At 61.6% G+C, this 115,343-nt stretch carries 95 protein-coding genes and 2 pseudogenes (2 of these 97 running past the window's edge); 45 read left to right on the top strand and 52 right to left on the bottom strand.

The features are described 5' to 3' along the window. The 4 genes from glmS to FPT15_RS02900 all read left to right on the top strand — a co-directional run. Positions 1 to 1,121 carry the 3' portion of a glutamine--fructose-6-phosphate transaminase (isomerizing) gene (gene glmS, locus FPT15_RS02920; RefSeq protein ID WP_145158395.1) on the top strand. 712 nt of this gene lie to the left of the window's left edge, so 1,121 of the gene's 1,833 nt are visible here — the last part of the coding sequence; its start codon lies beyond the left edge, outside the window; its stop codon occupies positions 1,119 to 1,121. A 60-nt stretch (positions 1,122 to 1,181) separates the two neighbouring features. Beyond that, complete coding sequence (locus FPT15_RS02915) at positions 1,182 to 1,559, top strand: hypothetical protein (RefSeq protein WP_145158393.1); 378 nt, start codon at positions 1,182 to 1,184, stop codon at positions 1,557 to 1,559. Between the two features lie 209 nt (positions 1,560 to 1,768). Continuing rightward, entirely contained in the window at positions 1,769 to 2,350 is a 582-nt protein-coding gene (locus FPT15_RS02905; protein ID WP_145158389.1) for a LemA family protein, read from the top strand. After that, positions 2,347 to 3,513, top strand: coding sequence for a hypothetical protein (locus tag FPT15_RS02900; RefSeq protein WP_145158387.1), 1,167 nt, complete (start codon positions 2,347 to 2,349; stop codon positions 3,511 to 3,513). Before FPT15_RS02905 ends, FPT15_RS02900 begins: the two co-directional genes overlap by 4 nt. Positions 3,514 to 3,722: 209 nt before the next feature. Here FPT15_RS02900 and pbpC read toward each other — a convergent pair whose 3' ends face one another. From pbpC to FPT15_RS02885, 3 genes and pseudogenes are all read right to left on the bottom strand, one after another. After that, entirely contained in the window at positions 3,723 to 6,020 is a 2,298-nt protein-coding gene (gene pbpC, locus FPT15_RS02895) for a penicillin-binding protein 1C (RefSeq protein ID WP_145158385.1), read from the bottom strand. Then, a complete protein-coding gene (locus FPT15_RS02890) occupies positions 6,001 to 11,808 on the bottom strand; it encodes an MG2 domain-containing protein (protein WP_145158383.1) in 5,808 nt (1,935 codons plus the stop codon). The genes pbpC and FPT15_RS02890 overlap by 20 nt, the downstream gene beginning before the upstream one ends. A gap of 79 nt (positions 11,809 to 11,887) precedes the next feature. Continuing rightward, positions 11,888 to 11,971: pseudogene (locus FPT15_RS02885) on the bottom strand (LysE family translocator); the annotation flags it as partial. Here FPT15_RS02885 and FPT15_RS02880 point away from each other — a divergent pair. Then, a pseudogene (locus FPT15_RS02880) lies at positions 11,937 to 12,267 on the top strand (Lrp/AsnC family transcriptional regulator). The pseudogenes FPT15_RS02885 and FPT15_RS02880 sit on opposite strands and share 35 nt — an antisense overlap. 145 nt (positions 12,268 to 12,412) lie before the next feature. On the opposite strand, the gene FPT15_RS02875 reads toward FPT15_RS02880, so the two are convergent. Genes FPT15_RS02875 through FPT15_RS02850 form a run of 6 tightly spaced genes read right to left on the bottom strand, consistent with a single transcriptional unit; the run spans position 12,413 to position 18,093 of the window. After that, entirely contained in the window at positions 12,413 to 13,345 is a 933-nt protein-coding gene (locus FPT15_RS02875) for a phosphatidate cytidylyltransferase (protein WP_145158380.1), read from the bottom strand. Between the two features lies 1 nt (position 13,346). Continuing rightward, on the bottom strand, positions 13,347 to 13,967 hold the full coding sequence (locus tag FPT15_RS02870; RefSeq protein WP_145158377.1) for a 1-acyl-sn-glycerol-3-phosphate acyltransferase: 621 nt from the start codon (positions 13,965 to 13,967) through the stop codon (positions 13,347 to 13,349). 9 nt (positions 13,968 to 13,976) lie between these two features. Continuing rightward, complete coding sequence (locus tag FPT15_RS02865) at positions 13,977 to 14,420, bottom strand: hypothetical protein (protein ID WP_119741217.1); 444 nt, start codon at positions 14,418 to 14,420, stop codon at positions 13,977 to 13,979. Continuing rightward, complete coding sequence (locus tag FPT15_RS02860) at positions 14,410 to 15,708, bottom strand: phosphatase PAP2/dual specificity phosphatase family protein (RefSeq protein ID WP_145158375.1); 1,299 nt, start codon at positions 15,706 to 15,708, stop codon at positions 14,410 to 14,412. Before FPT15_RS02860 ends, FPT15_RS02865 begins: the two co-directional genes overlap by 11 nt. 2 nt (positions 15,709 to 15,710) lie before the next feature. After that, the gene (locus FPT15_RS02855) at positions 15,711 to 17,465 is read right to left on the bottom strand and encodes a bifunctional alpha/beta hydrolase/class I SAM-dependent methyltransferase (RefSeq protein WP_145158372.1); all 1,755 of its coding nucleotides are present in this window, start codon (positions 17,463 to 17,465) and stop codon (positions 15,711 to 15,713) included. A 10-nt stretch (positions 17,466 to 17,475) separates the two neighbouring features. Then, positions 17,476 to 18,093 carry a CDP-alcohol phosphatidyltransferase family protein gene (locus FPT15_RS02850; RefSeq protein WP_145158369.1) on the bottom strand — a complete coding sequence of 206 codons (618 nt, stop codon included), beginning with the start codon at positions 18,091 to 18,093 and terminating at the stop codon, positions 17,476 to 17,478. A gap of 318 nt (positions 18,094 to 18,411) precedes the next feature. On the opposite strand from FPT15_RS02850, the gene hflK (FPT15_RS02845) reads away from it, so the two are divergent. The 8 genes from hflK (FPT15_RS02845) to cfaB all read left to right on the top strand — a co-directional run bounded on the left by hflK (FPT15_RS02845) (position 18,412) and on the right by cfaB (position 27,590). Further along, entirely contained in the window at positions 18,412 to 20,337 is a 1,926-nt protein-coding gene (hflK, locus tag FPT15_RS02845; protein ID WP_145158366.1) for a protease modulator HflK, read from the top strand. Positions 20,338 to 20,346: 9 nt separating this feature from the next. Continuing rightward, a complete protein-coding gene (gene hflC / locus FPT15_RS02840; protein ID WP_178119650.1) occupies positions 20,347 to 21,342 on the top strand; it encodes a protease modulator HflC in 996 nt (331 codons plus the stop codon). Further along, positions 21,339 to 22,373: a protease modulator HflK gene (hflK, locus tag FPT15_RS02835; protein ID WP_145158360.1), complete on the top strand. Its 1,035-nt coding sequence runs from the start codon at positions 21,339 to 21,341 to the stop codon at positions 22,371 to 22,373. The genes hflC and hflK (FPT15_RS02835) overlap by 4 nt, the downstream gene beginning before the upstream one ends. Beyond that, positions 22,370 to 24,256: a cation-translocating P-type ATPase gene (locus FPT15_RS02830; protein WP_145158358.1), complete on the top strand. Its 1,887-nt coding sequence runs from the start codon at positions 22,370 to 22,372 to the stop codon at positions 24,254 to 24,256. The genes hflK (FPT15_RS02835) and FPT15_RS02830 overlap by 4 nt, the downstream gene beginning before the upstream one ends. Positions 24,257 to 24,372: 116 nt before the next feature. Further along, the gene (locus FPT15_RS02825) at positions 24,373 to 24,627 is read left to right on the top strand and encodes a hypothetical protein (protein WP_145158355.1); all 255 of its coding nucleotides are present in this window, start codon (positions 24,373 to 24,375) and stop codon (positions 24,625 to 24,627) included. Positions 24,628 to 24,693: 66 nt separating this feature from the next. After that, the gene (locus FPT15_RS02820) at positions 24,694 to 25,539 is read left to right on the top strand and encodes a DUF692 domain-containing protein (RefSeq protein WP_145158352.1); all 846 of its coding nucleotides are present in this window, start codon (positions 24,694 to 24,696) and stop codon (positions 25,537 to 25,539) included. After that, positions 25,530 to 26,318, top strand: coding sequence for a DNA-binding domain-containing protein (locus FPT15_RS02815; RefSeq protein ID WP_145158349.1), 789 nt, complete (start codon positions 25,530 to 25,532; stop codon positions 26,316 to 26,318). The genes FPT15_RS02820 and FPT15_RS02815 overlap by 10 nt, the downstream gene beginning before the upstream one ends. An 87-nt stretch (positions 26,319 to 26,405) precedes the next feature. Continuing rightward, on the top strand, positions 26,406 to 27,590 hold the full coding sequence (gene cfaB, locus FPT15_RS02810) for a C17 cyclopropane fatty acid synthase CfaB (RefSeq protein ID WP_145158346.1): 1,185 nt from the start codon (positions 26,406 to 26,408) through the stop codon (positions 27,588 to 27,590). Positions 27,591 to 27,726: 136 nt separating this feature from the next. On the opposite strand, the gene cls is transcribed toward cfaB, so the two are convergent. Further along, the gene (gene cls / locus FPT15_RS02805; protein WP_145158343.1) at positions 27,727 to 29,166 is read right to left on the bottom strand and encodes a cardiolipin synthase; all 1,440 of its coding nucleotides are present in this window, start codon (positions 29,164 to 29,166) and stop codon (positions 27,727 to 27,729) included. A gap of 131 nt (positions 29,167 to 29,297) precedes the next feature. On the opposite strand from cls, the gene FPT15_RS02800 reads away from it, so the two are divergent. Then, entirely contained in the window at positions 29,298 to 29,819 is a 522-nt protein-coding gene (locus tag FPT15_RS02800) for a DUF3617 domain-containing protein (protein WP_119741192.1), read from the top strand. Here FPT15_RS02800 and FPT15_RS02795 read toward each other — a convergent pair. The 7 genes from FPT15_RS02795 to folE2 are packed head-to-tail and all read right to left on the bottom strand — an operon-like array spanning position 29,816 to position 35,456. Continuing rightward, complete coding sequence (locus tag FPT15_RS02795; protein WP_145158340.1) at positions 29,816 to 31,153, bottom strand: dihydroorotase; 1,338 nt, start codon at positions 31,151 to 31,153, stop codon at positions 29,816 to 29,818. The genes FPT15_RS02800 and FPT15_RS02795 overlap by 4 nt on opposite strands. A gap of 3 nt (positions 31,154 to 31,156) precedes the next feature. Further along, positions 31,157 to 31,717, bottom strand: coding sequence for a DapH/DapD/GlmU-related protein (locus tag FPT15_RS02790; RefSeq protein ID WP_017135756.1), 561 nt, complete (start codon positions 31,715 to 31,717; stop codon positions 31,157 to 31,159). After that, entirely contained in the window at positions 31,714 to 32,142 is a 429-nt protein-coding gene (hisI, locus tag FPT15_RS02785) for a phosphoribosyl-AMP cyclohydrolase (protein ID WP_145158337.1), read from the bottom strand. The genes FPT15_RS02790 and hisI overlap by 4 nt, the downstream gene beginning before the upstream one ends. Then, positions 32,139 to 33,017 (bottom strand): metal ABC transporter substrate-binding protein, encoded by an 879-nt coding sequence (locus FPT15_RS02780; protein ID WP_145158335.1) that lies wholly within the window; start codon positions 33,015 to 33,017, stop codon positions 32,139 to 32,141. Before FPT15_RS02780 ends, hisI begins: the two co-directional genes overlap by 4 nt. Positions 33,018 to 33,028: 11 nt before the next feature. Continuing rightward, positions 33,029 to 33,895 carry a metal ABC transporter permease gene (locus FPT15_RS02775; RefSeq protein ID WP_145158332.1) on the bottom strand — a complete coding sequence of 289 codons (867 nt, stop codon included), beginning with the start codon at positions 33,893 to 33,895 and terminating at the stop codon, positions 33,029 to 33,031. Continuing rightward, positions 33,895 to 34,563: a metal ABC transporter ATP-binding protein gene (locus FPT15_RS02770; RefSeq protein WP_145158329.1), complete on the bottom strand. Its 669-nt coding sequence runs from the start codon at positions 34,561 to 34,563 to the stop codon at positions 33,895 to 33,897. The genes FPT15_RS02775 and FPT15_RS02770 overlap by 1 nt, the downstream gene beginning before the upstream one ends. After that, positions 34,560 to 35,456, bottom strand: a complete 897-nt coding sequence (gene folE2, locus FPT15_RS02765) for a GTP cyclohydrolase FolE2 (RefSeq protein WP_145158326.1) — start codon at positions 35,454 to 35,456, stop codon at positions 34,560 to 34,562. Before folE2 ends, FPT15_RS02770 begins: the two co-directional genes overlap by 4 nt. A 128-nt stretch (positions 35,457 to 35,584) precedes the next feature. Between folE2 and FPT15_RS02760 the strand changes: the two genes are divergently transcribed. Then, positions 35,585 to 36,796 carry an N-acetylmuramoyl-L-alanine amidase gene (locus FPT15_RS02760; RefSeq protein WP_145158323.1) on the top strand — a complete coding sequence of 404 codons (1,212 nt, stop codon included), beginning with the start codon at positions 35,585 to 35,587 and terminating at the stop codon, positions 36,794 to 36,796. On the opposite strand, the gene FPT15_RS02755 is transcribed toward FPT15_RS02760, so the two are convergent. Then, positions 36,793 to 37,161: a glutamine synthetase gene (locus FPT15_RS02755; protein WP_145158320.1), complete on the bottom strand. Its 369-nt coding sequence runs from the start codon at positions 37,159 to 37,161 to the stop codon at positions 36,793 to 36,795. The two genes, FPT15_RS02760 and FPT15_RS02755, sit on opposite strands and share 4 nt — an antisense overlap. Before the next feature lie 126 nt (positions 37,162 to 37,287). On the opposite strand from FPT15_RS02755, the gene dksA reads away from it, so the two are divergent. From dksA to FPT15_RS02735, 4 genes are read left to right on the top strand one after another with little or no spacing between them, the layout of a single operon-like run. Beyond that, positions 37,288 to 37,692, top strand: a complete 405-nt coding sequence (gene dksA / locus FPT15_RS02750; protein ID WP_145158317.1) for an RNA polymerase-binding protein DksA — start codon at positions 37,288 to 37,290, stop codon at positions 37,690 to 37,692. A gap of 27 nt (positions 37,693 to 37,719) precedes the next feature. Next, positions 37,720 to 38,925 carry a zinc metallochaperone GTPase ZigA gene (zigA, locus tag FPT15_RS02745; protein ID WP_145158314.1) on the top strand — a complete coding sequence of 402 codons (1,206 nt, stop codon included), beginning with the start codon at positions 37,720 to 37,722 and terminating at the stop codon, positions 38,923 to 38,925. Next, a complete protein-coding gene (locus FPT15_RS02740) occupies positions 38,925 to 39,569 on the top strand; it encodes a DUF1826 domain-containing protein (RefSeq protein WP_145158311.1) in 645 nt (214 codons plus the stop codon). Before zigA ends, FPT15_RS02740 begins: the two co-directional genes overlap by 1 nt. A 44-nt stretch (positions 39,570 to 39,613) precedes the next feature. Further along, positions 39,614 to 40,576 (top strand): GTP-binding protein, encoded by a 963-nt coding sequence (locus FPT15_RS02735; protein WP_145158308.1) that lies wholly within the window; start codon positions 39,614 to 39,616, stop codon positions 40,574 to 40,576. Here FPT15_RS02735 and FPT15_RS02730 read toward each other — a convergent pair. Next, a complete protein-coding gene (locus FPT15_RS02730) occupies positions 40,570 to 40,965 on the bottom strand; it encodes a DUF3301 domain-containing protein (protein WP_145158305.1) in 396 nt (131 codons plus the stop codon). The two genes, FPT15_RS02735 and FPT15_RS02730, sit on opposite strands and share 7 nt — an antisense overlap. Positions 40,966 to 41,082: 117 nt before the next feature. On the opposite strand from FPT15_RS02730, the gene pdxY reads away from it, so the two are divergent. Next, entirely contained in the window at positions 41,083 to 41,955 is an 873-nt protein-coding gene (pdxY, locus tag FPT15_RS02725) for a pyridoxal kinase PdxY (RefSeq protein ID WP_106575928.1), read from the top strand. A gap of 113 nt (positions 41,956 to 42,068) precedes the next feature. On the opposite strand, the gene FPT15_RS02720 is transcribed toward pdxY, so the two are convergent. After that, complete coding sequence (locus FPT15_RS02720) at positions 42,069 to 42,554, bottom strand: acyl-CoA thioesterase (RefSeq protein ID WP_076013223.1); 486 nt, start codon at positions 42,552 to 42,554, stop codon at positions 42,069 to 42,071. Between the two features lie 292 nt (positions 42,555 to 42,846). Between FPT15_RS02720 and FPT15_RS02715 the strand changes: the two genes are divergently transcribed. Continuing rightward, a complete protein-coding gene (locus tag FPT15_RS02715; RefSeq protein ID WP_145158302.1) occupies positions 42,847 to 44,610 on the top strand; it encodes a cation:proton antiporter in 1,764 nt (587 codons plus the stop codon). Positions 44,611 to 44,772: 162 nt separating this feature from the next. Here FPT15_RS02715 and FPT15_RS02710 read toward each other — a convergent pair whose 3' ends face one another. The 3 genes from FPT15_RS02710 to uvrD all read right to left on the bottom strand — a co-directional run bounded on the left by FPT15_RS02710 (position 44,773) and on the right by uvrD (position 48,594). After that, positions 44,773 to 45,180, bottom strand: coding sequence for an SMI1/KNR4 family protein (locus FPT15_RS02710; protein WP_017135771.1), 408 nt, complete (start codon positions 45,178 to 45,180; stop codon positions 44,773 to 44,775). 135 nt (positions 45,181 to 45,315) lie between these two features. Further along, positions 45,316 to 46,185 (bottom strand): Tim44 domain-containing protein, encoded by an 870-nt coding sequence (locus FPT15_RS02705; protein WP_145158299.1) that lies wholly within the window; start codon positions 46,183 to 46,185, stop codon positions 45,316 to 45,318. Positions 46,186 to 46,410: 225 nt separating this feature from the next. Next, positions 46,411 to 48,594: a DNA helicase II gene (gene uvrD, locus FPT15_RS02700; protein ID WP_145158296.1), complete on the bottom strand. Its 2,184-nt coding sequence runs from the start codon at positions 48,592 to 48,594 to the stop codon at positions 46,411 to 46,413. 279 nt (positions 48,595 to 48,873) lie between these two features. Between uvrD and FPT15_RS02695 the strand changes: the two genes are divergently transcribed. The 3 genes from FPT15_RS02695 to FPT15_RS29935 all read left to right on the top strand — a co-directional run bounded on the left by FPT15_RS02695 (position 48,874) and on the right by FPT15_RS29935 (position 53,192). Then, the gene (locus FPT15_RS02695; protein WP_145158294.1) at positions 48,874 to 51,747 is read left to right on the top strand and encodes a GGDEF domain-containing phosphodiesterase; all 2,874 of its coding nucleotides are present in this window, start codon (positions 48,874 to 48,876) and stop codon (positions 51,745 to 51,747) included. Between the two features lie 162 nt (positions 51,748 to 51,909). Beyond that, a complete protein-coding gene (gene hexR, locus FPT15_RS02690; RefSeq protein WP_010168370.1) occupies positions 51,910 to 52,776 on the top strand; it encodes a transcriptional regulator HexR in 867 nt (288 codons plus the stop codon). Positions 52,777 to 52,997: 221 nt separating this feature from the next. Next, entirely contained in the window at positions 52,998 to 53,192 is a 195-nt protein-coding gene (locus FPT15_RS29935) for a PA3496 family putative envelope integrity protein (RefSeq protein ID WP_145158291.1), read from the top strand. On the opposite strand, the gene FPT15_RS02680 is transcribed toward FPT15_RS29935, so the two are convergent. After that, positions 53,122 to 54,096: a LysR family transcriptional regulator gene (locus FPT15_RS02680; protein WP_145158288.1), complete on the bottom strand. Its 975-nt coding sequence runs from the start codon at positions 54,094 to 54,096 to the stop codon at positions 53,122 to 53,124. The genes FPT15_RS29935 and FPT15_RS02680 overlap by 71 nt on opposite strands. Before the next feature lie 195 nt (positions 54,097 to 54,291). On the opposite strand from FPT15_RS02680, the gene FPT15_RS02675 reads away from it, so the two are divergent. Continuing rightward, the gene (locus FPT15_RS02675; RefSeq protein WP_003213442.1) at positions 54,292 to 55,707 is read left to right on the top strand and encodes an acetyl-CoA carboxylase biotin carboxylase subunit; all 1,416 of its coding nucleotides are present in this window, start codon (positions 54,292 to 54,294) and stop codon (positions 55,705 to 55,707) included. 11 nt (positions 55,708 to 55,718) lie between these two features. Further along, positions 55,719 to 57,527, top strand: coding sequence for a sodium-extruding oxaloacetate decarboxylase subunit alpha (oadA, locus tag FPT15_RS02670; protein WP_145158285.1), 1,809 nt, complete (start codon positions 55,719 to 55,721; stop codon positions 57,525 to 57,527). Positions 57,528 to 57,606: 79 nt separating this feature from the next. On the opposite strand, the gene FPT15_RS02665 is transcribed toward oadA, so the two are convergent. From FPT15_RS02665 to FPT15_RS02650, 4 genes are all read right to left on the bottom strand, one after another. Then, positions 57,607 to 58,920 carry an autotransporter domain-containing protein gene (locus tag FPT15_RS02665; protein ID WP_145158282.1) on the bottom strand — a complete coding sequence of 438 codons (1,314 nt, stop codon included), beginning with the start codon at positions 58,918 to 58,920 and terminating at the stop codon, positions 57,607 to 57,609. 292 nt (positions 58,921 to 59,212) lie between these two features. Next, positions 59,213 to 59,884, bottom strand: coding sequence for a GNAT family N-acetyltransferase (locus tag FPT15_RS02660; protein WP_145158279.1), 672 nt, complete (start codon positions 59,882 to 59,884; stop codon positions 59,213 to 59,215). Positions 59,885 to 59,894: 10 nt separating this feature from the next. Next, positions 59,895 to 60,341 carry a GNAT family N-acetyltransferase gene (locus FPT15_RS02655; RefSeq protein ID WP_145158276.1) on the bottom strand — a complete coding sequence of 149 codons (447 nt, stop codon included), beginning with the start codon at positions 60,339 to 60,341 and terminating at the stop codon, positions 59,895 to 59,897. After that, complete coding sequence (locus FPT15_RS02650) at positions 60,338 to 60,976, bottom strand: FMN-binding negative transcriptional regulator (RefSeq protein WP_145158274.1); 639 nt, start codon at positions 60,974 to 60,976, stop codon at positions 60,338 to 60,340. The genes FPT15_RS02655 and FPT15_RS02650 overlap by 4 nt, the downstream gene beginning before the upstream one ends. An 87-nt stretch (positions 60,977 to 61,063) precedes the next feature. On the opposite strand from FPT15_RS02650, the gene FPT15_RS02645 reads away from it, so the two are divergent. Next, the gene (locus FPT15_RS02645) at positions 61,064 to 62,656 is read left to right on the top strand and encodes a PLP-dependent aminotransferase family protein (RefSeq protein ID WP_145158271.1); all 1,593 of its coding nucleotides are present in this window, start codon (positions 61,064 to 61,066) and stop codon (positions 62,654 to 62,656) included. Here the strand turns inward: FPT15_RS02645 and FPT15_RS02640 are convergent. From FPT15_RS02640 to aspA, 7 genes are all read right to left on the bottom strand, one after another. Beyond that, positions 62,612 to 67,204, bottom strand: coding sequence for a dermonecrotic toxin domain-containing protein (locus FPT15_RS02640; RefSeq protein ID WP_145158268.1), 4,593 nt, complete (start codon positions 67,202 to 67,204; stop codon positions 62,612 to 62,614). The genes FPT15_RS02645 and FPT15_RS02640 overlap by 45 nt on opposite strands. 295 nt (positions 67,205 to 67,499) lie before the next feature. Then, a complete protein-coding gene (locus tag FPT15_RS02635) occupies positions 67,500 to 68,591 on the bottom strand; it encodes a polyamine ABC transporter substrate-binding protein (protein ID WP_145158264.1) in 1,092 nt (363 codons plus the stop codon). Next, the gene (locus FPT15_RS02630) at positions 68,588 to 69,622 is read right to left on the bottom strand and encodes a histone deacetylase family protein (protein ID WP_145158261.1); all 1,035 of its coding nucleotides are present in this window, start codon (positions 69,620 to 69,622) and stop codon (positions 68,588 to 68,590) included. The genes FPT15_RS02635 and FPT15_RS02630 overlap by 4 nt, the downstream gene beginning before the upstream one ends. 132 nt (positions 69,623 to 69,754) lie before the next feature. Next, the gene (locus tag FPT15_RS02625) at positions 69,755 to 70,747 is read right to left on the bottom strand and encodes an AraC family transcriptional regulator (RefSeq protein WP_145158258.1); all 993 of its coding nucleotides are present in this window, start codon (positions 70,745 to 70,747) and stop codon (positions 69,755 to 69,757) included. Positions 70,748 to 70,797: 50 nt separating this feature from the next. After that, positions 70,798 to 71,775 (bottom strand): asparaginase, encoded by a 978-nt coding sequence (locus FPT15_RS02620; protein WP_145158255.1) that lies wholly within the window; start codon positions 71,773 to 71,775, stop codon positions 70,798 to 70,800. A gap of 86 nt (positions 71,776 to 71,861) precedes the next feature. After that, a complete protein-coding gene (locus FPT15_RS02615; protein WP_145158252.1) occupies positions 71,862 to 73,313 on the bottom strand; it encodes a sodium:alanine symporter family protein in 1,452 nt (483 codons plus the stop codon). A gap of 393 nt (positions 73,314 to 73,706) precedes the next feature. Further along, positions 73,707 to 75,131 (bottom strand): aspartate ammonia-lyase, encoded by a 1,425-nt coding sequence (gene aspA, locus FPT15_RS02610; protein WP_025854459.1) that lies wholly within the window; start codon positions 75,129 to 75,131, stop codon positions 73,707 to 73,709. Between the two features lie 182 nt (positions 75,132 to 75,313). Here aspA and FPT15_RS02605 point away from each other — a divergent pair, with 182 nt between their 5' ends. The 5 genes from FPT15_RS02605 to FPT15_RS02585 all read left to right on the top strand — a co-directional run bounded on the left by FPT15_RS02605 (position 75,314) and on the right by FPT15_RS02585 (position 79,124). Then, complete coding sequence (locus FPT15_RS02605; protein WP_106575908.1) at positions 75,314 to 76,237, top strand: LysR substrate-binding domain-containing protein; 924 nt, start codon at positions 75,314 to 75,316, stop codon at positions 76,235 to 76,237. Between the two features lie 331 nt (positions 76,238 to 76,568). Continuing rightward, on the top strand, positions 76,569 to 77,060 hold the full coding sequence (gene purE / locus FPT15_RS02600) for a 5-(carboxyamino)imidazole ribonucleotide mutase (RefSeq protein ID WP_003195648.1): 492 nt from the start codon (positions 76,569 to 76,571) through the stop codon (positions 77,058 to 77,060). A gap of 12 nt (positions 77,061 to 77,072) precedes the next feature. Then, the gene (locus tag FPT15_RS02595) at positions 77,073 to 78,158 is read left to right on the top strand and encodes a 5-(carboxyamino)imidazole ribonucleotide synthase (RefSeq protein ID WP_083356067.1); all 1,086 of its coding nucleotides are present in this window, start codon (positions 77,073 to 77,075) and stop codon (positions 78,156 to 78,158) included. Positions 78,159 to 78,264: 106 nt separating this feature from the next. Next, a complete protein-coding gene (locus FPT15_RS02590) occupies positions 78,265 to 78,510 on the top strand; it encodes a GlsB/YeaQ/YmgE family stress response membrane protein (RefSeq protein ID WP_010168336.1) in 246 nt (81 codons plus the stop codon). A 77-nt stretch (positions 78,511 to 78,587) separates the two neighbouring features. Beyond that, on the top strand, positions 78,588 to 79,124 hold the full coding sequence (locus FPT15_RS02585; RefSeq protein WP_145158249.1) for a DUF3299 domain-containing protein: 537 nt from the start codon (positions 78,588 to 78,590) through the stop codon (positions 79,122 to 79,124). A gap of 117 nt (positions 79,125 to 79,241) precedes the next feature. Here FPT15_RS02585 and FPT15_RS02575 read toward each other — a convergent pair whose 3' ends face one another. Together FPT15_RS02575 and FPT15_RS02570 are read right to left on the bottom strand one after the other, a co-directional pair. After that, entirely contained in the window at positions 79,242 to 80,141 is a 900-nt protein-coding gene (locus FPT15_RS02575) for a D-hexose-6-phosphate mutarotase (RefSeq protein WP_145158246.1), read from the bottom strand. A 57-nt stretch (positions 80,142 to 80,198) separates the two neighbouring features. Continuing rightward, a complete protein-coding gene (locus FPT15_RS02570) occupies positions 80,199 to 80,603 on the bottom strand; it encodes an acyl-CoA thioesterase (protein WP_003176975.1) in 405 nt (134 codons plus the stop codon). Positions 80,604 to 81,057: 454 nt separating this feature from the next. Between FPT15_RS02570 and FPT15_RS02565 the strand changes: the two genes are divergently transcribed. The 9 genes from FPT15_RS02565 to FPT15_RS02525 all read left to right on the top strand — a co-directional run bounded on the left by FPT15_RS02565 (position 81,058) and on the right by FPT15_RS02525 (position 91,568). After that, a complete protein-coding gene (locus tag FPT15_RS02565; RefSeq protein WP_145158243.1) occupies positions 81,058 to 82,347 on the top strand; it encodes an MFS transporter in 1,290 nt (429 codons plus the stop codon). Between the two features lie 263 nt (positions 82,348 to 82,610). After that, positions 82,611 to 83,597, top strand: a complete 987-nt coding sequence (locus tag FPT15_RS02560) for a phosphate ABC transporter substrate-binding protein PstS (RefSeq protein ID WP_106575903.1) — start codon at positions 82,611 to 82,613, stop codon at positions 83,595 to 83,597. 486 nt (positions 83,598 to 84,083) lie between these two features. Further along, positions 84,084 to 86,117, top strand: a complete 2,034-nt coding sequence (locus FPT15_RS02555) for an ABC transporter permease subunit (protein WP_177410060.1) — start codon at positions 84,084 to 84,086, stop codon at positions 86,115 to 86,117. Between the two features lie 15 nt (positions 86,118 to 86,132). Then, a complete protein-coding gene (gene pstA / locus FPT15_RS02550) occupies positions 86,133 to 87,803 on the top strand; it encodes a phosphate ABC transporter permease PstA (protein ID WP_145158240.1) in 1,671 nt (556 codons plus the stop codon). Between the two features lie 178 nt (positions 87,804 to 87,981). Then, positions 87,982 to 88,815 carry a phosphate ABC transporter ATP-binding protein PstB gene (gene pstB / locus FPT15_RS02545; protein WP_056860879.1) on the top strand — a complete coding sequence of 278 codons (834 nt, stop codon included), beginning with the start codon at positions 87,982 to 87,984 and terminating at the stop codon, positions 88,813 to 88,815. Between the two features lie 111 nt (positions 88,816 to 88,926). After that, positions 88,927 to 89,688 carry a phosphate signaling complex protein PhoU gene (gene phoU, locus FPT15_RS02540; RefSeq protein ID WP_053258703.1) on the top strand — a complete coding sequence of 254 codons (762 nt, stop codon included), beginning with the start codon at positions 88,927 to 88,929 and terminating at the stop codon, positions 89,686 to 89,688. A gap of 168 nt (positions 89,689 to 89,856) precedes the next feature. Further along, positions 89,857 to 90,753 (top strand): response regulator, encoded by an 897-nt coding sequence (locus FPT15_RS02535; protein ID WP_145158238.1) that lies wholly within the window; start codon positions 89,857 to 89,859, stop codon positions 90,751 to 90,753. 187 nt (positions 90,754 to 90,940) lie between these two features. Continuing rightward, entirely contained in the window at positions 90,941 to 91,264 is a 324-nt protein-coding gene (locus FPT15_RS02530) for a type II toxin-antitoxin system RelE/ParE family toxin (protein ID WP_145158235.1), read from the top strand. Between the two features lie 4 nt (positions 91,265 to 91,268). Continuing rightward, positions 91,269 to 91,568, top strand: coding sequence for a helix-turn-helix domain-containing protein (locus tag FPT15_RS02525; protein ID WP_145158232.1), 300 nt, complete (start codon positions 91,269 to 91,271; stop codon positions 91,566 to 91,568). 45 nt (positions 91,569 to 91,613) lie between these two features. Here FPT15_RS02525 and FPT15_RS02520 read toward each other — a convergent pair whose 3' ends face one another. From FPT15_RS02520 to phoB, 3 genes are all read right to left on the bottom strand, one after another. Next, complete coding sequence (locus FPT15_RS02520) at positions 91,614 to 92,954, bottom strand: hemolysin family protein (RefSeq protein WP_010207573.1); 1,341 nt, start codon at positions 92,952 to 92,954, stop codon at positions 91,614 to 91,616. A 259-nt stretch (positions 92,955 to 93,213) separates the two neighbouring features. Beyond that, positions 93,214 to 94,500, bottom strand: a complete 1,287-nt coding sequence (phoR, locus tag FPT15_RS02515; protein WP_256676331.1) for a phosphate regulon sensor histidine kinase PhoR — start codon at positions 94,498 to 94,500, stop codon at positions 93,214 to 93,216. Between the two features lie 82 nt (positions 94,501 to 94,582). Next, positions 94,583 to 95,272 (bottom strand): phosphate regulon transcriptional regulator PhoB, encoded by a 690-nt coding sequence (gene phoB / locus FPT15_RS02510; protein WP_003195617.1) that lies wholly within the window; start codon positions 95,270 to 95,272, stop codon positions 94,583 to 94,585. A 153-nt stretch (positions 95,273 to 95,425) separates the two neighbouring features. On the opposite strand from phoB, the gene FPT15_RS02505 reads away from it, so the two are divergent. Then, a complete protein-coding gene (locus FPT15_RS02505) occupies positions 95,426 to 95,806 on the top strand; it encodes a hypothetical protein (protein WP_145158227.1) in 381 nt (126 codons plus the stop codon). A gap of 233 nt (positions 95,807 to 96,039) precedes the next feature. On the opposite strand, the gene ubiA is transcribed toward FPT15_RS02505, so the two are convergent. Both ubiA and FPT15_RS02495 read right to left on the bottom strand, forming a co-directional pair. Then, positions 96,040 to 96,930 (bottom strand): 4-hydroxybenzoate octaprenyltransferase, encoded by an 891-nt coding sequence (gene ubiA, locus FPT15_RS02500; protein ID WP_145158224.1) that lies wholly within the window; start codon positions 96,928 to 96,930, stop codon positions 96,040 to 96,042. Then, positions 96,930 to 97,493, bottom strand: coding sequence for a chorismate lyase (locus tag FPT15_RS02495; RefSeq protein ID WP_145158221.1), 564 nt, complete (start codon positions 97,491 to 97,493; stop codon positions 96,930 to 96,932). Before FPT15_RS02495 ends, ubiA begins: the two co-directional genes overlap by 1 nt. A 195-nt stretch (positions 97,494 to 97,688) precedes the next feature. Between FPT15_RS02495 and FPT15_RS02490 the strand changes: the two genes are divergently transcribed. The 3 genes from FPT15_RS02490 to FPT15_RS02480 all read left to right on the top strand — a co-directional run bounded on the left by FPT15_RS02490 (position 97,689) and on the right by FPT15_RS02480 (position 99,508). Continuing rightward, entirely contained in the window at positions 97,689 to 97,856 is a 168-nt protein-coding gene (locus FPT15_RS02490) for a rubredoxin (RefSeq protein WP_003213373.1), read from the top strand. A 36-nt stretch (positions 97,857 to 97,892) separates the two neighbouring features. Further along, the gene (locus tag FPT15_RS02485) at positions 97,893 to 99,041 is read left to right on the top strand and encodes an NAD(P)/FAD-dependent oxidoreductase (protein WP_106575895.1); all 1,149 of its coding nucleotides are present in this window, start codon (positions 97,893 to 97,895) and stop codon (positions 99,039 to 99,041) included. Positions 99,042 to 99,232: 191 nt separating this feature from the next. Next, positions 99,233 to 99,508, top strand: coding sequence for an HU family DNA-binding protein (locus tag FPT15_RS02480; RefSeq protein ID WP_003213368.1), 276 nt, complete (start codon positions 99,233 to 99,235; stop codon positions 99,506 to 99,508). A 609-nt stretch (positions 99,509 to 100,117) separates the two neighbouring features. Here FPT15_RS02480 and FPT15_RS02475 read toward each other — a convergent pair. From FPT15_RS02475 to tssC, 10 genes are all read right to left on the bottom strand, one after another. Further along, positions 100,118 to 100,405, bottom strand: a complete 288-nt coding sequence (locus FPT15_RS02475) for a hypothetical protein (protein WP_145158218.1) — start codon at positions 100,403 to 100,405, stop codon at positions 100,118 to 100,120. Between the two features lie 3 nt (positions 100,406 to 100,408). Continuing rightward, positions 100,409 to 104,773 (bottom strand): RHS repeat-associated core domain-containing protein, encoded by a 4,365-nt coding sequence (locus FPT15_RS02470; protein WP_145158215.1) that lies wholly within the window; start codon positions 104,771 to 104,773, stop codon positions 100,409 to 100,411. 12 nt (positions 104,774 to 104,785) lie between these two features. Next, positions 104,786 to 105,220 carry a DcrB-related protein gene (locus tag FPT15_RS02465; RefSeq protein ID WP_145158212.1) on the bottom strand — a complete coding sequence of 145 codons (435 nt, stop codon included), beginning with the start codon at positions 105,218 to 105,220 and terminating at the stop codon, positions 104,786 to 104,788. A 15-nt stretch (positions 105,221 to 105,235) separates the two neighbouring features. Further along, positions 105,236 to 107,176 (bottom strand): type VI secretion system Vgr family protein, encoded by a 1,941-nt coding sequence (locus FPT15_RS02460; RefSeq protein WP_145158209.1) that lies wholly within the window; start codon positions 107,174 to 107,176, stop codon positions 105,236 to 105,238. A 157-nt stretch (positions 107,177 to 107,333) separates the two neighbouring features. Next, positions 107,334 to 109,997 carry a type VI secretion system ATPase TssH gene (gene tssH, locus FPT15_RS02455; RefSeq protein ID WP_145158206.1) on the bottom strand — a complete coding sequence of 888 codons (2,664 nt, stop codon included), beginning with the start codon at positions 109,995 to 109,997 and terminating at the stop codon, positions 107,334 to 107,336. Continuing rightward, the gene (gene tssG / locus FPT15_RS02450) at positions 109,990 to 111,033 is read right to left on the bottom strand and encodes a type VI secretion system baseplate subunit TssG (RefSeq protein ID WP_145158203.1); all 1,044 of its coding nucleotides are present in this window, start codon (positions 111,031 to 111,033) and stop codon (positions 109,990 to 109,992) included. Before tssG ends, tssH begins: the two co-directional genes overlap by 8 nt. After that, positions 110,997 to 112,856 carry a type VI secretion system baseplate subunit TssF gene (gene tssF / locus FPT15_RS02445; RefSeq protein ID WP_145158200.1) on the bottom strand — a complete coding sequence of 620 codons (1,860 nt, stop codon included), beginning with the start codon at positions 112,854 to 112,856 and terminating at the stop codon, positions 110,997 to 110,999. Before tssF ends, tssG begins: the two co-directional genes overlap by 37 nt. After that, positions 112,853 to 113,368 (bottom strand): type VI secretion system baseplate subunit TssE, encoded by a 516-nt coding sequence (gene tssE, locus FPT15_RS02440; protein ID WP_005792513.1) that lies wholly within the window; start codon positions 113,366 to 113,368, stop codon positions 112,853 to 112,855. Before tssE ends, tssF begins: the two co-directional genes overlap by 4 nt. 93 nt (positions 113,369 to 113,461) lie before the next feature. After that, positions 113,462 to 113,950, bottom strand: coding sequence for a type VI secretion system tube protein Hcp (locus FPT15_RS02435; RefSeq protein WP_005792512.1), 489 nt, complete (start codon positions 113,948 to 113,950; stop codon positions 113,462 to 113,464). Between the two features lie 171 nt (positions 113,951 to 114,121). After that, a protein-coding gene (gene tssC, locus FPT15_RS02430) for a type VI secretion system contractile sheath large subunit (RefSeq protein ID WP_119737190.1) crosses the window boundary here: on the bottom strand, positions 114,122 to 115,343 show its 3' portion. Its footprint extends 275 nt past the window's final position; 1,222 of the gene's 1,497 nt are visible here — the last part of the coding sequence; its start codon lies off the right edge, out of view; its stop codon occupies positions 114,122 to 114,124.

The following is a 115,343-nucleotide window of genomic DNA, read 5'->3' as shown; positions in this document are numbered from 1 at the left end:
GTGACGGTGCCGAAGCCGCTGACAAAGGCGAATTCCGCCATTTCATGCTCAAGGAAATCCACGAGCAACCGTCTGTGGTGCAACGCACCCTGGAAGGCCGCCTGAGCCAGAGCCAAGTGTTGGTCAACGCCTTCGGCCCACAAGCCGCCGAGCTGTTCGCCAAAGTGCGCAATGTGCAGATCGTCGCCTGCGGCACCAGCTACCACGCCGGCATGGTTGCGCGTTACTGGCTCGAAGAATTGGCCGGCATCCCGTGCCAGGTCGAAGTCGCCAGCGAGTTCCGCTACCGCAAGGTGGTGGTGCAACCCGACACCCTGTTCGTGACCATCTCCCAGTCCGGCGAAACCGCCGACACCCTGGCGGCCCTGCGCAACGCCAAAGAGCTGGGCTTCCTCGCCAGCCTGGCCATCTGCAACGTCAGCATCAGCTCCCTGGTGCGCGAATCCGACCTGACCCTGCTGACCCAGGCCGGTCGCGAAATCGGCGTGGCTTCCACTAAAGCCTTCACCACCCAGCTGGTTGGCTTGTTGTTGCTGACGCTGTCGCTGGGCCAAGTCCGCGGCACCCTCGCCGAAGGCGTCGAAGCCACGCTGGTCGAAGAACTGCGCCGCCTGCCAACCCGCCTCGGCGAAGCCCTGGCCATGGACAGCACGGTGGAAAAAGTCGCCGAACTGTTCGCCGACAAAAACCATACCCTGTTCCTCGGCCGTGGCGCGCAGTACCCGGTGGCGATGGAAGGCTCGCTGAAACTCAAGGAAATCTCCTACATCCACGCCGAAGCTTACCCAGCCGGTGAGCTGAAACACGGCCCACTGGCCCTGGTGGATGACGACATGCCGGTGGTCACCGTCGCGCCCAACAACGAACTGCTGGAAAAGCTCAAATCCAACCTGCAGGAAGTGCGCGCCCGTGGCGGCCAATTGATCGTGTTCGCCGACGAAAAAGCCGGCATGACCAACGCCGAAGGCACCCACGTCATCAACATGCCGCATATCCACGACACCTTGTCACCGATCCTCTACACCATCCCGCTGCAGTTGCTGTCCTACTACGTTGCCGTGCTCAAGGGCACCGACGTGGACCAGCCGCGTAACCTGGCGAAGTCGGTGACGGTGGAGTAATACGGCACACGCTGGAGGCCCGCACCGGGTCTCCAGCCTCCACGCAAGGACGCGACCTCGATGCAACCTGACTTTTCCCAACTGCGCGAACGTTTGAACGATCGCCGCTTTGCGGTAACGACCAACACCCAAGGGCTTTCCGGCTCGGGTACGGTGTTTCATTACCGGGTCGAGGGTGACGCTATTACGGGCACTTACCAGGGTGGCCGCATCCGCACGGGCCAGCAGGTCGGGCGCGTGACGGGCTCCAACACCCTCGAGCTTCTGTTTCAGTGCCTGACGCTGGACGGTGAGCTGCTTGCCGGTTGGTCACGCGGCACGGTCGGCGTGAATCAAGCCGGGCTTACCACGCTGGCGTTCGAGTGGGGGTGGTTGTCGGGCGCGATGGGCGGCGGTACATCCAGCTACATCGAGATGGCGGCACCAGAACCCCGGTAATCGGGGTTTTTTATGCGCGCTGTTTCGGGCGTTGTAAGGATCAGATCGTTAGCTTCACCGACAAGACTTTCCCCGTGGAAGTGGAAAACCAGCTGATCCTGTACCCCTAACGACCTCCTGTCGAATCTGTGCGCTACTGCCGGGCGCGCCGTCAGGCTTTACCCCTAGAATGCCTCCCTGTGGATAACTCAGCCAGGGACGCCTTCACCATGAATATCGAACTGCTAATCGCCGGCATCGTCGTGCTGATCATTGTCGTGGGCGTGATCGGCTGGATGGTCGGGGTCTACAACGGCCTGGTCATGCGGCGTAATGATGTGGATAAGGCGTTCGCCAACATTGACGTGCTGCTCAAGCAACGGGCCGACCAGATCCCCGACCTGATGCGGGTGGTGCAGACCGCCATGAACCACGAGAACGCGCTGTTTACGCGGCTGAGCGATGCGCGTAACCAATACTTGAATGCCAGCAGCCTCAACGACAAGGTCGATGCGTCCAACCAGCTCAATGCCGCGCTCAAATCGGTGATTGCGGTGGCGGAGAGTTATCCGGCGTTGATCTCCGGGCCGAACATGGTCGAGTTGCAGCAGGCCATTTCGGCCGTGGAAGAGCGCATTGCCGACCGGCGTGAGTTCTTCAACGAGTCGGTCAACCTCTACAACATCGCCATCGCGGTGTTCCCAGACCTGTTCTTTGCGCGAATGCTCAGCTATCAGCGTATTCCGTTGCTGGCGATCAGCGCCGAAGAAACCCGCTACGAAGGCGTAAAGCTTGAGGTGCCGGGGGCATGAAAACCACCCAGGCAGGCGTCGTCGCGAAGAAACCCAAGTGGAAAACCGCGTTGGCGCTGGTGTTGCTCGCAGGCTTCATCAGCTTGATTGCTTATGCACCGCACATTTTTATCGCGCTGTTTTTCCCTGTGGGCATTCTGGTCGGCCTGCTGCTCAGCTTCGGGCCCAGTTTCTATAAAACCGAACAGCGGCTGGCCACCAGCCAGATTCGCTCGCTGGCGATGGGCTTGGTGGAAGTGCGCGGCAAAGTGATTGCCGACAAAACCCAGCTGTCGCCGGTGAATGGCAAGCCGTGCGTGGGCTATGTCTGGGTTGTCGAGGACGGCAAGAAAGACGACGACGGGCGCTGGAGCTGGAGCCGGGTATCCGGCGAGGCGCGCTGCAATGACTTTCGCCTGCAGGATGCAACGGGTGAGATCCGCGTGATCGCCGAAGGCATTGATCTGTTCGGCAACAAGGCCCCCGACGACTACGAACTCGTCGGCAGTTCCCGACGCCAAGGCGAAATCCTGCTGGTCCAGGACCTGGACGTGATGCTGATTGGCGATGCCTGTGAGCGCGACGGCAAACCTGCGATTGCCCAAGGCAAACAGCGCTACGCGGTGTTCGGTCTGGCGCTGACCCAGGATGTAGAAAACACTCGCGTGCTGGCGCCGCTATGGCGTGCCGGTGGTTTCTATGCGGCCGTGGTCGGGATGATCGGCGTGGGCATCATGGCCATGACGCCCGCGCATTTCGCCCAACTGCATTTACCCGGTCCCGACACGTATCAGCAAATGGAGCCACTGGGCCCCGTGTATCGGCTGCTGGCCTGGCTGTACCGCGAGGGCGGTTTCCCGATTCCGTTCATGGCGGCGTTTGGTTTTTTCCTGACGATCATCGTGGTGATGATGGCGACCCGGCTGGTCCTGCCCAAAGGCATGCGCCTGGCGGTGGGTCGTGTGCTGGGTGCGTGGATGGGATTGGGCATGGTCATCGGCGGCGTGGTCACGCTGCTGCTGTTTGTGGCTCAGGTGGATACCTTGAAGCTGTTTCTGGTGTGGATGCTGATCCTGCTCGGCACGTTGGTGTTTTCGATCTTCGAGCAACGCAAGCTGGGTGCGGCGTACAACCATTTTGCCAAGAGCGCAGGCAAAGCCAGTTTCGGCGATGAAGACGCCTGATCTAGAACAACTCTAAAAGGCTGCCAAATCCCTCTGTGGCGAGCGGGCTTGCCCCGCGTTGGGCTGCGCAGCAGCCCCAAAACCAGACGCTGAGTTTTATTAGGAACACCTCAGTGCCCTTATTGGGGCTGCTGCGCAGCCCAACGCGGGGCAAGCCCGCTCGCCACAACAAGCCTGCTCACCACATTACCCAGTCATGAGCGATGTGATCACGGCACAAACTCCACCTTCAACCCGCGGCTCGCACTGCGGCCCTGATCATCGCTGACCCGCAACCGGTATTCGCCCGACTTGCCCGGCCGCCAGTTCAACGTGGTTTGCGGCGGGCCTTGGCCGATCAGCGTCTGGTCGGCAAACCAGTACAGCGTGGTTGCGTCGCTGGCCGCGTTGGCATTGAGCGGGATACTTTCCTGCGGCTGGGACAGTCGCAACTGGTAGCTCACCTGGGTCAGCGGCGAGCGAATCTGCGGCGCTTCGCTTTGGTCGCTGATGCGGTTGGGCTGGCAATTTTTCATTACATTAGGCGGCGTGCGCCGGGGCAGGCCGGCGGCGCGATACAGGCGCTGCACATCGCTTGGCCAGAATTCGAAGACTTCTTCACGGGTGTATTGCGCATCGAATGGCGGGCACGCGGCCTTGCCAGTGCGGGTGTCGATCAACACCGGGCGGTGCAGGTTCGACACACGAATCGGCGACACGCCGGGGATGTACCAGGTCTTGCGGGTTTGCGGGCACCAGCGGTTGGGCAACTCACCGGAAGCGGCACACACGTCGATGCGCACCAACCCGGCGGGTGGTTTGTCAGGTTTTATCACCACGTTGGGCAGCGCCAGCGGCAGGGCGTCAGCGATGCGAAAGAACAACGGCGCAGCGGTCTTGGCGCCGATAAACGCAGGGTTTGGTCGACCATCGAAGTTACCCACCCACACCACCAGCACGTACGGCCCGACCAGACCCGCGCTCCACGCATCGTGAAAACCCCACGAGGTGCCGGTTTTCCACGCGGTGCGCCAACGGCGGCCCGGCAAGCCATCCGGCCGTGGGTTGCGGCGCAACATGTCGCGCACCATAAACGCGGCCTGCGGCGTGAGCAGTTGCGGTCCAGTGGATGGCGGCTGTTCCTGCAAATACCGTAACGGCCGCAGATGCCCGTCACCGGCCAGCATCACATACAGCCGCGCCAGCTCCTCGGGCGTCATCTCACCACCGCCGAGGGCCAACGCCAGGCCGTAATGGCTTTCGCCGCGCAGGCCCTGGATGCCGGCGCGTTGTAGCAAACCATACAGCGAGGGTGATTTGACTTGGCTGGCCAGCCACACCGCCGGGATATTGCGACTACGGATCAAAGCATCCCGCGCTGTCAGCGGCCCGATAAAACTGCCGTCGAAATTTTCCGGCTGGAAGTAGCCAAAGTTGCTCGGCAAATCCTTGAGGATGCTCATGGGGTGGATCACACCCTGATCCAGCGCCAGCCCATACAGAAACGGCTTGAGGGTCGATCCCGGCGAGCGCCGCGCCAACACGCCGTTGACCTGCCCGTGAATGCTTGTGGATAAGTAATCCGCCGAGCCCACCAGCGCTTTTACACTCTGGTCGCGGCTGTCGATCAGGATCGCTGTGGCGTTTTCCACACCCGTGCTGCGTCGCTCGGCAATAAAGCCGGTAATCAGGCGCTCGAGCAGTTGCTGAAGCGGCAGGTTGAGGGTTGTGTTCAACTCGTTGCCAGCCTGTGAAGCCAGCAACTGTTCGCTCAGGTGCGGCGCCAGAAACGGGATTTGCTGACGGTTGCGCGCTTCCAGCGGCAAGTCCAGCAAGCTGTCGTTTCGTGGGTCGTGTGGATAAGTCTCGCGCCAGTCGGCCATCAAGCGCAGCCGCGCGTTTTGCAGCGAGGGCCCGAAGCGCGCGCGTCGCCCCGGTTGCTGGGGAATCACCGCCAGCGCCAGCGCTTGCGACAACGACAACTGAGCTGCCGATTTGCCAAAGTAAATGCGACTGGCCGCCTCGGCGCCTTCGATATTGCCGCCCATGGGCGCCAGGTTCAGGTAGGCCTCGAGGATGTCGTGCTTGCTGTAGCGCGCCTCCAGCCACAACGCCAAGGCCATCTGCTGCAACTTGCCCGGCACCTGGCGAGTGTTCAAATCCCACAAGCGCCGCGCCAGTTGCATGCTCAAGGTCGAACCACCCTGGCGTTGGCCGCCGCTGTAGGTGGCCATGGCCGCGCGCAGCAACGCCGGGGGATTGATCCCCGGGTGCCAATAAAAATTGCGGTCTTCCTTGAGCAGCAACGCCTCGACCAGTGACGGCGACATGCGCGCAAGCGGCAGCCACAACCGGTATTGGCCGTCATCCGCCAACGTCATGCGCAGCAGCGCGCCGTCGTCGGCCAACACCACCCGCGACGAGGTGACGGCCTGTTCCAGCGGGGCGTGCGGCCACAACCGCAAGCCCACCAGCACCACCGCCGCTGCCAGCAGCGGCGTCAGGCGTTTAAGGCTTGGTAATTTCAAGCTGGCCTACTTTGCCGCGCCCTTGCAGGGTGGTTTCGTACATCCCTTCGGCGTAGGCCGGTGGCGTGTTGAAGGTGCCGGCGTTGGTGGCGCGCACGCGGTAGACGAAAGTGCCCACATCGCGCAGCGCGGTGCCGTACAACACCACCCGATCATCGCGCACGTCCACGTAGTCCGGCTGCCAGTTGCTCAGTTCGGTTTCGCCGATAGGCGCCTGCCAGGCATCCGCTTCATCCTCGTCGGCGGTTTCCACGTACTCCGAATCGTCGCCTTCACTTTCATCGGCGCTGGCGGTTTCCGGCTCCGGCGGCAAGTTATACACAGGCTCGACGCCGCCGGGCAGCAGGTCGACCACGGCCACTTGTTGCACTTGGTCGCGGTCGGTCGCACGCAGGCGCAGACGCACCAGGAACTCATCACCCACCGCCACTTTGCTCACCGGCTCGCCTTTGAGGTCGAGGTATTCGTGGATGATTTCCAGGCCATTGTTGATCGGCTTGAGCTTGGCGCCCTTGTCGAAACCGGCCTCGCTGAGCATGTAGAACGCGGCCGGGCCGTCGGTTTTTTCCATCACCAGTTTTTGCGTGGCACCCGGTACGGCGGCGCGTGGCGGCTGACCGGCCATTTCCAGCAGTTGCTGCTGCTTGTCGCCCAGCCAGGCGGTGGCTTTGAGGGTCATGTCGCTTTGCGCGCGCTGGCCATAGTTGTCCAGGGCACGCAGCAGCAGAGCGGCCGACAGCGAGTTGTAGCGTTGCTCGTTGAGACGCTTGCCGAGCTTATCCAGCAAGGCTGCTGGTACATCGTCCAGCAATTCAGGGAAGTGGCGTGCCAGCAGGTGCAAGTGTTCGGCGTCGTGCACCAGCGGGTCGTAATACAGGCCGTCGCTGTCCCACTTATCCACAAGGGAGCGCCATGGGATTTTGCGGAACAGCGTATCGGCCTGGCGGTCCTGCTTGAGCAGCTTGTAGCTGGCGGCCAGGTAAGCGGCGCCCAGGTCGTTCTGCCAGGTGTCTTTGAAGTAACTCTCGTAGCGCTCGCGGATATCGCTCAAGGCGCCGCTTACCAGAATTCCCTGACGGCTCAGCAGGTAACTGGCGTAGGCGCGGTTGCGCAATTCCGACAGGCCTTCGCTCGGGCCGTTGGCCAGTTCTGTCAGGTAGGCGTTGGAGCGCACCAGCAAATCTTCCGGCACCGGCAGCCCACGCTCCTTGGCTTCGATCAGGAAGTCGGTGGCGTACAGGCTGGCATAAGGCGCCACATCCGGGTTGGCGGCCCACAAACCGAAACCACCGGCCTGGTTCTGGCGTTGGCGCAACATACGCACTGCGCTGTTGAACGCTTGCTCGGCTTCTGGCGCGGTGCCGCCCCAGATCAACGCCGGCATGGCCTTGGACACCAATTGCTCGGTGCAGGCATAGCCATAGTCATCCAGGTAATGCTTGAGGCCGTTGGCCCACACCAGCGGCGAGGCCGCCACGCCCAGTTGCACGTCGCGCAGCTGGCTGAACAGCTCGCGCGTTGGCTTGAGCTCTTTGCTGGCGCTGTCGAAACGACCCAGGCTCAGGGCCACGCGATGTTCGCTCAGTGGGCGGATCGAGGTGGTTTCTGCTACCTGGATGCGTTTGCCGTCTGGCAGCACGGCGATAAAGCGCAGGTCCGCCGAACCGAGGGTTTCGCCGACCTTGATCTTGAACTCGGCGGTGCCTTCCTTGCGCGGCTGCAATGACAAGGTGCTGCCTTTGTCACCCTGCACGGTGAGGCCGTCGCTGGTCTGCACTTCAAACTTCACGTCGGCCGCCGCGTCGAGGTTGCTGAACACCCCGGCGCTCACGTTGAACACATCCCCCGGCGCGACAAAAGCCGGTACGTTCGGTGTGATCACGATCGGCCCACGCACCTCGGTGTTGGCCTCGCTCACACCGACGCTGTCGGCATCCACCGCCACCGCAAACAGGTGCAGCTTGCCGTTGAAGTTGTCCGGCACCTGGTAATGCAGCACGGTTTCACCGGCCGGCAGGTCCACCAGCCCGGACCACCACGCCACCGGCGGCTGATGTTTACGCTTGAACGGGTTGAGGTGGTTGGCCAGGGCGCCTTCCGTATCGCCGCCGGGCGCTGCCCCACTGAGCAAGCGGCTGAATTCCGGCAGGATCAGGTCAAGAATCTGACTGGTGCCGACCTCCAGTGCGCGCTTCTGGAAGAAGAAACCCAACGGGTCCGGCGCCTGGTAGCGCGCCACTTGCAGAATGCCTTCGTCCACCGCGTAGACCACCGCGCGGCCTGGGCGGTCGGCGGTGACCTTGATGTCCAGAGTTTGCCCCGGCTCGATCTTCGCCGGGCCTTCGACCTTCAGCGCCATGCGCCGCGCATCGAGGTTGATGCTGAACGGCACCACGCCGTAGGACAGCGGGCTCATATAAACCTCGGACGAGCCAATGTCGCGCACAAACTGCACGTTGACGTAGGCATTGCCCTCAAGGCCTGCAGGCACGCGGATATGTTGCACGCTGTTGGTGCTGTCGGCCTTGAACCATTGCTGGGTGTAAACCTTGTCGCGCTCGATGGTGATCAAACCCGCGCCGGTGTACGGCGCGCGGATGCTGATCGCAATCTCATCGCCGGTGGCGTAGCTGCGTTTATCCAGGCGCAGCTGCAACTCGGCATTACGCTCCAGGGAGCGCGACGTGTTGCCACGTCCGGCCACGCTGTAGTCGATCTGGTTGAGCAGGTTGCCGTTGGCATCCTTGAGTTGCAGGGTGAAATCGCCTGGCGTACCGGTGTTCAGGGTCTGCCTGGCGCCGTCCTTGGTCATCGTCAATGGCGAGGCGGGCTGGCTGATGTTCTTGATGCGCGACTCGTATTTGTAGGTGCCGTTGGACTGTTTCACCAACACCGACACATAACGGTGCTCGACCACTTCACTGGTCAGGCCGTCCACCGCCAATGGCGTGAGGTCCGGCGCGACGGCCAGCCACTGCACCTGACGCGGGGTGTCCTTGGCGACGTACGACAGCGAATCCTGACTTTTCACACCCACCAGATAAGGCGCGGACGACACCAGCAGTGCACTTTGCGCCGCCACATTACGCCCACCTTCAGCCTCGAACACCTGGGTCATAACTTGCAGGCGATAGGTGCTGTTGGCGAAGCGTTGCAGGTTAAGGTCGAGCACGGCCTGGCCGTTTTCGTCGACGGTGGTTTCGGCGAGGTCTTCGGTGCTGGCGTCTTCCAATGAGTTGTTGAGGCGGAAGCGGTAATCGGGATAACGGTCGAAGGCCGCAAGCGTCGGGCTCAAGGACATCTTCGCCGTCACCCGGCGGCCGGCTGCCGGAGCGCCGAACAAGTGCATTGCAGTGACTTTGGCCACCACCTGGTCCGGTGGAATCCAGCCCAATACTGGCGTGTCGTGCAGGCTCAGGCTGACCTTCATGCGGTCCGGCTCGAAATCGCGAACCTTGAAGCTGACACTGCCCAGGTCGGTGCGGGTGTTTTTCTCGCCAATCAACTGCAAGGTCGCGGTGTAATCGCCTGCGGGGGCGACGTCGCTGCTGGGGAAATCAAAGGTTTCAAAACCGCTGGTGGATAACTTCAGGGGTTGGCGAATCACTTCCAGGCCACGCGGGTCGGTGATTTGCAGCTCCACCGGCAGGCCTTGCAGGGCGCCTTTCCAGTTGCCGCTGCGCACGATCATGCCCAAGTGCGCAGTCTCGCCAGGGCGATACAGGCCGCGGTCGGTGAACAGGTAGGCGCTGAGGCGATCAATCGCGCCGTCTTCTTCCAAACCGCCTACATCAAAGCGCGACAAATCCAGCTGCTGCGACTGACGGGCAATCGGTAGGAAGGACTGGTCATTGCCGCGAGTGACTACATACATCAGCGGCGTTTTCTCACGGCGCAGTTCATCCAGCTTGGCGAAATGCGCATGGCCTTCGGTGTCGGTACGGCCACTGCTGACCGGCAGGCCGTTGCGACCAATGATGTCGACCTGTGCGTCGGCCACCGGCGACCCATTGCCGATCGACTGCACGTACACATCATGGCTGCCGTCGCTGGAACGCTTGGCGATGATGCCCAGGTCAGTCACCACGATAAAGCGCAGGTCGCTGGTACTGCTGCGGTCGTATTCGAACGTGCGTTCTGCGGGGTCATCCTGAGGGCTGAGCTTGAGCACGAAAATGCCACGACGCCCGCCGTTGGCGGTGAGGTAGTGGCTCAGGTCAACGTTGTCGTAGACGGTTTTCGCCGGGTCATTGGACGACAGCGGAATATCCAGCGACTGACGCTCCACCATGCGGTCGAAGTATTCATTGCCGAAGTTCGGCCGGGCAAAACTGCCGCTGCTCTGGTCTACCAGGTGTTGCAACTGGTTGGGTAACAGGCGGGCGATTTCCACGTGGGCGCCGGGCACGCCACGGGCCATGAAGCCCAGGCGTTTTTCGCCGTTGAGGCTCAGCAGCGCGCCGTTGGACAGGAACTGCAGCGTGCGCGGATACGCCGGCATGCTGATCAACGAGGCTGTAGGGTTTTTCGCCAGATAGCCGCCGATGGCTTCCAGGTTGGCGGGCACGCGCACATACAGCGCGCGACCGGCCGGGGCCTTGAACTTGAACGCGTGCAAGGTGTTCAGCGGCTCGACGCTGGGCACATGGGTCAGGGCGACCTTGGTGCTGCGGGCGAGCAGGGCGTCGTCGATGTCGTTGCTGGTATAGGGGCGGGTGTCGTCCTGGGCTTTTTCCGGCAGCAGCCACGCCTGGACCTTACCGGCAATGGTGTCATCGGCCACGGCGCTGGAGCTGCTGAACATCAGCACCGGTTCCGGTTCACCGCGTTCATTGTCGACAAAGCTGACGTCGGCGCCGGTGAAGGTCAGGCGATAACGGCCGGGCACGATGACTTCCGACACCAGCGGCGCGGTGCTGGCGTTGCCACCGTCACGGGCCTTGATGCCTTCGTCGAGCCTGGCGCTGACCGGCGTGCTTTCCAGCGGCGTGGCGAGGGCGGCGGAGCGTACGTAGGCGTTGAGCTTGTTGTCGTCGAAGGTGATTTCCGGGCGGTTGGGCAACTGCGCGTCGCGGTAGGCCAGGCCTTTGCCGAGGCTCACAGACACGCGCTTGCGCAGGTTGTCTTCATCCACCGGGTGGGAAAAGTGGAAGGTCGCGACCAGCTGTTTCAGCGTCGGGTTGGACGGGTCTTGATACAGCTCGTTTTGTGCCAGGGTGGCGCGGAATGGCTGGGTGGAAAACTGGCTGCTGTACTGGCTGAGCAACACGCCGTCGGCCAGGAGGTTTTTCTTCGCCAGGTCCAGCGTGTAGTGGGCGTCTACTGGCCAGTCTTTTTCTGGCACGAACAGTAAAGTGCGGTCATCGGACCAGCGCCAGGCGCCTGCCACGGTGGGTTTGAGGGTGATGCCCTCAGTCACCGGTTTGCCAATCGCCGCCAAGGGGGCCACGGATTCGGCGAAACGCACCTGCAAGTTATCCACCACCGGCGGTTGCTGGGTGTAATCCGTCAGGTTTGGCTTGTGCAACGAATAACCAACGGTGTGCGGCTGCGGCAGGTTTGAATACCAGTGCCAGCCGTAGAACCCGGCGCCAGCCAGTAACACCAGGCCCAACACGCCGGCGCCGGCCTGGCGCGGATAGGCGCGAGCGTTGCGGCCAAGGTTCGCAAAGCCTCGGCCGATGGCGCGCAGCCAGAAAGGCGGCTGCCATTGGCCGAACAGGGCACTCACCACCGTGGTTAACAGGCCGAGAAAACGGCGACTGATCGCTTTCAACGCATCAAACATGGTGAGCATCCCTGGCTAAGTGCGGCGTATCTTACACGCGTCTTTGATACAAAAGATGACGTGAATAGGCCGCAAACGCTCAGGCGTGTTGCACAAAAGTGAGACGCACCGCAAAACCGATCAAAAGGCTGCCGAATAACCACTGCTGCAGGCGCTGCGCCGAGCGATTGCTGAGTAACGTGCAACTGGCGGATGAGATCGGCCTGTTTGCGCCGTGTGAGGCTGCTGGAAGAAGCCGGGGTGATTCGCGGCTATCAAGCCACCCTGGACCGCGATGAAGTGGGCCTGGGCATGATGGTGTTCGTCGGCGTGAAGGTGGAGCGGCACAACGACACCGAGGCCAATGCTTTTCGGGAGGCGGTGACCGCACTGCCCGGCGTGAGGGACATCCGCAGCAACTTTGCGATCCAGACCGTGAAAACCCCAGGCGCCTTGCCGCTGGGGCATTTGCCAGGCTGAGCACTTCAAAACCCCACAAAACCACTGTGGGAGCTGGCTTGCCTGCGATAGCGGTGTATCAGTCAACAGATGGGTTGCTGACCCACCGCCATCGCAGGCAAGCCAGCTCCCACATTGATCCGCGTTGAGCTTGAGGTGGTATGTCTCAGGTCCACCAGTAGCGAACAAGGTGGAAGAAAATCGGCGCGGCAAAACACACCGAATCCAGCCGGTCCAGCATCCCGCCGTGACCTTCGATCATATGGCCCCAATCTTTCACGCCTCGGTCGCGCTTGATCGCCGACATCACAATGCCGCCGGCAAAGCCGAGCAGGTTGATCAGCAGCGCGATCAAGAACGACTGCCACGGGTTGAACGGCGTGGTCCACCACAGCGCTGCGCCGATCAGGGATGACAGCAGGATCCCGCCAACAAAGCCTTCGACGGTTTTGGACGGCGACAGGTTGGGCGCGATCTTGTGTTTGCCGAACAGCTTGCCACACACGTACTGCAGCACGTCCGACAGCTGCACCACGATCACCAGGTAGGCGATCAGCAACAGGTTGCGACCTTCGTAGCCAAGAATGTCGAGGGTCAGTAGGGCGGGGACGAAGGACACGCAGAACACTGCAATCATCAGGCCCCATTGCACCTTCGACGCGCGCTCCAGGAAGTGCGTGCTGTCGCCCCCCAGCGAAGCGAGGATCGGCAGCAGCAGGAACACGTATACCGGGATGAAGATCGAGAACAGCCCGTACCAGTCGGAATAGATCAGCAGGTATTGCAGCGGCAAGGCCAGGTAGAACGCGGCCACCAGCGCCGGGTAGTCACTGCGGCGGGTCGGGGTAAGGGTGAGGAATTCGCGCAGCGCGTAGAACGACACCGCGTAGAACAGCAGGATCACCGCACCGGTGCCGAGCCAGAAGGCGATGCCGATCACCACGACCATCACCCACCAGGCATTGATACGGGCGTTGAGGTTGTCGACGACCGCATTTGGCGTACCGCGGGTGCGCAACTTGAGGATCAGGCCGATCAGCGAGGCGAGCACCAGGATGGCGCCGATCCCGCCGAACAACATCAGGGTTTGGCTATCCATGTCAGACATGCTCCGGGGCAAGGGCAAGCAGGGCGTCGCGGGTGCGGGCGAGGAAGGCGGCTTTGTCTTCGTTATCCTCCAATTGCAGGGGAGCACCAAAGCTGGTGGTGCACAGCAATGGCAGCGGCAGCACGCGACCCTTGGGCATGACCCGGTTGAGGTTGGCGATCCACACCGGGATCAATTCGGCCTGTGGGTAACTTTTTGCCAGGTGGTACAGGCCGCTCTTGAAGGGCAGCAAGCCGTCTTCGAGATTGCGCGTGCCTTCGGGGAAGATAATCAGCGAGTCGCCACCTTCCAGGGCGGCAAGCATAGGCTGCAGTGGGTTATCCACAGGGTCTTTGCGTTCGCGATCTATCAGTACGCCGTTGAACACGCGGTTGATGATGTAACGACGCAGCGCACTTTTGTTCCAGTAATCGCTGCCGGCCACCGGGCGCGTGAACGTGCGCAGGTTCTGCGGCAAGGATGCCCACACCAGCACGAAGTCGCCGTGGCTGCTGTGGTTGGCGAAATAGATGCGCTGCACCGGCACCGGCGCGCACCCCAGCCACAGGCTGCGGGCGCCGGTTACGGTGCGGGCCATTGAGGTGATCAGGGTGGCAACCACAGGTTCGAACATGGGGATTCCTTATCCGGCGAAAGGTAGCCAAGGGCTGGCGAGGATCACGGCCAGGGTCAGCAGCATTTGTGCGCCCAGCAGCCAGGCCTGCTTGCGCAGCAGTTTGAGGGCGCCGCGACGGCGTTCGGTCCAGGGCCGGCCGACCCGCTTGGCCGATTGCAGGCCAAGGGTTTGCAGGGCCTGGTCGAGGTCGGGGGTGCGCTCGGTGTCGCGAGCGAGCAGCGCGAACAGGTCGGCATCGAAGGCGACGCGCAGCGCCCAGTACTTTTGCAGCAGCCCGAGAACAATCATCCACAGGCTGAGCAGCAGGCAGATTGGCGCGACACTCGCCATCAGCAGCTGGGCCAGGCCGAAAAGCACGCCGAGCAGTGTCAGGCCTGTGGATAACTGATCCAGCGAGCGACCACGGCGCAGCAGGCTGGCGACCACCTGGAGTTCCATATCAGCGGGCATGGGCTAAACCCTCCAAAGCTTCGCGGTGAGCGGGGTGCAGGACCACATGGGCCCGTGCTGTACGAATAATAGCCAGTGCCTCGTCCACGGTTGTGGCGCGCCCACTCTGCAGCAGCCAGGCAGCAACGGCCGTGGCGCTGCGTGAGTAACCGAGGGCGCAGCACACCAGTAATGGCCCGCTTGCGCGCAGGCGTTCAATGGCTTGGGCGGCTTGCAGGCATTCGGCGGGTGTCGGCGCAATTAGGTCCAGCACGGGGACGCATGCATAAGCGCGGCCCTGTGGATTAATCGGCAATTCGGCGCACAAATCGACGATCGCCTTGAATGAACCTTGCTCGCGTGCGGCGGGTATTCGACCGAGCCAGACGTTATCCACAATCAGGTCGGGCTGTGGATACTTGCGTGTCCACAGGCGTGAGTTGATCCACGCGGCCGCAAGGTAAGGCGCATACAGCCAGCGCGCGGCAGGCGTCAGCGTGCCGTCGAGCCGTTTTTGAAAGCCCGGCGCGCCGAGTACCAAGTAATTGGCCTTGATCAAACCCAGGGAAACCGCCGGCCACAGCAGCCACAGCCACCAACCGCCGAGCGTTAACGCGAGAATCACCAATGCCAGCGCGCCCAGGCCGTAGCGCACGCCCAGCCGCCAGCGTTTTCGATCCCGCGTAAGCCGCGCATTCAACAGCGGGCTCGGGTGCTCCAGCGGCCACAGCCACACGCATAGCCAGCCGGCGAGGGCGCCTGTGGGTAAGTCGATAAAGTGATGTTGATAAGTGGTCAGCACCGAAATACCGATCAACGCGAACCACCCGTGCACCATCCAGCGCCAGAAGCCTTGGCTGTGGCGCTGGTACATGATCCACAGAATCACCAGCAGCGCGATGTGCAGCGACGGTGCCTGATTAAACGGTTTGTCGAAGCCTGCCAGCACGGCAAACAGCCAGCCGAATACGCCATCCAGCGCCGGCCGTTCAAAGGTGAACCGCAGCGGCCAGATCAGGAAGCAGCTCACGGCAATCACCTGAGCGGTCAGTAGGCGCAGCGCGTGTTGTTTGAGTTCATGGCGGCTAGTGGGCAGCAGCAGCGAGAAGCCGTAGAGCAGGTCGATGGACCAGTAGGGCACGATGGTCCAGGCCCAGAACGGCATATGGGTTTCCCAGCCGAACACCAGCGTGCCGACGTCGCTGCGCTGGCTGGTGACCCAGGTGGCAAAGCCGTAGGTGCTGAAAAACAGCGGCGCCAACAGCAGCAACCACAGGATCGCAGGTTTCAATAAACCGGGTTCGCGCATGCTCAGATCTTCTGTGCCAGAGACACCGTGAAAATGCCCCATTCGTCCACACGCTGAGTGATCTTGCGAAAGCCTGCGGCCTCGACCAGTTGATCCATTTCCGCCTGGCTGCGACGGCGCATCACCCAGGCCTGGCCCTGACGATGGCTGGTCAGCGCGCGGGCGATCAGTTCCAGCTGCGGGTGCCACGGCTGGCCGGTGTACACCAGGTAACCGCCGGGCTCCACGGCTTCGGCAAGGCCGGCCAGCGAACCGCCGACCATGGCGTTATCGGCAAACAATTCATACAGCCCGGACACCACGGCCAAGGTCGGCTTGGGGTCGAGCGCCGCCAGGTCCACGCGATCAAACGCATCGCCTTTGACGAACTGCGCAATATCCCCCAGGCCTTTTTCGCGAATCAGCGCGCCACCGTCGCGCACGTTGATGTCGCTGTAGTCGCGCAGCAGGATCGACTCCGGCAGCGGCGATACGCCCTGCAAGGCTTCAAGAATGTAGCGGCCGTGGCCCGCAGCGATGTCGACAATGCGCACCTGGCGATCATCGCTGCGCAACTTGGCCATGGCCAGGCGCAACAGCTCTTCGACATTCAGCTTGCGCTGGCGAATGCCACGCCAGCCGATGGAGTTGAGGTAGTTGGTGTCGATCATCCGCCCCAGCCCGCCTTTGCCGGTGGGCTTGTTGCGGTACACATAATCCAGTGTGCTGCCGGAATCGAAGCCGGTGTCAAAGCCCAGTTTCACACCGTCCGAGAGGTTCTTGCCCAGGCCCATGCTGGCGCGGGTCATGCGCCAGTACAGGTCGCGCAAAGAGTTGCGCGGCAGCGGCGCGGCCAGGGATTCGGACTCGGCGCAGGTGGCGCCCAGCTTGTCGGCGTCGAGCAATGAGGCGCGGTCCAGCGGGTGCGTAAAGTTCTGCAGGATAAAGCGCCTGGCGCTGCTCACGGCCACGGCACGGTCGCGTTCACCGAGGGTGTCGTGGAAGAAGCCGGGCAAAATGTGCAGTTCTTTTTTCAGGCTGCCCAGGCGGTCGAAAAATTGCTGCTGGGGTTTGCGGTGCACCACAAAGTCCGAGCCGGAGATCAGCAGCTGGGTCGGCACCTGGATCGCCTGGGCATCGGCGACAACGCGGTCGGCGGCTTCATACAGGCCGAGCAGCACATTCACCGAGATCGCCTTGGTGATCAGCGGGTCGCTGTCGTAAGACGCGACGCGCTCGGGGTCATGGCTGAGGAACTTGGCCTTGACGTAGCTGTTAACGAAAAAGTTGCCGCGAAATGTGCGCATCAGCGCCAGGCCTGGCCGTGCGAACGGCACGTAGAGCTTGACCTTGAACGCCGGGGAGGCGAGCACCAGTGCGCGGATTTTCGGCGCGTAATCGTGCACCCACGTGGCTGCGATCACCGCGCCGACGCTCTGGGCGATCACCGCGCAATTGTCTTCTTCGACGCCGTAAGTGGCACCGATGTGGTCTCGAAAGGTTTGCACGTCGCGGGCACTGGTGGCGAAGCTTGGGCTGTCGCCGCGCGCGCCGGGCGACTGGCCGTGGCCACGGGCGTCCCAGGCAAAGAAGTCGAAGTGCGGCAGGTCCAGTTCATCGACCAGGTGGGCAATGCGCCCCGAATGCTCGTGGCCGCGATGGAACAGCAGGATCGCCTTGCGCGGCTCGTCGCCAAGCGGCGCAGTGGCCGGCCAGTGCCGGTAGAAAAGCTCGACGCCATCGTGGGTACCGAAGCTGTGCTCTTGCTGTTCACGCATCGCAAATTCCTTATGCAGAAGGGGACGTCGTTTCTTTGAGGCCCTGGCGCACGCGGTTGACCAAGGTGTAGGCGAGCAGCGCCGCGACCAGCCACATCACCGCGTTGACCCAACCCGCGCCGAGCCAGCCCAGCGCCACGCCGGTGGCCAATACGCCGAGTACAAACGCGCGATCACTCTTGCCCATCGGCCCGTCGTAGCGCCGCGACGCCCCGACCATTGGGCCGAGCACCCCGGCGTATTCGCTGAACACCGCCAGCAACGTGACCAGCAGCACCGGCGCCAGGCTCACGCCGGGGATCAGCGCAAAGGGCAGGATCAGCGCGCTGTCGGCGATCACGTCGCACAGTTCATTGAGGTAGGCGCCCAGCCGCGACTGCTGGCCGAATTCACGGGCGAGCATGCCGTCGATGGCGTTAAGAGCCATGCGCAGGATCATCCACAACGGGATCAGGGCAAACAGCCAGAGGTGTTGGGCAAAGCCTGCGATGAGCAGGCCGACCAGCAAGGACACCACGCCGGCCAGCACGGTGATCTGGTTGGCCGTGGTGCCGTTGTCGTAGAGGCGCTGCACGAGTGGGCGCAGTAAGTTTTGAAAACGCGGTTTGAGCTGATAGATCGAAATCATGGGAGGCGACGCTTCCTTGTCCGTTTACCCGCGAAAAACTGTTTTGGAGTGTGCCGATTAATCGGCGGCTGCACCAGTGATGGCTCGTGTTTATGGGGGGTTAGTCACGGTCTCGAAGGTAATGACGTACGAATGTGACAGGGGGCTTGCTGCCGATAGTGGTGGGGCCGTCAGCTGATCTGTTGCTGATACACCGTCATCGGGGGCAAGCCCCCTCTCACAGGGATTCTCGGTAGGGTTCAACCAGGTTGTTTTCGAACGAAAATTTCACGCCGCGTGTTATATCGTAACGAATTGTGTACAAACGGGCGTGAGTGGATGCAAGTGGATCTAGAGGCTGGCGGCGCTTCGGTTGAAGGCTTGCCGCGTTTTCAGCAGGGGCTGTTTCATGCGCGTCGATTGCGCCAGGCCGGCATCAGCCTGACGGCCCTGGCCGTTTGCGCTTGGGTGCTGGCGTTGTTTGTCGCCCTGTTTGCGCCGCTGTCGATCTGGCCGGTGGTGCTGATCAACTGCGCGTCGGCCTTGCTGGTGTTGGTGGCCGGCTTGCAATCGGCGTGGTGGGTCGCCGATTGGCGGGCGCAGGCGCTGGAAGAGCCGACGGTGGAATTGATCGAGCCGCGGCTTGAAGACACGGGCGGGTACGCGCGGTTTGCCGGACGTTTCGGCAGCAGCCTGCTGGCGCAGATTGGCGCGCCGGTGCTGTGGTTGAGTGGCTGGTCGTTGCTGGCACTGTTGAGCATTGTCGAATTCTGGAACCTGGCACTGCCCGCTGCAGCCGTGGGGCAATCGGCAAGCATTGGCGCCGCGCTGGGGCTGGCATTGGCCTTTGGTTTGCTGGTGTTCGAGCGCCGCCTGGCGCAGGAAACGGCTGCGCAATGGCCGGAAGCCTCACAGCTGGCGCAATTAAGCCGGGTGGCGATTGCGTGCCTAGTGGTCAGCGCGATCTGCCTGCTGTTTGCCGGCGCGCAATCTGTATGGCCCCTGCGCCTGGCCGTGTTGATCGGCCTGCTGCCGGGGCTGGTCGCCGTGGAGTTTTTGCTCAGGGCCGTACTGTCGCTGTTCAGCCCACGCCAGCCGCGCCTCGAACCACGCTTGATGGCGCAAAGCTTTATTGCCGGTTTGCTGCGTTGGCCGCCACAACCCTTGCAGGCGCTGCAGCACGAGTTGCACAACCGCTTCGGTATCGATTTGCGCCAGATCTGGGCGTTTACCTACATGCGCCGGGCATTCCTGCCGGTGCTGCTGGTGGTATTGGCCGTAGGCTGGGCGCTGACCGGCGTGCACGAAGTGCCCCTGCAAGGCCGTGGGATTTATGAACGCTTCGGCAAGCCAGTGGCGGTGTTCGGCCCTGGCCTGCATGCCGGATTGCCGTGGCCGTTGGGCCGCGTCATCACTGTCGAAAATGGCGTGGTGCATGAACTCGCTACCAGCATCAGCGAGGCGGCTACACCGGAGCTGGCCGCCGCCGAAGGCCCGGCGCCGACGATCGCCAACCGGTTGTGGGACGCCAGCCATGTGAATGACAAATCCCAAGTGATCGCCAGCAGCCGCGGCGACAAGCAGAGCTTCCAGATCGTCAATATGGACGTGCGGTTCGTCTACCGCATTGGCCTGACCGATCAGGCGGCGCTGGCCGCCACCTATAACAGCGCCGATGTGCCGACGCTGATTCGCAGCACCGCCAGCCGCATCCTGGTGCACGACTTTGCCTCGCGCACGCTCGACGAATTGCTCGGTGAGCAACGCACCCAACTGGCCGACGAAATCGGCCGCTCGGTGCAGGCGGACTTGCAGAAACTCAACAGCGGCGTGGAGATTCTGGCCACGGTGGTCGAAGCGATTCACCCACCGGCCGGCGCTGCCAATGCCTATCACGCCGTGCAGGCTGCGCAGATCGGCGCCCAGGCGCTGATCTCCCGCGAACGCGGCGCTGCCAGCGAACAGACCAACCAGGCCTTGCTGCAAGCAAGCACTGCTCGCGATCAGGCCTTGGCCACCGCGCGCGAAGTGAATGCTGGCGCGCAAGCGGCCGACCTGCGGTTCAGCGCCGAACAAAAGGCCTACGCCACCGCCGGCCAGGCATTCGTGCTGGAACAGTACCTCGGCCAACTCAGCCAAGGCCTGGCCCACGCCAAGCTGCTTATTCTGGATCACCGCCTGGGCGCCGACGGCGCACCGACGATTGATCTGCGTTCTTTTACCTTGCCGGCCGACCCTATGGCGCCGCGTAAAGCCGTTCAATAAGGAGTCTGTCTGTTGAGCGCTCATTCTCACGATCATGGTCATCACCACCATCACGGCCACAACCATCACCCTCACGGTGATGAACAAGCCGCTGGCCCGTTTCCTTGGCGGCGCATGGCCTGGGCGGTGTTGCTGGTGCTGTTTGCGGTGGCGGCCGCCAGCCTGGTGCAGGTGCGTTCCGGCGAAGCCACGGTGATTACGCGGTTCGGCAACCCGTCGCGGGTGCTGCTGGAGCCAGGGCTGGGCTGGCGCTGGCCGGCGCCGTTCGAAGCGGCGATCCCGGTGGACCTGCGCCTGCGCACCACCTCCAGCGGTTTGCAGGACGTGGGCACCCGCGATGGCTTGCGGATTATCGTGCAGGCCTACGTGGCGTGGCAGGTGCAGGGCGATGCCGACAATGTGCAGCGTTTTATGCGCGCGGTGCAGAACCAGCCGGATGAAGCCGCGCGGCAGATTCGCACCTTCGTCGGCTCGGCGCTGGAGACCACTGCGGCCAGCTTTGACCTGTCCAGCCTGGTCAACACAGACGCCAGCCAAGTGCGCATCGCTGATTTTGAGGCACAGTTGCGCCAGCAGATTGATCAACAATTGCTCACCACTTATGGCGTGCGCGTGGCGCAAGTCGGTGTCGAGCGTCTGACCTTGCCGTCGGTCACCCTCACCGCCACCGTTGACCGCATGCGCGCCGAGCGCGAGACCATCGCCACCGAACGCACCGCCGTGGGCAAACGTGAAGCGGCGCAGATTCGCTCCGCCGCCGAACGTGATGCGCGCATCGTGCAGGCCGATGCCACGGTGAAAGCCGCCGATATCGAGGCGCAGTCGCGGGTCGAAGCGGCGCAGATCTATGGCCGTGCCTACGCCGGCAATCCGCAGCTGTACAACCTGCTGCGCTCGCTGGACACCTTGGGCACGGTGGTGACGCCGGGCACCAAAATCATCCTGCGCACTGACGCCGCGCCGTTCCGCGCACTGGTGGACGGGCCGAAGGATGTTCAGCCATGAGTGAGCGTGACAGCCCGGACAGCCCATGGATCCAGGCCGGGCGCCTGACCTTCCTGGCGCTGTACGCGGTGACGGTGTTGGCGGCGTTGGCCTGGGCGTTTTCCAATGTGCGCCAGATCGACCCGCAGAACCGCGCCGTGGTGTTGCACTTCGGCGCGCTGGACCGTATTCAAAACGCCGGCCTTTTATTGGCGTGGCCGCAGCCGTTCGAGCAGGTGGTATTGCTGCCGGCAGCCGACCGTGTGATTGAGCGTCGGGTGGAGAACCTGCTGCGTTCCGACGCGGCGACCCAGGCCGACCGCGTGGCCACCTTTGCCGCGCCGTTGAGCGACGCGCTGGCAGGCTCCGGCTACTTGCTGACAGGCGACGCCGGTGTGGTGCAGCTGGATGTGCGGGTGTTCTACAAGGTCACCGAACCCTACGCGTTTGTGCTGCAGGGCGAGCACGTGCTGCCGGCGCTGGATCGCCTGGTGACGCGCAGCGCCGTGGCGCTGGCGGCGGCGCGCGACCTGGACACCATTTTGGTGGCGCGCCCGGAATTGATCGGCAGCGATAACGGCGCCGCCGAACGCCGTGAGCGGCTGCGCGGTGATCTGGTGCAAGGCATCAATAAACGCTTGGCGGACTTGGCCTCCACCGGTTTGGGGTTGGGCATCGACGTGACGCGTGTCGATGTGCAATCAAGCCTGCCGGGCCCGGCGGTGAATGCCTTCAACGCAGTGCTGACGGCCAGCCAACAAGCCGATAAAGCCGTGGCCAATGCGCGCACCGACGCGGAAAAACTCACCCAAGCCGCCAATCAGGAGGCTGACCGAGTCGTACAAGTGGCCCACGCCCAAGCCAGCGAACGCCTGGCCAATGCCCAAGCGCAAACGTCCACCGTCGCCAGCCTGGCCCAGGTCAAAGACCCAGGCCTCATGCTGCGTCTGTACCGCGAACGCTTGCCGAAGATTCTCGGCCAGGCCGGTTCGGTGACCACGGTCGATCCCAAAGACGACTCCCGCTTGATCATCCAGGGAGCCGAACAATGAGCGCGCCTATGTTGACGTCCGCCGAGCAGCGCAGTGCTGCCCGGCAATTGACCCTGGCCATGTTGGCCTTGGGCTTGCTGGTATTGGGTTTGGTGTGGCGCTGGCTGGCGCCGGACCAGAACGGTGTCAGCCAACTGCTGCTCGGCGTCGCTTCCTTGCTGGTGGCCGTGCCGGTGATGCGATCGGCCTGGTACAGCCTGCGTTACCCGAGCCTGCATGGCATCACCGACCAATTGATCGCCCTGGCGATGATCGGCGCGTGGGCCACGGGCGATCTGCTGACGGCTGCATTGCTGCCGATCATCATGATTTTCGGCCACGTGCTGGAAGAGCGCAGCGTGATTGGCTCCCAGGAAGCGATTCATGCCCTGGGCAAACTGACCCGCAGCCATGCGCGGTTGGTGCAGGCCGACGGCAGCATTGTAGAAGTGGATAACGGCACGCTGAACAGCGGCGATATCGTCGAAGTGCGTGCCGGTGATCGCGTGCCGGCCGATGGTGTGGTGCTGTCGGGCCAGGCGAGCCTGGACACGGCGCCGATCACCGGTGAGTCGGTGCCGCTGGAAGCCAGCGTGGGCGTGCAGGTGTTTGGTGGCGCGATCAACCTCGACGGCTTGCTGCGCCTGGAAGTGACGCGCACCGGTAACGAATCGACCCTGGGCAAAGTCATTGCGCTGATGCAGAACGCCGAACGTTCCAAGCCGCCGATCACACGGTTGCTGGAGCGTTACGCCGGCAGCTATATGGTGCTGGTGTTGCTGCTGGCGGCGGTGACCTGGTTTGTGACCAATGACGCCCAGGCGATGTTGGCCGTGCTGGTAGCGGCGTGCCCGTGCGCCTTGGTGCTGTCTGCCCCGGCCACGGCGATTGCCGGGATTGCAGTGGCGGCGCGGCACGGAATTTTGATTCGCAGCTCGGCATTTCTCGAGGAGTTGGCGGACCTGACCTCGCTGGTTGTGGATAAGACCGGCACGCTGACGTTTGGCACGCTGCGTTTGCAATCCATCGACACCACGGCGCCGGATCGGCAGGTGGTGTTGAACCTTGCCGCCAGCCTGGGTTCGGCCAGCAGCCATCCGGTCAGCCGTGCGTTGGCGGGGCTGGCAACGCAGGAGCAAATGCTGGGGCTGACGGATATTCGCGAACGCCAGGGCCTGGGCGTGGTGGCGCAGACCGAGCAGGGCGAAGCGGCCTTGGGGCGCCCGGAGTTGTTCGAGCAATTGGGTATCGTGACCACCCGCGTCCCTGATCATGACGGCCCGATTGCCGGGCTGGCGCTGAACGGCCAGTTCCTCGCCTGGCTGTTGCTCGCCGACAGCGTCAAGCCGGAAGCGCGCCAGGCCCTGCAGGAGCTACGCGACTTGGGCCTGGGCCGCCAACTGCTGCTGACCGGTGACCGTCAAAGCGTGGCCGACAGCCTGGCGCTGGATGTCGGTATCAGCGACGTCGAAGCCCAGGCACTGCCGGAAGACAAGCTCAACCGCGTGCTCGGGGAAATCGGCAGTGGCTTTCGGCCAATGGTCGTCGGCGATGGCATCAATGACTCGCTGGCGCTCAAGGCGGGCGTGGTCGGTGTGGCAATGGGCGCGGGCGGTGCGGACATCGCGCTGGCGTCGGCGGATGTGGTGTTGATCGGCAGCGACCTGCGGCGCCTGGGCACGTGTGTGCGCTTGAGTCGCCAGTGCCGCCACACGTTGCAGGTCAACGTGATCATCGGGTTGGGCTGGACGCTGGCTATTGTGGTGTTTGCCGCGTTTGGCTGGCTGGGTGCGGCCGGCGCCATGATTGCGGCGGTGTTGCATAACTTGAGCACCCTGCTGGTACTGGGCAATGCCGGGCGTTTGCTGCGCTTTCAGGAGCCACTTTTGAAGCTTGAAGAATAATTTCAGAAATATCTGCATACAGCTGTAACGCCGATAAGGGTCCTCACTCTAGTGGTATGTCGAGACTGAACACTCCGTTCAGACCGGCACCCCTACCGATCATGAGGACTCTAAAAATGAACTTCAAATCCGCTGCTGCTGGTGCCGCCCTTGCGATGGCCGCCGCTACCCTGTTTGCTGGTGTTGTGACCCAGGCTCAAGCCGCTGACACGGCTGTGCACTGCTACGGTATCAACGCGTGCAAAGGCCAGAACGACTGCAAAACCAAGGACCATGCTTGCAAAGGTCAGGGTTCTTGCAAAGGCCAGGGCTTCCTCGCCAAGCCCTCCGCTGCTGCCTGCATGAAGGCTGGCGGCACCGTCGGCGAGTAACCGGCACCGAGTGCACCCGCAGCGGACGCCCCCCACCGCTGCGGACACTTTGCCCTGGAGTGAGTCATGTCCGCGTCCCTTCCAAGTCTGGGTTACGGCCTGGGTTTACGCAGTGAGTACTACCAGCAGATCCTTGAACAATCGCCGGCCGTGGATTGGTTTGAAGTGATCTCCGAGAATTATCTGGTCCAGGGCGGTAAAGCCTTGTACTACCTGGATGCGATTGCCGAGCGCTATCCCTTGGTGATGCACGGTGTGTCCCTGTCCATCGGCGGGCCGCATGCCCTCGATATCGATTACCTGAAACACATCAAGCAGCTCGCCGAGCGCATCCAGCCGGCGTGGGTTTCCGATCACCTGTGCTGGAGCCGCGGCAACGCCCATCAGCTGCATGACCTGCTGCCGCTGCCCTACACCGAAGAAAGTCTCTACCACGTGGCCGGCCGCGTGCGCCAAGTGCAAGACGTCTTGCAGCGTCCACTGGTGCTGGAAAACGTTTCCAGCTATGTGCGTTCCAAGGCCGACGAATTCACCGAGTGGGAATTCCTCAAGGCCCTGGCCCACCTGACCGGCTGCCAGCTGTTGCTGGACGTGAACAATGTGTATGTCAGCTCGCGTAACCACGGCTTCGACGCCTGGACGTTTATCCGCAGCCTGCCGCCTGAAAGCATCCGCCAACTGCACTTGGCCGGGCATAGGGATTACGGCGACTACGTGGTCGATACCCATGATCACCCGGTGTGCGATCCGGTGTGGGCGCTGTATCAACAGACGCTGGAGCTGTTGGGGCCGGTCTCGACATTGCTGGAGCGCGATGACCATTTCCCGCCGTTCGAAGAGCTGCTCGCCGAGTTGAGCAAGGCCCGTGAGCTGGGCGCCAGCGCGTTGGCCAGGAGGGCGTTATGCGCCTGATCGACTGGCAGTTGGCGTTTGAGCAGCATCTATTGTCCGAAAGCTCGGTGGCCAACAGTGGGTTTGCCGCGACCTTGCTGGGTGGGCCGACTCTGGATGTGGACACGGGCCTGGCGATTTACCACAACGCCTATGTGTCGCGTCTTCAGGAGGTGTTGCGGCATGACTTCGGCGCCATCCGCTATTGGCTGGGTGACGACGAGTTTGCATTACTGACAGACGCCTATGTGCGCCGCTATCCGTCGGCCCATTACAGCCTGCGTTGGCTGGGCGAGCGGTTCCCGGCGTTTCTCGTCGAGCATCTGGTGCAAGAGCACAGCGCGCCGCTGGCCGAGTTGGCGCGATTGGAGTGGGCGTTTACCTTGGCGTTCGATGCGCCGCAGGGTGAGCCGCTGGGTGTGAATGACATGGCGCAGCTGGCCCCCGAAAACTGGCCGGGTTTGCAGGTAGGTCTGGCGCCTTCGGTGCAACAGGTGCTGTGCCAGTTCAATAGCGTGGCGATCTGGCGGGCCAGCAAGGATGAGTCGGATTTCCCTGACAGCCAGGCGCTGGAGCTGGCGCAGATGTGCCTGGTGTGGCGTCACCAGAATGTGTGCCATTACCGCAGCCTTGAGCCGGCTGAAGCCTGTGCGCTGGCGGGCATGGTGACCACCGGCTGGAATTTTTCAGAACTGTGCACAGGGTTGGCAGTCACTTATGGAGAGGGGGCGCCACTGCAAGCGGTGACCTGGCTGAAACAGTGGATCCAGGACGGTTTGCTCGAGCATCGAGCCTTATAGTTAAGTGCTATTAAATCGATAGCCTCCTACTTTGTCTTCGGATGGTCTACCCTCACTCCAGACGTCTGAAACAAGGGGGGACTACTCATGCTCGCGCAACTTCCACCGGCCTTACAGAATCTCAAGCTACCGCTGCGTCTTCGACTCTGGGACGGCCATGAATTTAACCTGGGCCCCGAGCCCAGTGTGACGATCGTGGTAAAGGACCCCACGGTCGTTTCCAGCCTGACTCATCCAACGCTGGACTCATTGGGCGAAGCCTTCGTCGAGGGCAGACTGGAGCTGGAAGGCTCCATCAGCGAAGTAATCCGAGTATGCGACGAGCTGAGTCACGCCCTGATTGAAGACGACGAGGAGAGTCGTCCGGTACGCTCGATCCACGACAAGGCCACTGATGCCGCGGCCATTTCCTACCATTACGACCTGTCCAACGAGTTCTACCAGCTGTGGCTGGATCAGGACATGGCGTACTCCTGCGGTTATTTCGAAACCGGCAGCGAATCCATCGATCAGGCCCAACAAGACAAATTTCGCCACCTGTGCCGCAAGTTGCGGCTGCAGCCAGGCGAGTATTTGCTCGACGTCGGCTGTGGTTGGGGTGGGCTGGCGCGTTTTGCGGCGCGCGAGTTCGGCGTCAAAGTGTTTGGTATCACGCTGAGCAAAGAACAGTTGGCGTTGGCCCGTGAACGGGTCAAGGCCGAGGGGCTGGAAGACCAGGTAGACCTGCAACTGCTCGACTACCGCGATCTGCCGCAGGACGGTCGTTTCGACAAGGTGGTGAGCGTGGGCATGTTTGAGCACGTCGGCCACGCCAACCTGGCGGAGTACTGCAAGGTGCTGTTTGGCGCCGTGCGCGAAGGCGGCCTGGTGATGAACCACGGCATCACCGCCAAGCACACCGACGGTCGCCCCGTAGGCCGTGGCGCCGGCGATTTTATCGAGCGATATGTGTTCCCCAACGGCGAGCTGCCGCACCTGGCGATGATGACGGCGGAAATCAGCGAAGTCGGGTTGGAAGTGGTCGACGTCGAAAGCCTGCGCCTGCATTACGCGCGCACGCTGGACCATTGGAGTGAACGCCTGGAAGACAACCTCGAGGCGGCCGCCAAGATGGTGCCGGAGCAAGCGTTGCGGATCTGGCGGCTGTACCTGGCCGGGTGCGCATATGCGTTTGCGCGGGGCTGGATCAACTTGCACCAGATATTGGCAGTGAAGCCTCACGCTGATGGCAGCCATGAACTGCCGTGGACGCGGGAAGATATTTACCGCTGATTTTCAACACACTGCAGATTAAAAAAACTGTGGGAGCTGGCTTGCCTGCGATGGCGGTATATCAGGACCAGATTGGTCGACTGATACACCGCTTTCGCAGGCAAGCCAGCTCCCACATTTGTTTCTGTGTTGTTTGTTAGAGAATCGGTGAGATCAAACGCGCCACTCGCATGCCCAGCTGTTGCAGGCGGCGGGTCTCGCGGCTTTCTTCGTGGCTGACTTCATGGGCTTGTGCGAAGTCGTCCAGCAGCATCTGCTCCACCTGGCTGGCAAACGCTTCATCGACCGTCAGCAACATCACTTCAAAATTCAGCCGGAACGAACGGTTGTCCATGTTCGCACTGCCGATTGCGCTGATTTCGCTGTCCACCAGCACCACTTTCTGATGCAGGAAGCCTGGCTTGTAGCGGAACACGCGCACGCCAGCGCGTACGGCTTCGATGGCGTAGAGGCTGGAGGCGGCGTAGACGATACGGTGATCAGGCCGCGACGGCAGCAGCAGGCGCACATCGACCCCGCGCAAAACCGCCAGGCGCAGGGCGGCGAACACCGCTTCATCGGGCACGAAATACGGGCTGGTGATCCACACGCGCTCGGTCGCCGCATGGATAGCCTCGACGAAAAACAGCGAGCAGGTTTCATACGGATCGGCCGGGCCGCTGGCGAGCAATTGGCAGAGCACGCCGTCTTCGGGGTAGGCGTCAGGCAGGATCAGCGGCGGCAGCTCGCGCGCGGCCCAGAACCAGTCTTCGGCAAACGACTCCTGCAGGCACGCCACCACCGGGCCGGTAACCTGCACGTGGGTGTCGCGCCACGGCGCCAGTGGCGGTTTTTTGCCCAAGTATTCATCGCCGACGTTATGCCCGCCGACAAAGCCGGTGAGGCCGTCGACCACCACGATCTTGCGGTGGTTACGAAAGTTGACCTGGAACCGATTGAGCCAGCCGCTGCGCGTGGCGAACGCTTTGACTTTGACCCCGGCGTCGCGCAGCGACTGCACATAGCTGTGGGGCAGCGCGTGGCTACCGATGCGGTCGTAGAGCACGTGAATATCTACACCTTCGGCAGCTTTTTCCTTCAGCAGGGCGTGCAACTGCCTGCCAAGATCGTCGTCATGAATGATAAAAAACTGGAACAGCACCGCCGTCTTAGCCTGGCGAATCGCCGCGAAAATCGCGCTGAACGTGGCATCGCCATTAATCAGCAAGCGCACGTCATTGTTGGCCAGGCACGGCATGCGGCCCAATTTGGGCATGGCGCGCAAGGACGCATAGGCGTGGGAGTTGCGCGCTGTCAGGGCTTCTTCGACCCACGGGCGCCAGTTCAGCGCGGTGATGGCGGTGTGCATTTCCTGGTTGGCCTGGCGACGCGCCTGGATGTACGCGTCAAAGGTGCTGCGGCCGAAGATGAGGTAGGGAATCAGCGTCAGGTAAGGCATGAACATCAGCGACAAGGCCCAGGCGATCGAGCCTTGGGCGGTCCTGACGGTCAGCACCGCGTGGATCGCGGCGAGCGTCCCGAGAAAATGCAGCGTGGCAATGAAGTAGGCGAGCAGGTGCGGGCCAAAAAAATCCATGAACGACATCACTCCAGGCAATCCAGTGCCCTAACAGACCATGTTCGACGACGAATGTCGCTATTTTATTTGCCGTGCAACACTGGCACCTTTGCAGCGTCTAACGCCCACAATTACCCAGGAGTTATCCGATGAATGCTCGTCTGCTTGGTTTGGCCATGGTTGTTGGATTGACGCTGCCCGTGGCGGCTCAGGCGCAGATGCTGGCGCCGGGCCTGTGGGAATTGACCACCAGCAATATGAAAGTCGATAACCAGGACTTGCCCGACCTGTCGCTGATCCTCGGTCAGCTCAAGCAACAGATGACGCCCGAACAGCGCGCCATGCTCGAAAAACAGGGCATCACCATGGCCGGCAAAGGCGTGCAGGTTTGCCTGACGCCTGCCCAGGTCGCGTCTGATTCCATTCCCTTGACCGACCCGCAATCGGGCTGCAAACAGCAAGTGACCGACAAAACCGGCAACCAGTGGAAATTCCGTTTCAGCTGCCCGAAAGCCCAAGGCACTGGCGTTGCGACCTTCCAGAGCCAGCAGGAATTCACCACCACCGTCAACGGTACCTTCAATGCCACCGGCGTTCAGCAGAAGGGCAGCCTGGACACTCATGCCCAATGGCTGGGCAACGATTGCGGTACGGTCAAACCCCGCGCTTAACGCAGAAAGTGCAGGGGCAGCCCCTGGCAACTGTCGATCACCTGGCCGTTGTGCCACGCCAGGTGGCCGGACACCAGGGTGGTGCTGACGCTGTGGCGAAAGCTGCGCTCGGCGAAGGGCGTCCAGCCGCAGCGTGCGAGAATCGGCTGGCTGCTGACGGGTTTGCCTTCGGGCTCAGGTTTGATCAGCACCAGATCGGCCCAATAACCCTCACGTAGATAGCCTCGATCCGGGATAGCGAACAGGTCGGCCACACGGTGACTGGTCTTTGCCACCAGTGTGGTCAGCGGCAAATGCCCGTCAATCACCAGCTCCAACAACGCCGGCAGCGCGTGCTGCACCAATGGCAGGCCTGACGGCGCTTCGCGATAGCCCAACTGTTTTTGCGCCCAGGTATGCGGCGCATGATCACTGCCGATCACATCCAGACGATTACTCAGCAAGGCCAGGCGCAGCGCGTCGCGGTCGGCGCGGGTCTTGATCGCCGGGTTGCATTTGATCTGGTGGCCAAGGCGGTGATAGTCGCGGTCATCGAACAGCAGATGATGCAGGCAAACCTCGGCAGTGATGCGCTTCTCGGCCAAAGGCTTGTCTTCGAACAGGGCCAACTCGCGAGCGCTGGTCAGGTGCAGCACGTGTAGGCGCGTGCCGTGCCGCTGGGCCAGTTCCACCGCAAAAGACGATGAGCGAAAACAGGCTTCGGCATCCCGGATCAGCGGGTGGGCGACGGCGGGAATGTGCTCGCCGAAGCGCTCACGCAGGCGCTGCTCATTCGCCAGGATGCTCGGCGTGTGTTCGCAGTGGGCGAGAAGGATGGTCGGTACTTCGGCAAACAGCCGCTCGAGAATTCGCGGGTCGTCCACCAGCATGTTGCCGGTGGAGGCGCCCATGAACACTTTCACCCCGGCCACTTCACGCGGATCGAGGGCGGCGACGATGTCCAGGTTGTCGTTGCTCACACCAAAGTGAAAGCCGTAGTTGGCCACCGAGTGCAGCGCGGCGCGGCGCTTCTTATCGGCCAGGGCTTCCAGGTTCAGGGTGGCAGGGTGGGTGTTGGGCATGTCCATGAAACTGGTGATGCCACCGGCCACCGCCGCGCGGGATTCACTGTAAAAACTGCCTTTGTCGGGCGCGCCAGGTTCGCGAAAGTGCACCTGGTCGTCGATCATGCCTGGCAGCAGCCATTGACCCTGGGCGTCAATTTCCACCGGCTCGTTGTAGCCTTCGAGGCTGGCGGCAATCTTCTCGATGCGGCCATTGGCGACCAGTACATCGGCATCGAACTCCCGGCCTTCATTCACCAGGCGGGCATTGCGAATCAGCAGGCGGCTCATGGTTCAGAACTCGTTTTGCAGGGCTTTGTAACCACGCACCAGGTCGACGTTGGTACGTGCCACGTCTTCAGAAAACTCTGAGGCGCTGACACTCACCGGCGGAAATTGCGACAGGTCGGTGTTTGGGCCAATGCGGGTGGTGGAGGGCACGTAGAACGCGGCGGGCAGGTCGCGGCCGTCGACCACCGAGTTGTGGCGCACCACGCAGCCATCGCCGACGGCGCAGTTGAACAGCACGCTGTTGAAGCCGATAAACACGCGGTCGCCGACGGTGCAGGGGCCATGGACGATGGAGCGATGCGCGATGGAGGTAAATTCTCCAATGGTCACCGCCGCGCCGGATTTGGAGTGGATGACCACGCCGTCCTGAATGTTTGAATTGGCGCCAATGGTGATCGGGTCCATGTCGCCGGTGGCGTCGACTTCGTCAGCGCGGATCACGGCGTAAGGGCCGACGAAGACGTTTTCGCCGATGATGACCTTGCCGCAGATGATCGCGGTTTTATCCACGTAGGCCGATTCGGCAATCACCGGCAGATCGCCGGAAGGGTTTTTGCGGATCATGCAGCGGGCTCCTTTTTTAGGGGCGAGGTGATGATGTGAACGTAGGCGCCGTCGATGGCGTTGTAGAAGCAGGTGGGCCGGCCGGTGTGGCAGGCCGGGCCTTGTTGGTCGACGATCAGCAGCACGGCGTCGCCGTCGCAATCCAGCCGGGCCTCGACCAGCTGTTGCCAGTGACCGGAGCTTTCACCTTTGCGCCACAGCTGCCCGCGCGAGCGCGACCAATAGCAGACTTGCCCGGTGGCCAGGGTTTCGGTGAGGGCCTGGCGGTTCATCCAGGCCAGCATCAACACCTCGCCGCTGCCGTGTTGCTGGGCGACGGCGGCAATCAGGCCGTCGCTGTTCCACGCCATGGCGTCGAGCACGGTGTCGAGTGGAAAGCGGCTGCCCATGGCAGCCTCTTCCAGGTCGAGCATGCTCAGGGTCATGGCTTGCTCAGGGCTGCGCACAGGGTGTTGAGGTTGTATTCGAACAGCCCGGTAAAGGTGCTGGCCGGGCCTTCGGCGGCGAGGGCGTCGGAGTACAAGGTGCCGCCGATCTGCGCGTCGCTTTCGTCAGCAATCTGCTTAAGCAGGCGCGAGTCTTTGATGTTCTCCATGAACACGGCTTTGACCTTGTCTTTGCGGATCTGGGTGATCAGCGCCGCGACTTCGGCGGCAGACGGTTCGCGTTCAGTCGACAGACCCTGGGGCGCGAGGAACTGAATGCCATAGGCCTGGCCCAGGTAACCGAAGGCGTCATGCGAGGTGACGATGCGACGGTTGCCCGGTGGCAGCGCGCCGAACCGGGTCTTGGCCTCGGCCAGCAGGCGGTAGATTTCTTTCAGGTAGGTTTGGCTGTTGCGCTGGTAATCGGCTGTGTTGGCCGGATCGGCGGCAATCAACGCCTTGGTGATGTTGTTCACATAGATTTCGGCGTTTGCCAGGTTATGCCAGGCGTGCGGGTCGGGGATGGTTTCGCCGTCTTCTTCCATGGTGTGAGAGATCACGCCTTTGCTGGCGGTCACGACCGTGGCTTTGGTTTCGGTACTGGTCACCAGGCGGTCCAGCCAGGGCTCGAAGCCAAGGCCGTTCTTGATGATGACCCGGGCCTTGAGCAGCGCCTTGGCGTCGTCCGGCGTGGGTTCGTAGGTATGGGCGTCGGCGTCCGGGCCGACCATGTTGCTGATCTGGATGTGATCGCCACCGATCTGGTGGGTGATGTCATCCAGAATACTGAAGCTGGTCACCACTTGAAGTTTGTCGGCGGCCTGAGCCATCGACAAGGGCAGCAGAAGGCTGAACATCACGAGTAGAGCGCGCATCGGGAAACACCTCATTGGGATGTAAGAGAGGGCGGGCGGCGCAGCAAGCCGTGCACCGGACCGAAGACCACGGACAGCAAATACCCGCCGCCCGCCACCAGCACGATGGCCGGGCCGCTGGGCAGTGAGTAGTAGAACGACAGCAACAAACCGAACCACACCGACAGGCATCCCAGCACCGCCGATACTGCAATCAACACCGGCAGGCGCCGGCTCCAGAAGCGTGAAGCAATCGCCGGCAACATCATCAAACCCACCACCATCAACGCGCCGATGGCCTGGAAACCGATCACCAGGTTCAGCACCACCAAGGTCAGAAATAACCCGTGTGCGAGTGGGCCGAGGCGGCTGACGGTTTGCAGGAACAATGGGTCGAGGGTGTCGAGCAGTAACGGTTTGTAGATCAGCGCCATGGCGATCAGGCTGAAACCGGAGACCCAGAGCATGCCGGTAAGGGTGGTTTCATCCACGGCCAACGCGGAGCCGAACAGCAGGTGCAGCAGGTCCAGGCGCTTGCCTGCGATGCCGAGGATCAGCACGCCGGCGGCGAGGGAGATCGGGTAGATGGCGGCAAGGCTGGCGTCTTCACGCAGGCCGGTGCGGCGAGTGATCCACGCGGATAAACCGGCCATGCTCAGGCCGGCACCGAGGCCGCCGATGGTCAGCGCGGGCAGGCTGAGCCCGGCAAACCAGAAGCCCAGCGCGGCGCCTGGCAGGATGCCGTGAGCCACCGCGTCGCCGATCAGGCTCATGCGCCGCAGGATCAGAAACACACCCAGCGGCGCGGTGCTGCAGGCGAGTACAAGCCCGCCGATGAGTGCGCGGCGCATGAACACGAAGTCGAAAAAGGGCATCCACAGGTGGGCGGCAAAGTGCATCAGGCCACCTGCATTTGGGGTTGGGGGCGGATCAGCTCTTTGCTGGGGCCGAACACGCACCCGGTGCTTTTGATCTGCACCAGGTGCTGGGTGTGGTGGCGCACGGAGGCCAGGTCGTGACAGACGACTATGATTGTGCGGCCCTGGTCGTGCCAGGCGTGAATGTGTTTCCAGCACAGCGCCTGTCCGTCTTCATCGAGGGCGGCGTGGGGTTCGTCGAGTAACAACACGGGCGTTTCGGCCAGGCTCATGCGGGCGAGCAGGGCGCGTTGCAGTTCGCCGCCGGACAAGGCCATCAGCGGGCGATGTTCCAGCCCACTGAGGCACCAGTCCTCCAGCACCGCCTGCAGACGTTCGTTGCGTTGGGCTGGCGTGAGCTGGGTGCCCCAGAAGCCGGCGGCGACCAGCTCTTGCAGGTTGATGGGGAACTGGCGATCCAAGTGCTGCTGCTGCGGCAGGAACGACAGGCCACCCCGGCGCGGAACCTCCACGCTGACCTTGCCCGCCAGCGGTTTTTGCAAACCGGCGATCACTTTGAGCAGGCTGCTTTTGCCGGTGCCGTTGGCGCCAATGATGCCGGTGAGGCTGCCTTTTTCCAGGGTCAAATCCAGTGCCGGGGTGAGCGGTTGCCCAGGTGCACCCCAGCGCAAAGCGTTACAGGTGATCATGCAGAGTCTCTCGTCCAGCGGCTTTCAGCCACGGCATCGTGCGCGTGCAGGCTTTCGGCGTGGATCACTTTCAGGTGGAAGGCTTTGACGGCATCCGAGCGTTTCAAGGCGAGGTTGAGGCGGCGTGCGGCGTCTTCACAGAACATCAGGTTCTGCCCGTTGGCCAGGGCGAAGGCTTGTTCGTCCGCACGTTTCACCGCGGTTTGCACGGCGGTACCGAGCGCGGCTTCGACGTCATCGATCAGGTCGGTGAGCGGCAAGGTGGACTGATTGGCGTCCAGCTCAATGGAGAGTTGTGCGCTGCTGCGTTGGCTGTGGGGCGTGGCGACGATGCCGTTGGCGCTGCCGAGCCAGGTCAGTACGTCTTCGTGTTGCAGTGGTGTGTTGGCGAAATCTTCAAGAAATTGCTGCTGAATCAATTGCCTGGCGAGCGCAGCGGAGCAGGGGCAAGTTGAGGAATAGGTAACGTCAATTTTTAGTTCCACGTGGAACATCTGGTTTTCCAGACGTGCCTCGATGCACACCGGGTAGCCTTTCCAGCCAACCAATGGGCTGACCAATGCCGGGCGTTTGAGCAGCAAATCCGTGTGAATTCGTAGGTAGGCGTTCTTAGATAATCCTTCATGACTCTCAAGAAAGCGCTGCAGTACATTACGCAGAAGTGCAGGCGTAAGAAGCTGCTGGTCGAGCATTTCCAGGGCCAGGTACAGGCGCGACATATGAATGCCGCGGGCCTCGCCGTCGTCCAGGCTGACGCCTGCATCGGCGGTGGCAGTCAGGCGTTGGCCGTCGATGAGAATGGGCAAGGCGATGCCGCACATGCCTACCCAGTCGAGCGGCAAGGCTTGGCGTGAAGCCTGCGCGGCGATATCCGGCAGAGTCAGCGCATTCATGAGCAGGTCCATCGTTGGAAATAAAAAGACATGTTATATTATAACTATTGAGTCGACGATGATTTTTCTGCTCCAGCCTTTCTTCAGTCATGTCGAGCAGGGACGCTCCTCTATTCGCGGTATATGTCATGCACAGACGTCAGCTCCTCAACCTGCTGCTGGTCAGCCCTCTGTTCTCCTTTCCATTGGGGGCTTTTGCCACGCAGATTCGCAATGCGCGCCTGTGGCGCTCCGACGACAAACTGCGGCTGGTGTTCGACCTCAGCGGCCCGGTGCAATACAAGACCTTTTCCCTGACCTCACCGGAGCGCTTGATCATCGACCTGAGCGGCGCCGGACTCAGCGGCGATTTCTCGCAACTGGCGTTGAAGAACAGCGGAATCACTTCGATCCGCTCCGGGCATTTTGGCAAAGGTGATACGCGCATCGTGCTGGACCTGGCCGCACCGATGCAGGTCAACAGCTTCTTGTTGCCGCCGCAGGATGGCCAAGGTCATCGCCTGGTACTCGACCTGAGCAGCGCCACCCACGCGCCGCGCCAGATCGCCGCGCAGCCGCAACCTCTGGTGGCGCCGGTGGACAAGGCGCATCCCAAGCGCGACATCATCGTAGTGGTCGATCCCGGCCACGGTGGCAAAGACCCAGGCGCAATCGGTTCCAAGGGCCAGCGCGAAAAGGACGTGGTGTTGTCCATCGCCCAATTGCTGGCCAAACGCTTGAAGCGTGAGAAAGGCTTTGACGTGAAACTGGTGCGCAACGATGACTTCTTCGTACCGCTGCGCAAGCGCGTGGACATCGCCCGTCAGCACAAGGCGGATATGTTTATCTCGGTGCACGCCGACGCCGCGCCACGGCTCACGGCCTCCGGGGCGTCGGTGTATGCGCTTTCTGAAGGCGGCGCCACCTCCGCCACGGCGCGCTTCATGGCGCAGCGTGAAAATGGCGCGGACTTGCTGGGTGCCACCACCTTGCTCAATCTCAAGGACAAAGACCCGATGCTGGCCGGGGTGATTCTCGACATGTCGATGAACGCCACCATCGCCTCCAGCCTGCAGCTGGGCAGCTCGGTGTTGGGCAGCCTGCAAAACATCACCACGCTGCACCAGAAGCGCGTGGAACAGGCAGGGTTTGCGGTGCTCAAGTCACCGGATGTGCCGTCGATCCTGGTCGAGACCGGGTTCATTTCCAACACCCAGGACGCCCAGCGGCTAGTCACTGCGCGCCATCAACAGGCGGTGGCGGATGGGCTTTTCGAAGGCCTGAAAAAGTACTTCGAGAAGAACCCGCCGATGAACAGCTACATGGCGTGGGTTCAGGAGCAGAAGAACGGCCAGGTCTAGCAGCCGGTAATACGGCTGCACGTGAACTTCGCACGGGTGCCGCCTGAGCTGGAAAACCGGTTGATGGTGGTCCAGCCCACGCGGCGCGTGTAGCCGACCCACGCCTCACCATCGGACGCCAACCCGGTAAAGAACGTCAGCTGCCCATAGCGGCTGTTGGTCTGTGCCCAGTAGCGTTTACCGATCACCTCGAAACCGCGCAAATACGTGGTGCTGCCGGCAGTCGCTACGCTGTAGGCATTCCCCAGCGGATCCACGCAAGCCAGCAGGTTGGCGCTGCGTACGCAGGTAGCCGCCAGGGTCGGCGTTTGTGCGCAGGCAGGTCCTGCCACTGCCAATAACAGGGCGCACAGCAGATATTTCATAAGGTTTCTCGGGGGCTGGAACGGGTTCAAGCATTGCGCCCTTCGTCGTGACGAGCAAGGGGATTGGCTTATTTGTGTTGTTATACTATAACATAAAAACACAGCCTGACCCGTGAACCGCTCTCCATGACTGAACAAGACCTCCTTGCCCAATCGCCCAACGATTACATGAATGAAGCCCAGCAAGGCTTCTTCCGCGAGCTGCTGCTGGGCCAGCGTTTTGAACTGCAAGCGCGCATCGAAGCCGAGTTCCTGGTGCTGCGCGAGCAGGAAACCAACAGCGACCCCGCCGATGTGGGTAGCGCCGAGGAACAGCGCCAATGGCAACTGCGCCTGCTGGAGCGCGAAAAAAAGCTGCTGGACAAGATCGACGACGCGCTTGAACTGCTGGCCCGTGGCGAATACGGCTGGTGCCGTGAAACCGGCGACCCCATTGGCCTGAAACGCTTGCTGCTGCGCCCCACAGCGACCCTGAGTATCGAAGCCAAAGAACGTGAAGAGCTGCGCGAACGCCATCAACGGGCGATTTGACCGGCCAACCCTGATGAGGAACACCTGATGCCCAATCGTCTCCCCGTTACCGTGTTGTCCGGCTTTCTCGGCGCCGGCAAAAGCACGCTGCTCAACTACGTCCTGCGCAATCGCGACAATTTGCGAGTGGCGGTGATCGTCAACGACATGAGCGAAATCAACATCGACGGCAGCGAGGTGCAGCGCGACGTCACCCTCAACCGCTCCGAAGAAAAACTGGTGGAGATGAGCAACGGCTGCATCTGCTGCACCTTGCGTGAAGACTTGCTGGAAGAAGTCGGAAAACTCGCCAAAGAAGGTCGGTTCGATTACCTGTTGATCGAATCCACCGGCATTTCCGAGCCGTTACCCGTGGCCGAGACCTTCACCTTCCGCGACGAAAACGAGCAAAGCCTGGCCGATATCGCGCGCCTGGACACCCTGGTCACCGTGGTCGACGGCATGAACTTCCTGCTCGACTACCAGGCCGCCGAAAGCCTGGCCTCACGCGGTGAGACCCTGGGAGAGGAGGACGAACGCTCAATCACTGACCTGCTGATTGAGCAGATCGAATTTGCTGACGTAATCCTGATCAGCAAGATCGACCTGATCAGCAGCCGTGAGCGCGAGGAACTGATGGCGATTCTCGAACGCCTCAACGCTCAGGCCGAAATTATCCCGATGGTCATGGGCGAAGTGCCGCTGAACAAAATCCTCAACACCGGCCGCTTCGACTTCGAGCGCGCCGCCCAGGCGCCGGGCTGGTTACAGGAACTGCGCGGTGAACATGTGCCGGAAACCGAAGAATACGGCATCGCCTCCACGGCTTATCGCGCGCGCCGGCCGTTTCATCCTCAGCGTTTTTTCGACTTTATCGACCGCCCGTGGGTGAACGGCAAACTGCTGCGCTCCAAGGGCTTTTTCTGGCTGGCCAGCAAGCATCAGGATGCAGGCAGTTGGTCCCAGGCTGGCGGGCTGATGCGCTATGGTTTTGCCGGGCGTTGGTGGCGTTTTGTGCCGAAAAGCCAATGGCCGCAGGATCAAGAAAGCGTGGCGGCGATCATGGCCAACTGGCAGCTGAGTACCGGTGATTGCCGCCAGGAATTGGTGTTCATCGGGCAAAACATCGACTTCAACCACATGCGTACCGAACTGGACGCCTGCTTGCTCACCGATGAAGAAATGGCCGTTGGCGTTGAAGGTTGGCGCCTGCTGGCTGATCCCTTTGGCCCCTGGCTCGAGCAGGTCGCCTGATGCTGGCCCCGGTTATCCCATTGCGCCCCGTGATCCGCCAAACGCGCGGTGAAACCCCGCTGGCGCTGGCTGACATTCTGGAAGACGGGGTGAACCTGGCGGTTTGGCAGCGTCAACTGCCGCTGCATATCGCCGAATTCGGTGCCCTGCTGGTGGCGCTCAATGAGCCGCTGGCCGATTCCAGGGTAATTGAGCTCAACAACGAAGACGCTGTACCGAATTTGCAGGGTTTGGCATCCAGTTGCCGCGACCTTGAAGGCTACGAAGGCTTTATTGCCGATGTGTCCTGGTTGGTCAGCGCGTTTGCCTGTTTGCTGGGCGCCAAGCGCATTGGCGTGCGCTTGCGGCTGCTGGACAAGGCCATGTGCCCGCGTTTTCACGTTGACCACGTGCCGGTGCGACTGATCACCACCTACGCCGGCATTGGCAGCCAGTGGCTGCGCGAAGGTGTGATGGACCGCCGTAAGCTGGCCCAGTCGGACGCGCAACCCACCGAACGCATCGAGCAGATCCTCTGTGGCGAAGTCGCCATGCTCAAGGGCACCCAATGGCATGGCAACGAAGCTCACGGCTTGATTCATCGCTCGCCTGCACTCAAGGCTGATGAGCGACGGTTGATCCTGACACTGGATTGGCTCGCATAACCGGGTAGGATCAAGCTCTCTACACGGTCTGAATGATGCCACTGATGCTGCAGAACATTCCCACCCACGTGATTGCCGGGCCGTTGGGCGCCGGCAAGACCAGCCTGATCAAACACCTGCTGGCCCAACGCCCGGCCAACGAGCGCTGGGCCGTGTTGATCAACGAGTTCGGGCAGATCGGTCTGGACGCTGCCTTGCTCACTCAGGATGACGACGGCATTGCCTTGGGCGAGGTGGCAGGCGGCTGCCTGTGTTGTGTGAATGGTGCACCGTTCCAGGTAGGCCTGGGCCGCCTGCTGCGTAAGGCCAAGCCTGATCGGCTGTTTATCGAGCCCTCGGGCCTGGGCCACCCGGCGCAGTTGCTCAGGCAACTGCGGCAGGCGCCGTGGCAGGACGTGCTGGCGGTCCAGCCGTGCGTACTGGTGCTGGATGCCCAGGCGCTGGCGGCGGGTAAACCCTTGCCTGATGCGCAACGCGAGACGCTGGCCAGTGCCGGGCTGTTGGTGTTGAACAAGGATGAGGCGCTGGATGCCGCGCAGCGCCAGGCCATTGAACAGCAATTACCCGACTGCCCGCTTTACTGGACGCGCCAGGCGCACGTGCCGCTCGACCTGTTGCCCGGCTTGGACGCGCAAGGCCGCACTGCTGTGGATAACTTCGATGCGCCCAAAGGCTTAGCGCAGATGCCAGCCATCTGGACCGATCCGACGCTGCCAATCTGCCTCAGCCTGGCTCAAGAGGGCGGCTGGAGCATCGGCTGGCGTTGGCACCCTAGTCAGCAATTCGACACCGTGCGCCTGAACCGCTGGCTGACAAGTCTGGTGTGGCGCCGCGCCAAACTGGTTATCCACAGCCCTGAAGGTTGGCTCAGCGCCAACGCTGTGGATAACGGCGCACTCCTCTGGCAACTGAGCGAATGGCGCCGTGACTCACGTATTGAATTGATCTTCAGTCAGCCACAGGACGTGGCTGCATTGCAGGACGCCTTGACCGCCTGCCGTCAGTGACGGTTCTTGCTGGCGTGGTCCTGGCGCCATTGGCTCAGCTCGATCACTTCAGCGCTGGGCAACGGCGTTTTGATCTCGAACGGGTAGGGCGCCAGTTCGATCTGCGCGCTGTGAGCACCAAACTGAGTGATCGTCCCGGGATGGCGTGCTTCGCCGGTCACGGTGAACTCAAAATTGTAGATGCGCGCCAGACGTCGCCGACCCTTGGCGTCCCTCACAAAACCGATGCGTTTCAACGCCACCGCGCCATCGAGCAGCTCGATATCGAGCTTGGCGCAATGCTGCTTGACCCGCTCCAGCGCCCGCTCGCGCAGGCCGTGGTTGTGCCAGACCCAGGCGGCGCCGGTCGCCAGCAGCATCAACACAAAGATGTTTCCCAGGGTCAGCATGCGATGAACTCCAACAAAGTGAGAGCAGCTTAACTGTGTCTCTGGTCTGTCGTACAGGCCGTGTTTAGTCGCATACTGCGCGGCCAGAATTTCAATGGCTTTACGGAAATCTCCCGCATGAAACGCACACCTCATCTGCTTGCGATCCAGTCTCATGTGGTTTTTGGCCACGCCGGAAACAGCGCCGCCGTGTTCCCCATGCAGCGGGTCGGGGTGAATGTCTGGCCGCTCAACACGGTGCAGTTCTCCAATCACACTCAGTATGGTCAGTGGGCGGGCGAAGTGTTGGCGCCGCAGCAGATTCCGGCGCTGGTAGAAGGGATTGCCGCAATCGGCGAGTTGGGTAACTGCGATGCAGTGCTGTCCGGCTACCTCGGCAGCGCAGCCCAAGGCCGTGCGATTTTGACCGGCGTGGCGCGCATCAAGGCCATCAACCCCAAGGCCTTGTACTTGTGCGACCCGGTGATGGGCCACCCGGAAAAGGGTTGCATCGTGCCCCAGGAAGTCAGCGATTTCCTGTTGGACGAAGCGGCAGCGATGGCGGATTTCCTTTGCCCCAACCAACTGGAGCTGGACAGCTTTGCCGGGCGCAAGCCGCAATCGCTGTTCGATTGCCTGGGCATGGCCAAGGCGCTGCTGGCGCGCGGGCCCAAGGCCGTGCTGGTCAAGCACCTGGATTATCCGGGCAAGCTGCCGGACGGTTTTGAGATGCTGTTGGTGACTGCCGATGGCAGCTGGCACCTGCGTCGGCCACTGCTGGCGTTCCCGCGTCAGCCGGTGGGCGTGGGCGACCTGACGTCGGGGCTGTTCCTGGCGCGGGTGCTGCTGGGTGACAGCCTGCTGGCAGCCTTCGAATTCACCGCCGCCGCGGTGCATGAAGTGCTGCTGGAAACCCAGGCCTGCGCCAGTTACGAGCTGGAACTGGTCCGCGCCCAGGACCGCATCGCCCATCCTCGCGTGCGCTTCGAAGCCACCCCGATCGGTCTGTAACCCAACAAAACCCAATGTGGGAGCGGGCTTGCCCGCGATAGCGGTGGATCATGACAGATCGCTATCGCGGGCAAGCCCGCTCCCACATTTTGATCTGGTTTGCAGCTCGGGTCTTACGGCCCGTCTGCCTTGATTTCCTGATAGCGCTTTTCCAGCTCCTGGCGAATCTGCCGGCGCTGCTGCGCCTGCACGAACCGGCGCTTGTCTTCGCTGTTGTGCGGCTGCAGTGGCGGCACGGCGGCGGGTTTGCGCTGGTCGTCCACGGCCACCATGGTGAAGAAGCAGCTATTTGTATGGCGCACCGAGCGCTCGCGGATGTTCTCGGTCACCACCTTGATGCCCACCTCCATCGACGTATTGCCGGTGTAGTTAACCGAGGCGAGGAAGGTCACCAGCTCACCGACATGGATCGGTTCGCGAAAAATCACCTGGTCCACCGACAAGGTCACTACATAGCGACCGGCATAACGGCTCGCACAGGCGTAGGCCACTTCGTCGAGGTACTTGAGCAGGGTGCCGCCGTGAACATTGCCTGAGAAGTTGGCCATGTCAGGGGTCATCAGTACCGTCATCGACAGCTGGGCGTTTCCGGGTTCCATAGCACACTCACGGGTTGTAGGCATCGGTTGGGGTGGCACCTCTGCGGGTGCTGAAATCTTTGCAGCGCCATCCCTAACGGGACGCCGGTGGGCGGCTTGCCGTCACGCCTGCACCGATCTGTTTCCATATATTGCACCGGCTTTCTGCCGGAAGTCGCGGTGTTAACCTTCAAAAGCCCGTCTCAGGGCATTTCTTACGATTAAGGCCGACTTTTCCTTCCGCTTATTGCGACCGTTCATAGGCGCCGGTGGAAGTGGGAAAAGCGCCAGTACCTTCAAGGAGCCCCTCGCCATGCACGCCATCAGCTTTATCCAGGACTTGGCCGTGATCATGCTGGTGGCAGGGGTTGTCACCATCCTGTTTCACCGCCTCAAGCAACCGGTGGTGTTGGGGTATATCGTCGCCGGGTTCATCATCGGCCCTCACACGCCACCGTTCGGCCTGATCCACGACGAAGACACCATCAAGACCCTCGCCGAGCTGGGGGTGATCTTCCTGATGTTTTGCCTGGGCCTGGAGTTCAGCCTGCGCAAACTGTTCAAGGTCGGCGCCACGGCGTTTATCGCCGCATTCCTCGAGATCATCCTGATGATCTGGATCGGCTACGAAATCGGCCGCTGGTTCGATTGGAACACCATGGACTCGCTGTTCCTCGGCGCCATCCTGGCGATCTCCTCAACCACCATCATCGTCAAGGCGCTCAACGACCTGAAGATGAAAAACCAGCGCTTTGCCCAGCTGATTTTCGGCGTGCTGATCGTAGAAGACATCCTCGGTATCGGCATCATCGCCTTGCTGTCGAGCATCGCCGTCAGCGGCACGGTCAGCTCCGGCGAGGTGTTTTCCACCGTCGGCAAACTCTCGCTGTTCATGATCGTCGCGCTGGTCATCGGCATTCTGCTGGTGCCGCGCCTGCTGGCCTATGTGGCCAAGTTCGACAGTAACGAGATGCTGCTGATCACTGTGCTCGGCCTGTGTTTCGGCTTCTGCCTGCTGGTGGTGAAGCTCGAATACAGCATGGTGCTGGGCGCGTTCCTGATCGGCGCGATCATGGCCGAATCCCGTCAGTTGATTAAGATCGAACGCCTGATCGAGCCGGTTCGCGACATGTTCAGCGCGATCTTCTTTGTCGCGATTGGCTTGATGATCGACCCACAGATCCTGCTGCAATACGCCTGGCCCATCGCGGTCATCACCGTGGCGGTGGTACTGGGCAAAATGTTGTCTTGTGGCCTGGGGGCGTTTATCGCTGGCAACGACGGCCGCACCTCACTGCGCGTAGGCATGGGGCTGTCACAGATTGGGGAGTTTTCCTTCATCATCGCCGCATTGGGGATGACCTTGCAGGTGACCAGCGACTTCCTCTACCCGGTGGCCGTGGCGGTGTCGGCGATCACCACGCTGCTCACGCCGTACCTGATTCGCGGCGCCGACCCGTTATCGTTGAAGATTGCGGCGGTGATGCCCAAGCGCATGAGCCGGGTGTTCGGTATGTATGGCGAATGGTTGCGCAGCATCCAGCCTCAGGGCGAGGGCGCAATGCTGGCGTCGATGATTCGCAAGATCATCCTGCAAGTGGGGGTAAACCTGGCGCTGGTGGTGGCGATCTTTTTTGCCGGCAGCTTTTTTGCGGCGCGCATCGGTGGGTATCTGGAGGGCTGGATAAGTGACCCAAGCTGGCAGAAGGCGTTGATCTGGGGCGGGGCGTTGCTGTTGTCGCTGCCGTTTTTGATTGCGGCGTATCGCAAGCTCAAGGCGCTGTCGATGTTGCTGGCAGAGATGAGCGTCAAGCCGGAAATGGCCGGAAGGCATACCCAGCGCGTACGACGAGTGATCGCCGAACTGATCCCCATCCTGTCGCTGCTGGTGATTTTCCTGCTGCTGGCAGCCTTGTCGGCCAGTATCTTGCCAACCAACAAGTTGCTGGTGCTGATCGCCGTGGTGGCGGCAGCGGTGGCGGCGGTGCTCTGGCGGTGGTTCATCCGCGTGCATACGCGGATGCAGGTTGCCTTGCTGGAGACCCTGGATAACCACAAGGACACGCCGGAGCACTAAGCCGAGTGGCGCATTCTTGTGGCGAGCGAGCTTGCTCGCGTTGGGCTGCGCAGCAGCCCTAAAACCGCCACATCGCAACATCTGAAAGAACGCGTCGCCCTGGTTGGGGCCGCTTCGCAGCCCAGCGCGAGCAAGCTCCTTTGCCACAAAAGCTTTGCGGAATCAGCTTTCCAGCCAGACGTCCCGCGCCCAGTGCCACACCGATTCCCAGGTTTCTTCGGTAACCAGTTCTTCTTCGCCGGACCACAGCACCACGGTGCCGTCTTCTTCGACGCAGTAGTAGTCGTCACCGTCCTGGCAGATCGGGATCATGCTGCGGTCAACACCGGCATCCCAGGCGTTGGCGGCAACGTCCGGCAGGTAGGTGTGGGACTGCGGGTCGGTAACTGTCACCGGCTCCAGGCTGCCATACACCACGTCGCTGACGGTGAGCAGGAATTCGCGGAAGACAAACGGGATGTCGATGAACAGTTGTTCTTCGATTTCCACAATTTGGTCTTCGTCAGGCAGTTCCAGAGGAACCGGGACCGGTTCGTTGGCTTCACGCAATTGTTCGATGATTTCTTCCACGGCCGGGATCCTCTTGCTAGTTGGCGCGGTTAATAGGGCGTTTTATACAGTAGCTCGCTATAAGTGCAACCGCGAAATAGAAAACCCCGGAACATGTCCGGGGTTTTTATTACCAAGTGCTCAAGCGTGCGGTTATCAGCCGTTCTGGCGGATACCGGCGACCAGCCAAGGCTGGTTGTCGCCCTGGGCGCGTTCCATGTTCCAGCTTTCGCTGAACACTTCGCCCTGGTCGAAACGCGAGGTCTTCGACACGCCGCTGAAGGTCAGGGTGGCGATGGTCTTGTCGGCGCGATCATCCACACCTTCCAGTTGTACGCGCAGATCGTCGATGTAGGTCGACTGGAAACCGTCGCCCAGGTCGGCACGTTCGCGCTTGAGGAACTCAAGCAGTTGTGGGGTCACGAACTCGGAGATCTTGTCCATTTCGTTGGCGTCCCAGTGCTGTTGCAAGGACTGGAAGTGGCTGCGGGCCGCTTCGACGAAACGCTCTTCGTTGAACCAGGCCGGTGCATTGATTACCGGACGGGCGGCAGTAGGTGCACCCGAACCACCGAAGATCGAACCCATGGCTGGTTTTTGCTCGAATACTTCACGCTGCATCGGCGCGCCGGCTGGAGCCATGTGCTCCTGCTGCTTGCGGCGACGGGCGGCGATGAAGCGGAAGATCAGGAAGGCGATGACCGCCATGATCAGGATGTCGAAGATCTGCATGCCTTGGAAGCCGCCGCCCATGAACATGGACGCAAGCAGGCCACCGGCGGCGATACCGGCCAGAGGGCCTAACCAGCGCGAAGCACCGCCGGCCTTGGCAGCCGCGCCAGCGGCACCGGCTGCACCTGCAGTTGCCGCAGCACCGCCGGCACCGGCGGAAGGAGCCATTTGGCTGGTCTGGTGAGTCGGTGCCGAGCCCATGCTTTTGCCGCCACCGAAGCGCTTGGCGTTGGCGTCGAGGCTCATCGTCAGGCCGATGCACAACGCCATGGCGATGCTAAGAAAACGTTTCATAAAGGGAATTCCCATTTGTGGATTGCACGCGCGCCATGTTGCACAGGTGTCGTGACAGTGGCTAGCGGCATAATGTTTCGGGCTTTTACGTAAGACCAATTCCGAAGGGTCTGTAGGACTAGTTACAGATATTGGCCCGAGCGGGCGAAAAACAAGGGAGGGGCACGATTCTTCACATTGCAGGCGCCCGGCTAGCCGGGCGCCTGACAGTGAGCATGCAGTGTTTCAGATTGCTTCGAGCTTGGCGTAGCCCATCATCAGCCACTTGCAGCCTTCGGCGAAATTCACCTGCACCCGCGCCTGGGCACCCGCGCCTTCGAAGTTGAGGATCACGCCTTCGCCGAACACCGAATGCCTGACCTGCTGGCCAAGGCTGAACTGGGTTTCCGGAATCTCGGAGCCGGCAAACAGGGTGCTGGAATTTTGCTGCTGGCCGCCGCCGAACGGGCGGCTGACGCTGTTGGACAGGCGGACTTCCTGGATCAGTCCCTTCGGCACTTCACGTACGAAGCGCGACACCTTGTTGTAGGTCTCGCTGCCGTACAGGCGTCGGGTTTCGGCGTAGGTCATCACCAGATTCTGCATGGCACGGGTGATGCCCACGTAAGCCAGGCGGCGTTCTTCCTCAAGGCGGCCGGGCTCTTCCAGGCTCATCTTGTGCGGGAACAGGCCTTCTTCCATGCCCACCAGGAACACATACGGGAACTCCAGGCCCTTGGCACTGTGCAAGGTCATCAGCTGGATGCTGTCTTCATGCTCATCGGCCTGGGTATCACCGGCTTCCAGCGACGCATGCCCGAGGAAGGCAGCAAGCGGCGTCAGCTCTTCATCGTCATCGGTGTTTTCGAACGCGCGGGCGGCGCTGACCAGTTCTTCAAGGTTTTCTACCCGCGCCTGGCCCTTCTCGCCTTTTTCCGCTTCGTGATAGGCGATCAGGCCCGATTGCTCAATCACGGTCTGGGTCATCAAATGCAGCGGCATTTCCGCGCATTTGGCGGCCAGGTTCTCGATCAGCTCAACGAACACACCCAAGGCACCGGCAGCGCGGCCGGTCAGGCCTTTATTGGCGATCAGCAAGCGCATGGCTTCCCACATCGACACATCGGCGTGGCGTGCGTGGTCGCGGATGGCCTCGACGGTTTTCTCGCCGATGCCACGTGCCGGAACATTGATCACCCGCTCCAGCGCCGCATCGTTGCCACGGCCTTCCAGCAAGCGCAGGTACGCCATGGCGTTTTTGATTTCCGCACGCTCGAAGAAGCGTTGGCCGCCATAGATGCGGTACGGAATACGTTCGCGCAGCAGGGCTTCTTCCAATACCCGCGATTGGGCGTTGGAGCGGTACAAGATAGCGATATCGTTACGCGCCAGCCCGGTTTTCAGCGCGCTTTCGATGGTTTCCACCACATAACGCGCTTCATCGTGCTCGTTGAACGCGGCGTACAGGTTGATCGCTTCGCCTTCGCCGCCGTCGGTCCACAGCTCTTTGCCCATGCGCCCGGTGTTATTGGCGATCAGTGCGTTGGCAGCCTTGAGGATGCCGGCGGTGGAGCGGTAATTCTGCTCCAGACGGATAGTGATCGCGTCCGGGAAGTCGTCGGAGTACTGGTAGATGTTCTCGATTTTCGCGCCACGCCAGCCGTAGATCGACTGGTCGTCATCGCCCACCACCATCAGGCTGTCGCCACCTTTGGCCAGCAAGCGCAACCAGGCGTACTGCACGGCGTTGGTGTCCTGGAACTCGTCCACCAGGATATGCCGGAAGCGTTTCTGGTAATGCGCCAGCAAGCCTGGGTTGTCGCGCCACAGGTCGAGGGCGCGCAGCAGCAGCTCGGAGAAGTCGATCACGCCGGCACGCACGCAGGCGGCCTCGTAGGCTTCATAAATGCTGCGCATGGTGGCCAGGAATAAATCGCCACTGGCCTGGATATGTTGCGGGCGCAGGCCTTCGTCTTTCTGGCCGTTGATAAACCATTGCGCCTGACGCGCGGGCCAGCGCTGTTCGTCCAGGCCCAGCTCGCGGATCACGCGCTTGACCAGGCGCTGCTGGTCATCGCTGTCGAGGATCTGGAAGGTCTGGCTCAGCCCCGCTTCCTGCCAATGCGCCCGCAACAAGCGGTGCGCCAGGCCGTGGAAAGTGCCCACCCACATGCCGGCCGGGCTGATGCCCATCAACTGCTCGATGCGGTGGCGCATCTCGGCAGCAGCCTTGTTGGTGAAGGTCACCGACAGGATGGAATGCGGGGACGCGTTTTCAACCTGGATCAACCAGGCGATACGGTGCACCAGCACTCGGGTTTTACCGGAGCCAGCACCGGCCAGGACCAACTGACGGCCAACGGGGGCTGCTACGGCCTGGCGTTGGGCATCGTTGAGGGAGTTCAGCAAAAGGGAGAGATCATCGCGCATCGGCGCATTCTAGGGTGCCCGGGGGAGTGGGGCAAATCCCAATGCCGGGTGGTCACTCGAAAACGTCGGGCGTGTTTGGAGCCGGACGAACATTCTGGCGGGGCTGATGACCGGTCGGTCATAGGCCACAGCCCGCGCAGCACCTCGCTCAAGCTGTCTGGCTCCGAGTTTTGCGGCGGATTATCGTGCGGTTTTTATGACTTGGAGCAGTTTGGCCCAAGCGTTTGCTTGTGTATGCTCCGTGCACGTTTCGGGCTCACCATTATAAGAACACTGCCTATGACTCTCAGTCCTGACCTGTTCGGCCCCTCGGCGGCGCCTGCGCAGATCATTCGTAAACGTTACGCAACCGAGATGGCGGTCGAACGCACTCGCCTGCTGTACCAGGGCTCATTGCTGCCGACTTTATTGATGTTGGTGAACGGCCTGGTCTGCGCCTGGTTGCTGTGGAACCCCAAGCAATATCTGTTGGACAGCGTGTGGCTGGTTTGGCTGCTCGCCCTGGTGGCCTTGCGCGTTATCCAAGTGGCCGCGTTTGATTCGGCCATGCCCAGCCGCCAGGCCCAACCGATCTGGCGGCGCATGTTCATGCTCGGCTCGGCGGTCAGTGGCCTGACGTTAGCCACCGCCGCGATTGCGCTGGTGCCGGCGGACAGCTTCATGCAGCAGGCCTGGGTGTTCGGCCTGATCGGTGCGGCGACGCTGTCGGCCAGCGTCGCCTACGCGGTGAGCCTGCCCGCATTCCTGTCCTTTGCCGTGCCGTGTCTGGTGCCGGCCATCCTCTATCTGTTTTGGAACGGCACGGCGCAGCAGCAAGGTTGGGGCGTGCTTGGCCTGATCCTGCTGGGCTCTCTGAGCCTGGTGGCGTGGCAGGTCAACCGCCTGATCCAGCGTGGCCTGCTGCGACGCTTTCAGAACCAGGCGCTGATCGAGCATTTACAGCAGGCGCAGCAGCGCAGCGAACAGTTGAATCAGGAGCTGGTGCGCGAAGTCGAGCAGCGCCGCCAGGTCGAACAGGACCTGCGCGAGGCCCAGATCGGTCTGCAAGACCGCGTGGCGCAACGCAACCAGGAACTGGACGCCGCCAGCCTGGCCCTGAATAAAAGTGAAGCGCGCCTGGCCATGGCGCTGCAGGCCAGCGAACTGGGGCTGTGGGACTGGAACCTGCAAACCGACGAAGTCCATCACACTCAGCTCAAAGAGTTGTTCGGCCTTGAACCTGAATACGTCACGGCAATGCTCAGCCACCTCAAGCCGCGCCTGCACCCCGACGACTTGCCGCTGCTCAAGCGCGCACTGGTGGAGCATCTCAAAGGCCGTACCGAGGACTATCAGGTTGAATACCGCGTGCGCCACGGCGACGGTCACTGGGTCTGGATCGAAGACCGCGGCCGCGCCGTGGAGCGTTCGCCCAGTGGGCGGGTAACGCGCATGCTTGGCACCCGCCGCGACATCAGCGCCGGCAAGGCCCTGGAAGAACAGCAGCGGCTGGCCTCGACCGTGTTCGAGGCGGCCAGCGAAGGCATCGTGATTCTTGACCCGAACTATGCGCTGATCGCCGTCAACCAGGCTTTCAGCCGTGTCACCGGTTTTGAAATCGACGACATGCTCGGCCGCAACGTCGTGGAACTGCCCAGCAGCCGCGACGCCCGTCGTCACTTTCCGGTGATTCGCCAGGCCCTGCTCAGCCACGGTACCTGGCAGGGCGAGTTGGTCGAAACACGCAAGAATGGCGAACTGTACCCGCAATGGCTGCAACTGAACGTGGTGCGCGATGTTCGCGGAAATGTCAGCCATATCGTGGGCTTCTTCGCCGATCTGTCGGCGCGGCGTGAGTCTGAGGAGCGCATGCGCTACCTCACGCACTATGACGAGTTGACGGGCCTGGCCAACCGTTCACTGTTCCGCGAGCGACTGCGCGAAGCCCATGCGCGTGTGCGTCAGGGCGGGCGTAGCCTGGCGCTGCTGCATATCAACCTGGACCGCTTCAAGTTGCTGAACGACAGCCTGGGCCATGAAGTCGCCGACCAGCTGTTACAGAAAATGGCGCGTCGCCTGATCAACGCGTTGCCCGAGGCTGACACCATTGCGCGTCTGTCAGGCGATGAGTTCGCCGTGCTGTTCGACGCCTACGGCAACCTGTCGAGCCTGGCGCGAGTGGCCACGCGGCTGCTGGCAAAGCTGCGGGTGCCAGTGACGGTAGACGGGCATGAGCTGGTGGTCAGCGCCTCAATGGGTGTCAGCCTGCTGCCGGACAATGCGCGGGAAATTTCCGCGTTGGTCAGTCAGTCGAACATGGCCATGCAACATGCCAAGCACTTGGGCGGCAATAACTTCCAGTTCTACACCGACAGCCTGCAAGCCAGCACGCTTGAGCGTTTGCAGCTGGAGAACCACTTGCGCAAGGCCATCGACGAACGCCAGCTCACGGTGTTCTATCAGCCGAAACTGTGCCTGACCACGGGCAAGCTGAACGCCGCCGAGGCGCTGATTCGCTGGGAGCATCCGCAGTGGGGCATGGTGCCGCCGGGGGACTTTATTGGCCTGGCCGAAGAAACAGGCCTGATCGTGCCGCTGGGCGAATTTGTCTTGCGCCAAGCCTGTTGGCAGGCGTGCGAATGGCAGCGCCAGGGGTTGGCGCCGATTCGGGTGTCGGTGAACCTTTCCGTGCACCAGTTGCGCCAGGGCAAGTTGGTCAGCCTGGTGCGCCAGGTGCTCGAAGAAACCGGCCTTGACCCGCAATACCTCGAATTGGAGCTGACCGAGAGCCAGTTGCTCGACAGCGTCGAGCACATCATTGTCACCTTCCAGCAACTGCGCGACCTGGGCGTGAAGCTGGCCATTGACGACTTTGGCACCGGCTACTCGTCCCTCAGCTACCTCAAGCGTATTCCCGTGGATTACGTGAAGATCGATCAGACGTTCATTCGCGGCCTGGGCCAGGGCCGCGAAGACGCCGCGATTACGCGTGCAATCATCGCCATGGCCCATGGGCTGGCGCTCAAGGTGGTGGCCGAAGGGGTGGAAGATCAGCAGCAGCTGGATTTCCTGCGAGGGGAGCGCTGTGACGAGGTGCAGGGCTATCTGATCAGTCGGCCGGTGGAGGCCGAGGGGCTGGCAGATTTGTTACGCAAAAATGCAGACTTTCCTTAAAGACGGCCAGCCCGCCTGTGTGGCTACACGGCGGCTGCCCGCTGATTCAAAGGGCATCAGGGCGATTTAGTGATGCATCGGACGGGCAAAACGGCAATTCTTGTAGTATAACTACAAGCTTGCTACATCCCTGGCGCCTGCCAATGACAAGAGTCCTGCCCTTTGAACCTGTTGCAACATATCGCCCAGTCGCGCCACCTGTTACGCAAATCGGAACTCAAGGTTGCCGATCACGTGCTGCTTGACCCTGCGGCCGTGATGCACAGTTCCATGGCCGACCTGGCCCACAGCGTGGGCATCAGTGAGCCGACCATCGTGCGTTTTTGCCGCGCCATCGGTTGCTCCGGGTTCCAGGACTTGAAACTCAAGCTGGCCCAGAGCCTGGCGGCGGGTGCGAGCTTTGGGCAATTTGCGATTCACGAAGACGATTCCGTCGCCGACTACAGCCTGAAAATCTTCGACACCACCTTGCACACCCTGATGGAAGTGCGAGAAAAGCTCGACCCGGTGGAGTTGCAGAAGGCCGTGACCGCAATGTCCCAGGCCCAGCGCGTCGAATTTTACGGCTTCGGTGCGTCGGGCGCCGTTGCTGCGGACGCCCAGCACAAATTCTTCCGCCTGCTGCTCACAGCAGCGGCTTACAGCGATCCGCACATGCAGGCGATGTCGGCGGTCACGCTGAAGCCGACGGATGTGGCGATCTGCATCTCCCAGTCCGGTCGCTCCAAAGACTTGCTGATCACCGCCAACCTGGTGCGTGAAAGCGGCGCGACGCTGATCACGCTGTGCCCAAGCCAGACGCCATTGGCAGAGCTGTCGACGGTCAACCTGGCGATCGACGTGCACGAAGACACCGAAATCTACACCCCGCTGACCTCGCGCATCGCCCACCTGGTGGTGATCGACGTGCTGGCGATGGGCGTGGCCATGGCGCGCGGCCCGAGCCTGGTCAACCACCTCAAGAGCGTGAAGCGCAGCTTGCGCAGCCTGCGTCTCTCGCCAAAATCGGTCAAAGCCCTCGACGACTGATTCAAGGTCGCACCCGGTCCAAATGTGGGAGCTGGCTTGCCTGCGATAGCGTCATCTCGGTTTAACTGAAAAACCGCGGTTCCTGCATCGCAGGCACGCCAGCTCCCACAGGGAATCTCCTTCAATTTCGGAATATTCATCGTCCTGTAACCCCCACGCCGCCAAACCGTCATCCGCCGCGCCCATCCTGAACTCCCCGTACTCGCATTGGGAGACTCAACATGGCCCGGCAATACGAAGACAGCAGCACCGTCAAAACCCGTCGTCAGCAAGAAGACCAGCGCCGCATGGCGTTTCGTCGCGCAATCGAAGACCGTTGCGAAGAGCGCCAACTGCTCCAGAGCATCACGGACTACCCTGAACTCCACTGGCAGGCACCCGCGGCTGCCCAGCGAAACGCTCAGCCAACGCGCTGATCTGCACCCGCTCGCTGCGGATAAAGCCCAGGAACGCATGGGCCACCGGTGACAGGCGCTTGGCCTTGGCCTGCACCAGGCACCAACTGCGGTACAGCGGCAGTTCTTCCACCGGCAGCTCCTTGAGCCCGCCGGTGGCCAGTTCCAGGTTGATCGCGTGGCGCGTCAGCAGCGCCACGCCCAACCCCGCGCTCACGCATTCACGCTGCGCCTCGGCCGAGGCCACTTCCACCGTTTGGGTGAAATGCACGCGCTTTTCCTTGAAGTACTCCTCGCAGGCCAGTCGCGTGCCGGAACCCGGCTCGCGCACCAGCAGCGTGTAAGGTTCCAGGTCCTGCAGGCGCAGCGGGCCTTGAAGGCTCAAGGGGTGGTCGAGCGGCGCCACGGCGACAATCGGGTTGTTCAGGAACGGCAGAAATTCCAGGCCCATGTCTTGCGGCACCATGGACATGATCACCAAGTCATCACGGTTGTCTGAAAGCCTTCGAATCACTTGAGCGCGATTGACCACCGTCAGGTGCAACTGCACCTCGGGGTGCTGGCGCTTGAAGGCGGCAAACAGGTGCGGCACGAAGTATTTGGCACTGGATTCGATCGCCAGCTTCAGCTGGCCCTGCAGCGAGCCCTGCATGTCCGACAGCTGCATATCGAGGTTTTCCAGGCGCCCGAAAATATCCCGGCTGGCGCGCTGCAAGGCTTCGGCGGCCTCGGTCATGTAGAGTTTTTTGCCGACGTAATCGAACAACGGCTGGCCGATCAGCTCTTCCAGCTGACGAATTTGTAGGCTTACGGCCGGTTGTGTGAGGGACATTTCCTCGGCGGCACGGCTGTAGGAGCGCAAATCACAGACTTCGTTGAAAATCTGCAACTGGCGTAATGTCATACGCATCAATGACTTACGCATTATCTGAATCCTCTCGCCCCATGCCGTTCGTCCAACTATAAGTGTTTACTTATACACAACCCAATAATTATTGATTTTTGTTAATCCTCCGTTGCGCCTAGTGTGTGTCTCGCGACTGTCATGAAACATTTGGTCACGCGCCGACCCGCACTCATCGGGTTGAAGACGCAGCAATCGGCTCAAGGGAATTTCCAAGTGATAAAAAAGATCCTGATCGCCAACCGTGGTGAGATTGCCGTACGAATCGTGCGTGCCTGCGCCGAGATGGGCATTCGCTCGGTCGCGGTGTACTCGGACGCCGACCGCCATGCGTTGCACGTCAAACGTGCCGACGAAGCCCACAGCATTGGTGCCGAGCCTCTGGCCGGCTACCTGAACCCGCGCAAGCTGGTGAACCTGGCCGTGGAAACCGGCTGTGATGCGCTGCACCCCGGCTACGGTTTCCTGTCGGAAAACGCCGAACTGGCAGACATCTGCGCCGAACGCGGGATCAAATTCATCGGCCCGTCGGCCGAAGTGATTCGCCGCATGGGCGACAAGACCGAAGCGCGCCGCAGCATGATCAAGGCCGGCGTACCCGTGACGCCCGGCACCGAAGGCAACGTTGCCGACATCGCCGAAGCCCTCACCGAAGGTGACCGCATTGGTTACCCGGTGATGCTCAAGGCCACCTCCGGTGGCGGCGGGCGTGGTATCCGTCGCTGCAACAGCCGCGAAGAACTCGAACAAGCCTTCCCTCGCGTAATTTCCGAAGCCACCAAGGCCTTCGGTTCGGCGGAAGTGTTCCTGGAAAAATGCATCGTCAATCCCAAGCACATCGAAGCGCAGATCCTCGGTGACAGCTTTGGCAACGTGGTGCATCTGTTCGAGCGTGATTGCTCGATCCAGCGCCGCAACCAGAAGCTCATCGAAATCGCTCCAAGCCCGCAGCTGACCCCGGAACAGCGCGCCTACATCGGCGACCTGTCAGTGCGTGCCGCCAAGGCCGTGGGTTACGAGAACGCCGGCACCGTGGAGTTCCTGCTCGCCGAGGGCGAGGTGTACTTCATGGAGATGAACACCCGCGTGCAGGTGGAACACACCATCACCGAGGAAATCACCGGCATCGACATCGTGCGTGAGCAGATCCGCATCGCCTCGGGCCTGCCGCTGTCGGTAAAACAGGAAGACATCCAGCACCGGGGTTTCGCGTTGCAGTTCCGCATCAACGCCGAAGACCCGAAAAACAACTTCCTGCCCAGCTTCGGCAAGATCACCCGTTACTACGCGCCCGGCGGTCCCGGTGTGCGTACCGACACGGCGATCTACACCGGCTACACCATCCCGCCGTTCTACGACTCCATGTGCCTGAAGCTGGTGGTGTGGGCGTTGACCTGGGAAGAAGCCATGGACCGCGGCCTGCGCGCCCTGGACGACATGCGCCTGCAAGGCGTGAAGACCACCGCCGCTTATTACCAGGAAATCCTGCGCAACCCGGAATTCCGCAGCGGGCAGTTCAACACCAGTTTCGTGGAAAGCCACCCTGAGCTGACCAACTACTCGATCAAGCGCAAACCCGAAGAGCTGGCCCTGGCCATCGCCGCCGCCATCGCCGCCCACGCAGGCCTGTGAGGAATATTCCAATGACTAAAAAGATCTTCGTAACCGACACTATCCTGCGCGACGCCCACCAGTCGTTGCTGGCGACCCGCATGCGCACCGACGACATGCTGCCGATCTGCGACAAGCTCGACAAAGTCGGCTACTGGTCGCTGGAAGTCTGGGGCGGCGCGACCTTCGACGCCTGCGTACGTTTCCTCAAAGAAGACCCATGGGAGCGCCTGCGCAAACTGCGCGCCGCATTGCCCAACACCCGCCTGCAAATGCTGTTGCGCGGCCAGAACCTGCTGGGCTACCGCCACTACAGCGACGACGTGGTCAAAGCCTTCGTCGCCAAGGCGGCCGTGAATGGCATCGACGTGTTCCGCATCTTCGACGCCATGAACGACGTGCGTAACCTGCGCGTGGCCATCGAAGCGGTGAAAGCCGCCGGCAAGCATGCCCAAGGCACCATCGCCTACACCACCAGCCCGGTGCATACCATCGACGCGTTTGTGGCCCAGGCCAAGCAAATGGAGGCCATGGGCTGCGACTCGGTCGCCATCAAAGACATGGCCGGCCTGCTGACGCCGTACGCCACGGGCGAGCTGGTCAAGGCGCTCAAAGCCGAGCAGAGCCTGCCGATCTTTATCCACTCTCACGACACCGCGGGTTTGGCCGCGATGTGCCAACTCAAGGCCATCGAAAACGGTGCCGACCACATCGACACCGCCATCTCCAGCTTCGCCTGGGGCACGAGCCACCCAGGTACCGAGTCGATGGTTGCCGCCCTCAAAGGCAGCGAATTCGACACCGGCCTCGACCTGGAGCTGCTGCAGGAAATCGGCCTGTATTTCTACGCCGTGCGTAAGAAATACCACCAGTTCGAAAGCGAATTCACGGCGGTCGACACCCGTGTACAAGTCAACCAGGTGCCGGGCGGGATGATTTCCAACCTGGCCAACCAATTGAAAGAGCAGGGCGCGCTGAACCGCATGAGCGAAGTGCTGGCCGAAATCCCGCGCGTGCGTGAAGACCTCGGTTTCCCACCGCTGGTTACCCCGACCTCGCAGATCGTCGGCACCCAGGCGTTCTTCAACGTGCTGGCCGGCGAGCGCTACAAAACCATCACCAATGAAGTGAAGCTCTACCTGCAAGGCGGCTACGGCAAAGCGCCGGGCACCGTGAATGAAAAACTGCGCCGCCAGGCCATCGGCAGCGAAGAGGTGATCGACCACCGCCCGGCTGACCTGCTCAAGCCGGAAATGACCAAGCTGCGCGGCGAAATCGGCACGTTGGCCAAGTCCGAAGAAGACGTGCTGACCTATGCGATGTTCCCGGACATCGGGCGCAAGTTCCTTGAGGAGCGTGACGCCGGCACCTTGAGCCCGGAAGTGCTGTTGCCGATTCCTGAGGCCGGCGGCGTAGCGCGCGCCGGTGGCGAAGGCGTGCCGACCGAGTTCGTGATCGACGTGCACGGTGAAAGCTACCGCGTGGATATCACCGGGGTTGGCGTCAAGGCCGAAGGCAAGCGCCACTTCTACCTGTCCATCGACGGCATGCCCGAAGAAGTGGTGTTCGAACCGCTCAACGAGTTCGTCAGCAGCGGCGGCAGCAAGCGCAAGCACGCGACCGAGCCGGGCCATGTCAGCACGGCAATGCCGGGCAATATCGTCGACGTGCTGGTCAAGGAAGGCGACGTGGTCAAGGCTGGCCAGGCCGTACTGATTACCGAAGCCATGAAGATGGAAACCGAAGTGCAGGCCGCGATTGCCGGCAAAGTTTCTGCCGTTCATGTGGCCAAGGGCGACCGGGTCAACCCTGGCGAAATCCTGATTGAAATCGAAGGCTGAATAACAGCCTTCAAGACGACCGCTTAATCCTCGGGGGGGCAGGTGCCCCCCTTTTTTTTCGCCTGAAATAAAGCGTGGGTCAAAAGCCCATGGCCCATTGGCCCATCAACCCCTGGTTGCGGCTATTGCTGCCAACGTCAGCGGTGTAGGTCAGGCCCAACGTGTGCTGGGTCGACAGTGCAAGGTCGAGACCGGCGCGCAGGCCCAGGCTGTTGCGATCCAGGGCGGTGCCTTTGAGGGTGAAGCCGCTGTCGAAATCATCGCGTTTATCCCATGCCGAAGATTGGCGAACCGTGCTGCTGACGTCGCCATAGAGGTGCTGCCAGCGTGTACTCAAGTGGGGCGTGAGGCTCATCTGATTGCCCAGGGCATACAGGCTCGACAGGCGCAGGCCGAAGGTGCTGCCCAGGTTCTGTTGGGTTTGTTCGCCGACGTTCAGGGCTGTCACGCCACCTTTTTCCGTGAAGCTGTCGCGGTGATAGCGCTGCCAACCGAGACCGGCAAAGGGTTCGATGCTGATTGCGGCACCGCCCAGCTGATAACCCAACTCGACGAATGCGTTCTGGCTCTGAGCGCTGTACTTGCCCTTGAGTTGGTTGCGCAAGTTGAGGAAATCGACGTCGACGCTGCGTTTATTTCGCCCGTCGTGGTGGCTGTAAATCGCCCCCAGGCGCAGTGCCAGCGGGCCGTCCTGGCGCAGGGCATAGGCGCCCAGGTGCCAGCTTTCCAGTTCGGCCTTGAAACGTTTGGCGTTCAGGTTGCTGCCTGACTTGGCCCCCATGACGCCGACGCGCCAGGCGGGGTTCACCGACCAGTCGGCGCCGACCATCAAGCCTTGTGTGCGTTGCTGCAAACCGGCGCTGCCGCGCTGGTCGTCGAGCTTGCCGCTGTTGCCCAGGCCGTTGAGCCACACCCTAGCGCCTTCGCGTGTCTGGCCGCTCAGCTCGCGGATCGCCGACAGCAGGTTGGCGTTCAGCTGTTTCAGGCTGTCTTGGGTGGCGGTGCTCAGGTTGGCATGCTGGCTGCCCGCCAATTGCTCAAGCACCGCGCCGACGTTGCCTGGCGCCAGGCTGCCCAGGTAACTGCCCAGGTGCTCAAGTGCATCCTGTTCCCGCTTGCCCAGCGCGCCAGACTCCAACAGTTGATCAATGGCGTAATCGAGCATGATCGCCGCCTGTTTACCGTTATGGGTGGTGGCATGCTCGACGAAGTAGAACTCATCGCCAGGCACGGGAGGCGCGCGGTCGTGCACGGCGGGCAGGTCGCCCAGAGGGATCTCGTTAAGCCAGTCGCTGTCGTGCTCCAGGTTCCTCTGCGCCTGTGCAAACGGAGCAGCAGTGACCACCAGCATGAGGGTAAGGGCTATAGCGAACTGTTTTTGTGCAAGTGACATGTAAATCCAGCCTCATGGAATAAGAGGCCGGGAATTTAGCGAGATGAAGGGGCGATAACTGTCAGGCTACCGACCCCTGATTCGCGGGAGTTGTCTTTAGTGCTGAGCGATTAAAAACTCATCTGCCATTGGCCGACCAACGCGTGATTGCGGCTGTTGCTACCCATCTCGCCGGTGTAGCCCAGGCCCAGGCTGTGGCGCGCCGGGGAGATGACAGCGGCGGGCCCGCTGCAGATCAACTGTGGGAGCGAGCAAGCCCGCTCCCACAGTGGTTTTGTGTTGTGGCTGAGAATCAGGTCCGGCACTCGGCCAGTGTTTTCAGTTGGCCAGAACCATGCTGGTTCGCCTCGGACAGCCACGCTTCAAACCCCGCTCCAAGGGTTGGCCATTCCGAATCCAGGATCGAATACCACGCCGTATCGCGGTTCTGTCCCTTGACCACCATGTGCTGGCGGAACACGCCTTCAAAGCTGAAGCCCAAGCGCTGCGCCGCGTATTTGGAACGGGCATTGCCGTTGTTGCACTTCCATTCCAGGCGACGGTAGCCCTGCTCGAAAGCGTGTCTGGCCAGCAGGTACACCGCCTCGGTGCTTTTGGGCGAGCGTTGCATCGACGCGCCGAAGGTCACGTGGCCGATTTCGATGCGGCCCTGGGCCGGGACGATGGACATCAGGCTGAGGATGCCTTGCACCTCGCCGCTCTGGCGGTCGATCACGCTGAAGAAATACGGGTCGCTGTGCTGGGCATGGTTGTTGAGCCAGGCATCAAACGCGGCGCGCTCGGGGAAGGGGCCGTAAGGCAAGTAGTCCCAGAGCTTCGGATCGGCGCCCGGGCCTTCAAGGGCCCGGAACAGGCCATCGCCATGGCGCGCGGGGTCGAGTTTTTCCAGGCGGATGAAACGCCCTTCGAGCACTTGAACGGTGGGCGCGGGAACGCCTTTCCAGTCGGCGGGTGAGATAGGCATGCGGGGCTCCTTAAAGACCTTTGCGAAATTGGATAAAGCCAGGACGTTCGGCAATGCGTTCGTAGAGTTGAATCGCGGTGGCGTTGGTCTCGTGGGTCAACCAGTGGACCTTGCAGCAACCGTCAGCCTTGGCGGTGGCGTAGACAAACTCGATCAGCTTGCGACCCACGCCGCTGCCGCGTTGGGCCGGCTCCACCAGCAGGTCCTGCAGGTAGCAGGAATTTTCAATGCTCCAGTTGGAGCGGTGGTAGATGAAGTTGACCATGCCCACCGCCTTGCCGTCCTGCCAGGCCAGGGCGGAATGGGTCGGCTCACTGGCATCGATCAGGCGCTGCCAGGTGCTTTGGCTGACGGCGTCGGGCAATTGGGTTTCGTAGAACCTCAAGTACGCCTGCCACAGTGGCAGCCAGGCGGCATGGTCGGCGGCGGTGACGGGGCGGATATCGATCTGGCTCATTCTGTGCCTCCTTGAGGGATAAAGCGCGCGAGCGTCTGATCGCGCACATCAATGCTGGCGGCCAAGCCCTCGCGCACGCCGTTGATATCGGCCTGGCTGCGGTTCTGGCTGAGTTTGCGTTTGCCGATCAGGCGCTCGATGGGCAGGGCGAAGCCGACGATGGCCTTGAGCATGCCGTCAATGTAGTCGGCGGGGGCATCGCTGACGCTCCAGGGCTGGGCGCGGTTGCCTTCGTGGCGGTCGGTCAGCGCCGTGACCACCGCCAGCAAGCGCTCGGCATCGGCAAATACCTCGGCCTTGCCGTACGCATGCACGGCGATGTAATTCCAGGTGGGCACCACTTTGCCGTGCTCGGCCTTGGCCGGGTAAAACGCCGGGCTGATGTAGGCGTCGGCGCCGGCAAAGATCACCAGGGCTTCGCTGCCATTTTGCAGGTCGCGCCATTGGGGGTTGGCCTTGGCCATGTGCCCGTAAAGCGTACCGTTCGGGCCTTGATCGGGGTTGAGCAGCAGCGGCAGGTGGCTGGCCTGCAGGCCCTGCTCGCCAAAGGTCACCAACTGCGCCAGGCGAGTGTGCTGGATCAGTTGCTGCAGTTCGGGCAAATCGTCGAGGGCAAAGGCGCGGGGTGTGTACATGGAAATATTCCTTGGCGAATGCCTGCATCCTAGGCAGGCTATTGGTCTGTTGTAAGAGCCAAATGGCACCAATTTCATAGGTCCAATATGTCGCCTTTCACACCGCCGCTGTCATTCAACCCCGCTGGGATTGAGCTGGATCGCCGCCTGGGTTTGACGCGCCAGCTGTATGACGCCCTGCGCCAGCGCGTGTTGGACGGGCGGCTGGTCAGCGGCACGCGGTTGCCCGCCACCCGTGACCTGGCGGCGGCGTTGTCGATTTCCCGCAACAGTGTGGTGCGCGCCTATGACCAGCTGTATGCAGAGGGATTTATCGAGAGTCGCGTTGGCGACGGCACCTACGTTGCCCAGTTGCCCACGCCGAAAAAACTATCCACAAAAGTATCCACAGGGTTTTCAACAGGCTTATCCCCAGCCTTATCCACAAAATGCGCGAATTTGCCGGAAGATCTGGACCATGAAGTTATCCACAGCACCAGCCTGGCGCGGGTAAAAACCAACCATCTGTCCCAGCCTCCGTCGGGGCCGCCACGGGCATTTCGCGTGGGTGTGCCTGCCTTTGATCTGTTTCCGTTTGAGGTCTGGGCCAAGCTGAATGGGGCTTTTTGGCGCAAACCGGACCTTGAGCAGCTGTGCTACGGCGACCCGGCGGGTGACGCGCGCCTGCGTGGTCTGATTGCCGCTTATTTGCGCAGCTCCAGGGGCATGCAATGTGCCGCTGAGCAAATTGTGATCACCTGCGGCGCGCAACAGGCAATCAGCCTTTGTGCACAGTTGCTGGTAGAGCCGGGCGATGGCGTGGCGGTAGAAAATCCGGGCTACCGCGCCGCCGGTCACGCGTTTGCCCTGGCCGGTGGGCGCCTGCACGGCGTACCCGTGGACGGCGAGGGCATTGACTGCCAGGTGCTCAATACCCTGAGCGATTGTCGCGTGGCGTATGTCACCCCCTCCCACCAGTACCCGTTGGGCGTGGTCATGAGCCTGGCCCGCCGCCTGGAATTGCTGGCCTGGGCCGAGCGCACGGGCGGTTGGATCATCGAGGATGACTACGACGGTGAGTACCGCTACAGCGGCGCACCCTTGTCGCCTTTGGCCGCGCTGGATCGCAAGGGGCGGGTGTTGTACGTGGGCACATTCGGCAAAGTGGCGTTTCCCGCGTTGCGTCTGGGTTACCTGGTGTTGCCGCCGGCCCTGGTGGATGCGTTTGCGCGGCGCCGTGCGGTCGACATGCGCCACTCGGAGGTCAGTACTCAGGCGGTGATGGCGGAGTTCATGGCGGCGGGGCACTTTCAGCGGCATATCCGGCGTATGCGACGCGCTGCGCTGAGCCGGCGTGACGCGCTGTTGAGCGGCTGGCCCGGTGAGCTGCCGGGCGTGAGCAGCCTGCCCACTGTCGCGGCAGGCTTGCACCTCACGGTGCGAGTGGACAGCCTCGCCCGCGAACAGCAACTGGTGGCGCAGGCCCACGCCGTGGGGGTCGAGGTCAATGGCTTGAGCGCCTATTGGCTGCCGGACTCCAGCACACCTCCCGACCAGCGCGCCGGGCTGGTCTTGGGGTTTGCCGCCGTGCCGCCGGCGAGCATCGCGCAGGCGCTTGGGCGGTTGTACCGCGCCTGGGAGTGTCAGCCACCACCTTCAGCGCCGGGGCACCGGCAAGGCGGCAGTCTTGAAGAACAGTGATCGCGCCAGCAACGGCCCGATCTCACTGCGGTACACCGCGATATTGTCGCGGTCATCGGCCTTGGCCGGCGCTTCATACTTGCCGCCCAGACGCCGCTGCGATTGGGTCTTGAGGTGCGCGGCGGTGTAGGCCTCCTCGGGACTGACCAGGTCCTTGTAGTGAAAGTGGGCGTACCACAGCGCATTCGAGTGTTTGGCGTCGAGGATTTCGTACTCCTTCAAATAGCCCTTGTGGCGGCCGGAAAGCTTGCTGCGTGGGCCTGGCAGCGGTTTGATGATGATCTCGTTTTCACGGTACAGCAGTTCGACATGCGCGGCCGTCGGTGGGCGCTGCTTGAGCATGTCGAGCCGGGTGCGCAGGCCCTCGGCGTAGAGGCGTTTGATCGCGGCATCGAGGCTGCGGTTGATCAAGGCGGCCGACGGTGAGCCGCTTTCGGTCATATTGCTGGCGGTCAATGCCTCCTCAATGTCCTCGCCGGCCTGGGCCAGCTGCGCGGCGCGGCGGTGGAAACGCTCTTCAATCTCCACGGGCAGGCGTCTTGCCTCGCCGGCCAGGCGCTGGGTGCGCGTGATGAACTGTTCGACGTCGTCGAGCAGCGCCTGAGCACTGGCGATACCGGCGGCCACGCTTCGCGACTGCGCCCGCGCAGTGGGCCGCGCCACCGTACGCTCACGCTCAACCCATACCCCGTCCTTTTTATGAAACAGGGCAATCACCTTGCCGGTCAGTGCTTGCTTGACCTCCACCAGCGGGGTCGGTTCTCCCCGTTGTGGCGGGCGTTCTTCGCCGACCACGATGCCCTGGAAGCGGGTCTTGATCACCTTTTTCTGCGGTCTGGGCACAGGCGCGGAGGGGCCGGCAATTGCCGACTCCAGGGCCTTGCGCTCGCGCAGCAGCGTGGTCATTTGCTTGACCGCCCGTTGGGCAAATTCTTCGGTGAGCTGCTGCAAGGTCTCCAGGGCCGGGCGATGCACATCCAGTGGAAAATCGGCCGGCAAATCGGCCAGGCTTTGATCCAGGCCAGTGAACTGGTCTACCAGGCTGTCGAGGACCTCGATCTGTTCATCCAGCGTGGCCAGATTGTCTGGCTGCAAGGCTTCGCACAGGCTCTGTACCGCCAGTTCCGCCCGGTCGACCATCTGGGCGATCACCGAACGGGCAGTGTCTTTGCTGGCCGAGGCGGCTTCATTCACGCAGAGGAAGCGTGACAGGGTGATCCGGAACGCCTTGAGGTCATCCAGAGTTATCTTGGGCAGCACCTGTTCGTGGCGCAGCACCAGTTCCACGCCTTTGACCCCCAGGGCGCGGGCCTCCTTGAACCGTGATTGCAGGTAACTGATGCGCTCGACCATGGCCTGGGTCGACGCGTCGACGGCACGGCAGTCTTCCAGGGCCATCGGGGTGTCTGGCAAGTCCTCGTTGTCCAGGTATTCAGACACGGTGTGCAGCCCGTCTCGAAAGCGGATCATCTGTTCGGCGGTGGCACTTCGCGCCAGGATCATCTGGTCATGCAGGTAGCCCAGCATGGCTTCCTGATACGTCGGCACGGTATCGAGGATGTTCAGCGATTTGAGCTGGGCGATCGGTACGTCCAATTCTTCAAGGCGCCTGCTGACGTGCGTCAGGTAGGTGGTGCGGGCCTCTGCGCGATCGGCCGGTGGCGCGTGATCGATGGCCTGCTGCAAACCCATCATGTCCTGGCGCCGTTGTTCGACCTGTGTGTCGAAGGCTGCCAGTTGCTCACGCAGTTCGCGGATTTTCGGCGGCCTCAGGCGCTGGCCTTTCTGTCGCCGGCTGCGCATTCCGCCGCCGCGCAGGCGCAACCGGGTGTCGACAAACCATTGGCCGAGACGGTTGCCAATCAAGGCCGGGCCTTCGCGTTTCGGGTCCTTGGGGTCGATGATCAGCACGGTGTCGTTTTCATCGAGCGTCACTTCGAACCAGCGCTGCGCCACCGGGACGTACCACGCCTGGCCCTTGGGGTAGAGGTGCAGATGAGGGCCGGGCTGGGTGATTATGTCGCCTAGCCCTGCAGGTTTGGCCAGGCTGAAACTGTCCAGTGTCGCGTCCAGGCTGTTGCGGTTACGCGTGAGGGCGCCGCGGGTGTGGAGGTTGATGTCATGGTCAGTCGGCAGGTGCGCGGTGTCGAGCGTGGGGTGCTGGATGATCGACGGTTTGGCCGGTAACGACGCTGCCGGCGGCGGGCGTTTTTCAGGCGCACGCACCGGCGCGCGCTGCAGGCTGATGTGCAGCGCCAGGGCCATGCCCAGGGTCAGAAAAAAGTCCACCGCAGCACTCACGCCCGCTGCTTGATCGCCGCTTTGCCGGGCCTCGATAACCTGCTGCAGGTCATCCATGAGTTGCCAGATCCAGGCTGCGGCGCCCGCTGTGCGGCCCATGAACGGCAGCGCCGCATTCAGAACAATCCAGCCTGCATGCTTGAAGCTTTCCCAGCGAGCCTCGGCATTGGACACCGATTGACGGTCGGCCAATGTCACCAGGGCGCGGGCGTTGGCGTTGTACAGCACCGCGAGGCAGTCCGCGCCCAGCGCCTGGGTGCCGAACTCAATCGGGCCGCTCATCACCATCGAACTCACCGGCTCGCTGAGCAGCGTCGGCAGGACCCAGGGTGAAGGCACGCTGCCGGGGAAGACAAACTGGGCGTAATCCTGGCGCACAGCGTCGGGCAACCAGGCCAGTACCGACTGGCGTAACGGCGTGTCCTGCTTGATGGCGTAAAGCAGGTTGGCTTGTGAGGGAAACTGCACCAAGGGTTCGTTGGACAATGGTCGATACAACAGACAAGGGCCATTCGCAGGGTCCTGCGGCCCAATGAGAAACATGTTATCGACGCTGTCGGTGGCGCCGCTCACGCGCCACCGGGGGCGCAGTGTCAGCGGCCGGATTACCACGGTGACGCCATCCACTCGGCTGTGTTGCGCGCTGCTGGCCATGACCGCGTGCACGTAGCGATAACCCTGTTCGTCAACGTCGAACAGGCCTCGAATCTTGTACTGCAGCGCCAGCAAGGGCAGTTGCAGGCTCAGTTGTCCGGCGTACAACTGTTGGCGCCGCAAGGCTTGCTCGGGATTGGCCAGCAGCAGTGTGTTGACCCGCTCGGGGTAGTGCTTGCCGATGTCTGCCTGGGTGACCAGTTGCTCCAGGTAGTCTGCGGTCATCCACGCGGGTGTCGGGCTGCCGTCCTGGTAACTCACAGTCTTGTTGCCCAGCGGCAGCGCGACGAGGTTTTGCAAGGCCAGCTCGACCAGGCTCAAGGTCAGGGTTTGCGTCTGGCCAGGCAGCGCGACGGTCCCCCACACGACTTGGCTGGTGATCGTTATTGTCACGCGGTCCAGATCCAGTGATGAGGCCTGCGGATGGTCCTTGATGAGCGCCGTGCGCAAGGCCGTACGGGTGAAGTCGGTGAGGGTTGGCAGTTCGTCCATGAAGGTCTTGCCGTTGCTTTGAAGGCTCAGCGCGGCCAGGTCCATCATGTAGCGCCCGTAGGCCGACTGATCGGTTTCCGAGGCCTGCAGCAGCCAGGCCGGCAATGCCCGTCGCGTGGTGCCAATACGCGACTGATCGAGAAGCGCCAGCTCGGCCCCTTGCATGCCGATAGCGCGGGCGGGCAACAGCGATTTGGGGGCCGCATCGGCCAGGTCGAGATCGCCCATGGCTTCGATTTGCAAGCCGATCAGGCTGCAGGCCTGGTGTTCGAAAAAGTTGCCGTCCGGTTCCAGCAAGCGCCAGTTCAGGGTTTTGCCGGGCAGGTCGGCGATATAGGGCAGCAGTGCCTGGCCGAAGGCCTCCAGGCTGGCAAATTTTGCATAGCCGGTATCGATCGAGTAGCTGAGGATGATGGTCTGTTCACCGTGATGCGCGATCAGCACGGCCATGGCCGTAACGCTGATGTGCTGGGCGCCGCTGGCGTCCTGCGCATCGATGTCCACCAGGTAGGCGCGTGTCGCGTACGGGTCGTGGGGCTGGCGCTTGACGAACTCGGGACAGTGGAACACCGCCCGCGCCACGGCGCAGTCGTCGGCGTTCCAGCCATGAACCTCCTGCACGTTCCACACATCGCGCAGCGACTGGGCAAATAGCTGCCAGCGTGGGCCGGTGGTGCCTGCGCTCTGGTTCCAGAAATCTATCTGTTGCTCCTGGAAGGCCACGAACAGCAGCGGCGCCAGCTCATTGATCAGTCGGCCTATCGCGTCGATCCTGACGGGCAGGTGCACGTCAGGGCCATTGCCTGAGGGGTACGCCAAGTAGTGTTCGCGATCAAGGTAAGTCACGGGCATGCGGGAGATTGCACTGCGTGTCAGGGCGCCGGTGAGGGTGTCCGTTGCCGGCTTGGCGGGGATGATGTCGCCGCCCAGTTCGAGCCATTGCGGGGCGTTGACGATGGCCAGGTCCGGGTTGATATCCAGCTCCGGATACAGCTCGCGCAGCGCCGCACGCAAGGTGGTGCAAGCCACTTCGCGCAGGGACGGGCCGGTGGCCAGCTGCGCTAGTAATCCGCTGTTTTCGGTTGGAACGAGGTCTTTCATGGGCACTCCTTGGCCTTGAGAAATACGCGAGGTCGCCCGTGGGCCTCAGCGCGCAGACCCTGGCTGTAGCGGTTCCTGGCTGATCTTGCGGCGACGATCGCGCTCACGTTAGGCGCGATGAGGAGGGGGCGGGCATTACTTAGTTAGCGGCGGCGGGGAGTGTGCGTTGCCGGTGGCCGACGGGCTCAGCGACCAGGGAGGTTGCAGCGCTGCTCGGGTGGCAGGTTCTCTTGTGAGCAGATGGGTGGCGGACAGTCAGTCTCAGGGTCACTGACTGTCCGTTGGCGGTGGGGTGTCAGGTGCCCGACTTGATCTTGGTCCAGGCCCGCGTGCGAGCGCGCTCGGCGTCGCGCCCCAGTGGTTTCAAGGTGTAGAGCGTGGCCATAGCCGCCTCGGTCGGGTACAGGTTGGGGTTGTTGCGAATCGACGCATCAACCTGCTCGGTCGCGTCTTTGTTGGGGTTGGGGTAGCCGACAAAATCGCTGATCGGCGCGATCACCTGCGGTTGCAGCAGGTAGTTGATAAAGGTGTAGGCGTCCTGCGGGTTCTTGGCGCCTTTGGGGATGGCGAGCATGTCGAACCAGATCGGCGCACCTTCCTTGGGCAGGCGCATGTCCACGGTCACGCCGTTCTTCGCCTCTTTGGCGCGGTTGGCGGCCTGGGAGAAGCTGCCGGAATAGCCAACGGCCACACAGATGTCACCGTTGGCGATATCGGCCATGTACTTGGAGGAGTGAAAGTACGTGATGTAGGGGCGGATTTTCATCAGCAGCGCTTCGGCTTTTTCATAGTCCTTGGGGTTGTTGCTGTTGGGGTCAAGGCCCAGGTGTTGCAGGGCCAGCGGCAGAATCTCCGAAGGCGAGTCCAGCAGCGCGACGCCGCACTGCTTGAGCTTGCTGATGTTTTCTTCCTTGAAGATCAGGTCCCAGCTGTCCACTGGTGCGTTGTCACCCAGCGCGGCCTTGACCTTGGCGGGGTTGAAGCCGATGAGGATGGTGCCGTACATGTAGGGCACGGCGAATTTATTGCCCGGGTCGTTGGCTTCGATCAGCTTCATCAGCTTGGGATCGAGGTGGTTCCAGTTCGGCAGCTGGCTGCGGTCCAGCGGCTGGAACACGCCGGCTTCGATCTGTTTGGCCAGGAATACGTTGGACGGCACCACCACGTCATAGCCGGAGTTGCCGGTCAGCAGCTTGGCTTCCAGCGCCTCGTTGGTGTCGAAAATGTCGTACACCAGCTTGATGTCGGAGTGCTGTGCCTTGAAGTCATCCAGCGCTTTGGGCGTGATGTAGTCGAACCAGTTGTAGACCCGCAGGGTTTTCTCTTCGGCATGCGCCGCGCCACTGATAACGGCGGCGCAGAGCACGAGTGACTTGAGCATGTTCATTGGGCTGCCCCTTCAAAACCTTCGAGAACGTTGACGGCGTTGATGCCGATTTCTTCCACCGCATAACCGCCTTCCATCACGAACAGCGTGGGTTTGCCCAGCCGGGCGATACGCGCGCCCATGGCCAGGTAATCCGGGCTGTCGAGCTTGAACTGCGAGATCGGGTCGTCCTTGAAGGTGTCCACACCCAGGGACACGACGATGATGTCGGCGCCGTAGCGCGTAATTTCCTGGCAGGCCTGCTCCAGCGCGGCGCTCCAGGTGTCCCAGCCGGAGCCGGCGGGCAGCGGATAGTTGAAGTTGAAACCTTCACCCGCGGCGTCGCCCAGCTCATCGGCATAACCCAGAAAAAACGGAAACTCCGCTTCCGGGTGGCCGTGGATCGAGGTGAACAGCACATCGCTGCGCTCATAGAAAATCGACTGGGTGCCGTTGCCGTGGTGGTAATCCACATCGAGAATCGCGACTTTTTTGTGGCCCTGATCGAGAAAGGCCTGGGCGGCGATGGCGGCGTTATTGAGGTAGCAATAACCGCCCATCAAGTCGCTGGCGGCGTGGTGCCCCGGCGGGCGGCACAGGGCGAAGGCGCTATGGGCGCCCTGTTGGATGGCGGCCTGGGCGGTGAGGGCGACTTGCGCCGCGCTGTAGGCCGCTTGCCAGGTGCCGGCGGTAATCGGCGCGCCGCCGTCGAAGCTGTAGTAACCGAGCTGCCCGTGCAGGCTGGTGGGCAACACGCGGCGCAAGGTGCGGGCGGGCCAGGTGTAGGGCAGCAGGTCGCCGTCCTGGCCGAATTCGGTCCAGCGCTCCCAGGCACCTTTGAAGAAATCCAGGTAGTCACGGCTGTGAATGCGTTGCAGCGGTGCCAGGCCAAAGTCCTGTGGCGCGTTGACCGGCCCCAGTTCACGGTCCTTGACCCGTTGCAGCACGTGGTCGGCACGCGAGGGCATCTCAAAGCACGGCATCAGTTGCCCGTCCATCAGTTCGCAACGGCCGTGGTGCAGGTGGTGATCGTCCGAGTAGATCGTCAGCATTTGTTGTTCTCCGCAGGCTGTATCGGTGGATGCAGTCTTGCGGCGGACGCGGTTTATGAGAATGGCAGGAGCGGCCAAAAGGGGATGAATATGGCCAAATTGTCTGTCCGAAATTCGCCCCTCAATGGGGCGTCACGGTCGAAATTGGCTCGGCGCCACGCCGCTCCAGCGGACAAACGCATGCCTGAAACTCGCGGTTTCACTGAAGCCCAACGCCTCGGCAATCCGATAGATCGGCCATTGGTCTTCGGCCAGCAGTTGCTTGGCGCGCTCAAAGCGCAGCTCGTCGAGCAGTTCCTGATAGCTGCATCCCAAATCGTGCAGATGCCGACGCAGGGTGCGCGCCGAACAGTTCATTTGCTCGGCCAGGCCTTCCAGGCCAGGTGCTGCGTTGAGTTGAGCGGTGAGCAGCTGGCGAATCCTGCCCAGCCAGGCCTGGCGCCCGGTGAACTCCAGGTTCTGTTTGCGGCAGCGCTCGGCCATGGCCTGGTGGGTAATCGCGTCAGCCAGCGGCAGCGGCCGGTCGAGCCAGTGCTTGTCGAACGCAAAGGCGTTGGTGGTGGCCTGAAACTGCAACGGGCAAGGGAAGCGCTCGGCGTAACGCGTGCGGTAGTCCGGGGCGTCATGTTCAAAGCGCGCGGCGAGCAGCGGCAGGGGCTGGCCGAGCAGGTCGTCGCAGATCACCTTGAGCGAGGCCAGGCACAGTTCGACGTTGAACATTTCCAGCGCAGGGTTTTCGCGGTAGTCGCTGGCGGTGAACCAGATGCGATCGCCGTCCTCTTCAAGGCTCAGCTCGAAAAGTGTTCCCAACAGCGCCGGATAACGCAGGGCCAGGCGCAAAGCGTCACCGAAGGTGGCACTGGTGAGCAGGGCGTAACCGAGCATGCCGTAGGCCGACACATGCATTTGGCGCCCCAGCTCCAGGCCGACATCCTGGCGCAGGGCCACGGCGTTGGCACACACACGCATCTCCTGATTAGTGGTGATGCGCGTGTCGGAGCGGCTCAGGTCCGCCGCGCAGATACCACTGCCGGCCAGCAGCGCCTCAAACGGCAAACCTTCGGCCTTGAAAGTGTTGAGCACCAAAGAGACGGCATTGAGGGTGGTGAGGTGGGAGTGCAGCATGGGAACTTCCAGCCAGGGGATGGCTGGAAGGGGAGCAAGTTACATGCCGGTCAGCTCAGTTCGCCGCACAGGTCCAGTTCTACCAGGCGGCGGACCTCGCTGATTTCGAGGCCGGCGCCGAGCAAGGCGTTGAGCTTGCCGAACACCGCTTCGCGGGTCATGCCGCCACCGGAAAGCACGCCCACGCCGCGCAGACGGCTGCCAGCTTCGTACACGTCCAGTTCCACGCCGCCCTCATGGCATTGGGTGATTGCGACGACGACCACACCCAGGTCCTGCGCATGCTTGAGGCTGGCGAGGAAGGCTGGGTTGTCACTCGGCCCGGTGCCGCTGCCGAAGCATTCGAGCACCAGCGCCTGAATGCCGCTGTCGATCAGCGCATCGAGCTGCCCGGCGGCGATACCCGGCACCAGCGGCAGCACGCCGACGTTGGCCAACGCTTTGGGCTGACGGTAATGCAGGGCGGCCGGGATCATTTCGGCCTGGGCGACACCCCCGTTGCGTTGCAGGGCAGCAAACGGGTGGCGACCGAAACTACGGATTTTCGCGCAACGGGTCGGCGCCATCAGCGCGCCATGGAAATACAGCTGAACGCCCGGCGACAGGCCTTCGCCCAACGCGTGCAGGGCGCCACTGACGTTTTCCCAGGCGTCGCTGTCGGGCACGCCGGCGGGCAGCATGGAACCGGTGAACACCACCGGCGCCGGCAGGCCGAGCAACTGGAAGCTCATGGCCGCCGCGCTGTAAGCCAGGGTGTCGGTGCCGTGCAGGATCAGTACCGCGTCGCAGCCCTCGTCCACGGCTTCAATCACCGCGACGCGCAGGCGCTGCCAGTAGGCCGGGGTCATGTTGGCGCTGTCGATCAGGGGCGCCATTTCCCGGAAGCGCCAGGCAGGCAGTGGCAGGGTGGCAAGCTGTTCGCGCATGCGCGCTTCAAAACCGGATGCCGGGGCCAGGCCGTTGGCGCTGGCTTGCATGCCGATGGTGCCGCCGGTGTAGAGCACCATGATGGTGTTAGCTGTGGTCATCGAGACTTCTCCTGAACGAAAAACGCCGCCGGGCCCAGAGCATGCCCAAGGCCGGGCGGCGTGTCATCTATCTAGGCTTGCTGCGCTCAGCGTGGCGCTTGAGCGTTCAGTTCAGCCGAGGCTTGAGCGCCAGGCTCAGGCTTCACCGGGTTCGCAGGCCAGGCCTTGCGGTCCAGGTCCAGGTCAGGGAACTGGCTGGAGTCGAACACCGGCGTCTTGATGCCCGCCGCGCGCTGGCCGTCGTAGTCGTTCAGGATGCGCATGGCGATCTTGAACAGGAACGCCAGGGCGAACAGGTTGACGAACGCCAGCAAGGTCATGGTGATGTCGGCGAAGGCGAACACGGTGCCGAGGTTCTCGATGGAACCCCAGAAAATCAGCACCAGCACCAGCGCGCGGTAGCCCATCAGCACTTTGCGGTTGTCGCCCACGATGAAGCGCAGGTTGCTCTCGCCGAGGTAGTAGTTGTACATGATCGAGGTGAACACGAACAACGCCAGGGCCACCGAGATGAACATCCGGCCCCAGTCGCCGACGACCGCCGCCAGGGAGTTCTGGGTCAGGGCAATGCCGTCGCCTTCAAAGCCCGGGGTGTAGAAACCGGAGAGCAGGATCAGCAACGCGGTGCAGGTGCAGATCACGAAGGTGTCCAGGAACACGCTGAACGCTTGCACCACACCCTGGGCGATCGGGTGTTCTACCGAGGCCACTGCCGCCACGTTAGGCGCACTGCCCAAACCGGCTTCGTTGGCGAACACGCCGCGCTTCACACCCATGATGATCGCGCTGCCCACCAGGCCACCGAAGGCCTGGTCGAGGCCGAAGGCGCTCTTGACGATGGTCGCGAGCATGGCCGGCACGTGGTCGAATTGCAGCACGATCACGTACAGGGTCACGGCGATGTAGACCAGCGTCTTGACCGGCACCAGCAGGTCGGCGATCGAGGCGATACGCTTGATCCCGCCGATGAATACCAGGCCCAGCAATACCGCCAGCGCGAGGCCTGTGTAGGTGGTGTCCAGGCCGAACGCGTTGTTCAGCGAGTGGGTCACAGCGTGGGCTTGCAGGCCGTTGAAGGCGAAACCGAAGGTCACCAGCAACAGGAACGCCATGACCATACCCAGCCAGCGCTTCTGCAGGCCGTGCTGAATGTAGTAGGCCGGGCCGCCACGGTAGGTGCCTTCAGCGTCGGTGCGCTTGTACAGCTGGCCGAGGGAGCACTCGATAAAGCTCGAGGACATGCCCACCAGCGCGGTGACCCACATCCAGAACACGGCACCGGGGCCACCCAGCGTCACGGCGATACCGACGCCTGCGATGTTACCGGCACCCACACGGCCGGCCAGGCTGAGCATCAGCGCCTGGAACGAGCTGAGCTGGCCGGAGCTGCTCTTCAGGCTGTCTTTGAACACCGAGAACATGTGGAAAAAGTGGCGCAACTGAACGAAACGCGAGCGAATCGTGAAATAGCCGCCGAGCCCGACAATGAGCACGATCAGTACTTTCCCTGAGAGGAAGTCGTTGATGACTTCGAGCATGGAGTGTTCCTCGCTGATTTTTCTAATGGCAAAAACGCAGGACGGTGCGACGCATCGCTCGGCACCAGGCAGTGCACGACGCTTCGACCCCAATCCTTTTGCGGGTGTTGTTATTCATGCGGTTTCGCGCTGTCCAGGACCTCGTTACCGACAATCTCTGACGCGAAGAGGGGCGGCACTATACCTAGGAGCGCGTGATCCGTCTGCACGGGGCGATTAAAGGTTTCAGCCAAGCTGTTGCAGGCAAGGAGGGTTTGCAGGGCGATATTGGATTTTTTATGGGCGTCATTTCACAACCTTGAGGCAAAAAAAAGGGCCTGAAGAACGAGCCTTCAGGCCCTCAAAAGGTGAGAGGTGTCTAGTCCCTCAACCTGGTGAGCAGTGCAACAACCGTCAGGCCTTCAGCGGGACCAGACGTGGGGCAATCATGTTTTCGGGGCGCAGGATGTCGTCGAGCATGGCATCGTCGAGCAAGCCTTCTTCGCGCACCAGTTCCAGCACGCCGCGGCCGCTTTCAAGGGCGATACGCGCAATGCGGGTGGCGTTTTCATAGCCGATGTACGGGTTCAGCGCGGTCACCAGGCCGATGGAGTGCTCCACCAGTTCGCGGCAACGCGCTTCGTTGGCGGTGATGCCGACGATGCAGTGTTCGCGCAGCATGTCCATGGCGCGTTGCAGCAGGCGGATCGAGTCGAAGATCTTGAAGGCGATCAGCGGCTCCATCACGTTCAGCTGCAGTTGGCCGCCTTCGGCTGCCATGGTCAGGGCCAAATCGTTGCCGATTACCTGGAACGCCACCTGGTTCACGGCTTCCGGGATAACCGGGTTGACCTTGCCGGGCATGATCGAGCTGCCTGGCTGGCGCGCCGGCAAGTTGATCTCGTTGATGCCGGTGCGTGGGCCGCTGGACAGCAGGCGCAGGTCGTTGCAGATCTTCGACAGCTTCACCGCGGTACGCTTGAGCATGCCGGAGAACAGCACGAAGGCGCCCATGTCGGAGGTGGCTTCGATCAAGTCGGCAGCCGGGACCACTGGCTGGCCGCTGATAACGGCCAGGCGTTGTACGGCCAGGGCCTGGTAACGCGGGTCGGCGTTGATGCCGGTGCCGATGGCGGTGCCGCCCAGGTTCACTTCGGTCAACAGCTCTGGCGCCAGGGTTTTCAGGCGGGCCAGGTCTTCACCCAGGGTGGTGGCGAAGGCACGGAATTCCTGGCCGAGGGTCATCGGCACGGCGTCTTGCAGTTGGGTGCGGCCCATTTTCAGCACGTGGCTGAATTCGACGCCTTTGGCGGCGAACGCCTGGATCAGGCTGTCGAGGCTGGCCAGCAGTGCGTCGTGGCCCAGCAGCAGACCCAGGCGGATCGCGGTCGGGTAGGCGTCGTTGGTCGACTGCGCCATGTTCACGTCGTTGTTAGGGTGCAGGTACTGATATTCGCCCTTGTTGTGGCCCATGGCCTCCAACGCGATGTTGGCGATGACTTCGTTGGCATTCATGTTGGTTGAAGTGCCGGCGCCGCCTTGAATCATGTCCACCACGAACTCTTCGTGGAAATCGCCGCGGATCAGACGGGCACAGGCTTCGCTGATGGCAGCGTGCTTGGCTTCGCTGAGCTGGCCCAACTCGCGGTTGGCGTCAGCGGCTGCTTGCTTGACCATTGCCAGGCCGACCACCAATTTCGGGTAATGCGAAATCGGAACGCCCGAGAGGCGGAAGTTGTTCACCGCTCGCAGGGTCTGGATGCCGTAATACGCTTGAGCAGGTACTTCGAGTACGCCAAGCAGGTCTTTTTCTGTGCGGAATGATGCAGCGGAGGACATGACGGAAATCATCTCGATATGGACCCGGAACTGGCCGGAACGCTGCGAATGCTAGGCTTGTGGGAGTTTTTGGGCCAATGCTGTTAAACACTGGCCTATGCACAAACGGCATAATGTCGGTGTGACCCGGTTATCATGGCGGGCGTGCGTGCCAAAATGGTGCGTACCCGTGGGAGGAAGTGATGAACCTTGAGAGCAAATGGCTGGAAGACTTCAGCGCCTTGGCGGCGACCCGCAGCTTTTCCCAGGCGGCGGAACGGCGCTTTGTCACCCAGCCGGCCTTCAGCCGGCGTATTCGCAGCCTGGAAGCCGCGCTGGGCCTGACCCTGGTCAACCGCTCGCGCACGCCCGTCGAACTGACGGCGGCGGGGCAGCTGTTTCTGGTCACCGCGCGCACGGTGGTCGAGCAGCTCGGCGAAGTGTTGCGCCATTTGCATCATCTGGAAGGCGGGCAGGGCGAGGTCATGCAAGTGGCGGCAGCGCATTCCCTGGCGCTGGGCTTCTTCCCGCGCTGGATCGCGCAACTGCGCAATGAAGGCCTGAACATTGCCACGCGGCTGGTTGCCACCAACGTCGGCGACGCGGTGCATGCGCTGCGCGAAGGCGGTTGCGATTTGATGCTGGCGTTCTACGACCCGGACGCGGCCATGCAAATGGACCCGGAAATCTTCCCGTCGCTGCACTTGGGCAACACCGAAATGCTCCCGGTGTGCGCCGCCGATGCCGACGGCAAGCCGCTGTTTGACCTGGAAGGCGAGGGCAGTGTGCCGTTACTGGCCTACAGCGCCGGAGCATTCCTGGGGCGCTCGGTAAACCTGCTGTTGCGCCAGCGCTCCCTGCGCTTTACCACCATCTACGAAACCGCCATGGCCGATAGCCTCAAAAGCATGGCGCTGGAAGGGCTGGGCATTGCCTGGGTGCCGCAACTGAGTGTGCGTGCCGAACTGGCGCGGGGCGAACTGGTGGTGTGCGGCGGGCCGCAATGGCATGTGCCGTTGGAGATTCGTTTGTATCGCTGCGCGTTGGTGCGCAAGGCCAACGTACGGTTGTTGTGGCGCAAGTTGGAAGGTGGGGCGGCGCAGTCCCCTCCAGTTGAACGCGGTTAGTGTGGGAGCTGGCTTGCCTGCGATGCAGACGCCTCGGTACATCGGGCATATTCAGGTGATGCTATCGCAGGCAAGCCAGCTCCCGCATTGATCCAGTTTCCATGGTTTATCGGTAGTGTTTTCGCTGACCTGAAAGTCAATAAAACCGCTGGTTTGCGCCACTGGACAGATGGTCATTCCAGGGGCTGTTTATCTGGATTATTACGGTATACTGCGCGGCCTTCGGCCGGTCCAACCGGCCAAATTTCGTACAACAAGCCACGCCGGATTTCCTGCGTGGCTTGTTGTTTTTTGACGCGCCTGCGGGCGCCCAGAGAGAAGAGGCACGACGATGAGTGCATTGGTTGGCGTGATCATGGGCTCCAAGTCCGATTGGTCCACCCTTAGCCACACCGCCGATATGCTGGAAAAACTCGGCATTCCGTATGAAGTGAAAGTGGTCTCTGCCCACCGCACCCCGGATTTGCTGTTCCAGTATGCCGATGAAGCAGAATCCCGTGGCATCGAGGTGATCATCGCCGGTGCCGGCGGTGCGGCGCACCTGCCAGGCATGTGTGCGGCCAAGACCCACCTGCCGGTGCTCGGTGTGCCGGTGCAGTCGTCGATGCTCTCGGGCGTGGATTCGCTGTTGTCCATCGTGCAGATGCCCGCCGGTATCCCGGTGGCCACCCTGGCGATCGGCAAGGCCGGCGCGATCAACGCCGCTTTGCTGTCTGCCAGCATCCTGGGCGCCAAGCACCCGCAGTTCCATGCGGTGCTGAAAAAATTCCGTGCTGAGCAGACAGACAGCGTGCTGGACAATCCAGACCCACGCATCGCCTGAGGTTATTGATTGATGAAAATCGGTGTAATCGGTGGCGGCCAACTGGGCCGCATGCTGGCCTTGGCGGGAACCCCGCTGGGGATGAACTTCGCTTTCCTGGACCCGGCACCGGACGCTTGCGCGGCGGCCCTCGGTGAACACCTGCGGGCTGACTACAGCGACCCGGATCACCTGCGCCAACTGGCCGATGAAGTCGACCTGGTAACCTTCGAATTCGAAAGCGTTCCGGCCGAAACCGTGGCCTTCCTGTCGCAGTTCGTGCCGGTGTACCCGAGCGCCGAAGCCTTGCGCATCGCTCGCGACCGCTGGTTCGAGAAGAGCATGTTCAAGGACCTGGGCATCCCGACGCCGGCCTTCGCCGACATCCAGTCCCAGGCGGACCTGGACGCTGCCGTTGCCAGCATCGGCCTGCCGGCCGTGTTGAAAACCCGCACCCTGGGTTACGACGGTAAGGGCCAGAAAGTGCTGCGTACCGCTGCCGATGTGGTCGGCACCTTCGCCGAGCTGGGCAGCGTCGCCTGCCTGCTGGAAGGCTTCGTGCCCTTCACCGGCGAAGTCTCGCTGATCGCCGTGCGTGCCCGTGATGGCGAAACCCGCTTCTACCCGTTGGTGCACAACACCCACGACAGCGGCATCCTCAAGCTGTCCGTGGCCAGCACCGATCACCCGTTGCAGGCTCTCGCCGAAGACTATTCCAGCCGTGTGCTCAAGCAGCTGGATTATGTCGGTGTGATGGCGTTCGAGTTCTTTGAAGTCGACGGTGGCCTCAAGGCCAACGAAATCGCGCCGCGTGTGCACAACTCCGGGCACTGGACCACCGAAGGCGCCGAGTGCAGCCAGTTCGAAAACCACCTGCGGGCGGTGGCGGGCTTGCCGCTGGGCTCCACGGCCAAGGTCGGCGAAAGCGCCATGCTCAACTTCATCGGCGTTGTGCCGCCGGTTGAGCGCGTGATCGCGATCGATGATTGCCATCTGCATCACTACGGCAAGGCCTTCAAGGCTGGACGCAAGGTCGGCCACGCCAACCTGCGCTGCAAAGACCGTGCGACGCTGCAAGCCCAGATCCTCAAGGTCGAAGCGCTGATCGCCGAGCAATAACCTGAGGATCGGCGGGAACCATTGGTCACCGCCGTCTCTCTGATTGCAGGATGGCAAAGCCTGACTAGGCTTTGGCATGACTCACATTCAATCAGAGGGAAATGCCATGGGTATCATCGGAACCATCTTTATCGGCTTGATCGTCGGCCTGCTGGCGCGTTTCCTCAAGCCAGGCGACGACAGCATGGGCTGGATCATGACCATCCTGCTGGGTATCGCAGGTTCTCTGGTCGCCACCTACGGTGGTCAGGCCCTGGGCATCTACCAGGCAGGTCAAGGCGCAGGCTTTATCGGTGCGCTGATCGGCGCCATCGTGCTGCTGGTGATCTACGGTCTGCTGCGTAAAAAGTAATTAAGCGACAAAGCCCTCTGCGCTGCGCAGGCGCAGAGGGCTAGAATGCTCGCCACCTGTACTTGCCGAGCCTCACCATGCGCCGTCTTCTGTTGACTCTCCTCTTGCTGGGCTCTGGCCTGGCGCACGCTGGCGAACTGCCGGAAACCGACTGGCTCGACCTGATGCCGCTGTCGGACCAGAAAGCCCTCGAAGCCATGCCCGAGATCGACCACAACTCCCCCGAAGCCCAAGGCACGTTCACCGACAAAGGTGGCCTCAAGCAAAGCAAAGGCTTGCCGGCGGTGATGTATTCGACCAAGACCGTGGCCGCCATGAATGGCAAGAACATCCGCATCGGCGGCTACCCGGTACCCCTGGAAACCGACGCCAAGGGCCGCAGCACGCTGTTCTTTTTGGTGCCGTACCCAGGCGCCTGCATCCACGTGCCGCCTCCGCCGCCCAACCAGTTGGTGCTGGTGCGTTATCCCAAGGGGTTGAAGCTGTATGACATCTACACGCCGCTGTGGGTTACCGGCACGCTGAAGGTGGAGAAGGTCAATAACGATTTGGCGGATGCGGCGTATGCGCTGGATGCGGGGAAGGTGCGGGCGGTCAAAGAGTCCGATCTCTAAGCCACAACACAAATCAGTGTGGGAGCTGGCTTGCCAGCGATGCAATCACCTTGGTGTGACTGATACACCGCGGTGATGCTATCGCAGGCAAGCCAGCTCCCACATTTTGATCGCCGTTTACAGGGCGAGACGGGTGATGCTTACGCCAAGCGTATGGCTTTCACCTGGCGCCAAACTCACCACATCATCCAGCACATTCGCCGTTTCGATGCACAGCATGCCCTGCCAGCCATCGTCGGCCATGTCGTCGAACGCCTTGGCGCGTTCGGTCCACGGGTTCCAGATCACGGTCGAGTTCGAACCTTGGCTGGTGAGCTGGAGACGACGCTGCCAGTCTTTATCGACAATGCTCAACTGCGCCGGAGTATTCAGGTAGATGCGGTCGGTCTCGGCGCTGAAGTGCAGCAGGCCGGATTGCTGTTTGTGGCTCCAGCCGTCGGCGGTGTCGATATAGCCCAGCCCGTCCAGGCCTTCGACCTGCACATTGCGCACGTCGCTCACGGCAAAATAGGTGTGCAGCGCCTGGCTGAGGGTTACGGTGTCGCTGCCACGGTTGTGGCTGGTCAGGCGGATATGCAGTTGATCGTCCAGCAGCAGGCTCAGCTTCAGGTCGACCTGATGCGGCCAGCCGGGAAAGCCGCCCGCCGGCACCGGCAATACCAGGTCGACGCGCAATGCCTCGCCTTCGAGTTCGGTCGCAGCCAATTCCCACAGTGCCGTGCGCACAAAACCATGGGCACCCGCGGGTTGGTCACTTTGGCGCATCGCCTTCACGCTTTGCGGGTTGCGGTCGAATACGCCAAACCATGGCCAGCACACCGGCACGCCGGTACGAATGCCTTTGCCCTGCTTGAACACCGCCTCAGGGTTCGGCCAGATCACTGGCTGCTCGCCCTGGCGCTGGTAACTGAAGATGTGCGCGCCCTGTTGGGCCACCATCACTTCGGCGCCGTTGTGGCGGACGCGCCAACAGTCCAGCTCGTCGATTTTCACGGTTTCAACGTGGGGCGTAGGCATAGCAGTGCTCTCTAATGGCAGGCAATGGGGCAATTGACCGTCAAAACCCGGCGATGTTTAACGCGCGCGCGATGGCACCGAGCGGGTACGGCCACTGCCGTCGATGGCGACAAACACAAATACCGCCTCGGTCACCTTGCGCCATTCGCTGGACAGCGGGTCGTCGCTCCACACCTCGACCATCATCTGGATCGAACTGCGGCCGATTTCCAGGGCCTGGGTATAGAAGGACAATTGCGCGCCGACCGCCACCGGCACCAGGAACGCCATGCGATCGATCGCCACCGTGGCGACACGTCCGCCGGCCACTTTGCTGGCCATGGCGGTGCCGGCCAGGTCCATCTGCGCGACCAGCCAGCCGCCGAAGATATCGCCAAAACCGTTGGTTTCACGCGGGAGTGCGGTGATTTGCAGGGCGAGATCGCCTTGCGGGATAGGATCTTCTTGTTCGAGTTCGATCATGCCGAGGGTGCCTCTGACCCGTGACGCTTCATGGGTATTTCAAGTGGATAGCCGTCTCTGGAAAAACGTTTCAGCACCAACATACACCGCTCGATGCGTTTCTCGTAAGGCGTACTAAAGGGAAACTCTGCCAAATCGGCTGGATGGCACCCAACGGCGTTTTGGCACAGCAGCCCCTCAAGACTGGGGTTCTTGCGCTTGCAGGGGCCGAGTATATCGACACGCTGGCGCCACGACGACCTCCCGGCGCTCATTTGGTCGGCAAATCCTGGCTGTAATGCGGCTTTTTCCCGCAACTGTGCTTCTGATGGCTAATAAAGGGAAGAAACGGGGAATAACGCGCGCCTGCAAAGTGTTATTCGGTGGGCGCTGTGCTTTTTCAAGCGATTTGCTATCTTGCCAGACCCGCCGCAAGTCCCGGGCTTGCCGTCATTACTATAAGAGAAGCCTTGCCATGTCCTCCGTGCCCGCAAGCAGCGCGCAACCGTCGCGCCCGCTGACCCGCAACGACTACAAAACCCTGTCGCTGTCTGCCTTGGGCGGGGCGCTGGAATTTTACGACTTCATCATTTTCGTGTTTTTCGCCACGGTGGTCGGGAAACTGTTTTTCCCCGTCGATATGCCGGAATGGCTGCGCATGATGCAGACCTTCGGCATCTTCGCCGCCGGCTACCTGGCTCGTCCGTTGGGCGGCATCATCATGGCGCACTTTGGCGACCTGCTCGGCCGCAAGAAGATGTTCACGTTGAGCATCTTCATGATGGCCGTGCCGACCCTGATCATGGGCCTGCTGCCGACCTACGCGCAGATCGGCCTGTGGGCGCCGCTTCTGCTGCTGTTGATGCGCGTCATCCAGGGCGCGGCCATCGGCGGCGAAGTACCGGGCGCCTGGGTGTTTGTCTCTGAACACGTACCGCCGCGCCACATCGGCTATGCCTGCGGCACCCTGACCAGCGGCCTCACCGCCGGCATCCTGTTGGGGTCGCTGGTGGCCACCGCCATCAACACGCTCTACAGCCCGGAACAAGTGTCCGATTACGCCTGGCGTATCCCGTTCCTGCTGGGCGGCGTGTTTGGCCTGCTCTCGGTGTACCTGCGCCGCTGGCTGCATGAAACGCCGATCTTCGCCGAAATGCAGCAGCGCAAAACCTTGGCCGCCGAGCTGCCATTGCGCGCGGTATTGCGCGACCACCGTGGCGCCATCGTGCTGTCGATGCTGTTGACCTGGTTGCTGTCGGCCGGTGTTGTCGTGGTCATCCTGATGACCCCGACCGTGCTGCAAACCGTCTACCACTTCAGCCCGACCATCGCATTGCAAGCCAACAGCCTGGCCATCGTGACCCTGAGCCTGGGCTGCATCGCTTCCGGCGCCCTGGCTGATCGTTTTGGCGCTGGCCGCGTGCTGGTCATCGGTTGCCTGTTGCTGTTGGCAACGTCGTGGACGCTGTACCACAGCCTGATCGATCACCCGAACTGGCTTTTCCCGCTGTACACCCTGACCGGGCTGTTTGTCGGGGTGATCGGCGTGGTGCCTTACGTGATGGTGAAAGCCTTCCCGCCGGTGGTGCGTTTCAGCGGGTTGTCGTTCTCCTACAACGTCGCCTACGCCGTGTTTGGTGGTTTGACGCCGCTGGCGGTGTCGCTGCTGATGAAGGAAAGCCCGATGGGCCCGGCCTACTATGTCGCCGTGCTGTGTGTGATGGGGATGCTGGTGGGTGGCTACCTGTGGAAGCGCGGGCGCTAAAACCCTGCAATGACGCTGTGGCGAGGGCATTCGCTCGCCACAGGGTTTGTGGTTGGCCAACGATTACAGAGTATTTCTGAAACACCGCTTCATGCGCTTCAACCTCCTCGCAAGTCCCGGATTTACTGATCTTTCCCCTTCCTGTCAGGTTTTTCACAAATGCTGGCCTTTCATCTAATTGTCACATTGCGGACATAGAGTGTTCACACGGCCTACCGATACTTGGCCCCGATCCAACTATCCCTATCTGCTAGGAGCAAGGCATGAAACTGAAACGTTTGATGGCGGCAATGACTTTTGTCGCTGCTGGCGTTGCGACCGCTAACGCGGTAGCCGCTGGTGTTGACCCGGCAATTCCGGCTTACGCCAAGACCACCGGTGTATCGGGCAACCTGTCCAGCGTTGGTTCCGACACCCTGGCTAACCTGATGACCCTGTGGGCTGAGTCCTATAAAAAGGAATACCCGAACGTCAACATCCAGATTCAGGCTGCCGGCTCCGCCACTGCACCGCCTGCGCTGACTGAAGGCACCTCCAACCTGGGCCCGATGAGCCGCAAGATGAAGGACACCGAACTGGCGGCCTTCGAGCAGAAATACGGCTACAAGCCAACCGCTATCCCGGTGGCTGTGGATGCCCTGGCCGTGTTCGTGCACAAGGACAACCCGATCCAGCACCTGACCATGGAACAAGTCGACGCGATCTTCTCCTCGACGCGTCTGTGCGGCGCCAAAGCTGATGTCAAAACCTGGGGCGACCTGGGTGTGACCGGCGACCTGGCCAACAAGCCGGTGCAACTGTTCGGTCGTAACTCGGTATCCGGCACCTACGGCTACTTCAAGGAAGAAGCCCTGTGCAAAGGCGACTACAAACCTAACGTGAACGAACAACCAGGTTCGGCGTCGGTTGTGCAGTCGATCAGCTCCTCGCTGAACGGCATCGGTTACTCGGGCATCGGTTACAAAACCGCCAGCGTGAAGACCGTGGCCCTGGCCAAGAAAGGCAGCACTGACTTCATCGAAGACAGCGAAGAAAACGCCCTGAACGGCAAATACCCGCTGTCGCGCTTCCTCTACGTGTACGTCAACAAAGCTCCGAACAAGCCTCTGGCTCCGCTGGAAGCTGAGTTCGTGAAGCTGGTTCTGTCCAAACAGGGCCAGGAAGTGGTCGTCAAAGACGGCTACATCCCGCTGCCAGCCAAAGTGGCCGCCAAGGCCCTGGCTGACCTGGGTTTGAAAGAAGGCAACTAAGCCTGCAAGACCTGGTGTAGATGCATGCTTTTGTGTGGGAGCGGGCTTGCCCGCGATGCTGGCGACGCGGTGTAGCGTTGAGACCGCATTGATGCCATCGCGGGCAAGCCCGCTCTCACATTAAACCGTCTACACCCCTAATTTTTCAGTCCGCTGCCAGCTCTGCTACGCGGCGGCTTTGCTGCGTCACTGCATTGTCATCTTTCTGTCATACAGGATCGCTAGGGTGTGCGCATGAATGATCTGGCCAATTCCACCATGACGACGACTTCTCCCCCCAAGCGCATTGATTTCAATACGCCTGAGCTGCAACGCAAGCGCCGCATTCGCGCGCTCAAGGATCGCCTGACCCGTTGGTACGTGTTGATCGGCGGCCTCGCCGTCCTCGGCGCCATTACCCTGATTTTCTTCTTTCTTGCCTACGTCGTCGCGCCACTGTTCCAGGGCGCCTCGCTGACCAAGGAAGATGCGCTGACGCCCGCCTGGATGCAGGACGCCGGCAAGCCGTTGATGATCTCCCTCGAAGAGCAGAACCAGGTTGCCATGCGGGTTTCCGACAAGGGCCAGGCGCTGTTCTTTGATGTGGACACGGGGGCTGAACTCAAGCGTGTCGACTTGCCGCTGCCGGCAGGCGCCAGCGTTGCGTCCATTGGTGAAGACCAGCCGGGCAGCCCGCTGGTGATCCTGGGTTTGTCGAATGGCCAGTCCCTGGTGTTCCGCCACACTTATAAGGTGTCCTACCCGGACGGCAAGAAAACCATCACCCCGGCCATTGAATATCCTTACGGCGAAACGCCGATCGTGCTCGACGAGCAAGGTCGCCCGCTGGAGCACGTCGCACTTAACGCCACCGATTCCTCGCTGGTCGTTGCCGGTTCCGCAGGTTCCTACTTGAACGTGCTGAGCCTGAGCCGCGAAGAAAACATGATGACTGGCGAAGTCACCAGCGAGCAGAAGCGTATCGAGCTGCCGCAAATGACCGAGCCGGTTAAGGCTATATTCATCGACCCACGCCAGCAGTGGCTGTACGTGATCAACGGTCGTGCCCTTGCCGACGTCTTCAGCCTGCGCGACAAGAGTCTCAACGGTCGCTACAAACTGCTCGAAGACGGCAACGCCGAAATCACCGCCAGCACTCAGCTGGTGGGTGGTATCTCGCTGATCGTGGGTAACTCCAAAGGCGGCCTGGCCCAGTGGTTCATGGCCCGTGACCCAGACGGCGAGCAACGCCTGAAACAGATCCGTACCTTCCAGATGGGCACCGCGCCTATCGTTGAAATCACCGCTGAAGAACGTCGCAAAGGCTTCACCGCCCTCGACGCATCCGGCAAGTTCGGCGTGTTCCACAGCACCGCGCACCGCACGCTGCTGGTCGACCCGGTGGTCGATGGCCAAGGCGTGTTCGGCCTGTCGCCACGCGCCAACCGCGTCATCGTCGAAGCGGGCGGCAAGCTGCAACCGCTGCTGCTGGACAACCCGCACCCGGAAGTGTCCTGGAGCGCGTTGTGGAGCAAGGTCTGGTACGAAAACTACGACGAGCCTAAATACGTCTGGCAATCGACCGCCGCCAACACTGATTTCGAACCCAAGATGAGCCTGGCGCCGCTGACCTTCGGTACCCTGAAGGCCGCGTTCTACGCCATGTTGCTGGCCGCACCACTGGCAGTGGCCGCCGCGATCTACACCGCCTACTTCATGGCCCCGAGCCTGCGCCGCAAGGTCAAGCCGGTGATCGAACTGATGGAAGCGATGCCGACGGTGATCCTCGGCTTCTTCGCCGGCCTGTTCCTGGCGCCGTATGTCGAAGGGCACCTGCCGGGGATTTTCAGCCTGTTGATGCTGCTGCCGATTGGCATTCTGGTGGCCGGTTTTGTCTTCAGTCGCCTGCCTGAGTCGATCCGCCTGCGCGTTCCCGATGGCTGGGAAAGCGCGATCCTGATCCCGGTGATCCTGTTTGTGGGCTGGCTCTCGCTGTACATGAGCCCGTACCTGGAAACCTGGTTCTTTGGCGGCGACATGCGCATGTGGATCTCCCACGACCTGGGCATCACCTACGACCAGCGCAACGCTCTGGTAGTCGGCCTGGCCATGGGTTTTGCGGTGATCCCGAACATCTACTCCATCGCCGAAGACGCCGTGTTCAGCGTGCCGCGCGGCCTGACCCTGGGCTCGTTGGCCCTGGGCGCCACGCCATGGCAGACCATGACCCGCGTCGTCATCCTGACTGCCAGCCCGGGGATTTTCTCGGCGCTGATGATCGGCATGGGCCGTGCGGTCGGTGAAACCATGATCGTGTTGATGGCCACCGGTAACACCCCGGTGATGGAGATGAACCTGTTCGAAGGCCTGCGCACCCTGGCGGCTAACGTCGCGGTGGAAATGCCCGAGTCGGAAGTCGGCGGCAGCCACTACCGCGTGCTGTTCCTCTCGGCGCTCGTGCTGCTGTTGTTCACCTTCATCATGAACACCCTCGCCGAGCTGATTCGTCAGCGTCTGCGCAAGAAATACTCGTCGCTTTAAGAAAGGTAGAAGTCTGTGAAACAGAACTCCCTGAATGGATGGTTCAAGAGCGGCGCCCCTGGCGTCTGGATCAGCGGTGGCGCGGTGTCCATCGCGGTCATCATGACCATTGGTTTGCTGGCCGTGATTGCCGTGCGTGGCCTGGGCCACTTCTGGCCGGCCGACCTGATCCAGGCCAACTACAACGTGCCGGGCCAGGAAAACCATATCGTCATCGGCGAAGTGGTGCAGAAGGAAGAAGTGCCACGCGAGCGCCTGAAAAGCGCTGGCCTGCCGGTGCCCGACCAGGGCCCGGAGTTCATGACCCGCGAGCTGATCAAGGTCGGCAACCGCGACCTGAACGGCAACGACTTCACCTGGATCGTCGGCGAGTGGCTCAAGGACCAGACCAAGCCGGCCAACCTGATGGCCATCGAGCGGCGTGAGTGGGGCAACTTCTACGGCACCCTGGTCAACGTCAAACAGGACGGCAAGGTCATCGCCGAAGGCGAAGCCGCGTGGCCGGAGCTGCAGGCCCGCGTTGACCGCGTGAACAAGCTGGCTGCGCAACTCAAGAGTCTGGAAAAAACCGACATCGGCGCGATCAACGCCGGGCTGGAGCGTATCCGCCTGCACGGCCGCAAGCTGGAGCTGGAAGGCAAGCTCGACGCTACCGCCCAAGCTGATATGGACTCGGGCCGCGCAGAACTGAACAACCGCTACAAGGACATCGAAGCGCGCCTGGCGGACCTGCACACCCAGTTCAACCGCGACAGCTTGACGGCGCGCGACGCTAACGGCAAAGAAGTGGAAATCGGCATCGGCAAAGTGGTGCACGCCTACCAGCCGAACGCCATGGGCACGATGACCAAGGTCGGCTTCTACTTCAGCAAGGTCTGGGAATTCCTCAGCGATGACCCACGGGAAGCCAACACCGAAGGCGGGATCTTCCCGGCGATTTTCGGCACCGTGATGATGACCCTGATCATGGCGATGATCGTGACGCCGTTCGGTGTACTGGCGGCGGTGTACCTGCGTGAATACGCCAAGCAGAACACCCTGACGCGGATTATCCGCATTGCGGTGAACAACCTGGCGGGCGTACCGGCGATTGTCTACGGTGTGTTCGGCCTGGGCTTCTTTGTGTATGTGCTGGGTGGCTCGGTTGACCGTCTGTTCTTCGCCGAAGCCCTGCCGGCACCCACGTTCGGTACGCCGGGCCTGCTCTGGGCCTCGCTGACCCTGGCGCTGCTGGCGGTGCCGGTGGTGATTGTGGCCACCGAAGAAGGCCTGGCGCGGATTCCTCGCACCGTACGTGAAGGCTCGCTGGCACTGGGCGCGACCAAGGCGGAAACGCTGTGGAAGATCGTGCTGCCGATGGCCAGCCCGGCGATGATGACCGGCATGATCCTCGCCGTGGCCCGCGCCGCCGGTGAAGTGGCGCCGCTGATGCTGGTGGGTGTAGTGAAACTGGCGCCGTCGCTGCCGCTGGACGGCAACTACCCGTACCTGCACCTGGACCAGAAAATCATGCACCTGGGCTTCCATATTTATGACGTCGGCTTCCAGAGCCCCAACGTCGAAGCCGCCCGGCCACTGGTGTACGCCACCGCCTTGCTGCTGGTGCTGGTGATCGCCACGCTCAACTTGTCGGCGGTGTGGATTCGTAACCACCTGCGCGAAAAATACAAGGCGCTGGACAGTTAACACGGCCCAATGTGGGAGCTGGCTTGCCTGCGATGCAGGCAACTCGGTTGAACAGGTACGCCGCGGTGATGCCATCGCAGGCAAGCCAGCTCCCACACTTAATCGCGTCACACACAGATTTTTGAGTAAACCGCCCCGGCGGTTCAACCAAACGAATTGGTAGCACAGGGAGCATCCCATGCAACACGAAACCCACACCCACGGCATCAACATGTCGGCCCTGGGGCGCGACAAGCAGAGCCTGAGCCTGGCCCAGGAAACCGTGGCCATCGAAGTGCCGGGCCTGAGCCTGTACTACGGTGAAAAGCAGGCGCTGTTCGACGTCAGCATGAACATCCCCAAGCAGCGCGTGACCGCCTTCATCGGCCCGTCAGGCTGTGGCAAGTCGACGTTGCTGCGCACCTTCAACCGCATGAACGACCTGGTCGACGGTTGCCGTGTAGAAGGCGCGATCAACCTCTACGGCACCAACATCTACCGCAAGGGCGAGGACGTGGCCGAGCTGCGCCGCCGGGTGGGCATGGTGTTCCAGAAGCCCAACCCGTTCCCCAAGACCATCTACGAAAACGTGGTCTACGGCCTGCGCATCCAGGGCATCAACAAGAAACGCATCCTCGACGAGGCCGTTGAATGGGCGCTCAAAGGCGCGGCACTGTGGGATGAGGTCAAGGACCGCCTGCACGAGTCGGCCCTCGGTTTGTCCGGCGGCCAGCAGCAACGTCTGGTGATCGCCCGCACCATCGCCGTGGAGCCGGAAGTACTGCTGCTCGACGAACCGTGCTCGGCACTCGACCCGATCTCCACATTGAAAGTCGAAGAGCTGATCTACGAACTCAAATCCAAGTTCACCATCGTCATCGTGACCCACAACATGCAACAGGCGGCGCGGGTTTCCGACTACACCGCGTTCATGTACATGGGCAAGCTGGTGGAATTTGGCGACACCGATACCCTGTTCACCAACCCGGCGAAGAAGCAGACCGAAGACTACATCACCGGTCGCTATGGCTAGCCCCAGCTGCACGCCGCACGTTTCAAGCGGCAAGTAAAAGCAGTTTGATCAACGACACACATCAGCTTGCAGCTTGTAGCCTGCGGCTTACAGCTTTTGCGGAGCAAACCCATGATTAGCAAAGAAGGCCTTACCCATCACATCTCCGCGCAGTTCAACGCCGAGCTTGAGGAAGTGCGCAGCCACCTCCTGGCGATGGGCGGGCTGGTGGAGAAGCAAGTCAACGACGCCGTCACCGCGCTGATCGAGGCCGACTCGGGCCTGGCCCAGCAGGTGCGTGAGATTGATGACCAGATCAACCAGATGGAACGCAACATCGACGAAGAATGCCTGCGCATTCTGGCGCGTCGCCAGCCGGCGGCCTCCGACTTGCGTTTGATCATCAGCATTTCCAAGTCGGTGATCGACCTGGAGCGCATCGGTGACGAAGCCACCAAGATCGCCCGTCGCGCCATCCAGTTGTGCGAAGAAGGCGAAGCGCCGCGCGGCTACGTGGAAGTGCGCCACATCGGCGACCAGGTGCGCAACATGGTGCGCGATGCCCTCGACGCTTTTGCGCGCTTCGACGCCGAGCTGGCATTGTCGGTAGCGCAGTACGACAAGACCATCGACCGCGAATACAAGACCGCACTGCGCGAGCTGGCCACCTACATGATGGAAGACCCGCGCTCTATCTCGCGGGTCTTGAACATCATCTGGGTGCTGCGTTCGCTGGAGCGTATCGGCGACCACGCGCGCAATATCTCGGAACTGGTCATTTACCTGGTACGCGGTACCGACGTGCGGCACATGGGCCTCAAGCGCATGAAAGCCGAAGTTGAAGGCACGGCCGATCAAATCCCTAATGTTCCGGGCGAATCTGACGATAAGTAAGGTTGCCCGAGAAATTAACGCCCGGCCTTTGGTCGGGCGTTTTCGTTTGCGGCATCTGAATTTTTTGCGCGGCAGGAACGATAAAGTCCTTCTGTGAATCGCGAGTTTTGGCAAAATGCCATCAGTCAGGCGTTTTGCGTGCCGAAGTTTTTATAGGATGAAGGGTCGATGAGTAAAGTCAGTGTATTGGTGGTGGACGACGCCTCGTTTATCCGCGACCTGGTGAAGAAGTGCCTGCGCAACTACTTTCCGGGGATCAAGATCGAAGATGCGGTGAACGGCAAAAAGGCGCAATCCATCCTGATGCGCGAGACCTTCGACCTGGTGCTGTGCGACTGGGAAATGCCCGAGATGTCGGGCCTGGAGTTGCTGACCTGGTGCCGCGAGCAGGCCCATCTCAAAGCCATGCCGTTTGTGATGGTGACCAGCCGTGGCGACAAGGAAAATGTGGTGCAGGCCATTCAGGCCGGCGTCTCCGGCTACGTCAGCAAGCCGTTCACCAACGAGCAATTGCTGAACAAGGTCAAGCAGGCCCTGCACAAGATCGGCCGCCTCGACGCGCTGATCGCCAGTGCGCCGACCAAAATGAATTCGGCCTTCGGCAACGACTCCCTGAGTGCCCTGACCGGCGGCAAGCCTGAAGCCGTCAAACCGGCGCCGGTGGCTGAGCCAAGCAAAGGCCTGCTCAACAGCCCGCCGGTGCAAACGCCAGCGGCAGCGCCGGCCGGCGGCCGTGGCCAAGGGCAGCTGCGCCTGTCCAGCGGCACTCAGCAATGCGTGATCAAGGCGCTGAGCATCAAGGAAGCGCTGCTGGTGGTGCGTCGCGGTGAAGTCCTGCCGCAGGTACTGGAAAGCGCGGTGCTCGACCTTGAGCAAGGCGACAACGCCGAAGTGGCACGTCTCAACGGCTACCTGCACGCCGTCGTCGCCTACGAGCCCAAGCCCGACAGCGACTGGCTGCAACTGACCTTCCGGTTTATCGACCAGGACGCGCAGAAACTCGACTACATCTCCCGCCTGATCGCACGCGGCACGGCGCAGAAGCACTTTGTGCCGGGTGCGTGATTGACTGCATAACGGGAATCAACCGACCGTCTGATTCCCGGTGCTTGGCTTGATTTATATCTGTTTCGATATAGGCTCTCGATAACGCATCAGTGTTATCGAGCTTTTGCTATGCCTTGAAACAAAGCTCCACCGCCATGGCCTGAATCGTCTATTACGCTTTTTCTTTCCAGCAAAGGAGAAGCCAATGCCCAGGCACAAGGATGTGGTGTTTCCAGGAAGCTCACTCAAGGATCTCAAGGAGTTTCCTCTCGACGCCCGAAGGGCAGCCGGTTTTCAGTTGGATCTTCTGCAACAGGGCGAACAGCCTTTTGATTGCAAGCCCATGAGAACTATCGGACGGGGCGTCAGTGAGATTCGGATCACTGAGCAATCAGGCGCGTTTCGAGTGTTCTATGTGGTCAATCGCCCAGAGGCTGTCTATGTGTTGCACGCGCTGCGCAAAACCACCCAGAAAACCGAAGAGCGCGATATCGAACTGGCGCGTGCCAGATTGCAGGAGTTAGGTTAAGCCTATGACAGACCCAAAAATTCACACCGAACGCTTCAGCAACGTCTGGGATGCTCTGGAGGACACTCCCCAGCAAGCCACCAATATGCGCCTGCGCTCAAAGTTGCTGCTGGCGTTGTGCAACACCATCCGCAGTTGGGAGCTCTCTCAGAAAGCGGCCGCTGAGCGGCTCAATATCAGCCAGCCTCGGCTCAATGACGTCCTCAATGGCAAGATCGACAAGTTCTCGCTGGACGCATTGGTCAATTTGTCTGCCGCAGCGCAGTTGGAAGTCGATATCTGCTTCTCCCCGCTGCCGGCCTGATCATCGACGCGGGGGCGAGTTGCTCACCCCCCGCGCTCTATCTGATCAATCCAGCAACAGCACCTTGGCCAGCACGATCTTCGGCCCTTTCATCTTCTTGATGATGATTCGCAAGCCTTCAACCTCCAGCACTTCTTCCTCTTCCGGCACGCGCTTGAGGGTGTCGTAGATCAGCCCGGCGAGGGTTTCGGCTTCGATGTGGTCCAGGTCGACGCCCAGCAGGCGTTCTACCTTGAACAGCGGCGTGTCGCCACGCACCAGCAGTTTGCCCGGCTGGTAGGCGAGGATGCCGCGCTCGGCCTTGCGGTGTTCGTCCTGGATATCGCCGACCAGCACTTCCAGCACGTCTTCCATGGTCAGGTAGCCGATGATCTTGCCGTCGGCTTCCTCTACCAGAGCAAAGTGCGCGCCGCCTTTGCGGAACTGCTCCAGCAACTGCGACAACGGCATATGGCGCGATACGCGCTCCAGCGGGCGGGTCAGCTCGGCCAGGTTGAACGACTCGGGGATGTGGTCCAGTGCCGCCAGTTCCAGCAGCAAATCCTTGATGTGCAGCAGGCCGACAAACTCATTGCGCACCGCGTCATACACCGGGTAGCGGCTGAATTTGTGGCGGCGGAACAGCGCGAGGATTTCCTTGAGCGGGGCGTTGAAGTCCAGAGTGACCAGGTCTTCGCGAGAGTTGGCCCAGTCCACCACTTCCAGTTCGCCCATTTCCACGGCGGAGGCGAGTACACGCATGCCTTGGTCGCTCGGGTCCTGGCCACGGCTGGAGTGCAGGATCAGCTTGAGTTCTTCACGGCTGTAATGGTGCTCATGGTGCGGGCCAGGCTCGCCTTGGCCGGCAATACGCAAAATCGCGTTTGCGCTGGCGTTGAGCAGGTAAATCGCCGGGTACATCGCCCAGTAGAACAGGTACAACGGCACCGCGGTCCACAGCGACAGCAACTCGGGTTTGCGGATGGCCCAGGATTTAGGGGCCAATTCACCCACCACGATGTGCAGGTAGGAGATCACAAAGAAGGCGGCAAAGAACGACACGCCCTTGATCACTTCCGGCGACTCTACGCCCACCGCGCCCAGCAACGGCTCGAGGATATGCGCAAAAGCCGGCTCACCGACCCAGCCCAGGCCCAGGGAGGCGAGGGTGATGCCCAGCTGGCAGGCCGACAGGTAGGCGTCGAGCTGGCTGTGCACGGTGCGCAGGATCTGCCCGCGCCAGCCGTTCTTGTGGGCGATGGCCTCGACCCGGGTGGCGCGCAGTTTGACCATGGCGAATTCCGCCGCAACGAAGAAACCGTTGAGCAGTACCAGGATCAGTGCAAAAAGAATCATGCCGAAGTCGGCGAAGAGTGTAGCGAGGGTGATGCCAGGGGAAGGGTCCATGATGGGGTTTTGCAGGTTCCGTGTGTTCAATAAGGAGTGACAGAAGTGCCTGAAAGGCAGGCGCAAGTCGGCCAATGTAGCGGCTGACGGGGCGCTTGCCTAGTGCCCGCTGCCGGGCGGGGCCTGCAGAAACGATCCAAATCCAATGTGGGAGCTGGCTTGCCTGCGATAGCGGACTGTCAGTTGGGGGTATGTTCAGCTGACCCACCGCCATCGCAGGCAAGCCAGCTCCCACACTTAGCCCGCCATCGTTCTCAGGTTATTCATCATTCCCGACCAGCCGCGAACGGGTCACCTGCGTCGGCGGAAAGTGGCAGGTAAACGTGCTGCCATGCCCCAGCACGCTGCTGATTTCCAGCCGTGCGCGATGGCGCAACAGCACATGCTTGACGATGGCCAGGCCCAGCCCGGTGCCGCCGGTGTTGGAGTTACGGCTGGAGTCCACACGGTAGAAACGCTCGGTCAGGCGCGGCAAGTGTTTGGCGTCGATGCCGATGCCGGAGTCCTGCACGCTCAGGTGTGCGCCGTGTTCATCGGCCCACCAGCGAATGCGGATATTGCCCTTGTCCTGGGTGTACTTCACGGCGTTGAACACCAGGTTGGAAAACGCGCTGCGCAACTCGCCCTCGCTGCCTTTGAGCAGCACCAACGGGTCGGCTTCCAGGGTGATCTGCTGCCCGCGTTCGCCGGAAAGCGCCTGGGCGTCGTTCTTGATGGTCTGCAACAGGCTCTGCACGGCGACGGGATGGTTGTCCGACGGGTAATCGGTGGCCTCAAGCTTGGCCAGCAACAGCAGGTCGTTGAGCAGCGTCTGCATGCGCGAGCCTTGCTGCTGCATTTGCTGCAGGGCGCGGCTCCAGCGCGGGTTGATCTCGTCGACGTTGTCCAGCAGCGTCTCCAGGTAGCCGCAGATCACCGTCAATGGCGTGCGCAGCTCGTGGGAGACGTTGGCAACGAAGTCTTTGCGCATCTGTTCCAGCTGGTGGATGCGGGTCACATCGCGCACCAGCATCAGGTGCTCGTTGTTGCCGTAGCGCGTCAGGTACAGCTGGATGCGCACGCGGTCATTGGTGGGCGAGGGGATTTCCAGGGCTTCTTCGTAATTGTCCTGCTCGAAGTACTCCTTGAAGCGCGGGTGACGCACCAGGTTGGTCACCGGCTGGCCGCTGTCCTGGGGCGTCTTGAGGCCCAGCAGGGTTTCGGCGGCACGGTTCCACCATTCCAGGTTGCCATCGCTGTCGAGCATGATCACCGCGTCCTTGAGCGCGGCGGTGGACTCCTGCACCCGGTCGATCACCGCCTGCAGGCGCCCGCGAACGCGCTGGTCGCGACGTTGCAAGTGGTAGATGCTGTCGAACACCTCGCCCCACAGGCCGTAGCCGTCGGGTGGTGCTTCGTCGGGTTTGTGCTGGCGCAGCCATTCATGCAGGCGCAGCAGCTGTTTGAGGGTCCAGCCCAGGTACAGACCGATGCCGACGGCCAGGCTCCAGCCGTATTGGCCGCTGACCAGGCCGACCACCAGGCAGCCGGTGATCAATAACAGCATGTGGCGGATCAGGGTGCCATGCCAGTTCTGGTTCACTTAAACATGCGTCCTTGTCAGCTGTTAAGGAAAGGGAAGGGCTGGCTCAGCCTTTGGTGGAAAAGCGGTAGCCGGTGCCGCGCACGGTTTGTACCAGATTCTCGTAGGCATCGCCCAAGGCTTTGCGCAGGCGGCGGATATGCACGTCGACGGTGCGCTCTTCCACGTACACGTTGCCGCCCCACACCTGGTCCAGCAGTTGGCCACGGGTGTAGGCGCGTTCCTGGTGGGTCATGAAAAATTGCAGCAGACGGTATTCGGTCGGGCCCATCTCGGCTGGCTTGCCATCGATGGTCACGCGGTGGCTGATCGGGTCCAGAATCAGGCCGTCGACTTCGATCGGCGCTTCGCCATCGGTAGGGCCAGCACGGCGCAGCACGGCCTTCAGGCGGGCAACCAGCTCGCGTGGCGAAAACGGCTTGGTGATGTAGTCATCGGCGCCGACTTCCAGGCCCTGGATCTTGTTGTCCTCTTCGCCTTTGGCGGTGAGCATGATGATCGGGATGTCCCCGGTCAGCTCGTCACGCTTGAGGCGGCGGGCCAGCTCGATGCCGGAGGTGCCGGGCAGCATCCAGTCCAGCAGGATCAGGTCCGGCTTGCGGTCGACGATAATGGCATGGGCCTGCTGGGAGTTCTCCGCCTCCAGGCAGTCATAGCCGGCCATTTCCAACGCAACGGCGATCATCTCGCGAATGGGCGCTTCGTCGTCAACGATCAGAATGCTCCTGCCAACCATGCCTAAATCCTCTTGTCATTTAACTGTCTTGCGCCGCATTAGATAACGGAATTATTGCAGTCGTGTGACAGTAATTTAGTCGCTTGGGCAATTCTCGGCACTCTGGACTACCCTTTGGGTCCGAATCCTGACAACCACAAAAGGAAGGTTCCGATGACTCAAAGTACTTTTTCCTGGAAAGCCCTGCTGGTAACGGCTGCGTTGACGCTACCGACACTGGCATTCGCGGCAGACCCTGCGATGACCAAAGACGGCATGTTGGTGGACCACAAGGGCATGACGCTCTACACCTTTGCCAAAGACGCCGATGGCAAGTCCATGTGCAACGACAAGTGCGCCACCAACTGGCCGCCGTTGATGGCCGAATCCACCGACAAGCCAATGGGCAAGTGGACCGTGATCACCCGTGATGACCAAAAAAGCCAATGGGCCTACAGCGGCAAGCCGCTTTACACCTTCGTGATGGACAAAAAGGCCGGTGACATGACCGGTGAAGGCAAAATGGACGGTGCCTGGAAGGTCGCCAAGCCCTGATCGCTTAGCGGCCAGTGAGCTAATTGTGGCGAGCAGGCCTGTTAGGGCTAACAGGCTTGTTATGGTTTGAGGGCTTGTTGTGGCGAGCGGGCTTGCCCCGCGTTGGGCTGCGAAGCAGCCCCAAAACCTGACGCCTCGGGCTTTCTGACGAAACACAGTGGCCCTGAGAGGGCCGCTGCGCGCGCCAACGCGGGGCGAGCCCGCTCGCCACGACAAGCCCGCTCGCCACAGGGTCAACGGAACGCGTAGTCCGCCACAATCCCGACAAAAATCGCCAACCCGGCCCAGTGGTTGTGCAAAAACGCCTTGAAGCATTTCATGCGGTCCCTGTCGCGGGTGTACCAGAACTCCCAGGCAAAGCAGCCTGCCGCCGCCAGCAACCCCAGGTGGAACCAGCCGCCCAGCTCGAACCGCATACCCGCCAGCACCAGGCAGACCAGCGACAGGCCTTGCAAGGTGAGGATGATCACGCGGTCGGCATCGCCGAACAGAATGGCAGTGGATTTCACGCCGATCTTCAAGTCGTCGTCGCGGTCGGTCATCGCGTAATACGTGTCATAGCCCACCGTCCACAACAGGTTGGCGATGTACAGCAGCCACGCCGTGGCAGGCAGGTGACCGGTCTCAGCGGTGAACGCCATCGGCATGCCCCACGAAAACGCCGCGCCCAATACCACCTGCGGGTAATAGGTGTAACGCTTCATGAACGGGTAGCTCGCCGCCAACGCCAGGCCGCCGAGTGACAGCAGGATGGTGGTGGCGTTGGTCAGCAACACCAACAGGAAGCTGATGCCCATCAGCACCGCAAAAAACACCAGCGCCTCTTTGGAACTGATCTTGCCGCTCACCAGTGGGCGTTGTTCGGTGCGTTTCACGTGACCGTCGACCTTGCGGTCGGCCCAGTCATTGATCACACAGCCGCCGGCGCGGGTCAGCACCACGCCGAGCACGAAGATCACGATATTGAGCAAGGACGGCGAGCCCTTGCCGGCAATCCACAGCGCCCACAGCGTCGGCCACAACAGCAGGTAGATGCCGATGGGCTTGTCCATGCGGGTCAATTGAATGAAATCCCAGGCCCTGGGGTTCAGGTGGTTCAGGGACTTGAGCAGACGTTGATACATCAGCAGTTCTCCGCACGGTCATGCAACGCCTGCCAGAAACTCGGCAGGAAAATTTCCGCCACCAGCACGCTCAGCTGCCCGCGTTCAAAGCGCGAGCGGCGGCCCCACAACCCGTCGGCCTGGTCCGCGGTCGGCAGCCATTGCCGTGGGTAGTGGCACACCTCGATGGCCTGGCGGGTGAAGGCGTGGTCGCAAAACAGCAACTCGCCCAGCGAACGGCTGCCCAGTTCGTCCATGTGCAACCCGTCGCCTTGCAAGGCACTGCGCGCCGCCACGCTGCGCGCGAACACCCACGGCTGACCATGGCCGCGCAGATACACCTCGCGCACCCAACCGACAGTGGCCGGGGCCAGGCTCAGCGCCGCGCATTCATCGTCGCGCAACGGCTGCCAGCCTTCGAACAGCGGCGTCACGCTGAAGCCATCGTCGGACAGCCCCGTCAGCCGCCGCGTCAGCGAGCCTTCGTCGAACAGCCAGTCAAGGGTCAAGGGCGCTGGCAGTGGGCTCAGAAGGCTCTGGGTCAGCCATTGGCAAGCATCGGGAGGGGCGATTGAGTGCGGCACGGTGAGTCAGTATTGGCAGCAAAAGAGGCGGCGAGCTTACCATGGCATCCTGAGCTTTTGCCGGGCTGAACCGGCCGTTTGCGCCGAACATGCTTGCATCTGCCGGCTCCGATCAGTACAAAACGCCCTGAGCCGCACGGCAACGTTGGTCTATCGACCGTCGGCCAAGATGCCTGGACCCTGAGGAAGCAAGTAATGAAGAAGTGGCAATGTGTAGTCTGCGGCCTGATCTATGACGAAAAAGACGGCTGGCCGGATGACGGTATCGCACCGGGCACCCTGTGGCAGGACGTTCCGGAAGACTGGCTGTGCCCGGACTGCGGCGTGGGCAAAATGGATTTCGAAATGATCGAAATCGGTTAATCATCGATTTTTGAAATGTACTTCAAGGAGAAAGGAATGAACGCACCTGTCGTGATCATCGGCACAGGATTGGCCGGTTACAACGTGGCCCGGGAGTTTCGCAAGCTCGACAGCGAGACCCCGTTGCTGCTGATCACCGCAGATGACGGGCGCTCCTACTCCAAGCCCATGCTCTCCACCGGCTTTGGCAAGAACAAGGAAGCCGACGGCCTGAGCATGGCCGAACCGGGCGCCATGGCCGAGCAACTCAAGGCCGAAGTGCGCACCCACACCCGCATCAGCGGCATCGACCCGGGCCACAAACGCCTGTGGATCGGCGAGGAAGCGGTAATCTACCGCGACCTGATCCTGGCTTGGGGCGCAGAAACCGTGCGTGTCCCGGTTGAAGGCGACGCGGCTGAGCTGATTTTCCCCATCAACGACCTCGAAGATTACGCGCGCTTTCGCGCCGCCGCCGCCGGCAAACGCCGGGTGCTACTGCTCGGCGCCGGCCTGATCGGCTGTGAGTTCGCCAACGACCTGATCCTCGGCGGCTACGAAATCGACCTGGTGGCGCCGTGCGAGCAGGTCATGCCGACCCTGCTGCACCCGGCGGCAGCCGCCGCCGTGCAAGCCGGGCTGGAAGGCCTCGGCGCGCGTTTCCACCTGGGCCCGGTGCTCAATCGCCTGCAGCGCACGGCTGATGGCCTGGAAGCGCACCTGTCCGACGGTGAAGTGATTCACTGCGACCTGGTGGTCTCGGCCATCGGCCTGCGCCCACGGGTGGACCTGGCTGCCGCCGCCGGCCTGCAAATCAACCGTGGAATCATGGTCGACCGCCACCTCAAGACTTCCCACGCCAACATCTACGCGCTGGGCGACTGCGCCGAGGTCGATGGCCTGAACCTGCTTTATGTGATGCCGCTGATGAGCTGCGCCCGCGCCCTGGCCCAGACCCTGGCCGGCAACGCCACGGCCGTGAGCTACGGGCCGATGCCGATCACCGTGAAAACCCCGATCTGCCCGCTGGTGGTTTCCCCACCGCCACGCGGCACCGAAGGCGTGTGGAGCGTCGAAGGGCAGGGCGCCGACATCAAGGCCTTGTGCCGCGACGCCAGCGGCCGCCTGCTCGGCTACGCCCTGACCGGCAGCGCCGTGATGGAAAAACTGGCCCTGAACAAAGAACTTCCGCCGTTACTGGCGTAAATACCGGTCGTTCTGTCGGAATCAGCACGTTCTTACCTCTATAAAGGTCGCCGCGAGACTGGCGGAGCGTGCGAGGGCATGCCATCCTCACTCCCGTCTGCCGCAGAGTAGAGCCTGCGGCGCCTTGGGCGCTGCTCCACAAGAGAGCAGCACGGACATAACAACAAAAAACCGTCAAAGAGGCTTCACTTATGCGTAAACCAGAACTCGCAGCCGCCATCGCTGAAAAAGCGGATCTCACCAAAGAACAGGCCAACCGCGTACTCAACGCCGTTCTCGAAGAAATCACCGGCGCCCTGCATCGCAAGGACAGCGTCACCCTGGTTGGCTTCGGCACCTTCCTGCAACGCCACCGCGGCGCCCGCACCGGCAAAAATCCGCAAACCGGTGAGCCAGTGAAAATCAAGGCCAGCAACACCGTTGCGTTCAAGCCGGGCAAGTCGCTCAAAGACAGCGTCAACCCGTAATCGCGGGACCGTCTGAAGGGAGGCGGGATGGGAAAAAATGGGCACGCCGACTGGGTTGGGTGCCCATTTTTTGGTTTAAGAGGCTTCTAGAGTATTGGTTTCGATAGCGATTGTTTGTACAGATAAAATGCTTCATCTGTAACATGAATGACGTGCCAATCAATAGATTGCAATATTGGGGCAATTAATAGCTCTCGCAAGTCACCTGTTAATTTACACTCTTCCAAAAATCCACAAGGTCTTGTTTTGACGCTTTAATCAATTCACCTCTAAAGAATCTGCGGTTTCCTTTTGTTATTACAGAATTATGTGCGACGTAGTAGTGCTGGACAGTTAAGTATCGCTCGAGGTCAATCAATGTCTCAATGATTTGGCTTGGACTGGTTGATAGCGTCGAGTGTGATATGTCTAAATAGATAGATTCTTTGTCTTCACATGCGCCGAGCTCAGAGCTTTTTAGCTTTCCAAAGCAGTAATGATTTCTCATGTATTTACTTTCACAAAATAACGTGAGTTTATCGCTCATAAATTTATGACGTGTAATCGACTTGGAAAAGTATACAAATAATTTTGTTGCAGGGATTTCCTTTTGACGTTTTTAGTCGTTGCTTAAAAAGGCAGGTTGTTTTTAATTGTTGAGAGTTTTTCTATCTCTGCACCCTTGTTTGTAAGGTAAGTCAGTGCAGAGTCTAAATTTTCAAAAGTTTTAAGTTCTTCATTCTCATTGTCTTCGATCATATCAATTTTGGACTCTTCGATTGAAAAGAAATAAGTGTGATAAACATTTTTCTGTTTTTTTAAGGCGTATTGAAATATAAATGATCCCCCATCTATCTTGCGAATCTCCTCGTAACCGCGGCGCTTTCCAGCGTTGAGTGCTTCTATTAGATTATTCATTCTCTACCCTGTGATATCAATGCGAACCATTGTTCCGTCGGCACGTTTAATGTTGACGTGTGGCAGCTCGCCATGCCCTGTGCCTTTAGGGTCATCGTGACCATAAACTCGACCGGTTTCCTTGTTGATAGGATAGTCCTTTCGATACCGAACTTTCCCATCTCTCTTTTTAAATTGATCCATTTTGTTTTTCTTTCTTATGCCTTGAGCGTCCTGGGATCCAATGCCTCTGACCTTTTGGCTATTAGGAAATGCTTCGGCCAATAGCTCATTCGCTTCTTTTTTGGTTTTCACCTTCACAACGGTTTTTTGAGGCCCATTGCGCAAGGCATCCACTTTCTTTGCGCAAGGCGCCAGACCCAATGGGTCTGACCACATAAATGGGTTGGGTGAGTAGGCATAGGTATTCAATCCTCCTTCCAGTCCAATTGGATCAGGAGTTGTGAAACGTCCTATCTCCGGATCATAAAACCTGAACGTATTGAAATGCAGCCCCGTCTCCCGGTCCAGATACTGCCCCTGAAACCGTAGATTTTGTTCCTCGATGTAATAAGGCTCGCGCGCCTCTTCCAGCGTGTTGCCCCACACCCGATAAGTCGCTTGCCAGACGCTGTGTCCGTCAGCTTCAGTCAGTTGCTCCGGCAACCCGTTCAGGTCGTTGTGGTAATAACGAATTTTCTGCAGTGGGCCGTCACCGTCGACGCGGGCCAACGGTTGATAGCCGCCGTCGTCTTCATACACATAAAGACTGGTTTGACTGTGCTTGTGCTCCTGCAACAACCGCAGCCCATCCCACATGAACCGGGTTTCCCCCAACGGATACCCATCGCTGCCATGCTCGGTTTTTTCAACCCGTCGCCCCAACGGGTCATACGCCATCCTGACCACGCTGCCGCTTTCATTACGCACTTCAACCAACCGGCTTTCTGCGTCATACACAAACCGCTGCACGCCGCGCTTGGCGCTGCGCTTCTCGATCATCCGTCCGAACGCATCATAGCGATAACGTTTGTCCTGATACGTCAGCAGCTTGTTATGCACCACTAACCCGGCGCCCGTCTGCGGGCCGTCGAGCAGGTTGGCGGCGGCATCGTAGGCGAAGGTTTCGCGCTGGCCGTGCAGGCTGTCCTGGCTTGCGATGATGCGGCCGGTGGCGTCGTAGTGCAGCAGTTGACGGTGTTGTGCCGCGGGTTGCTGGTCGAGTTTGCCGATCAGGTTGTCGGCGGGGTCGTATTCGAACTGCTTTTGCGTCGCCGCAGGCATCAGCGATGGCTGGCTGTTAAGGCGGCGTTGGCGTGAGCGCAGGCGGCCGCTGCGGTCGTATTCGCTGCGGGTGCTGAGCTGGCCTTGGGTGCGCAGCACTTCTCGGTGCAGGCGGTCGCGTTCGAAGTCGCTGATGACCTGGCCGTCGAGGTTGATCTGGTGCAGGTGGCCGCTGCCGTAGTACAGGCGATTGAGCCAGCGCCCGTCCGGCAGTTGGGTCTGGATCAGGTTGCCGAGTTCGTCGTAGTGATGTTGCAGCTTGCCGCCGGCACTTTGTTCGGCAAGCAACTGGCCGACAGCGTCGTAGGCGAAACCCAACGCCTGGGCATTGCCTTGCAGATCAGTGAAGGTGACCGCCGTGAGCTGATCCACCGCATCGTAGCTGTACTCAGTGCGGCCATCGTCGGTGGTCTTGGCGACCAGTCGGCCGACCGCATCACGCTCCAGCCGATGAACGATGGGCGCTGGCGGCGTTTCGGGGACCACCGCCAAGCCATTGCCATAAGGCGCTGGAACGGCAGTCACCGCTGTGATGTTGTCCAGCCGGTCGTAGTCGTAGCGCTTGGCGCTGCCGTCGAGGTCTTGCTGTTCCGCCAGCCGATCGCCGGCATCCCACGCAAACCGATAGCTTTCACCGTTTTCATTGACCAACGCTTGCAGACGCCCGTAGCTGTCGTAGCCGAACTGCACCTGGCGACCATGGGCGTCGGTGCGCTGGCGTACCTGGCCTCGCCGGTTGTGTTGATAGAGCGTGGTGTGCCCGGCGGGATCTGTATAGCCCACCAACTGCCCGCTGGCATCGCGCTGGAAATGTTCGGTGCGGCCGTCCGGCAGTTGGCTGCTGAGCAATCGGCCCTGGGCGTCGTAGCTGAATTGGGTACGCTCACCGAGGGCATCGGTGATGAGCTGCAAATAACCGCGCTCGTCGTAGCTGAAGCGCGTTGGGTAGCCCGAGCAATCAATATGCTCGACCAGTTGCCCGAACGGGTTCCAGCGCAGTTGTTTGCTTTTGCCGGTGGCGTCGATGATTTCCACGACCTGGCCGTGGGCGTCATAACGATAGCGGGTGATGTAACCCAGCGGATCGGTCTCGGCGATGCAGTTGCCGCGCGGGTCATAGCGATACTGCCAACTGTTGTCGGCGGCGTCGGTCTCCACCAGCGGTAACGCCCAGTGCTCCAGCCATAAGGTGGAGTCGCTGCGCCCGAGCGGGTCGGTTTCGCCGATCAGGTTGCCGCTCTCGTCGTAGTTGTAGGCATAACGCCCGGCCTGTGGGTCGGTAGCGCTGAGCAACTGACGTTCGTCATTCCACTCAAACAGCCAAGTCTGGCCGAGGTTGTTGCTGTACTGAATGATCTGGTGCTGAGTGTTCCAGTACCGCGTACTCACACGCTGCAGGCCGTCGGTGATGCGCGTAAGACCGGCCTGCAGGTCATAGTCGAACTGGTAAGCGTCGCCCTCATCGGTCCAATGCCTAACCACGCGCCATTCCAGGCCTTCAACCAGTGCCCACTCATAGAAACAGCGCAACCCGGTGGGCAATTGATGCTCAACCATGCGCCGCCCGGCATCGTAGGCGAAGCGCCGCTGGACTTGATCTGTTGCATCACGCACTTGCGCGAGATTGCCCGCCGCGTCGTAGCCGTAGCTCACGAGCACTTCGCGACGTTGATCCGGGTAGAGGCGCTCAATATGAGCTACATGACCCTGATCACGGATCAGCTCAACCTGCACCAGATCGAACGTGTCGCGCAGGCGTACCAGACGTCCGGCTTCGTCATAGTCGATATAGATGCGGTTGTCGTTACGATCACCCAGTTGGGTCAGACGCAGTCGCGACGGGTCTGCTGGAGCAGCTTCGAACAAGCGGTACACGCCGTCGTCGCTTTCGATCAGCAACTGCCCATTCAGGTGTCGCCGTACCGCGAGCCCTTCACCGGCACTGAATACTGCGCCGCCTAACGGAATCGAGCCCATGTCGATGGGCCGGCCCTGCTCGTCGGTATACACGAGCGTTTCGCCGCCCTCGGGATGCGGCTGAATGTCGACGCACACCTCGTAGGCCACGCTCCAACCGGTACCGAACAGGCTACCTTGGCGTTCGTCGCGGCTGTTGTAAAAGCGCTGCCAACCGATCGGCAAAATGCCCGGCAGCACGAAATCCAGTTCCTCGACATCGCCGAGTATCTTCGCGCCCGTCGCAGCATGCACCGGGTTCGACGAGCCCATCGCGGCGTTGGCCGCAGCGCCCATCGCGCTGCTGATGGCCATCGAGGTCGCGCCGCTGACCAACATGCACGGTAACTTGCTGAAGAACTTGCCCTTGCCACCCTTGAGCATCAACAGTGCCGTGACCGCCAGCCCGACGCCTGGCGTCTTGCCGCTGCGAATTTCACGCACCACCACCGAACCGCCACCAATGGTCACGTTGGAGGAAATCAGCCCCGACGACACCACCGTCGCATCGCAGGTGCTGCGATCACCACTGCGCACGGCAGGTTGACCATTGACCGTAACCTTTTCCGAACCCTCGGCCAGAAACTGCGGCGGCATTGGCGGGTGCTTCATGCACACCACCAGGTCCAGCGGCTTCGGCACGGCGCCCGGCGCGGGCGTCGCGACGGTGGGGCGCCACATCTGCGAGAAGAACCCCTCGGCCATGTCCAGGTAGCTGGGCTCCGGCTCAGGTTTGGTTTCTTCCAGCTCGGTACCGGCCGGGGTGACATGGGAGCTGATCGCCCCAGCCGCGCGGGCGGCGGGAATGTTGTTGGTCAGCGTATTGGTGGAACCGGTGAGAATATTCGCCTGCACCGTGGGTGGAAACAGTGCGTTGCTAAAGGCGTCGCATATCTTGGTCAGCCCTTTGTCCGCGCCACTTTTGCTCATGGCCAGGCCGACAATCGTGCCCACCACCGCACCCAGCAGGAAGCAGCCGAGGCCGCCGGTGGCTACGGTGATACCGGTGGCCGCAACCACGGCAGCCGTTGCCACGGCAGTGATCGCGATATTGGCCGCCACTTCCAGCACACCACCGAGGATGTCCGCCATCATCGAAGTGTGGGACAGCGCATCGCCCATTCGGGCCGCCCATAACGCGTCAGACATGCAGGTTGCTCATCAAGAAACAGCGTCGAACGACAGCGAATTTTTTATCAATGCCCAATGCGCCGCCTCGGCATCCCCAAGCTTCTCCGCCTTCACATAACTCAAGGCGAGCATCTTGCGCGTGCCCGGCAACACCAGTGCCAGCTGGTACTGGAACACCTTGTCATTGCCCTTGTTGAACTGGCTGCGCAGCTCGATGCCTTCCACCTCTTGGGCGGCGCCCAAACGCACGGTCACGCTCGGTTGGCAGCGCAAGTCCTGCACCTGTTTTTCCAGGCGCTTGAGCTGGTCATCGAAGTTGCTGTGCAGGGTCTCGCCTTCGGTGAGAAAGCTGCGGCTGATGATCAATGACGTGCCCAGTTCAGGGAACTTGAGGATATTGATCGACGCGTCCTGAAGCTCGGCGGCCGGCAGTTGGAACTGGAATTCGTTGATTCGGTACGTCATGGCAAACAGGTCTCGTCAGGAGCTTTTAGGCGCGGGGAATGCGGCGTTGATATTGGCGTCGATGCTGGCTTTCATGCCCTGGCCATCGGGCGTCGCGCCGGGGCCGCCGCCGTTGTTCAGGTGCAGCACGCCGCCGGTATTGAATTCGGCATCGCCGCTGGCGTGGAAGATGATATTGACGCCGCTCAGGTTGATCTGCCCGCTGGCGTTCAACTCCAGGATGCTTTTGCCGCAGACCAGGCGCAGGTTTTCGCCCACTTCAATCACGTAGCTCTGGCTGATGCTGTCGGTCTTTCTCAGGCCCACCGAAAGGATGTCTTCGTGCTTGACGATGCGCACACGGTTATTCCCAATCGTCACCGTCTCGTTATGCCCAATGCTCTTATTGCGGTCATGCCCCACCGAGTGGCTTTCATCCACCTCCACCACGATGTCCTGATTGCGCTCGGCATGGATGTACAACTGCTCCAGCCCCTTCTTGTCCTCCATGCGGATTTCATTGAAGTTGGCTGGTGTGCCGCCCTTGCTCGAACGGCTTTTCATGCCGCTCTGGGTCGCGTTTTCCGGCAGGTCGTAAGGCACCGTTTGCTCGGCGTTGTACACCCGACCGGTGATGATCGGCCGGTCCGGGTCACCTTCCAGGAAGCTCACAATCACTTCCTGGCCGATGCGCGGGATCTGCATCGAGCCCCAGTTTTTCCCGGCCCAGGATTGCGACACGCGAATCCAGCACGAGCTGTTCTCGTTGGATTGGTCGTGGCGGTCCCAGTAGAAGTGCACCTTCACGCGGCCGTATTGGTCGGTCCAGATTTCCTCGCCTTTGGGGCCGACCACCAAGGCGGTCTGCGGGCCTTTGACGATGGGCCTGTGGGTGTTCGCCAGCGGGCGGAAGCTTTGCTGGGCGTCGATGCACGTGAGGCTGCTTTCGAACTGTGCCGAACCCGAGCCGCCACCACTTTCCAGGCTTTCCTGGACGATGTAATAGCGACAGCCAACGATCAGGTATTCGCGGTTCTGGTCCTGGCGGCTGAAGCCGGTGAGGCTGAACAAGTGGCCCGAGCCGAGGCCACGCGCATTGCCGCTGAACTCGATCTGCTCATGCAAGGTTTGCAGGGCTTCGATGCGAGTGCGCGCATAGTGCTCGCCGTCTTCGCTTTGCACATAGGTGCCGGGGTAGTCGTACAGCGGGTAGTCGCCGGCGGTGTGCGGGCGTGGCATCGCCGAGCGTACGTCGATGCTGGCGCTGGGGCGCTGGAAGTCGTAGTCATTGAGCTCCAGCGAGCCCGGTTGCACTTCGTGCGCCAGGTGCCAGTTGTGCATGTGGTCGCGTTCGCGCTGCTGCTCGTCCTTGGGGTAATACGGAATCGACGCGTAGCCCGGCACCGTGGTGTGGGCGCCATAGGCGTCGGCCAGCACCAGCACATGGCGGTCCGGTTCATGGCGGAAGAAGTAGTAGATGCCTTCCTGTTCCATCAAGCGGCTGACGAAATCGAAGCTGGTCTCGCGGTACTGCACGCAGTACTCCCACTCGCGGTACGGCCGGCTCAGGGCGTCTTCGAAGTCGGAAAAACCCAGGTCGCGAAACACCTGCTTGATGATCTGCGGGATGCTCAGGTTCTGGAAAATCCGGCAGTCCGAGGTGCGGCTGAGCAACCAGAACCACGGGCGCAGCGTCACCTGATAACTGGCGAACTGGCCTTGGTCGATGTTCTGGCTGCACCGCGCGACGATGCCGTGGAAGTGCCGCTCGCCACCGTCTGCCAGTTGCAGGCCCACGCTCATCGGCTTGCCCAGCAACTGGTTGAGGTCGATGTTGGCGTCCAGCGAGGTCAGTTGCAGCTCATAGTTGAACAGCCTGCCCAGCTCTTCGCCGCCGCCCATTTCATTGAGCAGCAGCACATCCGGCCCCAGAGGGCTGGTGACTTTGGCCAGGCGTGAGGCTTGGTTGAATAGCATCGGTTAACCCGTAAATTGCCTAGTAACTGAAGAAACCAGCTCTAAATGTGGGAGGGGGCTTGCCCCCGATAGCAGTGTGTCAGTTGATGCATGCAGTGACTGATTCACCGCCATCGGGGGCAAGCCCCCTCCCACATTTGGACTGCATCTCGTCAGATCAATCGGCGTCGCTGAAGTCGTAGTGCAATTCATTATCCCGGGTGCTGATACGCACACCCGCCAGCGCCTTGCCTTCGAGCATGCGTGTGAGGAATTCACGGCTCATGTCCGGCAGCAGGCTGTTGGTCAGGATGGTGTCGATCATGCGCCCGCCGCTTTCGGTTTCGGTGCAGCGCGAGACGATCAAATCGACCACCGCGTCGTCGTAGTCGAAGGTGACTTTGTGCGTCGTCTCCACACGTTTTTTGATGCGGCCCAGTTGCAGGCGGGTGATCGCCTTGAGCATCTCGTCGCTCAGCGGGTAGTAAGGAATCGTCACCAACCGGCCGAGCAGGGCCGGCGGGAAAATTTCCAGCAATGGCTGGCGTAACGCCTTGGCGATTTCTTCCGGCTCGGGAACATTCGCCGGGTCTTTGCACACCTGGGAAATCAACTCGGTGCCGGCGTTGGTCGTCAGCAGAATCAGGGTGTTCTTGAAGTCGATCACCCGGCCTTCGCCGTCCTCCATCACGCCCTTGTCGAACACCTGGAAGAAGATCTCGTGCACGTCCGGGTGGGCTTTTTCCACCTCGTCCAGCAGCACCACGCTGTAGGGTTTGCGCCGTACCGCTTCGGTCAGCACACCGCCTTCGCCGTAGCCGATATAGCCCGGCGGCGCGCCCTTGAGCGTCGACACGGTGTGGGCTTCCTGGAACTCGCTCATGTTGATGGTGATGACGTTCTGCTCGCCGCCGTACATGGCTTCAGCCAGCGCCAGCGCGGTTTCGGTCTTGCCCACACCCGAGGTGCCGGCGAGCATGAACACGCCAATCGGCTTGCTCGGGTTGTCGAGGCCGGCGCGGGACGTCTGGATGCGCTTGGCGATCATCTGCAGGGCGTGGTCCTGGCCGATGATGCGTTTTTTCAGGTGCTGGTCGAGGTTGAGCACCGTCTCCAGTTCGTTGCGCGCCATGCGGCCCACCGGGATGCCGGTCCAGTCGGCGACCACCGAGGCCACGGCCTGGTAATCCACGGTCGGCAGGATCAGCGGGGTTTCGCCTTGCAGGGCGGTGAGGCGTTGTTGCAGGTCCACAAGCTGTGCGCGCAACTCATCGTTGCCGCTGTCCACAACACCGGCTTTCTCGCGCAGGTTTGCACGGGTGGCGAGCAGCTCATCGACCAGGGTTTTCTCTTCGGCCCAGCGGTTTTCCAAGGTTGCCAGGCGTTCACGTTCGGCACTCAGCAAGGCTTCGCTGTTGCTCTGGCGTGCGCCGATGGCGATGCCGATGGCATGCTCGCGGGCGATGATTTGCAGCTCGGTTTCCAGCGCTTCGATGCGACGGCGGCTGTCGTCCACTTCGGCCGGCACGGCGTGCAGGCTGATGGCGACGCGGGCGCAGGCGGTGTCCAGCAGGCTCACGGATTTATCCGGCAACTGACGCGCCGGAATGTAGCGGTGCGACAGCTTCACCGAAGCTTCCAGGGCCTCGTCGAGGATCTGCACCTGGTGGTGTTTTTCCATGGTCGAGGCCACGCCGCGCATCATCAGCAGCGCCTTGTCTTCCGACGGCTCAGCCACCTGCACCACTTGGAAACGGCGGGTCAGGGCCGGGTCTTTTTCGATGTGTTTTTTGTACTCGGCCCAGGTCGTGGCGGCGACGGTACGCAAGGTGCCACGGGCGAGGGCTGGCTTGAGCAAGTTGGCGGCGTCACCGGTCCCAGCGGCGCCACCGGCACCGACCAAGGTGTGGGCTTCGTCGATGAACAGGATGATCGGCTTGGGCGAGGCCTGGACGTCTTCGATGACCTGGCGCAGGCGCTGTTCGAACTCGCCTTTCATGCTGGCGCCGGCTTGCAGCAGGCCCACGTCGAGGCTGCGCAGCTCCACGTCTTTGAGCGCGGGCGGCACGTCACCGGCGACGATGCGCAAGGCAAAACCTTCAACCACGGCAGTCTTGCCCACACCGGCTTCGCCAGTGAGGATCGGGTTGTTCTGGCGCCGACGCATGAGGATATCCACCAGTTGGCGGATCTCTTCATCGCGCCCGACGATAGGGTCGAGCTTGCCGCTGCGCGCCTGTTCGGTCAGGTCCACGGTAAAACGCTTGAGGGCTTCCTGCTTGCCCATCGCGCTCGGTGCCATGGCGCCGCTGGCTTCGCCGGGTACAGCGCCGGCATTGAAGCCGTCGCTGGCACTCAACGCATTTTCGGGCGAGTCGCCGACGTATTCGTCGAAGCGTTCGCTCAGTGCTTCAGCTTTGATTTTGTCGAACTCGGACGACAAACCCAGCAGCGCGTGGCGCAGGCTCGGGGTCTTGAGAATGCCAAGCACCAGGTAACCGGTGCGCACCTGGCTTTCGCCGAACATCAGGCTGCCGTAGACCCAACCGCGTTCCACGGCTTCTTCCACATGGGACGACAGGTCGGTGATCGACGTCGAGCCCCGTGGCAGGCGGTCCAGCGCTTCGGTCAGGTCTCGGGCCAGGCGCGCCGGCTCCACGTTGAACTGACGGATGATGCGGTGCAGGTCCGAGTCCTGCAGTTGCAGCAACTGGTGAAACCAGTGGGCCAGTTCCACGTACGGGTTGCCCCGCAGTTTGCAGAACACAGTGGCGGCTTCGATGGCCTTGTAGGCCACGCTGTTGAGTTTGCCGAACAGTGCGGCGCGACTGATTTCACCCATGCTCTGGATTCCTTGAGGTGGTGGCGTGGTCGGCGTAATGCCGAGCCAGGATAAGGTCGTTGGCGTCATGCTCGGGTTGGCCGAGCCAGGTGTTGAAGCCCAGGCGGAACTGGCCATTGAGCTGCAGCGCCGGTACTTCGGGTTGTTGCAAAACCAGGTTCAGGTCCCAGTCCAGTTCATGGCCCAGGTACTCGGCCACCCACGCCACCAGCTCATTGAACGTCTGGCTGCCGGGCAGCATGCCCATGTAGTCATCCAGCGTGAGCGGGCCGAGGCGGATGCGGAATTTATGCTGGCGGTCCCACACGTGGCTGCCCAGGCAGAAGTCAACGCCCAGTTGGTTGGCGCTGACACTCACGCGGCTGCGCTCGGGCAATTCCAGCCATTGGCCGACGTATTCTTCGATCTCCACCGGCAGGCCGAAATACTCGCTCAGAATCGCCTTCAGGCCATCCGGGTAGCGGGTTTGCGCTGACAGGTGGCCGCTGTAATGCAGCTTCGCGGTGTCAGGAATCAGCCCCTGATTGAGCAGGCTTGGCATGCCCCGGCCACTCAGCGCCGCCAGGCGTGCGGACCAGTAATCGTCATCCGGGCGGTCGTGGCTGACTGTCGGCCGCGCCTCGGCCCAGGCCCGGTAAAACAAGCTGAGCAGCCGATGGTGGAACACGTCCAAAAACTGTTTGCTGGTGCTGTCGGCGTTGTTGCGCTGGCGCTCGCGCACGTACTCGGTGATGTGCAGCGGCAACGGGCCGTTGGGGCCGCCGAGGCCGAAGAAGAACTGCTCCAGCCGCGCCGGTTTGCCGTCGCCACCGGGATCGACCGAGGCCAAAGTGGCCGGGGCGAAGGTGCAATCGGCCTGCTGCCCAAGGCGCAACGGGTCATCCGCCAGGCGCAGGGAATGGCCCAGGCGCGGCAGCTGCGGCGATTCGCACTCGATACGCCGCAGCGCCTGGAAGAAATCGTATTCCCAGGGCTCCTGATGCATCGCATCCAGTGTGTTCACAGGGTCGGACGCCGCCCGGGCTTGGCTTTCCATCGCATGATCTCGCCGCGTTCGGTGGTACGGATCACCGTCTCGGTAAAACTGTTGATCGACACGTAGCGTGCCAGGAAGCGCTCCAGCACCGCACCGAGCAGAAACACGCCGGTACCGCGAAACGCGTTTTCATCGAACTCCAGGGTAATTTCCAACCCGCGGCCAAACATAATCGGGCCAGGCATCGGCAGACGCCGGGTTACGGCTTTGCTGCTGACTTCGCGCAGGCCTTCGATCTGCAATTGCAGCGCCGCGTCGTTGCTGTCGCCATACAGGCGCAGCAGTTCACGCAAGGCGCCGGCGCCCTGGCCCTGTTCGCTCAGCGACAGGTAATTGAGCGACAACTGGCTGATCAGGCGCCAGGCCTTGGCGTCATGCGCGTGGCTGGCGCGTGGGCGGCTCGGGCCCGCGACGCAGCGCACCGACAACACGGGCGCGCTGTCGGCCAAGGTGAAGTCGGTCTTGCCGTTGCCCACGCTCATGAACAACGGCAGATCGCGGTTAGTGCACAGCGCGGTCACGCCGAGTTGGCGCAGGTCGTGGCGGTAGGGCGCTTGCTGGCTGTCGACCAGGCTGACAAAGGTTTCGCTGCCCACGTAGGTAGAGCGCGGGCCGTTGCGGCGCTGGTCGCTGGACAACACGCGCGGCTCGCGGCGCAGCGTGTAGTAAGCCTGATCGCGACCATAGCGTGACGGGTCGCGCACCGCGTAGAACGGCAGGAACGGCTGCTCCGGCCCGGTGCCGTGGCCGGTGATGCCGCTCAGCGAGTGAACCTCGAAATCCATTGGCCGCGTGCGGTCGGCAATCACGTGGTGTTCGTTGACGCGGTCAGACAAATGAATACGGTCCACGCGTTTGGGGAACAGGTTGATCGCCGGCGTGCAGAACGGCATGAACTGCGCCGCGCCAACACTGCCTTCCAGGCTCGGCTCGTGGCGGTCGAACAGCACGATCAGTTCCAGCTCCTGGCCGTCGCAGCGTTTGACCGCGCGGCTCAGTTCGGCGAATTCGACGAACAGGAAGCGGTGGGGCAGGGCGAAGTATTCCTGCAACAGCCGATAGCCCTGGAATGCGCGGGCCACCACCGGCATGGCCGCGTCGGCGTCGTCAAAGCCGCGCGAACGCAACGCGTCCTGCGGCAGGCGCTCGACCCAATCACCGCCAGGCTTGCGCGCAAACACCGCGCAGGCATTGCCCAGCAGTTGTTCGTAGAGGCGAAACGGCTGCTCATCGGCACCGCTGAGGTACAGCGGCAGGCTGTCGAGGTCGAGGCTGTTGAACGGCAATTCGGCGCCGGTGCGCAGGGTCAGGCGCAAACCGGCCTTGGCCTTCGGCTCGCTGGCGGCCAGGCGACCGAGCACGGCGGCGGGGTTGCCGAAGTACTCGGCGCCGCTGACCTGCAACGGCCACAGCGTCACCGGGTGCGCGGTGCGGTACTCGCAGCAGGTCTGGGTTTCGCGGCCCAGTGCTGCGCGCAACACGGTGTCGCGCGGCAGCGGGAAACCGCTGGCCAGCGAGCCTTCATCCGGGTCGGTCTGCAATTGCACCACGGTCATCGACGGCGTCGGCGCCAGGTAGTGCGGGTAGGCGATTTCCAGCAGGTTGTGGGTGAACGTCGGGTACTCGGCGTCGAGCTTGAGCTGCACGCGGGCGGTGAGGTAGGCAAAACCTTCGAGCAGGCGTTCGACGTACGGGTCGGCGCAGTCCATACCGGACAGGGTCAGCCGACTGGCGATTTTCGGGTATTCCTTGGCGAACTCGGCGGCGCTTTCGCGCACGTGGTGCAGTTCCTGGTTGTACAGCTCCAGCAGGCGCGGGTTCATGGGCGCCTCCGCTGGTCGGCATTCACCACGCGCACATGGCCGGATTCCAGGTCGAGGTCGGTTTGCAGCAGCAGGCGCAATGGCACCGGCTGCGCCCACAGGTCGCCTTCGATCTCGAAGCTCAGCGCGTTGTGGTTCATCTCGCCGTGGCCGACGCGGGCTTTGACGCGCAACGTGTGGCGCAGAATACGCGGTTCAAAGGTGGCGATGGCCTGGTAGATCAGCGCTTCCAGGGCTTTGATGTCCACGCTGGATACGCTGTTGCCCGCCAGTGCCGGCAGGCCGTAATTGACCACCGACGTACCGGCCGGGGTATGCAGCGTTGCATCGGCGTCCAGCAACGACGTGGTGTTGAGCAGCCACGCCAGGTCGCGCAGCACCGAGGCTTTCAATTGGGTCAGGGACAGCACGCGTTTGTCGGCGCTTTCCTTGGGATTGGTTGGGTCGTCGTCGGTCAACCGGTCCAGCAGGGACGGTTGCAGACGGTCGCGGGAAGCGATTTCAGTTACCACCAAAGCAGCTCCACGGACGGGTTGTGAGAGGGACGGTTTCTGCGAGGGGCCGATGCCTGGGGCCGTGGCGGCGAGCCACGGCCACCGGGTTTATCAGCGCTTGGTGTTGGAACGGATGTTCCAGCCAAACTTGATCGCGCCGCCGTCTTTGGTGCCGTCGGCTTTCTGCGGCTGGTAGTCGACCATCACTTGGGCGAAGTTCAGGGTGACGTTTTCGGTCAGGCGATCATCGGTGCCCGAGCCGCCGGTGCTCAGGGACGTGACCAGCACTTCTTCCAGGTTGATCACCATGTACTCGACCTGGCTTTCGCCACCGGCCTTGCGCACGGTCAGCTTGACCTTGTCGATGTGCTTGCCGCTGGCGCAGTGCATCATCAGGTTTGGCGACGCCTTGTCGACGTACTTGGTCAGCGACAGGTCCTGGATATTCACCTTGCCCGCACCGCCGCCACCGCCAACGTGCATGTTGCCGGACTGGGCCATGCCCCAGCTCCAGTTCAGCACGTCGATTTCGTCCTTGTGGGCCTTGTCCATGGACTCGCCCTTGATGTCGCCGATCTTGATGAAAATATCAACAGCCATGTTTTCTCCCTGTGTGGCTCTTGCCACTGAATTTGAGTAACTCCAAATGGGCAGTGCCTTTGTGTGGGAGGGGGCTTGCCCCCGATGCAGGCACCTCGGTGTGTCAGTCACACCCCAGTGATGCTATCGGGGGCAAGCCCCCTCCCACAGAAGAGCCAGCTCATCCGTGGGTTAGGCGCTTTTCGCCGAAGGCAACTTCGATACCAGGCGCAACGACACGGTCAGCCCTTCGAGCTGATAGTGCGGGCGCAGGTAGAACTTGGAGTTGTAGTAACCCGGGTTGCCTTCGACGTCTTCCACGATCACTTCGGCGGCAGCCAACGGGTGCTGGGCCTTGGTGGTTTCGGTGGAGTGCGCCGGGTCGCCGTCGACGTAGTTGAGGATCCAGTCCTGCAACCAGCGCTGCATCTCGTCCTTCTCTTTGAAGGAACCGATCTTGTCGCGCACGATGCACTTCAAGTAGTGCGCGAAACGGCAGGTGGCGAACAGGTACGGCAGGCGCGCGGCCAGGTTGGCGTTGGCGGTGGCGTCCGGGTCGTCGTATTCGGCCGGTTTCTGCAACGACTGTGCACCGATGAAGGCGGCAAAGTCGGTGTTTTTCTTGTGCAGCAGCGGCATGAAACCGTTCTTCGCCAGTTCCGCTTCACGGCGGTCGCTGATGGCGATTTCGGTCGGGCACTTCATGTCCACGCCACCGTCATCGGTCGGGAACGTGTGGGCCGGCAGGTTTTCCACCTCACCGCCGGATTCCACGCCACGGATGCGCGAGCACCAGCCGTAGTGCTTGAACGAACGGTTGATGTTCACCGCCATCGCGTAGGCGGCGTTGGCCCAGGTGTACTTGGAGCTGTCGGCGCCGTCGGTGTTTTCTTCGAAGGCGAAGGCTTCCACCGGATCGGTCTTGGCGCCATACGGCAGGCGCGCCAGGAAGCGCGGCATGGTCAGGCCGATGTAGCGCGAGTCTTCCGATTCACGCAGCGAGCGCCAGCCGGCGTATTCCGGCGTGGTGAAGATTTTGGTCAGGTCGCGCGGGTTCGACAGTTCCTGCCACGAGCCCATGCCCATCACGGTCGGCGACGCCGCAGCGATGAACGGGGAGTGCATGGCGGCGCAGACTTTCGACAGCTCGCCCAGCAGTTCCACGTCGGGTGGCGACTGGTCGAAGTAGTAATCGCCGACCAGGCAGCCGTACGGTTCGCCGCCGAACTGGCCGTATTCTTCTTCGTACATCTTCTTGAAGATCGGGCTCTGGTCCCACGCGGTGCCCTTGAATTTCTTCAGGGTCTTGTGCAGGTCCGGCTTGGAGATGTTGAGCACGCGAATCTTCAGCTGCTCGTCGCTCTCGGTGTTGTTGACCAGGTAGTGCAGGCCACGCCAGGCGCTTTCCAACTGC

The organism is Pseudomonas sp. RGB, assembly GCF_007713445.1.
Taxonomy (GTDB): domain Bacteria; phylum Pseudomonadota; class Gammaproteobacteria; order Pseudomonadales; family Pseudomonadaceae; genus Aquipseudomonas.
Note: the sequence above shows the minus strand (reverse complement) of the source record. Positions and strands in the feature narration are given on the sequence as shown.

Coding starts and splice junctions, on each gene's coding strand:
- FPT15_RS02915 (WP_145158393.1), top strand. CDS start 1,182: ATGCAACCTGACTTTTCCCAACTGCGCGAACGTTTGAACGATCGCCGC.
- FPT15_RS02905 (WP_145158389.1), top strand. CDS start 1,769: ATGAATATCGAACTGCTAATCGCCGGCATCGTCGTGCTGATCATTGTC.
- FPT15_RS02900 (WP_145158387.1), top strand. CDS start 2,347: ATGAAAACCACCCAGGCAGGCGTCGTCGCGAAGAAACCCAAGTGGAAA.
- FPT15_RS02890 (WP_145158383.1), bottom strand. CDS start 11,808: ATGTTTGATGCGTTGAAAGCGATCAGTCGCCGTTTTCTCGGCCTGTTA.
- FPT15_RS02875 (WP_145158380.1), bottom strand. CDS start 13,345: ATGGATAGCCAAACCCTGATGTTGTTCGGCGGGATCGGCGCCATCCTG.
- FPT15_RS02870 (WP_145158377.1), bottom strand. CDS start 13,967: ATGTTCGAACCTGTGGTTGCCACCCTGATCACCTCAATGGCCCGCACC.
- FPT15_RS02865 (WP_119741217.1), bottom strand. CDS start 14,420: ATGCCCGCTGATATGGAACTCCAGGTGGTCGCCAGCCTGCTGCGCCGT.
- FPT15_RS02860 (WP_145158375.1), bottom strand. CDS start 15,708: ATGCGCGAACCCGGTTTATTGAAACCTGCGATCCTGTGGTTGCTGCTG.
- FPT15_RS02855 (WP_145158372.1), bottom strand. CDS start 17,465: ATGCGTGAACAGCAAGAGCACAGCTTCGGTACCCACGATGGCGTCGAG.
- FPT15_RS02850 (WP_145158369.1), bottom strand. CDS start 18,093: ATGATTTCGATCTATCAGCTCAAACCGCGTTTTCAAAACTTACTGCGC.
- hflK (WP_145158366.1), top strand. CDS start 18,412: ATGCAAGTGGATCTAGAGGCTGGCGGCGCTTCGGTTGAAGGCTTGCCG.
- hflK (WP_145158360.1), top strand. CDS start 21,339: ATGAGTGAGCGTGACAGCCCGGACAGCCCATGGATCCAGGCCGGGCGC.
- FPT15_RS02830 (WP_145158358.1), top strand. CDS start 22,370: ATGAGCGCGCCTATGTTGACGTCCGCCGAGCAGCGCAGTGCTGCCCGG.
- FPT15_RS02825 (WP_145158355.1), top strand. CDS start 24,373: ATGAACTTCAAATCCGCTGCTGCTGGTGCCGCCCTTGCGATGGCCGCC.
- FPT15_RS02820 (WP_145158352.1), top strand. CDS start 24,694: ATGTCCGCGTCCCTTCCAAGTCTGGGTTACGGCCTGGGTTTACGCAGT.
- FPT15_RS02815 (WP_145158349.1), top strand. CDS start 25,530: ATGCGCCTGATCGACTGGCAGTTGGCGTTTGAGCAGCATCTATTGTCC.
- cfaB (WP_145158346.1), top strand. CDS start 26,406: ATGCTCGCGCAACTTCCACCGGCCTTACAGAATCTCAAGCTACCGCTG.
- cls (WP_145158343.1), bottom strand. CDS start 29,166: ATGGATTTTTTTGGCCCGCACCTGCTCGCCTACTTCATTGCCACGCTG.
- FPT15_RS02800 (WP_119741192.1), top strand. CDS start 29,298: ATGAATGCTCGTCTGCTTGGTTTGGCCATGGTTGTTGGATTGACGCTG.
- FPT15_RS02795 (WP_145158340.1), bottom strand. CDS start 31,153: ATGAGCCGCCTGCTGATTCGCAATGCCCGCCTGGTGAATGAAGGCCGG.
- FPT15_RS02790 (WP_017135756.1), bottom strand. CDS start 31,717: ATGATCCGCAAAAACCCTTCCGGCGATCTGCCGGTGATTGCCGAATCG.
- hisI (WP_145158337.1), bottom strand. CDS start 32,142: ATGACCCTGAGCATGCTCGACCTGGAAGAGGCTGCCATGGGCAGCCGC.
- FPT15_RS02780 (WP_145158335.1), bottom strand. CDS start 33,017: ATGCGCGCTCTACTCGTGATGTTCAGCCTTCTGCTGCCCTTGTCGATG.
- FPT15_RS02775 (WP_145158332.1), bottom strand. CDS start 33,895: ATGCACTTTGCCGCCCACCTGTGGATGCCCTTTTTCGACTTCGTGTTC.
- FPT15_RS02770 (WP_145158329.1), bottom strand. CDS start 34,563: ATGATCACCTGTAACGCTTTGCGCTGGGGTGCACCTGGGCAACCGCTC.
- folE2 (WP_145158326.1), bottom strand. CDS start 35,456: ATGAATGCGCTGACTCTGCCGGATATCGCCGCGCAGGCTTCACGCCAA.
- FPT15_RS02760 (WP_145158323.1), top strand. CDS start 35,585: ATGCACAGACGTCAGCTCCTCAACCTGCTGCTGGTCAGCCCTCTGTTC.
- FPT15_RS02755 (WP_145158320.1), bottom strand. CDS start 37,161: ATGAAATATCTGCTGTGCGCCCTGTTATTGGCAGTGGCAGGACCTGCC.
- dksA (WP_145158317.1), top strand. CDS start 37,288: ATGACTGAACAAGACCTCCTTGCCCAATCGCCCAACGATTACATGAAT.
- zigA (WP_145158314.1), top strand. CDS start 37,720: ATGCCCAATCGTCTCCCCGTTACCGTGTTGTCCGGCTTTCTCGGCGCC.
- FPT15_RS02740 (WP_145158311.1), top strand. CDS start 38,925: ATGCTGGCCCCGGTTATCCCATTGCGCCCCGTGATCCGCCAAACGCGC.
- FPT15_RS02735 (WP_145158308.1), top strand. CDS start 39,614: ATGCTGCAGAACATTCCCACCCACGTGATTGCCGGGCCGTTGGGCGCC.
- FPT15_RS02730 (WP_145158305.1), bottom strand. CDS start 40,965: ATGCTGACCCTGGGAAACATCTTTGTGTTGATGCTGCTGGCGACCGGC.
- pdxY (WP_106575928.1), top strand. CDS start 41,083: ATGAAACGCACACCTCATCTGCTTGCGATCCAGTCTCATGTGGTTTTT.
- FPT15_RS02720 (WP_076013223.1), bottom strand. CDS start 42,554: ATGGAACCCGGAAACGCCCAGCTGTCGATGACGGTACTGATGACCCCT.
- FPT15_RS02715 (WP_145158302.1), top strand. CDS start 42,847: ATGCACGCCATCAGCTTTATCCAGGACTTGGCCGTGATCATGCTGGTG.
- FPT15_RS02705 (WP_145158299.1), bottom strand. CDS start 46,185: ATGAAACGTTTTCTTAGCATCGCCATGGCGTTGTGCATCGGCCTGACG.
- uvrD (WP_145158296.1), bottom strand. CDS start 48,594: ATGCGCGATGATCTCTCCCTTTTGCTGAACTCCCTCAACGATGCCCAA.
- FPT15_RS02695 (WP_145158294.1), top strand. CDS start 48,874: ATGACTCTCAGTCCTGACCTGTTCGGCCCCTCGGCGGCGCCTGCGCAG.
- FPT15_RS29935 (WP_145158291.1), top strand. CDS start 52,998: ATGGCCCGGCAATACGAAGACAGCAGCACCGTCAAAACCCGTCGTCAG.
- FPT15_RS02680 (WP_145158288.1), bottom strand. CDS start 54,096: ATGCGTAAGTCATTGATGCGTATGACATTACGCCAGTTGCAGATTTTC.
- oadA (WP_145158285.1), top strand. CDS start 55,719: ATGACTAAAAAGATCTTCGTAACCGACACTATCCTGCGCGACGCCCAC.
- FPT15_RS02665 (WP_145158282.1), bottom strand. CDS start 58,920: ATGTCACTTGCACAAAAACAGTTCGCTATAGCCCTTACCCTCATGCTG.
- FPT15_RS02660 (WP_145158279.1), bottom strand. CDS start 59,884: ATGCCTATCTCACCCGCCGACTGGAAAGGCGTTCCCGCGCCCACCGTT.
- FPT15_RS02655 (WP_145158276.1), bottom strand. CDS start 60,341: ATGAGCCAGATCGATATCCGCCCCGTCACCGCCGCCGACCATGCCGCC.
- FPT15_RS02650 (WP_145158274.1), bottom strand. CDS start 60,976: ATGTACACACCCCGCGCCTTTGCCCTCGACGATTTGCCCGAACTGCAG.
- FPT15_RS02645 (WP_145158271.1), top strand. CDS start 61,064: ATGTCGCCTTTCACACCGCCGCTGTCATTCAACCCCGCTGGGATTGAG.
- FPT15_RS02640 (WP_145158268.1), bottom strand. CDS start 67,204: ATGAAAGACCTCGTTCCAACCGAAAACAGCGGATTACTAGCGCAGCTG.
- FPT15_RS02635 (WP_145158264.1), bottom strand. CDS start 68,591: ATGAACATGCTCAAGTCACTCGTGCTCTGCGCCGCCGTTATCAGTGGC.
- FPT15_RS02630 (WP_145158261.1), bottom strand. CDS start 69,622: ATGCTGACGATCTACTCGGACGATCACCACCTGCACCACGGCCGTTGC.
- FPT15_RS02625 (WP_145158258.1), bottom strand. CDS start 70,747: ATGCTGCACTCCCACCTCACCACCCTCAATGCCGTCTCTTTGGTGCTC.
- FPT15_RS02620 (WP_145158255.1), bottom strand. CDS start 71,775: ATGACCACAGCTAACACCATCATGGTGCTCTACACCGGCGGCACCATC.
- FPT15_RS02615 (WP_145158252.1), bottom strand. CDS start 73,313: ATGCTCGAAGTCATCAACGACTTCCTCTCAGGGAAAGTACTGATCGTG.
- aspA (WP_025854459.1), bottom strand. CDS start 75,131: ATGTCCTCCGCTGCATCATTCCGCACAGAAAAAGACCTGCTTGGCGTA.
- FPT15_RS02605 (WP_106575908.1), top strand. CDS start 75,314: ATGAACCTTGAGAGCAAATGGCTGGAAGACTTCAGCGCCTTGGCGGCG.
- purE (WP_003195648.1), top strand. CDS start 76,569: ATGAGTGCATTGGTTGGCGTGATCATGGGCTCCAAGTCCGATTGGTCC.
- FPT15_RS02595 (WP_083356067.1), top strand. CDS start 77,073: ATGAAAATCGGTGTAATCGGTGGCGGCCAACTGGGCCGCATGCTGGCC.
- FPT15_RS02590 (WP_010168336.1), top strand. CDS start 78,265: ATGGGTATCATCGGAACCATCTTTATCGGCTTGATCGTCGGCCTGCTG.
- FPT15_RS02585 (WP_145158249.1), top strand. CDS start 78,588: ATGCGCCGTCTTCTGTTGACTCTCCTCTTGCTGGGCTCTGGCCTGGCG.
- FPT15_RS02575 (WP_145158246.1), bottom strand. CDS start 80,141: ATGCCTACGCCCCACGTTGAAACCGTGAAAATCGACGAGCTGGACTGT.
- FPT15_RS02570 (WP_003176975.1), bottom strand. CDS start 80,603: ATGATCGAACTCGAACAAGAAGATCCTATCCCGCAAGGCGATCTCGCC.
- FPT15_RS02565 (WP_145158243.1), top strand. CDS start 81,058: ATGTCCTCCGTGCCCGCAAGCAGCGCGCAACCGTCGCGCCCGCTGACC.
- FPT15_RS02560 (WP_106575903.1), top strand. CDS start 82,611: ATGAAACTGAAACGTTTGATGGCGGCAATGACTTTTGTCGCTGCTGGC.
- FPT15_RS02555 (WP_177410060.1), top strand. CDS start 84,084: ATGCAGGACGCCGGCAAGCCGTTGATGATCTCCCTCGAAGAGCAGAAC.
- pstB (WP_056860879.1), top strand. CDS start 87,982: ATGCAACACGAAACCCACACCCACGGCATCAACATGTCGGCCCTGGGG.
- phoU (WP_053258703.1), top strand. CDS start 88,927: ATGATTAGCAAAGAAGGCCTTACCCATCACATCTCCGCGCAGTTCAAC.
- FPT15_RS02535 (WP_145158238.1), top strand. CDS start 89,857: ATGAGTAAAGTCAGTGTATTGGTGGTGGACGACGCCTCGTTTATCCGC.
- FPT15_RS02530 (WP_145158235.1), top strand. CDS start 90,941: ATGCCCAGGCACAAGGATGTGGTGTTTCCAGGAAGCTCACTCAAGGAT.
- FPT15_RS02525 (WP_145158232.1), top strand. CDS start 91,269: ATGACAGACCCAAAAATTCACACCGAACGCTTCAGCAACGTCTGGGAT.
- FPT15_RS02520 (WP_010207573.1), bottom strand. CDS start 92,954: ATGGACCCTTCCCCTGGCATCACCCTCGCTACACTCTTCGCCGACTTC.
- phoR (WP_256676331.1), bottom strand. CDS start 94,500: ATGCTGTTATTGATCACCGGCTGCCTGGTGGTCGGCCTGGTCAGCGGC.
- phoB (WP_003195617.1), bottom strand. CDS start 95,272: ATGGTTGGCAGGAGCATTCTGATCGTTGACGACGAAGCGCCCATTCGC.
- FPT15_RS02505 (WP_145158227.1), top strand. CDS start 95,426: ATGACTCAAAGTACTTTTTCCTGGAAAGCCCTGCTGGTAACGGCTGCG.
- ubiA (WP_145158224.1), bottom strand. CDS start 96,930: ATGTATCAACGTCTGCTCAAGTCCCTGAACCACCTGAACCCCAGGGCC.
- FPT15_RS02490 (WP_003213373.1), top strand. CDS start 97,689: ATGAAGAAGTGGCAATGTGTAGTCTGCGGCCTGATCTATGACGAAAAA.
- FPT15_RS02485 (WP_106575895.1), top strand. CDS start 97,893: ATGAACGCACCTGTCGTGATCATCGGCACAGGATTGGCCGGTTACAAC.
- FPT15_RS02480 (WP_003213368.1), top strand. CDS start 99,233: ATGCGTAAACCAGAACTCGCAGCCGCCATCGCTGAAAAAGCGGATCTC.
- FPT15_RS02475 (WP_145158218.1), bottom strand. CDS start 100,405: ATGAATAATCTAATAGAAGCACTCAACGCTGGAAAGCGCCGCGGTTAC.
- FPT15_RS02470 (WP_145158215.1), bottom strand. CDS start 104,773: ATGTCTGACGCGTTATGGGCGGCCCGAATGGGCGATGCGCTGTCCCAC.
- FPT15_RS02465 (WP_145158212.1), bottom strand. CDS start 105,220: ATGACGTACCGAATCAACGAATTCCAGTTCCAACTGCCGGCCGCCGAG.
- FPT15_RS02460 (WP_145158209.1), bottom strand. CDS start 107,176: ATGCTATTCAACCAAGCCTCACGCCTGGCCAAAGTCACCAGCCCTCTG.
- tssH (WP_145158206.1), bottom strand. CDS start 109,997: ATGGGTGAAATCAGTCGCGCCGCACTGTTCGGCAAACTCAACAGCGTG.
- tssG (WP_145158203.1), bottom strand. CDS start 111,033: ATGGAAAGCCAAGCCCGGGCGGCGTCCGACCCTGTGAACACACTGGAT.
- tssF (WP_145158200.1), bottom strand. CDS start 112,856: ATGAACCCGCGCCTGCTGGAGCTGTACAACCAGGAACTGCACCACGTG.
- FPT15_RS02435 (WP_005792512.1), bottom strand. CDS start 113,950: ATGGCTGTTGATATTTTCATCAAGATCGGCGACATCAAGGGCGAGTCC.